The sequence below is a fragment of the Ruegeria sp. AL1 genome, from assembly GCF_056540905.1.
Window position 1 is genome coordinate 451,980 of record NZ_JBQFXP010000001.1, and the last position, 112,024, is coordinate 564,003.

At 58.6% G+C, this 112,024-nt stretch carries 114 protein-coding genes and 3 tRNA genes (2 of these 117 only partly in view); 47 read left to right on the forward strand and 70 right to left on the reverse strand.

The genetic code is table 11. The features are described from left to right. On the reverse strand, positions 1 to 87 hold the beginning of the coding sequence (locus ACRZ9X_RS02270; RefSeq protein ID WP_480515733.1) for a YceI family protein. Its footprint begins 486 nt before the window's first position; 87 of the gene's 573 nt are visible here — the first part of the coding sequence; it begins with the start codon at positions 85 to 87; the stop codon falls past the left edge of the window. A 127-nt stretch (positions 88 to 214) separates the two neighbouring features. Beyond that, a complete protein-coding gene (locus tag ACRZ9X_RS02275) occupies positions 215 to 733 on the reverse strand; it encodes a hypothetical protein (RefSeq protein ID WP_480515734.1) in 519 nt (172 codons plus the stop codon). Between the two features lie 270 nt (positions 734 to 1,003). Here ACRZ9X_RS02275 and rpsF point away from each other — a divergent pair, with 270 nt between their 5' ends. The 6 genes from rpsF (at position 1,004) to ACRZ9X_RS02305 (ending at position 4,744) form a co-directional block, all read left to right on the forward strand. Then, entirely contained in the window at positions 1,004 to 1,357 is a 354-nt protein-coding gene (gene rpsF / locus ACRZ9X_RS02280) for a 30S ribosomal protein S6 (protein WP_170652383.1), read from the forward strand. Positions 1,358 to 1,384: 27 nt separating this feature from the next. Next, positions 1,385 to 1,612 (forward strand): 30S ribosomal protein S18, encoded by a 228-nt coding sequence (rpsR, locus tag ACRZ9X_RS02285; RefSeq protein WP_005608650.1) that lies wholly within the window; start codon positions 1,385 to 1,387, stop codon positions 1,610 to 1,612. Between the two features lie 12 nt (positions 1,613 to 1,624). Then, positions 1,625 to 2,245 carry a 50S ribosomal protein L9 gene (rplI, locus tag ACRZ9X_RS02290; RefSeq protein ID WP_480515735.1) on the forward strand — a complete coding sequence of 207 codons (621 nt, stop codon included), beginning with the start codon at positions 1,625 to 1,627 and terminating at the stop codon, positions 2,243 to 2,245. Between the two features lie 151 nt (positions 2,246 to 2,396). Beyond that, a complete protein-coding gene (locus ACRZ9X_RS02295) occupies positions 2,397 to 2,873 on the forward strand; it encodes a transglycosylase SLT domain-containing protein (protein WP_480515736.1) in 477 nt (158 codons plus the stop codon). A 205-nt stretch (positions 2,874 to 3,078) separates the two neighbouring features. Next, complete coding sequence (locus ACRZ9X_RS02300) at positions 3,079 to 3,780, forward strand: LuxR family transcriptional regulator (protein ID WP_480515737.1); 702 nt, start codon at positions 3,079 to 3,081, stop codon at positions 3,778 to 3,780. A gap of 103 nt (positions 3,781 to 3,883) precedes the next feature. Continuing rightward, the gene (locus tag ACRZ9X_RS02305) at positions 3,884 to 4,744 is read left to right on the forward strand and encodes an acyl-homoserine-lactone synthase (RefSeq protein WP_480515738.1); all 861 of its coding nucleotides are present in this window, start codon (positions 3,884 to 3,886) and stop codon (positions 4,742 to 4,744) included. A gap of 97 nt (positions 4,745 to 4,841) precedes the next feature. Here ACRZ9X_RS02305 and tig read toward each other — a convergent pair whose 3' ends face one another. The 3 genes from tig to ACRZ9X_RS02320 form a co-directional block, all read right to left on the reverse strand. After that, entirely contained in the window at positions 4,842 to 6,173 is a 1,332-nt protein-coding gene (gene tig, locus ACRZ9X_RS02310) for a trigger factor (protein ID WP_480515739.1), read from the reverse strand. Positions 6,174 to 6,357: 184 nt separating this feature from the next. Further along, on the reverse strand, positions 6,358 to 7,479 hold the full coding sequence (locus ACRZ9X_RS02315; RefSeq protein WP_480515740.1) for a porin: 1,122 nt from the start codon (positions 7,477 to 7,479) through the stop codon (positions 6,358 to 6,360). A 278-nt stretch (positions 7,480 to 7,757) separates the two neighbouring features. Continuing rightward, entirely contained in the window at positions 7,758 to 9,554 is a 1,797-nt protein-coding gene (locus ACRZ9X_RS02320; protein WP_480515741.1) for an NAD(P)H-hydrate dehydratase, read from the reverse strand. Between the two features lie 169 nt (positions 9,555 to 9,723). Here ACRZ9X_RS02320 and ACRZ9X_RS02325 point away from each other — a divergent pair, with 169 nt between their 5' ends. The 5 genes from ACRZ9X_RS02325 to ACRZ9X_RS02345 all read left to right on the forward strand — a co-directional run bounded on the left by ACRZ9X_RS02325 (position 9,724) and on the right by ACRZ9X_RS02345 (position 14,197). Next, complete coding sequence (locus tag ACRZ9X_RS02325; RefSeq protein ID WP_170325301.1) at positions 9,724 to 10,062, forward strand: P-II family nitrogen regulator; 339 nt, start codon at positions 9,724 to 9,726, stop codon at positions 10,060 to 10,062. A 33-nt stretch (positions 10,063 to 10,095) separates the two neighbouring features. Next, complete coding sequence (gene glnA / locus ACRZ9X_RS02330; RefSeq protein ID WP_480515742.1) at positions 10,096 to 11,502, forward strand: type I glutamate--ammonia ligase; 1,407 nt, start codon at positions 10,096 to 10,098, stop codon at positions 11,500 to 11,502. A gap of 104 nt (positions 11,503 to 11,606) precedes the next feature. Then, positions 11,607 to 12,251 (forward strand): MSMEG_1061 family FMN-dependent PPOX-type flavoprotein, encoded by a 645-nt coding sequence (locus tag ACRZ9X_RS02335; protein ID WP_480515743.1) that lies wholly within the window; start codon positions 11,607 to 11,609, stop codon positions 12,249 to 12,251. 52 nt (positions 12,252 to 12,303) lie between these two features. Beyond that, complete coding sequence (locus ACRZ9X_RS02340; protein ID WP_480515744.1) at positions 12,304 to 13,092, forward strand: lytic murein transglycosylase; 789 nt, start codon at positions 12,304 to 12,306, stop codon at positions 13,090 to 13,092. Between the two features lie 196 nt (positions 13,093 to 13,288). Beyond that, entirely contained in the window at positions 13,289 to 14,197 is a 909-nt protein-coding gene (locus ACRZ9X_RS02345) for a hypothetical protein (RefSeq protein WP_480515745.1), read from the forward strand. A gap of 35 nt (positions 14,198 to 14,232) precedes the next feature. Here ACRZ9X_RS02345 and ACRZ9X_RS02350 read toward each other — a convergent pair whose 3' ends face one another. Further along, positions 14,233 to 14,976, reverse strand: coding sequence for a heme-dependent oxidative N-demethylase family protein (locus ACRZ9X_RS02350; protein ID WP_480515746.1), 744 nt, complete (start codon positions 14,974 to 14,976; stop codon positions 14,233 to 14,235). Positions 14,977 to 15,099: 123 nt separating this feature from the next. Between ACRZ9X_RS02350 and dddP the strand changes: the two genes are divergently transcribed. Together dddP and ACRZ9X_RS02360 are read left to right on the forward strand one after the other, a co-directional pair. Next, positions 15,100 to 16,443, forward strand: coding sequence for a dimethylsulfonioproprionate lyase DddP (dddP, locus tag ACRZ9X_RS02355; protein ID WP_480515747.1), 1,344 nt, complete (start codon positions 15,100 to 15,102; stop codon positions 16,441 to 16,443). Positions 16,444 to 16,545: 102 nt separating this feature from the next. After that, complete coding sequence (locus tag ACRZ9X_RS02360; protein ID WP_480515748.1) at positions 16,546 to 17,766, forward strand: bifunctional alpha/beta hydrolase/OsmC family protein; 1,221 nt, start codon at positions 16,546 to 16,548, stop codon at positions 17,764 to 17,766. Between the two features lie 21 nt (positions 17,767 to 17,787). On the opposite strand, the gene ACRZ9X_RS02365 is transcribed toward ACRZ9X_RS02360, so the two are convergent. The 5 genes from ACRZ9X_RS02365 to ACRZ9X_RS02385 all read right to left on the reverse strand — a co-directional run bounded on the left by ACRZ9X_RS02365 (position 17,788) and on the right by ACRZ9X_RS02385 (position 20,282). Next, entirely contained in the window at positions 17,788 to 18,156 is a 369-nt protein-coding gene (locus ACRZ9X_RS02365) for a hypothetical protein (RefSeq protein WP_480515749.1), read from the reverse strand. A gap of 11 nt (positions 18,157 to 18,167) precedes the next feature. Continuing rightward, entirely contained in the window at positions 18,168 to 18,728 is a 561-nt protein-coding gene (locus ACRZ9X_RS02370) for a hypothetical protein (protein WP_480515750.1), read from the reverse strand. A 138-nt stretch (positions 18,729 to 18,866) separates the two neighbouring features. After that, positions 18,867 to 19,454, reverse strand: a complete 588-nt coding sequence (locus ACRZ9X_RS02375) for a biotin transporter BioY (protein ID WP_480515751.1) — start codon at positions 19,452 to 19,454, stop codon at positions 18,867 to 18,869. A gap of 76 nt (positions 19,455 to 19,530) precedes the next feature. Further along, the gene (locus ACRZ9X_RS02380) at positions 19,531 to 19,953 is read right to left on the reverse strand and encodes a DUF6314 family protein (protein WP_480515752.1); all 423 of its coding nucleotides are present in this window, start codon (positions 19,951 to 19,953) and stop codon (positions 19,531 to 19,533) included. Beyond that, complete coding sequence (locus ACRZ9X_RS02385; RefSeq protein ID WP_480515753.1) at positions 19,950 to 20,282, reverse strand: hypothetical protein; 333 nt, start codon at positions 20,280 to 20,282, stop codon at positions 19,950 to 19,952. Before ACRZ9X_RS02385 ends, ACRZ9X_RS02380 begins: the two co-directional genes overlap by 4 nt. 88 nt (positions 20,283 to 20,370) lie before the next feature. Here ACRZ9X_RS02385 and purB point away from each other — a divergent pair, with 88 nt between their 5' ends. The 5 genes from purB to ACRZ9X_RS02410 all read left to right on the forward strand — a co-directional run bounded on the left by purB (position 20,371) and on the right by ACRZ9X_RS02410 (position 24,798). Beyond that, positions 20,371 to 21,675 (forward strand): adenylosuccinate lyase, encoded by a 1,305-nt coding sequence (gene purB, locus ACRZ9X_RS02390; RefSeq protein WP_480515754.1) that lies wholly within the window; start codon positions 20,371 to 20,373, stop codon positions 21,673 to 21,675. A gap of 141 nt (positions 21,676 to 21,816) precedes the next feature. Further along, a complete protein-coding gene (locus ACRZ9X_RS02395) occupies positions 21,817 to 21,969 on the forward strand; it encodes a hypothetical protein (protein ID WP_480515755.1) in 153 nt (50 codons plus the stop codon). Positions 21,970 to 22,072: 103 nt separating this feature from the next. Further along, the gene (locus ACRZ9X_RS02400; RefSeq protein WP_480515756.1) at positions 22,073 to 22,615 is read left to right on the forward strand and encodes a tetratricopeptide repeat protein; all 543 of its coding nucleotides are present in this window, start codon (positions 22,073 to 22,075) and stop codon (positions 22,613 to 22,615) included. A gap of 94 nt (positions 22,616 to 22,709) precedes the next feature. Further along, positions 22,710 to 23,777 carry a flagellar motor switch protein FliG gene (locus ACRZ9X_RS02405; protein ID WP_480515897.1) on the forward strand — a complete coding sequence of 356 codons (1,068 nt, stop codon included), beginning with the start codon at positions 22,710 to 22,712 and terminating at the stop codon, positions 23,775 to 23,777. A gap of 97 nt (positions 23,778 to 23,874) precedes the next feature. Further along, a complete protein-coding gene (locus ACRZ9X_RS02410; protein ID WP_480515757.1) occupies positions 23,875 to 24,798 on the forward strand; it encodes a lysophospholipid acyltransferase family protein in 924 nt (307 codons plus the stop codon). Here the strand turns inward: ACRZ9X_RS02410 and ACRZ9X_RS02415 are convergent, their stop codons facing one another. Next, on the reverse strand, positions 24,799 to 25,497 hold the full coding sequence (locus ACRZ9X_RS02415; RefSeq protein ID WP_480515758.1) for a DUF1223 domain-containing protein: 699 nt from the start codon (positions 25,495 to 25,497) through the stop codon (positions 24,799 to 24,801). A 225-nt stretch (positions 25,498 to 25,722) separates the two neighbouring features. On the opposite strand from ACRZ9X_RS02415, the gene acnA reads away from it, so the two are divergent. Both acnA and ACRZ9X_RS02425 read left to right on the forward strand, forming a co-directional pair. Then, positions 25,723 to 28,413, forward strand: a complete 2,691-nt coding sequence (gene acnA, locus ACRZ9X_RS02420; protein WP_480515759.1) for an aconitate hydratase AcnA — start codon at positions 25,723 to 25,725, stop codon at positions 28,411 to 28,413. A 144-nt stretch (positions 28,414 to 28,557) separates the two neighbouring features. Further along, on the forward strand, positions 28,558 to 29,259 hold the full coding sequence (locus ACRZ9X_RS02425; RefSeq protein ID WP_480515760.1) for an SDR family NAD(P)-dependent oxidoreductase: 702 nt from the start codon (positions 28,558 to 28,560) through the stop codon (positions 29,257 to 29,259). Here the strand turns inward: ACRZ9X_RS02425 and ACRZ9X_RS02430 are convergent. The 10 genes from ACRZ9X_RS02430 to yajC form a co-directional block, all read right to left on the reverse strand. Further along, positions 29,254 to 29,796, reverse strand: a complete 543-nt coding sequence (locus ACRZ9X_RS02430) for a DsbE family thiol:disulfide interchange protein (RefSeq protein WP_480515761.1) — start codon at positions 29,794 to 29,796, stop codon at positions 29,254 to 29,256. The genes ACRZ9X_RS02425 and ACRZ9X_RS02430 overlap by 6 nt on opposite strands. Next, positions 29,789 to 29,947, reverse strand: a complete 159-nt coding sequence (gene ccmD, locus ACRZ9X_RS02435) for a heme exporter protein CcmD (protein ID WP_480515762.1) — start codon at positions 29,945 to 29,947, stop codon at positions 29,789 to 29,791. The genes ACRZ9X_RS02430 and ccmD overlap by 8 nt, the downstream gene beginning before the upstream one ends. After that, positions 29,944 to 30,717 (reverse strand): heme ABC transporter permease, encoded by a 774-nt coding sequence (locus ACRZ9X_RS02440; protein ID WP_480515763.1) that lies wholly within the window; start codon positions 30,715 to 30,717, stop codon positions 29,944 to 29,946. Before ACRZ9X_RS02440 ends, ccmD begins: the two co-directional genes overlap by 4 nt. Before the next feature lie 61 nt (positions 30,718 to 30,778). Beyond that, complete coding sequence (gene ccmB, locus ACRZ9X_RS02445; protein WP_480515764.1) at positions 30,779 to 31,435, reverse strand: heme exporter protein CcmB; 657 nt, start codon at positions 31,433 to 31,435, stop codon at positions 30,779 to 30,781. Further along, positions 31,432 to 32,046, reverse strand: a complete 615-nt coding sequence (ccmA, locus tag ACRZ9X_RS02450; protein WP_480515765.1) for a heme ABC exporter ATP-binding protein CcmA — start codon at positions 32,044 to 32,046, stop codon at positions 31,432 to 31,434. Before ccmA ends, ccmB begins: the two co-directional genes overlap by 4 nt. A gap of 144 nt (positions 32,047 to 32,190) precedes the next feature. Beyond that, positions 32,191 to 32,544, reverse strand: coding sequence for an Mth938-like domain-containing protein (locus tag ACRZ9X_RS02455; RefSeq protein WP_480515766.1), 354 nt, complete (start codon positions 32,542 to 32,544; stop codon positions 32,191 to 32,193). A 9-nt stretch (positions 32,545 to 32,553) separates the two neighbouring features. Beyond that, positions 32,554 to 33,261, reverse strand: coding sequence for a TSUP family transporter (locus ACRZ9X_RS02460; protein WP_480515767.1), 708 nt, complete (start codon positions 33,259 to 33,261; stop codon positions 32,554 to 32,556). Positions 33,262 to 33,292: 31 nt separating this feature from the next. After that, positions 33,293 to 34,261, reverse strand: a complete 969-nt coding sequence (gene secF / locus ACRZ9X_RS02465; protein WP_480515768.1) for a protein translocase subunit SecF — start codon at positions 34,259 to 34,261, stop codon at positions 33,293 to 33,295. Position 34,262: 1 nt separating this feature from the next. Further along, the gene (gene secD, locus ACRZ9X_RS02470) at positions 34,263 to 35,924 is read right to left on the reverse strand and encodes a protein translocase subunit SecD (protein WP_480515769.1); all 1,662 of its coding nucleotides are present in this window, start codon (positions 35,922 to 35,924) and stop codon (positions 34,263 to 34,265) included. Between the two features lie 33 nt (positions 35,925 to 35,957). Next, a complete protein-coding gene (yajC, locus tag ACRZ9X_RS02475; protein WP_480515770.1) occupies positions 35,958 to 36,245 on the reverse strand; it encodes a preprotein translocase subunit YajC in 288 nt (95 codons plus the stop codon). Positions 36,246 to 36,447: 202 nt separating this feature from the next. Here yajC and ACRZ9X_RS02480 point away from each other — a divergent pair, with 202 nt between their 5' ends. Then, a complete protein-coding gene (locus ACRZ9X_RS02480; RefSeq protein ID WP_480515771.1) occupies positions 36,448 to 38,109 on the forward strand; it encodes a mechanosensitive ion channel family protein in 1,662 nt (553 codons plus the stop codon). A gap of 72 nt (positions 38,110 to 38,181) precedes the next feature. After that, positions 38,182 to 39,474, forward strand: a complete 1,293-nt coding sequence (gene serS, locus ACRZ9X_RS02485; protein WP_480515772.1) for a serine--tRNA ligase — start codon at positions 38,182 to 38,184, stop codon at positions 39,472 to 39,474. A gap of 56 nt (positions 39,475 to 39,530) precedes the next feature. Here serS and ACRZ9X_RS02490 read toward each other — a convergent pair whose 3' ends face one another. The 5 genes from ACRZ9X_RS02490 to ACRZ9X_RS02510 form a co-directional block, all read right to left on the reverse strand. Next, positions 39,531 to 40,091 carry a helix-hairpin-helix domain-containing protein gene (locus ACRZ9X_RS02490; RefSeq protein ID WP_480515773.1) on the reverse strand — a complete coding sequence of 187 codons (561 nt, stop codon included), beginning with the start codon at positions 40,089 to 40,091 and terminating at the stop codon, positions 39,531 to 39,533. A gap of 80 nt (positions 40,092 to 40,171) precedes the next feature. Further along, positions 40,172 to 41,158 (reverse strand): fatty acid desaturase, encoded by a 987-nt coding sequence (locus ACRZ9X_RS02495; protein WP_480515898.1) that lies wholly within the window; start codon positions 41,156 to 41,158, stop codon positions 40,172 to 40,174. A 163-nt stretch (positions 41,159 to 41,321) separates the two neighbouring features. Continuing rightward, positions 41,322 to 42,785 carry a ribosome biogenesis GTPase Der gene (der, locus tag ACRZ9X_RS02500; RefSeq protein WP_480515774.1) on the reverse strand — a complete coding sequence of 488 codons (1,464 nt, stop codon included), beginning with the start codon at positions 42,783 to 42,785 and terminating at the stop codon, positions 41,322 to 41,324. A 49-nt stretch (positions 42,786 to 42,834) separates the two neighbouring features. Then, positions 42,835 to 44,157, reverse strand: a complete 1,323-nt coding sequence (locus ACRZ9X_RS02505) for a PQQ-like beta-propeller repeat protein (protein WP_480515775.1) — start codon at positions 44,155 to 44,157, stop codon at positions 42,835 to 42,837. A 43-nt stretch (positions 44,158 to 44,200) separates the two neighbouring features. Further along, a complete protein-coding gene (locus ACRZ9X_RS02510) occupies positions 44,201 to 44,872 on the reverse strand; it encodes a hypothetical protein (RefSeq protein ID WP_480515776.1) in 672 nt (223 codons plus the stop codon). Positions 44,873 to 45,097: 225 nt separating this feature from the next. Between ACRZ9X_RS02510 and ACRZ9X_RS02515 the strand changes: the two genes are divergently transcribed. Both ACRZ9X_RS02515 and ACRZ9X_RS02520 read left to right on the forward strand, forming a co-directional pair. After that, on the forward strand, positions 45,098 to 46,327 hold the full coding sequence (locus tag ACRZ9X_RS02515) for an efflux RND transporter periplasmic adaptor subunit (RefSeq protein ID WP_480515777.1): 1,230 nt from the start codon (positions 45,098 to 45,100) through the stop codon (positions 46,325 to 46,327). After that, positions 46,324 to 50,097, forward strand: a complete 3,774-nt coding sequence (locus ACRZ9X_RS02520; protein WP_480515778.1) for an efflux RND transporter permease subunit — start codon at positions 46,324 to 46,326, stop codon at positions 50,095 to 50,097. The genes ACRZ9X_RS02515 and ACRZ9X_RS02520 overlap by 4 nt, the downstream gene beginning before the upstream one ends. A gap of 31 nt (positions 50,098 to 50,128) precedes the next feature. Here ACRZ9X_RS02520 and ACRZ9X_RS02525 read toward each other — a convergent pair whose 3' ends face one another. The 3 genes from ACRZ9X_RS02525 to ACRZ9X_RS02535 form a co-directional block, all read right to left on the reverse strand. Then, positions 50,129 to 50,527 (reverse strand): DUF2147 domain-containing protein, encoded by a 399-nt coding sequence (locus ACRZ9X_RS02525; RefSeq protein ID WP_480515779.1) that lies wholly within the window; start codon positions 50,525 to 50,527, stop codon positions 50,129 to 50,131. A gap of 61 nt (positions 50,528 to 50,588) precedes the next feature. Further along, positions 50,589 to 52,400, reverse strand: coding sequence for an ABCB family ABC transporter ATP-binding protein/permease (locus ACRZ9X_RS02530; protein ID WP_480515780.1), 1,812 nt, complete (start codon positions 52,398 to 52,400; stop codon positions 50,589 to 50,591). A 60-nt stretch (positions 52,401 to 52,460) separates the two neighbouring features. Next, complete coding sequence (locus ACRZ9X_RS02535) at positions 52,461 to 53,963, reverse strand: LysM peptidoglycan-binding domain-containing protein (protein ID WP_480515781.1); 1,503 nt, start codon at positions 53,961 to 53,963, stop codon at positions 52,461 to 52,463. A 126-nt stretch (positions 53,964 to 54,089) separates the two neighbouring features. Between ACRZ9X_RS02535 and ACRZ9X_RS02540 the strand changes: the two genes are divergently transcribed. Then, a complete protein-coding gene (locus ACRZ9X_RS02540; protein ID WP_480515782.1) occupies positions 54,090 to 54,641 on the forward strand; it encodes an LOG family protein in 552 nt (183 codons plus the stop codon). Positions 54,642 to 54,672: 31 nt separating this feature from the next. Here the strand turns inward: ACRZ9X_RS02540 and ACRZ9X_RS02545 are convergent, their stop codons facing one another. From ACRZ9X_RS02545 to ACRZ9X_RS02570, 6 genes are all read right to left on the reverse strand, one after another. Then, positions 54,673 to 55,122 (reverse strand): baeRF12 domain-containing protein, encoded by a 450-nt coding sequence (locus tag ACRZ9X_RS02545; protein WP_480515783.1) that lies wholly within the window; start codon positions 55,120 to 55,122, stop codon positions 54,673 to 54,675. Between the two features lie 395 nt (positions 55,123 to 55,517). Further along, positions 55,518 to 56,801 carry a TRAP transporter large permease gene (locus ACRZ9X_RS02550; RefSeq protein WP_480515784.1) on the reverse strand — a complete coding sequence of 428 codons (1,284 nt, stop codon included), beginning with the start codon at positions 56,799 to 56,801 and terminating at the stop codon, positions 55,518 to 55,520. A 15-nt stretch (positions 56,802 to 56,816) separates the two neighbouring features. Next, a complete protein-coding gene (locus tag ACRZ9X_RS02555; RefSeq protein WP_480515785.1) occupies positions 56,817 to 57,281 on the reverse strand; it encodes a TRAP transporter small permease in 465 nt (154 codons plus the stop codon). 72 nt (positions 57,282 to 57,353) lie between these two features. Beyond that, positions 57,354 to 58,337, reverse strand: coding sequence for a C4-dicarboxylate TRAP transporter substrate-binding protein (locus ACRZ9X_RS02560; RefSeq protein ID WP_480515786.1), 984 nt, complete (start codon positions 58,335 to 58,337; stop codon positions 57,354 to 57,356). A gap of 683 nt (positions 58,338 to 59,020) precedes the next feature. Beyond that, positions 59,021 to 60,148, reverse strand: coding sequence for an MFS transporter (locus ACRZ9X_RS02565; RefSeq protein WP_480515899.1), 1,128 nt, complete (start codon positions 60,146 to 60,148; stop codon positions 59,021 to 59,023). Between the two features lie 327 nt (positions 60,149 to 60,475). After that, entirely contained in the window at positions 60,476 to 61,075 is a 600-nt protein-coding gene (locus ACRZ9X_RS02570; protein WP_480515787.1) for a superoxide dismutase, read from the reverse strand. 101 nt (positions 61,076 to 61,176) lie between these two features. Between ACRZ9X_RS02570 and ACRZ9X_RS02575 the strand changes: the two genes are divergently transcribed. After that, the gene (locus ACRZ9X_RS02575; RefSeq protein ID WP_480515788.1) at positions 61,177 to 61,944 is read left to right on the forward strand and encodes an FkbM family methyltransferase; all 768 of its coding nucleotides are present in this window, start codon (positions 61,177 to 61,179) and stop codon (positions 61,942 to 61,944) included. A 107-nt stretch (positions 61,945 to 62,051) separates the two neighbouring features. On the opposite strand, the gene ACRZ9X_RS02580 is transcribed toward ACRZ9X_RS02575, so the two are convergent. The 4 genes from ACRZ9X_RS02580 to ACRZ9X_RS02595 form a co-directional block, all read right to left on the reverse strand. Beyond that, the gene (locus ACRZ9X_RS02580) at positions 62,052 to 62,618 is read right to left on the reverse strand and encodes a sarcosine oxidase subunit gamma (protein ID WP_480515789.1); all 567 of its coding nucleotides are present in this window, start codon (positions 62,616 to 62,618) and stop codon (positions 62,052 to 62,054) included. Continuing rightward, complete coding sequence (locus tag ACRZ9X_RS02585) at positions 62,611 to 65,640, reverse strand: sarcosine oxidase subunit alpha family protein (RefSeq protein ID WP_480515790.1); 3,030 nt, start codon at positions 65,638 to 65,640, stop codon at positions 62,611 to 62,613. Before ACRZ9X_RS02585 ends, ACRZ9X_RS02580 begins: the two co-directional genes overlap by 8 nt. 67 nt (positions 65,641 to 65,707) lie before the next feature. Next, positions 65,708 to 66,037: a sarcosine oxidase subunit delta gene (locus ACRZ9X_RS02590; protein WP_480515791.1), complete on the reverse strand. Its 330-nt coding sequence runs from the start codon at positions 66,035 to 66,037 to the stop codon at positions 65,708 to 65,710. Between the two features lie 87 nt (positions 66,038 to 66,124). Then, positions 66,125 to 67,369: a sarcosine oxidase subunit beta family protein gene (locus ACRZ9X_RS02595; protein WP_480515792.1), complete on the reverse strand. Its 1,245-nt coding sequence runs from the start codon at positions 67,367 to 67,369 to the stop codon at positions 66,125 to 66,127. A gap of 178 nt (positions 67,370 to 67,547) precedes the next feature. On the opposite strand from ACRZ9X_RS02595, the gene ccmI reads away from it, so the two are divergent. From ccmI to ACRZ9X_RS02610, 3 genes are read left to right on the forward strand one after another with little or no spacing between them, the layout of a single operon-like run. Next, positions 67,548 to 68,771, forward strand: coding sequence for a c-type cytochrome biogenesis protein CcmI (gene ccmI, locus ACRZ9X_RS02600; RefSeq protein ID WP_480515793.1), 1,224 nt, complete (start codon positions 67,548 to 67,550; stop codon positions 68,769 to 68,771). After that, positions 68,768 to 69,232, forward strand: coding sequence for a Holliday junction resolvase RuvX (gene ruvX / locus ACRZ9X_RS02605; protein ID WP_480515794.1), 465 nt, complete (start codon positions 68,768 to 68,770; stop codon positions 69,230 to 69,232). The genes ccmI and ruvX overlap by 4 nt, the downstream gene beginning before the upstream one ends. A 17-nt stretch (positions 69,233 to 69,249) precedes the next feature. Beyond that, a complete protein-coding gene (locus ACRZ9X_RS02610) occupies positions 69,250 to 69,483 on the forward strand; it encodes a DUF1289 domain-containing protein (protein ID WP_480515795.1) in 234 nt (77 codons plus the stop codon). On the opposite strand, the gene ACRZ9X_RS02615 is transcribed toward ACRZ9X_RS02610, so the two are convergent. The 7 genes from ACRZ9X_RS02615 to ACRZ9X_RS02645 all read right to left on the reverse strand — a co-directional run bounded on the left by ACRZ9X_RS02615 (position 69,484) and on the right by ACRZ9X_RS02645 (position 74,104). Then, entirely contained in the window at positions 69,484 to 69,696 is a 213-nt protein-coding gene (locus ACRZ9X_RS02615; RefSeq protein WP_480515796.1) for a hypothetical protein, read from the reverse strand. Between the two features lie 295 nt (positions 69,697 to 69,991). Beyond that, a complete protein-coding gene (locus ACRZ9X_RS02620) occupies positions 69,992 to 70,720 on the reverse strand; it encodes a SpoIIAA family protein (RefSeq protein ID WP_480515797.1) in 729 nt (242 codons plus the stop codon). Positions 70,721 to 70,756: 36 nt separating this feature from the next. Further along, on the reverse strand, positions 70,757 to 71,542 hold the full coding sequence (locus tag ACRZ9X_RS02625) for a hypothetical protein (RefSeq protein WP_480515798.1): 786 nt from the start codon (positions 71,540 to 71,542) through the stop codon (positions 70,757 to 70,759). Beyond that, on the reverse strand, positions 71,536 to 72,360 hold the full coding sequence (locus tag ACRZ9X_RS02630) for a sulfite exporter TauE/SafE family protein (RefSeq protein WP_480515799.1): 825 nt from the start codon (positions 72,358 to 72,360) through the stop codon (positions 71,536 to 71,538). The genes ACRZ9X_RS02625 and ACRZ9X_RS02630 overlap by 7 nt, the downstream gene beginning before the upstream one ends. A 28-nt stretch (positions 72,361 to 72,388) precedes the next feature. Next, positions 72,389 to 73,408, reverse strand: coding sequence for a tRNA dihydrouridine(20/20a) synthase DusA (dusA, locus tag ACRZ9X_RS02635; RefSeq protein ID WP_480515800.1), 1,020 nt, complete (start codon positions 73,406 to 73,408; stop codon positions 72,389 to 72,391). An 89-nt stretch (positions 73,409 to 73,497) separates the two neighbouring features. After that, a tRNA-His gene (locus ACRZ9X_RS02640) sits at positions 73,498 to 73,574 on the reverse strand. Between the two features lie 47 nt (positions 73,575 to 73,621). Beyond that, positions 73,622 to 74,104, reverse strand: coding sequence for an N-acetyltransferase family protein (locus ACRZ9X_RS02645; RefSeq protein ID WP_480515801.1), 483 nt, complete (start codon positions 74,102 to 74,104; stop codon positions 73,622 to 73,624). 78 nt (positions 74,105 to 74,182) lie between these two features. On the opposite strand from ACRZ9X_RS02645, the gene ACRZ9X_RS02650 reads away from it, so the two are divergent. Beyond that, positions 74,183 to 74,371 carry a DUF6324 family protein gene (locus ACRZ9X_RS02650; protein WP_480515802.1) on the forward strand — a complete coding sequence of 63 codons (189 nt, stop codon included), beginning with the start codon at positions 74,183 to 74,185 and terminating at the stop codon, positions 74,369 to 74,371. On the opposite strand, the gene ACRZ9X_RS02655 is transcribed toward ACRZ9X_RS02650, so the two are convergent. Beyond that, on the reverse strand, positions 74,368 to 74,799 hold the full coding sequence (locus ACRZ9X_RS02655) for an MmcB family DNA repair protein (RefSeq protein ID WP_480515803.1): 432 nt from the start codon (positions 74,797 to 74,799) through the stop codon (positions 74,368 to 74,370). The genes ACRZ9X_RS02650 and ACRZ9X_RS02655 overlap by 4 nt on opposite strands. 112 nt (positions 74,800 to 74,911) lie before the next feature. Here ACRZ9X_RS02655 and ACRZ9X_RS02660 point away from each other — a divergent pair, with 112 nt between their 5' ends. After that, positions 74,912 to 75,232, forward strand: coding sequence for an ArsR/SmtB family transcription factor (locus tag ACRZ9X_RS02660; RefSeq protein WP_480515804.1), 321 nt, complete (start codon positions 74,912 to 74,914; stop codon positions 75,230 to 75,232). Continuing rightward, the gene (locus tag ACRZ9X_RS02665) at positions 75,229 to 75,654 is read left to right on the forward strand and encodes an SRPBCC family protein (RefSeq protein ID WP_480515805.1); all 426 of its coding nucleotides are present in this window, start codon (positions 75,229 to 75,231) and stop codon (positions 75,652 to 75,654) included. The genes ACRZ9X_RS02660 and ACRZ9X_RS02665 overlap by 4 nt, the downstream gene beginning before the upstream one ends. A gap of 226 nt (positions 75,655 to 75,880) precedes the next feature. On the opposite strand, the gene ACRZ9X_RS02670 is transcribed toward ACRZ9X_RS02665, so the two are convergent. Genes ACRZ9X_RS02670 through ribB form a run of 4 tightly spaced genes read right to left on the reverse strand, consistent with a single transcriptional unit; the run spans position 75,881 to position 78,400 of the window. Next, entirely contained in the window at positions 75,881 to 76,186 is a 306-nt protein-coding gene (locus tag ACRZ9X_RS02670; RefSeq protein WP_480515806.1) for a hypothetical protein, read from the reverse strand. A 59-nt stretch (positions 76,187 to 76,245) separates the two neighbouring features. Next, entirely contained in the window at positions 76,246 to 76,728 is a 483-nt protein-coding gene (gene nusB / locus ACRZ9X_RS02675; RefSeq protein ID WP_480515807.1) for a transcription antitermination factor NusB, read from the reverse strand. Beyond that, on the reverse strand, positions 76,725 to 77,276 hold the full coding sequence (locus ACRZ9X_RS02680) for a 6,7-dimethyl-8-ribityllumazine synthase (protein ID WP_480515808.1): 552 nt from the start codon (positions 77,274 to 77,276) through the stop codon (positions 76,725 to 76,727). Before ACRZ9X_RS02680 ends, nusB begins: the two co-directional genes overlap by 4 nt. 2 nt (positions 77,277 to 77,278) lie before the next feature. Beyond that, positions 77,279 to 78,400, reverse strand: a complete 1,122-nt coding sequence (gene ribB, locus ACRZ9X_RS02685) for a 3,4-dihydroxy-2-butanone-4-phosphate synthase (RefSeq protein WP_480515809.1) — start codon at positions 78,398 to 78,400, stop codon at positions 77,279 to 77,281. A gap of 406 nt (positions 78,401 to 78,806) precedes the next feature. Between ribB and ACRZ9X_RS02690 the strand changes: the two genes are divergently transcribed. Then, positions 78,807 to 79,769: a phosphatase PAP2 family protein gene (locus tag ACRZ9X_RS02690; RefSeq protein ID WP_480515810.1), complete on the forward strand. Its 963-nt coding sequence runs from the start codon at positions 78,807 to 78,809 to the stop codon at positions 79,767 to 79,769. Between the two features lie 3 nt (positions 79,770 to 79,772). Here the strand turns inward: ACRZ9X_RS02690 and ACRZ9X_RS02695 are convergent, their stop codons facing one another. Next, positions 79,773 to 80,360, reverse strand: coding sequence for a riboflavin synthase (locus ACRZ9X_RS02695; RefSeq protein WP_480515811.1), 588 nt, complete (start codon positions 80,358 to 80,360; stop codon positions 79,773 to 79,775). 139 nt (positions 80,361 to 80,499) lie between these two features. Between ACRZ9X_RS02695 and ACRZ9X_RS02700 the strand changes: the two genes are divergently transcribed. From ACRZ9X_RS02700 to ACRZ9X_RS02710, 3 genes are all read left to right on the forward strand, one after another. Then, positions 80,500 to 81,798 carry a capsule biosynthesis protein gene (locus ACRZ9X_RS02700; RefSeq protein WP_480515812.1) on the forward strand — a complete coding sequence of 433 codons (1,299 nt, stop codon included), beginning with the start codon at positions 80,500 to 80,502 and terminating at the stop codon, positions 81,796 to 81,798. 80 nt (positions 81,799 to 81,878) lie between these two features. Continuing rightward, positions 81,879 to 83,012, forward strand: a complete 1,134-nt coding sequence (locus tag ACRZ9X_RS02705) for a polysaccharide biosynthesis/export family protein (RefSeq protein WP_480515813.1) — start codon at positions 81,879 to 81,881, stop codon at positions 83,010 to 83,012. Next, complete coding sequence (locus tag ACRZ9X_RS02710) at positions 83,012 to 85,015, forward strand: capsular polysaccharide biosynthesis protein (RefSeq protein WP_480515814.1); 2,004 nt, start codon at positions 83,012 to 83,014, stop codon at positions 85,013 to 85,015. Before ACRZ9X_RS02705 ends, ACRZ9X_RS02710 begins: the two co-directional genes overlap by 1 nt. A 2-nt stretch (positions 85,016 to 85,017) precedes the next feature. Here the strand turns inward: ACRZ9X_RS02710 and ribD are convergent, their stop codons facing one another. From ribD to ACRZ9X_RS02730, 4 genes are all read right to left on the reverse strand, one after another. After that, positions 85,018 to 86,118 (reverse strand): bifunctional diaminohydroxyphosphoribosylaminopyrimidine deaminase/5-amino-6-(5-phosphoribosylamino)uracil reductase RibD, encoded by a 1,101-nt coding sequence (gene ribD / locus ACRZ9X_RS02715; RefSeq protein ID WP_480515815.1) that lies wholly within the window; start codon positions 86,116 to 86,118, stop codon positions 85,018 to 85,020. Continuing rightward, the gene (gene nrdR, locus ACRZ9X_RS02720; RefSeq protein ID WP_170792101.1) at positions 86,115 to 86,585 is read right to left on the reverse strand and encodes a transcriptional regulator NrdR; all 471 of its coding nucleotides are present in this window, start codon (positions 86,583 to 86,585) and stop codon (positions 86,115 to 86,117) included. Before nrdR ends, ribD begins: the two co-directional genes overlap by 4 nt. Before the next feature lie 119 nt (positions 86,586 to 86,704). Then, on the reverse strand, positions 86,705 to 87,118 hold the full coding sequence (locus tag ACRZ9X_RS02725; RefSeq protein WP_480515816.1) for a secondary thiamine-phosphate synthase enzyme YjbQ: 414 nt from the start codon (positions 87,116 to 87,118) through the stop codon (positions 86,705 to 86,707). Positions 87,119 to 87,132: 14 nt separating this feature from the next. After that, complete coding sequence (locus ACRZ9X_RS02730) at positions 87,133 to 87,534, reverse strand: hypothetical protein (protein WP_480515817.1); 402 nt, start codon at positions 87,532 to 87,534, stop codon at positions 87,133 to 87,135. A gap of 482 nt (positions 87,535 to 88,016) precedes the next feature. Here ACRZ9X_RS02730 and ACRZ9X_RS02735 point away from each other — a divergent pair, with 482 nt between their 5' ends. Then, positions 88,017 to 89,039, forward strand: a complete 1,023-nt coding sequence (locus tag ACRZ9X_RS02735; protein WP_480515818.1) for an AraC family transcriptional regulator — start codon at positions 88,017 to 88,019, stop codon at positions 89,037 to 89,039. Between the two features lie 207 nt (positions 89,040 to 89,246). Here the strand turns inward: ACRZ9X_RS02735 and rpoD are convergent, their stop codons facing one another. The 8 genes from rpoD to ACRZ9X_RS02775 all read right to left on the reverse strand — a co-directional run bounded on the left by rpoD (position 89,247) and on the right by ACRZ9X_RS02775 (position 100,316). After that, positions 89,247 to 91,235 carry an RNA polymerase sigma factor RpoD gene (rpoD, locus tag ACRZ9X_RS02740; protein ID WP_480515819.1) on the reverse strand — a complete coding sequence of 663 codons (1,989 nt, stop codon included), beginning with the start codon at positions 91,233 to 91,235 and terminating at the stop codon, positions 89,247 to 89,249. A 114-nt stretch (positions 91,236 to 91,349) separates the two neighbouring features. After that, positions 91,350 to 93,299: a DNA primase gene (gene dnaG / locus ACRZ9X_RS02745; RefSeq protein WP_480515820.1), complete on the reverse strand. Its 1,950-nt coding sequence runs from the start codon at positions 93,297 to 93,299 to the stop codon at positions 91,350 to 91,352. Position 93,300: 1 nt separating this feature from the next. After that, positions 93,301 to 93,636 (reverse strand): hypothetical protein, encoded by a 336-nt coding sequence (locus ACRZ9X_RS02750; protein WP_480515821.1) that lies wholly within the window; start codon positions 93,634 to 93,636, stop codon positions 93,301 to 93,303. 35 nt (positions 93,637 to 93,671) lie between these two features. After that, on the reverse strand, positions 93,672 to 94,217 hold the full coding sequence (locus tag ACRZ9X_RS02755; protein ID WP_480515822.1) for a sarcosine oxidase subunit gamma: 546 nt from the start codon (positions 94,215 to 94,217) through the stop codon (positions 93,672 to 93,674). Then, positions 94,210 to 97,143, reverse strand: a complete 2,934-nt coding sequence (locus tag ACRZ9X_RS02760; protein WP_480515823.1) for a sarcosine oxidase subunit alpha family protein — start codon at positions 97,141 to 97,143, stop codon at positions 94,210 to 94,212. Before ACRZ9X_RS02760 ends, ACRZ9X_RS02755 begins: the two co-directional genes overlap by 8 nt. Next, on the reverse strand, positions 97,140 to 97,403 hold the full coding sequence (locus ACRZ9X_RS02765) for a sarcosine oxidase subunit delta (RefSeq protein WP_480515824.1): 264 nt from the start codon (positions 97,401 to 97,403) through the stop codon (positions 97,140 to 97,142). The genes ACRZ9X_RS02760 and ACRZ9X_RS02765 overlap by 4 nt, the downstream gene beginning before the upstream one ends. Positions 97,404 to 97,458: 55 nt before the next feature. Then, complete coding sequence (locus ACRZ9X_RS02770) at positions 97,459 to 98,712, reverse strand: sarcosine oxidase subunit beta family protein (RefSeq protein ID WP_480515825.1); 1,254 nt, start codon at positions 98,710 to 98,712, stop codon at positions 97,459 to 97,461. 173 nt (positions 98,713 to 98,885) lie between these two features. Next, positions 98,886 to 100,316: a Glu/Leu/Phe/Val family dehydrogenase gene (locus tag ACRZ9X_RS02775; protein WP_480515826.1), complete on the reverse strand. Its 1,431-nt coding sequence runs from the start codon at positions 100,314 to 100,316 to the stop codon at positions 98,886 to 98,888. Positions 100,317 to 100,647: 331 nt separating this feature from the next. On the opposite strand from ACRZ9X_RS02775, the gene ACRZ9X_RS02780 reads away from it, so the two are divergent. Genes ACRZ9X_RS02780 through ACRZ9X_RS02790 form a run of 3 tightly spaced genes read left to right on the forward strand, consistent with a single transcriptional unit; the run spans position 100,648 to position 103,449 of the window. After that, positions 100,648 to 102,357, forward strand: coding sequence for a TadE/TadG family type IV pilus assembly protein (locus ACRZ9X_RS02780; RefSeq protein ID WP_480515827.1), 1,710 nt, complete (start codon positions 100,648 to 100,650; stop codon positions 102,355 to 102,357). Next, positions 102,354 to 102,887, forward strand: a complete 534-nt coding sequence (locus tag ACRZ9X_RS02785; protein WP_480515828.1) for a TadE/TadG family type IV pilus assembly protein — start codon at positions 102,354 to 102,356, stop codon at positions 102,885 to 102,887. Before ACRZ9X_RS02780 ends, ACRZ9X_RS02785 begins: the two co-directional genes overlap by 4 nt. Positions 102,888 to 102,891: 4 nt before the next feature. Continuing rightward, positions 102,892 to 103,449 carry a TadE/TadG family type IV pilus assembly protein gene (locus ACRZ9X_RS02790; RefSeq protein WP_480515829.1) on the forward strand — a complete coding sequence of 186 codons (558 nt, stop codon included), beginning with the start codon at positions 102,892 to 102,894 and terminating at the stop codon, positions 103,447 to 103,449. Positions 103,450 to 103,451: 2 nt separating this feature from the next. Here ACRZ9X_RS02790 and ACRZ9X_RS02795 read toward each other — a convergent pair whose 3' ends face one another. Further along, positions 103,452 to 103,922 (reverse strand): hypothetical protein, encoded by a 471-nt coding sequence (locus ACRZ9X_RS02795; protein ID WP_480515830.1) that lies wholly within the window; start codon positions 103,920 to 103,922, stop codon positions 103,452 to 103,454. A gap of 150 nt (positions 103,923 to 104,072) precedes the next feature. Here ACRZ9X_RS02795 and ACRZ9X_RS02800 point away from each other — a divergent pair, with 150 nt between their 5' ends. Continuing rightward, entirely contained in the window at positions 104,073 to 104,984 is a 912-nt protein-coding gene (locus tag ACRZ9X_RS02800) for a pirin family protein (protein ID WP_480515831.1), read from the forward strand. Between the two features lie 15 nt (positions 104,985 to 104,999). Here ACRZ9X_RS02800 and ACRZ9X_RS02805 read toward each other — a convergent pair whose 3' ends face one another. After that, positions 105,000 to 105,587 carry a TetR/AcrR family transcriptional regulator gene (locus ACRZ9X_RS02805; RefSeq protein ID WP_480515832.1) on the reverse strand — a complete coding sequence of 196 codons (588 nt, stop codon included), beginning with the start codon at positions 105,585 to 105,587 and terminating at the stop codon, positions 105,000 to 105,002. Positions 105,588 to 105,688: 101 nt separating this feature from the next. On the opposite strand from ACRZ9X_RS02805, the gene ACRZ9X_RS02810 reads away from it, so the two are divergent. The 6 genes from ACRZ9X_RS02810 to ACRZ9X_RS02835 all read left to right on the forward strand — a co-directional run bounded on the left by ACRZ9X_RS02810 (position 105,689) and on the right by ACRZ9X_RS02835 (position 110,534). Beyond that, positions 105,689 to 105,937, forward strand: a complete 249-nt coding sequence (locus ACRZ9X_RS02810; protein ID WP_480515833.1) for a hypothetical protein — start codon at positions 105,689 to 105,691, stop codon at positions 105,935 to 105,937. A 140-nt stretch (positions 105,938 to 106,077) separates the two neighbouring features. After that, a complete protein-coding gene (locus tag ACRZ9X_RS02815; RefSeq protein WP_480515834.1) occupies positions 106,078 to 107,364 on the forward strand; it encodes a homoserine dehydrogenase in 1,287 nt (428 codons plus the stop codon). Between the two features lie 71 nt (positions 107,365 to 107,435). Continuing rightward, on the forward strand, positions 107,436 to 108,419 hold the full coding sequence (gene glpX, locus ACRZ9X_RS02820; RefSeq protein WP_480515835.1) for a class II fructose-bisphosphatase: 984 nt from the start codon (positions 107,436 to 107,438) through the stop codon (positions 108,417 to 108,419). 91 nt (positions 108,420 to 108,510) lie between these two features. Then, a complete protein-coding gene (gene recJ, locus ACRZ9X_RS02825; RefSeq protein WP_480515836.1) occupies positions 108,511 to 110,253 on the forward strand; it encodes a single-stranded-DNA-specific exonuclease RecJ in 1,743 nt (580 codons plus the stop codon). 109 nt (positions 110,254 to 110,362) lie between these two features. After that, positions 110,363 to 110,437 (forward strand) — tRNA-Glu (locus ACRZ9X_RS02830). 22 nt (positions 110,438 to 110,459) lie between these two features. After that, positions 110,460 to 110,534 (forward strand) — tRNA-Glu (locus ACRZ9X_RS02835). Positions 110,535 to 110,691: 157 nt separating this feature from the next. On the opposite strand, the gene ACRZ9X_RS02840 is transcribed toward ACRZ9X_RS02835, so the two are convergent. The 3 genes in view from ACRZ9X_RS02840 to ACRZ9X_RS02850 are tightly spaced (each overlapping or abutting the next) and all read right to left on the reverse strand, a layout consistent with a single transcriptional unit that may run on beyond the window. Then, on the reverse strand, positions 110,692 to 111,087 hold the full coding sequence (locus ACRZ9X_RS02840) for a RidA family protein (RefSeq protein ID WP_480515837.1): 396 nt from the start codon (positions 111,085 to 111,087) through the stop codon (positions 110,692 to 110,694). Further along, positions 111,084 to 111,491 carry an acyl-CoA thioesterase gene (locus ACRZ9X_RS02845; protein WP_480515838.1) on the reverse strand — a complete coding sequence of 136 codons (408 nt, stop codon included), beginning with the start codon at positions 111,489 to 111,491 and terminating at the stop codon, positions 111,084 to 111,086. The genes ACRZ9X_RS02840 and ACRZ9X_RS02845 overlap by 4 nt, the downstream gene beginning before the upstream one ends. Next, a protein-coding gene (locus tag ACRZ9X_RS02850; protein WP_480515839.1) for an ABC transporter ATP-binding protein crosses the window boundary here: on the reverse strand, positions 111,491 to 112,024 show its 3' portion. Its footprint extends 153 nt past the window's final position; 534 of the gene's 687 nt are visible here — the last part of the coding sequence; its start codon lies off the right edge, out of view — the gene reads right to left on this strand; the stop codon is at positions 111,491 to 111,493. The genes ACRZ9X_RS02845 and ACRZ9X_RS02850 overlap by 1 nt, the downstream gene beginning before the upstream one ends.

Consider the following 112,024-nt stretch of genomic DNA (forward strand, 5'->3'; position numbering starts at 1 on the left):
GCTGGGGTCCAGAACGTATTTCTCGGCGCTGGCAAATGCCGTGGTCGCCGTCAGCGCCAGTGCAGCAGCTAAAAGAGTGGGTTTCATGTCAATCTCCGCAGTGTTGGGTATGGCAAACCGTACCGGTTGCTCGGAAATAAAAATGTGCTGCCCAAGGGCAGCACACAAGCTTTTTAAGTTCACAAATTCTGTTCTTTTTTGAACAGAATAGAATTCAGCCGAAAATTGTTACGTTTTGGCTGAGTTGACCTTTCAACGCCCGGCCAATTTCCGCCGATTGCAGCGGCAGCTTCATCAGCAGGCTGCCATCGACATCGAACAGCTCGACCTGATCATCGGCAAAGCGCGCGCCGCCCAGTGTGTCGTAGCTACGACGCAGAACCGTTTGCGGACGGCCGTTTTCGTTCTTTTGCAGGATGCGCACCTCGCGGCGAATGGGGTCGAAATAAGCATCCGGGCGGGAATCCGAGAACTGAATGGTCAGAAGACTGACGCCAATCATCAGAAAGGCCAGTGAAGCCACCAGTTTGATCGGCCAGACCTCGGCGCCGACGACACCGCCAGGCATCAACCACATCGAAAAGGCCGAGACGATAAAGAACGCGCCAATGACCCGCAGAAGGACCAGACGTGCCTTCCAGTTCGGCGCAAAAGTAATCAGCACCGGTACGGATTTATCAAATACAGCACGCTGTGCCGGAGTTTCAAAAGTGTTTGTGTTGGTAACCGCCATCTGACTTGTCCTGTCTTTAGTGTTCCAAGCGCCCGGGTGCTCCCGGCTTGGTAAACAACCTCGGGGGGAAAAGAGTCAGGAATTGGGCACCTCAAAGGAAATTGGACGACTTCACAAGGGCATGTGTGGCAGGGCTTGCCCCGCCGCCATAAACGTGTATATGGGGCCATCCTTCGCAAGACACATGAATCGCGCAGCCTCTCGTGGCAGGGTCGCGAAGGAAATATGGCCCCGCCTATGAAATGCGCCTTGATATAAACAGGAGTGCACATGCCACTGTATGAGCATGTAATGATCGCGCGTCAGGATCTGTCCAACGCGCAGGCAGAAAGCCTTGTCGAACATTTCGGCACCGTTCTGGCTGACAACGGCGGCAACGTCGTCGACAGCGAGTACTGGGGCGTCAAGACGATGGCTTACAAGATCAACAAGAACCGCAAAGGCCACTATGCCTTCCTGAAGACCGACTCGCCTGCTGGCGCGGTTCAGGAAATGGAACGCCTGATGCGCCTGCATGAAGACGTCATGCGCGTTCTGACCATCAAGGTCGACGAGCATGCCGAGGGCCCCTCGGTCCAGATGCAGAAGCGCGATGAGCGCGAAGGCCGCCGCGAGCGCCGCTGATCAACGCCTGACGAAAGGACATATACCATGGCCGCAAAACCATTTTTCCGCCGCCGCAAGGTCTGCCCGTTCTCGGGTGAGAACGCGCCGAAGATCGACTACAAAGACACCCGTCTGCTGCAGCGCTATATCTCTGAGCGTGGCAAGATCGTTCCTTCGCGCATCACCGCCGTTTCGGCGAAAAAGCAGCGTGAACTGGCCCGTGCTATCAAGCGCGCCCGCTTCCTCGCCCTGCTGCCCTACGCCGTGAAGTAAGGAGAGACTGACATGCAAGTTATCCTTCTGGAACGCGTTGCGAAACTGGGTCAGATGGGCGACGTCGTTGACGTCAAGCCCGGCTTTGCCCGCAACTTCCTGCTGCCCCAAGGCAAAGCGCTGAGCGCGTCCGAGGCCAACATCGCCTCGTTCGAAGCCCAGAAAGCGCAGCTTGAGGCGCGCAACCTGGAAACCAAGAAAGAAGCTGAAGCCCTGGCTGAAAAGCTGGACGGTCAGCAGTTCATCGTGATTCGTTCGGCATCGGATGCTGGCGCTCTGTACGGCTCAGTCACCCCGCGTGACGCCGCAGACGCCGCGACCGAGGCGGGTTTCACCGTTGACAAGAAACAGATCGTTCTGGTCGCGCCGATCAAGGAACTGGGCCTGCACGCGGTTGCCGTCAAGCTGCACCCCGAGGTCGAAGTTGAGATCAAGATGAACGTTGCCCGTTCGGAAGAAGAAGCCGAACTGCAGGCATCGGGCAAATCGATCCAGGAACTGGCCGCCGAGGAAGAAGCGGCCGCAGAATTCGAGATCGCCGAGCTGTTCGACGACATTGGCTCGGCCGCATCGGATGATGAGGAACTGGTTGCTGAAGAAGCCCCGGCTGACGAAGACGAGGCGAAAGCCTGATCGTCCAAAACCCGATCTGAAAAGGCCGCGTCACTTACGCGGCCTTTTTTTTGTTTTTTGCGCAAACGAGCAAAATTTAGCCGGAATTCACAACTACGGTTGCACGAGAAATCCTGCACCATATCATCACTCACGGAATTCGGAGATTTCAATGCCCCCCATCTCGCGTCGTCATCTGCTGGCCTTATTGCTTGTTGCCCCCCTTGCCGCCTGTGCCACACCCGATACCCCTACCCGCGCTGCGACCGAGCCGCCGCTCTATCCCAATGAAACGCCTGAGCTGCGGGCATCGATCAACAAGTGGGCAGACCACTATGAGATTCCACGTGAACTGGTTCACAAGCTGGCTATTCGCGAAAGCACCCATCGCCCCTGGGCGGTGAATCGCCCTTATTACGGCCTGCTTCAGATCCTGCCCGCCACCGCAAGGTCGATGGGTTACAAAGGTGACCCGCAGGGATTGCTGGATGCCGATACCAATCTGGAATTCGCGGGGAAATACTTGCGCGGGGCATGGCTGTTGTCAGATGGCGATCAACAGCGCGCGATTTTCCTGTACGCCAAAGGCTATTACCCCGAAGCGAAGGCACGGGGAATGCTGGTCGAAACCGGGCTTCGTTCCGAATAAACAGGCGACTCAACCATTAGCTGTAGATGCAGTGGTAATAATATGTGCAAAAGACTAAGCTTCTGTTGCCATAAGCGCGCATTAAGCCTATGCGCTGTTAACAAATTGCTTGCGTAAAGGACCCAGGTTGACGCAACGTATCGCTTAGTGTGGACAGATATGGCATTCTTGTGGGGAGAGAATAGCCACCGTAAAGGTTGGACAGGTGAAACTCATAGACTTGGCCGCAATCGACCATGAGGAGAGGTCGGCCGAAGATATAATAAACTCGGTCTGCGAGGAACTTGGCTTTGACTATGCGTCTTATGCCACCATGAATCCTGTCAAAGGGGACGTTCAGGGGTATGCCAACTACCCGGACGAGTGGAAGATTCACTATGGCCGGCATGGTTTTCACCATTTTGACCCGACCATCTATCAATCTGTGCTCAGCATTGCCCCGGTCGATTGGGGCCGTTTCAATCATGACGAGAAATTCAATGCGGTCTTCAAAGACGCGCATGACTTTGGAATCACACCGCGCGGCCTGACGGTGCCGATCCGTGGCCCCTATGGGGAATGCGGAATTCTTAGCGTCACGCGCGACTGTTCCGACGGAGAGTGGGAAAAGCTCAAAGGCCACGTCATGGGCGACCTGCAACTGGCCGCGGTGCAAGCACACGATACTGTGATGCAATCGGGGTTGCTTGCCAAAGCGCTTTATCTACCTTCCCTGTCGACGCGCGAAAAAGAGATTCTGCAGTGGGTCGCCGAAGGGAAATCCCAACAGGATATCGGTGATATCCTTTCGATCTCGCATCGCACCGTCGAAGTACACATGCGGTCCGGTCGCGAAAAGTTGGGCGCGCTGACCACACCGCAGGCCATCGGCCGCGCCATCGGTTTGGGCTTAATTGCCCCGGGTTAATAAAAAAAATCCAAAAATACGGGAAATCCCCAATAGTCTCGCGTGCAGACTTGGTTAACAGTCAACCTACGGTAACCAGACTGTAGACTGTAGGGGGATGGAAATGATCATCGTAATTGATGGTATCAACCAACATATGTTCACCGATGTACTGGATGAAATGTTCAAACTGCGTGCGCGCGTCTTCGGCGATCGCCTGGGTTGGGACGTAAATATCAAAGATGGGCGCGAGCGTGACCACTTTGATGACTTGTATCCGGCACATGTTGTCAGCATCAACGACTCGGGGGACGTCGTTGGGTGCATGCGACTGTTGCAAACGACCGGACCGCACATGTTGTCCGACGTGTTTCATTCAATCCTGGACGGAGAGCCGCCGATTCGCAGTGCTCAGGTCTGGGAAGCAACCCGCTTTTGCGTCGATACGAAAAAGCTTGGGCGCGGACGCGGCGAGAACTCGGTATCCTACGTCACCAGCGAAGTGATGATCGGATCTTTCGAATACGCCAAGAAAGCCGGTGTGCTGGACTCTATCGCGGTGATCGACCCGGTGATGAACCGTGTTCTGCAACGGTCGGGCAATGCGCCTTATGACTATCTGGGCACGGCAAAACCCATGGGCAAAGTTGTCGCCATGGCCGCGCTGATGGATTGCTCGGAGGAACGGATTTCCGGCATTCGCGACTATGCTGGCATCGAACATGATGTCTTTTTGACAGACGAAGAAGCGCTGGATTTGTTTGCAGGCACCAAGGCCAAAGAACCGCAAACCAACGTGGCAAACTTCGACCACCAGCCGCTCAGCCAGTTGGAAAAGTACTTTGTCGAGCAGATGAGCGCTGCAAAGACACAAGCCGAAGTGAACGACGTTCTGAAACTGATCGAAGCACTCTCGGACCGATTTACGCCAGAGCAGAAGACCGCTCTGCTACGAACCCCCCGTGCTTTTGCTCATGAGGCCTGACCCCCTCACCTCATAGCACAAAGCCACCCACGCGGAGCCGTCTTTTTTCAAGGCGGCTCCGCTCTTTTGTGGACCCCGGAGACGGGGAAGAAAGAGGTTATTCCTCTTCCAACGCCTCAACGGCTTTCTGCAGATCGTCCTTGCTGACTTCTTTGTCGGCGACCTGAGCCAGTTCGAACACGTAATCGACAACCTTGTCTTCAAAGATCGGCGCGCGCAGTTGCTGTTGCATCTGAGCGTTCTGCTGCACAAACTCAAAGAACTGACGTTCCTGACCCGGGTACTGACGCGCCTGGTTCATGATCGCCTGGGTCATCTCGGCATCCGTAACCTCAACCTCGGCTTTCTGCCCCAGTTCAGCCAGCAGCAGGCCCAGACGCACGCGGCGTTCGGCCAGCTTGTTGTGCTCATCGGTAGGCTCGATCGGATCGTGGTCGTGGCCTTCGACGTCCGGGTTTTCCTCGTGCCACAGCTGATGTGCAATTTGCTTGGCTTCGGCTTCAACCAGTGACGGCGGCAGGTCAAATGAAACCTTCTCGTCCAGCACATCCAGCAGGCCACGCTTCATGACAGCGCGCGACGCACCGGCGTACTCGGCTTCCAGACGCTCAGCGATCTGCGTTTTCAGACCGGCCAGATCTTCGGCACCAAACTTCTTGGCCAGCTCGTCGTTAACCTCGGCTGCAACAGGCTCTTTCACCTCTTTGATGGTGCAGGCGAACACAGCGTCTTTCCCAGCCAGATGCTCGGCGCCGTATTCTTCGGGGAACGTAACGTTGACGTCTTTTTCTTCTTCGGCCTTCACGCCAACCAGCTGCTCTTCAAAGCCGGGGATGAAGCTGTTCGAGCCCAGAACCAGCGGATAGTCCTCAGCCGAGCCGCCTTCGAACTCTTCGCCATCGACCTTGCCGACAAAATCGAACACGATCTGGTCGCCATCTTTGGCTTTCGAGCCCTTGCGGCGCGCTTTGAAATCCTGCGCGGTTTCGGCCAGGTTGTTCAGTGCTTCTTCGACAGCCGCGTCATCGGCCTTGACCACCAGCTTTTCCAGCTCGACCGATTTCAGGTCAACTTCGGGAATCTCGGGCAGCGCCTCATAGGACATCGCGACCTCGACATCGTCGCCTTCTTTCCAGTCCTCATTGGTCATCTTGACCTCGGGCTGCAGGGCCGGACGGTCACCACTGTCCTCAAAGTGCTTGTTCATCGCGCCGTCGATGGTTTCCTGCATCGCTTCGCCCAACAGGCGCTGGCCAAACTGCTTTTTCAGCAACGCCATGGGCACCTTGCCTTTGCGGAACCCCTTCATTTCAACTTCGGGCTGTGCCTCGGTCAGTTTTTCGTTGACCTTGTCGTCCAGCTCGGCTGCAGTCACAACGATGTTGTAGCCGCGTTTCAGACCTTCGTTCAGCGTCTCGGTAACCTGCATTATGGTAGTCCCCATAGGATTCGGGGCGCGCAAAACGGGCGCGCCAGGCAAATTTGACGCCTTCTATTTGTCCAGCCGATCACGCGCAAGGGGCAACTGCCGGATCAGCCCTGTTTTGCCGGTCTTTTGAACAAAAAACGCCCTGGTACAGACCAGAGCGTTTCACCGCATTGCGGGTGCGGGCTCAGAACTGCCAGCGTGCGCCCAGAACCCAGGCTTCATTGTCATCAAAGTCTATCCCGTCTTCGAAATCGTGATTGCGATATTTCAAATACACATCCGTGTTGATGCTATCTACGCGCTGCACAACGGCAATGCCCCAGGCACTGGTGTCAGAACCGTCATTCTCAAAGTCCGATCCGTCAAAATAGTCGATGCCGACACCGGTCTGACCCCACGAGACCCAGTCATCCTGATAGGACAGTTTTGCGTACCAGTAGTTCGGGTCCGACACCCCTGCCCGATCATCATCACGGGTGCCAAACGCCGCTGTAAACCCAAACCCGTTTTGCAGCAAAACCGAGGCCGAGCCAATTGTATCCTGCTGATCTCCACCTGCATCGAAATCGCGCACAGCATAGGCCAGCGCCGCAGCAAACTTCACCCCGCCACCAAAGGTGGTTTCATAAAACAGGCCGAGATCATAGTAATCATCATCGTCATCGCTGTTCAGAATGTTCTGGCCATAGGCGATCCCTGCCGAGAACCCATTGAAGTCCGGCGTATCATAGCGGATCCGCCCCCGGCGCGCTCCGTCGAAGTTGCTGCTTGAATCTCCGACGGTGGTCCCGCTCAGAATGCCGTTTGGCGCGCGATAAAAGAAGCCAGCGTTCTCGTCATTGGTGAAGGAATACAGCGCCGTCCCGACATAGGACAAATCAACCTCGGCAGCACCATCGGCAACCATGCTGCCCTGCCCCGCAGAAAACCGGCCATATCCGCCCTTGAGCGAGAAATCGACATGGCGGATGTCCTCGCGGTTCCACCCATCGGCGTTGGTACCGAACTGATCGGCCGAGGCGGACCCCGGCAAACCCAACCCGGTTTCAAAGCGAAACATGAATTCACTGCTGCCATAGGGCTGCATCAGGCGCAGTCCCACACGGCTGTTCGACAGGTCATTGTCCAGAACCCGCGTTTCGGTATCGTCTCCGTCATCCACAGAAATCAGCGCCGGGTGCAACTGCCCATATAGCAGCACATACCCGCCACTTTGGTTTTCATATTTCAACTCAGCCGCAGCCGGGATCGCCGTCGTTGCAACCAGCAACGCAGCAAGGGGTGTAGGGGTCAATTTCACTGTCATATCATTCACCATCAAAGGGTTCAGCTTTGGGGCGCCGCAAAATCCCGTACAGTGCCATGGTTTTGGTTTCGGTTGCTTCCGGCCGTTTGGCTTAAACAATCAGGAACCTGCCAATGCGTCTTCGAACATAAAAATAATTGCTTTCAACGATTTGCAGCCAGCATCAGGAAGAGAGTCGTACGCCCTGCTTTAAATTCTTACATTCTATTATGCGAATAGCAATTTCTCGCAACACACGGGCGCAAATCCACAAAGCAGCAATTCGCCGAAACAGGAGCTTATGGGCTGGTTTTTGCCTGAGCCAACTGCCGGAAAACAGCGGGCAGTTGTTCGGGCAGGTCTTCCGCAATCAGACCCGGGCCAAACGCCCGGGCACATTCCACATGCAACCAGGCCGCAGTTTCAGCTGCGGGCATTGGATCTAGTCCACGCGCCAGCAGGCCGGTGATGAATCCCGCCAGTACATCGCCCGATCCGGCCGTCGCCAGCCATGGTGCTGACCGGTCATAAACAGCCGCATGAACCGCACATGTTCCATCTGGCGCCGCAATCACCGTATCTGGCCCTTTGAACAGCACCACACACCCCGCGCGCTGCGCCGCCTCACGGGCTGCATCCACCTTTGAATACGCTGGGCCGGATTGGACACCATGATGATCGCCCTGAACGCTCTGACCTCTCAACCGATCGGCCAAATCCGGAAATAGTCGCGCAAACTCGCCAAAATGCGGGGTCAGGACACAGCGTTCGTGCACCATCCCGAACAACACGCCCGGATCATTCTGAAAGGCCGACAGCGCATCCGCGTCCAGCACCGTCTCTCTTTGCGCTGACATCGCAACCGGCACCAACTCGCGCGCGCGTGCCATGCCCAAACCAGGCCCCAGGCACAAGGCATTCAACCGCTGGTCCTGCAGAACATCGGTCAGCCCATTTGCATCCTCTACCCGGTCCAGCATCAGCGCCGAAATCTGAGAGGCAACCTCTGACACCGCGGCCGTTGGCACACCGAGCGTCACGAGCCCCGCACCAATCCGCAGCGCCCCACGCGCCGCCAACCGGGCCGCACCGGTTTTTCCCTCTGATCCTGAAAGCACCAGCGCGTGACCAAGCGAAAATTTGTGTGAGCCCAGCCCGGACTTGTCCAAAACCTCAGCGAATCGACCAGACATGACAGGACGCGGATCATCCACCATCGCCTTCTTTCTCACCAACCGCATTCTCGCAGGTCGCAGAACACGCGCCTCGCCATTACCTGCACGGCCGCTCGGCGCATCGAAGACGCGCCATTCTTTCAAGCCGATATCCTTGACCACAAGTTTCCCGCATAATGCAGGCCCCGCACCGATGAAATGACCGATCTTGGGACTGTCAAACGCAACCGTCAGCGCCGCCGACGCGGCCAGCCCGCGGTAATCCCCATCAGAGGGGACACCAACCCCCAAAACGCGACCACTATCCATACACAACCCAGACGGAGAATCGATGGCCACCGTTCGAAATGCCCCTCCCTCGCGCGCACGCGCCGACATCTCACCCAAGACCTTTCGAAGATCGCCCCGCACCGGCCTGGTCAGGCCAGTTCCAAACAGCGCGTCAACGTAAAGATCCACGCAAGAGGCCTCGCCCATCAAATGCTGCCTTCGGAACATATCCGCCGTCAATGGGGACACGTCCCCAATCTCCAACCACATCAGATAGTTGGCGCGCGCATCAACGGGAAGACGCGCGGGGTCCCCATACAAATAAACCTGCACCTCCCATCCGAGCGCATGCAGAAGCCTGGCGACAACAAACCCGTCACCGCCATTGTTACCGGGCCCGCACAGAACCACAGCGCGCAGCCTCACCTCTTCATCTTTTTCTAAATACTCAACAGGCTCATCGCTCCCGACCGCACCAACCGCCGGTGAATCACACACAGCTTGCCGCCGCAAAGCGGGCCATTCCTCAAAAATCGCCTCGACGACCCCTTGCCCCGCCCGTTCCATCAATTCCAGCCCTGTCACCTGACCGGACTCAATCGCCGCCAGCTCAATCGCGCGCATCTGCGCGGCGGTCAGCAACTCTGTCATCTTCCCTCACCCGGCGATTCAATTTTGATTACTTTTTATGCAAAGCGATCAAAATTTCATCCACCGCCTATTTTCTCGGCATCGCAACACAGCCAGTTTCGCATTCGGTTTGCCGACTGATCTTAGACGTGGTCAGTGCCACCGTGACAAGAGATAAAGGGAGCCCGGGATGAAGAAGATCGAAGCGATCATCAAACCGTTCAAACTCGACGAAGTGAAAGAGGCTTTGCAGGACGTCGGTGTCCAGGGGCTCAGCGTGATCGAGGTCAAAGGATTCGGTCGCCAGAAAGGTCATACCGAACTGTATCGCGGCGCAGAATACGTGGTCGACTTTCTGCCCAAGGTGAAGGTCGAGGTCGTGCTGGACGATGATCAGGTCGACGCCGCGATCGAGGCCATCGTTTCAGCGGCGAAAACCGACAAAATCGGCGATGGCAAGATTTTTGTCTCACCCGTTGAACAAGCCATTCGCATCCGCACCGGTGAGACCGGTTCGGAAGCCCTGTAACACAGTAATCTTCAAATCAGAGGAATAGAGAGTATGAGCAAGGACGCAGTTCTTCAGCTGATCCGGGATGAGGATGCCGATTACGTCGATATCCGCTTTACCGACCCGCGCGGCAAGCTTCAGCACGTGACCATCATGTCCGACCAGGTTGACGAGGACTTCCTGGAAGAAGGCTTCATGTTCGACGGCTCGTCCATCGCCGGATGGAAGTCCATCGAAGCATCTGACATGAAACTGATGCCCGACACTGACAGCGCCTATGTCGATCCGTTCTATGCGGAAAAGACCATCTGCCTGCACTGCTCGGTCGTAGAACCCGACACCGGTGAAGCCTATGAGCGCGACCCGCGCGGCACCGCCCAGAAAGCCGAGGCCTACCTGAAAGCATCCGGCATCGGTGACGTTGCCTATATGGGCCCCGAAGCCGAATTCTTCCTGTTCGACGACGTCCGTTTCTCGAACAGCATCAACAAAGTATCCTACGAAGTTGATGCAACCGACGCGTCGTGGAACACCGACACCGAGTACGAGATGGGCAACATGGGCCATCGTCCGGGCGTCAAAGGTGGTTACTTCCCTGTAAACCCTGTTGACGAAGCGCAGGACCTGCGGTCGGAAATGCTGTCGACCATGAAGCGTCTGGGCATGAAAGTGGACAAGCACCACCACGAGGTTGCCTCGTGCCAGCACGAGCTGGGCCTGATCTTCGACAGCCTGACCAAGCAGGCCGACGAGCTGCAGAAATACAAATACGTCATCCACAACGTGGCCCATGCCTACGGCAAATCGGCGACCTTCATGCCAAAGCCCATCGCAGGCGACAACGGCACCGGCATGCACGTCAACATGTCGATCTGGAAAGACGGCAAGCCGCTGTTTGCTGGCGACAAATACGCTGACCTGTCGGATGAGGCGCTGTACTTCATCGGTGGTGTTCTCAAGCACGCCAAGACTCTGAACGCCTTCACCAACCCGTCGACCAACAGCTACAAGCGCCTGATCCCGGGTTTCGAAGCGCCCGTTCTGCGCGCCTACTCGGCCCGTAACCGCTCGGGTTGTGTACGTATTCCGTGGACCGAAAGCCCGAAAGCCAAGCGCGTCGAAGCTCGCTTCCCTGATCCGGCCGCGAACCCCTACCTGGCGTTTGCCGCTCTGCTGATGGCTGGCCTGGACGGCATCAAGAACAAGATCGATCCGGGCGAAGCCATGGACAAGAACCTGTACGATCTGCCTGCCGAAGAACTGGCTGACATCCCGACCGTATGTGGTTCGTTGCGTGAAGCGCTGGAAGCTCTGGCATCCGATCACGACTTCCTGCTGCAGGGCGACGTGTTCACCAAAGACCAGATCGACGGCTACATCGCGCTGAAGATGGAAGAGGTCGAAACCTACGAGCATACTCCGCACCCTGTAGAATACGGCATGTACTACAGCTGCTGATCAAGAATTTTCGACGAAAATTCTCGCGAGGGCGTCCATCCGGGCGCCCTTGTTTCATTTGGCGTGATCTTTCACACTCGGATCATCCGAACAGGAGAAATGCCATGACCTCGGACGCTGTGTTTTCGCGCTATTCAGATTTTATCACCTCGACCGACGCACTGGAGCGCATCACAGGCGCGCCCCTGCCTCAGATCATCGCCAAGGAAATACCCGAACTGGATCAGATGTGCCGTGACTTTATCGCGACCTCGACCTTCTGCCTGATCGCGTCCGCAAATCCGGACGGACATCTGGACATCTCGCCGCGCGGCGACCCGGCCGGATTTGTTCAGGTGGTCTCGGACACGCTGATCGCAATACCAGATCGTCCGGGCAATAAACGTGTCGATACCTTTCACAACGTCCTCAGAGATCCACGCGTCAGCCTGATCTTTTTTGTTCCCGGCAAAATGGAAACTCTGCGCCTTCGCGGAACTGCGCGGATTTGTGCGGATCAAACCCTTCTTGATCAAATGGCCGTAAATGACCATGCGCCAAAGCTCGCGCTTTTGGTCCATGTCGAGACCGTTTTTGCCCACTGCCCGAAATGCGTCATCCGCGCGGGCCTGTGGCAGCCCGACAGGTGGCCCGACTCTTCGGATCTGCCGAATATGAACGCGATGATGGTCAAACATGCCAAAATCAACCAGACACCGGACGAATGGTTCCAAAGCCTCAGGGATTCAGGAGAGCTGAATCTATATTAGCCTCGCTTTTCCGACCGCAAAGCCGCCCTGCTCAAACAGAAGGACATATTGAATGATCAGAATTGCGCTGATTTTTGCTTTTGCAATCTCATCGGCAGCCTCTGCTGCACCTTGTGGAAATGACGGCAGCGGATTTGAAGTGTGGAAACAGGATTTTGCAAAACAAGCCAGGCGGGCTGGCGTTAGAAAAAAGGGCCTGCAGGCCTTGGCCCAATCGCAATATGCCACCCGGACCATTGCCGCCGATCGCAACCAGAAAAGCTTCAGATATTCGCTGGACAAATTCATGCAGGTGCGCGGAGCGAATACAATCATCGCACAAGGACGAAAGCGAAAAGCGGCAAACCCGAAGTTTTATGCCGCCCTCGAACGACAATATGGTGTGCCAGCGGGCGTTCTGATTGCCATTCACGGCATGGAAACGGGCTTTGGTTCCTTCATGGGAGATAGTCAGGTTGTTTCCGCAATCACAACATTGGCATATGATTGCCGCCGATCCGAATTCTTTATTCCTCACGCGATCGGAGCCCTGAAACTGGTCGATAAAGGCAGTATCACGATGGCGACAAAGGGGGCAAAACATGGCGAGCTGGGTCACACGCAATTCCTGCCAGGCAACGCATTGGAATACGGTGTGGACGCAACGGGAGACCGGCAAGTGGATTTTTACAACATGACTGATGCCCTGGCATCCACCGCGAATTTTCTTCGCAAGAAAGGCTGGAAGCCCGGTCGCGGCTATCAAAAAGGCGAGCCGAACTTTGCGGTCATACAGCAGTGGAACGCTGCGTCTGTGTATCAGCAATCCATCGCAATCATGGCCCAACGAATCGACAATTAGGCGACCAAAAAACCCTGCACAGATCAGCCCTTTTTTGCCACATTCTTGCCACAGACATTAAGTCGGACCCTTAGTTTCTTGGTTTCCAAAGCGTAACCAATAATTAGAATTTTTCACTTTTTTGCATTTCTGCCCAATTTTGCCCCATATCCGCCGCTAGTGTGGCACTTGTAAACAGGCGGCAAAGGAACGGGCTGTGACTGCAAAGCGACTGTATCATGGTGGTCTTCAATTCGATGGTCGTGCCAAAGGCGCGCTTGATCGGTTCTGTACTGTTGTGACCGCGACACTGGAAGACTACGGCCACCTTGTCGAGCGCAAGACGCTATTGAGCGAGTTCGAAGCAAGCATTGTAACCAGCCAGTATCTTGTCCGGCTAACACTGGAAGACAACAGCCCGAAACGGACTGAAGATCGCCACGAACAGATGGATCGCGTTGCAGGCCTGAAAACCAAGGCCCGACCCACCGCATCCCGGCCCCGTCACAGGTTGTCCATTTCGATTTGCCCGGTCTCGAGTCTGCTGGATGATACCGAGATTTCCGAGCTCATGCTTGTCGTCATTCTCTATCGGATGGTCGATATCTGTTCGACCCGATGGGTCGAATGGCTGTCCCCGAATACGGTTCTGACGCTGGAACAATTCATGGGTGCGTTCGATTCAATTGCACCGCGCAAGACTCGGGATTTCCGTCAGATTTTCGACACAGTCAGTGGACCATTTGCGGGGCTTGACCTCTCCGAAACGGAGCCGAAACTGCCAGAGGCAGCGGCTCAGGCACCACGCCCGATACAGCTCACGGATGAACAACTGCTCAGCATCGCGTTCAGAACCGAACCTGAAACCCCCTTCATGGCGGCTCCCCCCTCCACGCCTGACGCCGACGAAGACCGCCCCAATGATATCCTGCGGCTGACCAGTTGGGGCATGACGGGGTGTGTGGCCACAGTATCAGCACCCGTCGCCATGTCACTGGCGGCCGTAAACCTCATTCGTGGTGAAGACTTCCGCCTGAACACGCAGGTCCTGGCCTTTTCTGCTGCAATCTTCGGACTGAACAGCAGCCAGGCAATCGCGGACGTTGCCCGGGTCTTTGCCTTGTAACCGATTTCTCTCAGCCCTCCGTGGAGGCCCCGCCATCAGGCGGGGTTTTCCATTTCTGGAATGCGGCTTGCGTCAATCACATAAGTATGAATCGCAAACACGACTGCGCGCGTAACCGGAAGACGTAACAAAGTCTGACGTTCACTGCGCAGAAATCGCGCATGTTCCCGGCTGCGACTCTCGCGGGGTCGGTTTGCACTGCGCGGTTGGTACAATTCGGCGTCATGATACCAAAGCGCGTTGAACCGCCAAAGCGGACGATCGGGTTGGATACCATCAAACAGGCGCTGGACACGGCGGGCCACGTTTTCGTTGTAGGGTGCCACGGGTGTGTGAATGGCCGTCAATGGGCGCATGAATTTCTCGGACAAGCGCCAACTTGCCGGAAAGCACAAAATGGCGCCGGTCAGAATATGTTCTGCCCCGTGTTTTTGGAGAATACAGAAATCTTCTTGAACCAGATGGCAAAGGGTTTGCAAAGGTTGGTCCCTGTTGATGTTCACGGCATCTCCGTCGGGACGCACAACCTGATCTGACGCGCCTGGATATTTCTGCGCCAGCACAAGCTCCAATAATTCCAGCGCCGGGGCGTGGGCAGAAGGGTCCATGGCCAGTACATCCTGCCGATGGTGAAGCAAAACCTCGGCCCGCCGACGCATCTGGCCGGCGAAAGCGTCATCCTGATCCAACCAGTCTTCGGGTTCTGCAGGTCGCACGCCCGGCAAGGGATTGGGGGCAAGCGGGTCATACGGAATGCTGTGCTGAAGAATGAGACTCATACCCTTGCTCTAGCATTCACGAACCGCGGTGTCGGTCGAAAAGCGACCCGGGGCCGGTCGCATTTTTTCCAGACGTAACCCTTCACCGTTTTGTAGGCAGGATTGCAAACAGGGAGGTTAGTCGTGAACTCTCCATACCGAGACACACGAAAAATCGATCCAACCCAGGGGGCCCTGCTGGGGGATGGAACGCCGAACAACAATGACCGGATCGAAATTGGCCCGACACAGCTTGCGTTTCAGGAATGGGCCGAGGCCGGGCTTGCGCTGCCTAACCTGGAACAGATGCGGCGCTATCGATGGAACCGACTGACCCAAGGCATTGTCGCGCGCGACTGGGGTGGCGTTCTTCTGTTCGACCCGCTCAACATCCGGTATGCGACAGACAGCACCAACATGCAGCTGTGGAATACGCATAACCCGTTTCGGGCGGTACTCGTCTGCGCCGACGGTTATATGGTCATCTGGGATTACAAGAACTCGCCTTTCCTGTCCAAATTCAACCCTCTGGTGCGCGAGCAGCGCGCGGGCGCGGATTTGTTTTATTTTGATCGGGGCGACAAGGTGGATGTTGCCGCCGATGTGTTTTCGAACGAGGTTCGGACGCTGATTGCGGAACATGGCGGTGGCAACAGACGGCTGGGCGTCGACAAGATCATGCTGCACGGTCTGCGCGCGCTTGAAGCGCAGGGGTTCAAGGTGATGGAGGGCGAGGAACTTACCGAGAAGACACGCGCCATCAAAGGACCGGATGAAATTCTGGCGATGCGCTGCGCAAGCCACGCCTGCGAAACTTCGGTGGCCGCAATGGAGGAGTTTGCCCGCGCCCATGTCGGCGATGGAAAAACCTCAGAAGACGACATCTGGGCCGTGCTGCATGCCCAGAACATCAAACGCGGGGGCGAATGGATCGAAACCCGTCTTCTGGCCTCGGGACAGCGCACCAATCCGTGGTTTCAGGAATGCGGCCCCCGGATCACGCAGCAGAACGAAATCATCGCCTTCGACACCGACCTGATCGGATGCTACGGCATTTGCGTCGATATCTCGCGTACCTGGTGGATCGGAGATCAAAAGCCGCGCCCCGACATGGTTTACGCGATGCAGCATGCGCATGAGCACATCATGACCAATATGCAAATGCTCAAGCCCGGCGTGATGATCCCGGACCTGACGGCCAACACCCATGTTCTGGACGACAAGTTTCAGGCGCAGAAATATGGCTGCCTCATGCATGGTGTCGGTCTGTGTGACGAATGGCCTCTGGTCGCGTATCCTGACAAGGCCGTCAAAGGTGCGTATGATTATCCGCTAGAGCCCGGCATGGTCCTGTGCGTCGAGGCCGCCGTGGGCGAGGTCGGCGGTGATTTTTCGATCAAGCTCGAGGATCAGGTTTTGATCACGGAAGACGGTTTTGAGAACCTGTCGAAGTACCCGTTTGACCCCGAGTTGATGGGCCTGACGTAACAACTGGGCGCGATTTGTCACCTCCGCGTGAGGTGGGCCAAATGCGGGTTGTAGCGCGCCGCTGTCCCGCCCACTCTGTGGCAACACCGCAGGAGACTTCCCATGCCCACTGAACGCATTCGATTTGCCGGTCACGACGGCAGCCAACTGGCCGCGCGCCTTGATCTTCCGGATGGGCCGGTTCTGTCGACGGCGCTGTTTGCGCATTGTTTTACCTGTTCCAAGGATATCCCTGCGGCACGGCGTGTTTCCGCACGTCTGGCAGCCATGGGCATTGCGGTATTGCGGTTTGATTTCACCGGCCTTGGCCATTCCGAGGGTGAGTTTGCAAACACCACTTTCACATCCAATGTGGATGATCTGATCGCCGCGGCCAAGTATCTGGACGGGCGTGATATGGCCCCGTCTCTTTTGATCGGTCATTCTCTGGGCGGCGCGGCGGTTCTGCGTGCGCGTGCGGGCATCGCTTCGGTCAAGGCGGTGGTGACCCTTGGGGCCCCGGCCGATCCTGGGCATGTCGCGCATCATTTCGAGGACGCGCTGCCGGACATTCAAGAGCATGGTACAGCCGAAGTATCGCTGGGTGGGCGGCCCTTTCGCATAGGCAAGGCCTTTGTGGATGACATATCGGAAACCGCGCTTACCCCGGCGATTGCCAATCTAAAAGCCGCGCTGCTTATCCTGCACGCGCCCCGCGACGAAACCGTCAGCATCGACAACGCCAGCGCAATCTTCCTGGCGGCAAAACACCCCAAAAGCTTTGTGACCCTGGACGATGCTGATCACCTGATCACGCGCGCGTCGGATGCGGATTATGCCGCCGATGTCATCGCAGCCTGGGTCACCCGTTATGTCACATTGTGCCCTCCTGCCCCGCCCCCGGGTACGCCTGAAGGTGTCATTCGGGTGACCGAAGCTGACCCAGGCGGTTTTCTTCAGGACATTCAGTCAGGGCCAAGGCACCATGTGATTGCGGATGAACCTGTCTCTTATGGCGGCACCGACAAGGGCATGTCCCCCTATGGGTTTGTCTCATCGGGTCTGGGGGCCTGCACATCGATGACCATTCGGATGTATGCGCGACGCAAGCGGTGGCCTTTGACCGGCATCGTTGTCGATGTCTGCCACGACAAGGTTCACGCGCAGGACGCGGGCCTGGCCAGCGAAGGCAAGGTCGACCATTTCCGGCGCAAAATCCGGTTGGAGGGCCCTCTGACACCAGAACAGAGAGCCAAGCTGTTGGACATCGCGGACAAGTGCCCGGTGCACCGCACCCTCGAGGGGAAGGCCGAGATCACCACCGAGCTTTTGCCTGTGACCTGACCTCCCGGGGACGCTCCGAGCCTAGCGACGACGCGGTGCCGGTCGATGGATCGGGGGCCGAGCTGCCGGTGGGCGGGCGACCGGCGGGCGAGGACGAGCGGGCGGTTTTGCCACTGGCGGACGCGGACGCGCCGGCGGCTTTCCGACAGGCGGTTTCGGTCGTTCAGGCGGTTTGCCGTCCGGCGGTCTTGGTCGGTCCGGACGATCCGGCCGGTCGATATCAATATCCACGTCAACGTCGTGATAATAGTCGTTCCACAACAACGAGTCGTAAAACGGGTCATACCCGTAACCGACCCCCACGGTGACGCCATCACATGCTGACAAGGTCAACGAAGCCGCGCCGAGTCCCAGCCACAGGACAGAGCGTTTGATCAGTTTATTGGTCATCGTTGTCCCCCTCAGCGCAAGGACCGGAACGACGCAAACACGGCGTTCAGATCATCGACAAATGCAGGGTTTGCACCGTCGCGCAAGACAGCGACAGCGATGGCTACACGATCCCGAGGCAAGTCGATAACTGTTGCGGTAAAGCTGACCCCGCGCCCTTCGCGGGTGCCTGTCCCACGCACGATATGGGCGGGCAAGCCGCCGATTTGCGTGTCGCTCCGGCTTGAGACAACCGGATCGTTGACCAGAAACTTGTCGATATCTTCCAGATACCGCAGCCCGTCCTGAATAGTCGCAACCGAAAGAGGCGAAACAAACCCCATCCAGACGTTATCGTCAGTTACGGGCCGAAGCCCCATCACACGCGATACGGCACGGCTGTCGCCCAGTTGCGTATCCTCAAGCTCTCGCGGGCCGCCGGTACGCAATGCCCAGAAATCGGGCACGGAAAATCCGAAAATTGCGCTCCCGTCTTCGGTATACATGACCGGAGTGTCAGCATCGGCGGGTGACCCTAGCCCAGCCCAAGCCACAGCGCATGCGGCCATCAAGGGTCGGATTGAAATTGACATATCCAAATTACCTGATTGCTTCGATCCTTGAAGCTTGGCCTCTGTATGTGGGTTTTGTCCAGCATGACTTTGAGCTGAAACGAAAAAGCCCGCACCGATCTGCAGCGGCGCGGGCTTTCAATCTCGTAGATCCGAAGATCAGGTGCGGGCGTCACCCACCAGTTTCCACAGGCCCGGGATCAACAGCGCAGCCAGTGCCAGCTTGATCGCATCACCCAGAAGGAAAGGCGTCAGACCCCATTCCAGGATCGGCTTGTCCCAGCCGTAAAGCTGACCCAGCCACAGCAGACCGGGGACGTAAATCAGGACATTGGCCAGTACCAGCGCCAGCGCCATCTTGCCAATCGAGCGATCCCAGCCGCGTGCGGCCAGCATACCCAGCGCCAGCGTCGCCAGAACATAACCGACCAGATAACCGCCAGTGCCGCCCATCATGTAGGTCAGGCCAAACTTCTCGGCCGACGAGCTTGCAAAGACGTCAAAGCCCAGCGCTCCGACCAGCATGTAGCCCAGAATGGTCACCAGACCCAGACGCGCGCCATATGCGGTGCCGATGGTCAGCACGGCGAAGGTGCCCATGGTGATCGGAACAGGCCACATCGGCACTTTGATTTTTGCGGCAACGGCCAGTGCAACGATGCCCAGCGCAACCAGAACAACCTGCTTGACGCGCAGCGCGGTGCCCTCACGCGGGCCTATGGCGTTGGCCAGAACGTTTGCATTCATCTTTACTTCTCCTAATTCGGCCCAAGATTCTGCGACAGCAATGCCTTGTCAGAACGGTTGCTGCAAGATGATTACGCTATCGCCGCAGATATTCAGTGTCCATTTCATAAGATTTTCTGGGCCCCGACACAATCCACCTGACCGTCCAGCGCGGCCAACCCGAGAAATCATAGACCGCATCATAACTGTCCGGCGGGCAATCATGGTGATCCGAAGCCCCGGCCAGACCCAGCTTAAGCGCGTGAAAATAACGCTCGTCTTCAAAATGAATGGCGATCCGGTCTTGAGCATCGCGCCAAAAATACCGGCGCGTGCCTTTCATCTCGGCCTGCCCCGGAATACGAAGAGTTACCTCTTCATCATAGATCAAACCATACCCTGCCCGGCTGAGCCGCGCCAGGCCTGTCGCCTCGACCACCTGCCCGGCTCGTGCGTCGCGAATGACACGCGTCAGGTGCCAGTCTCCTTCAAAATCGATCAGGCGGGTTGGCAGGTTCATTCCGCGTAGGTTCCATTGGTTGCGCCACCATTTCGGTCGACAAACCGCACGACGGACCCGTGTTGTTGTACGTCATAACAGGCCCATAGGTTGGATGGCGGCCAAAGCGAACAAAACTGGTCCTCTCGAACCGCCCAGCGACCGGCACTTGATCGACCCGAAAAGTAGTGCGTGACACCCGAGGCGTCGAAGGTTTGCCAGACGCCTTCACCATAACCCAATTTCTGACCTGACAAGGCCGACAGAATCTCGTCCCCCGACAATGGGAGAAACACCTCGGCCTCCAAAACACCGGGCCAGAGGACCAAAATCAGGGCAAACCGTCTCATACCCGAACTCGCGCCTTGTTCCTTTGGTCATGCGCGGCTAAACCCCGCGCCAACGCCTCATCCCAACCATAAAAAGGTGCTGCCGCCAATGATTCCCCGCTATTCCCGCCCCGATATGGTCGCCATCTGGTCGCCCCAGACCAAATTCCGCATCTGGTATGAGATCGAGGCGCATGCCTGCGACGCTATGGCCGATCTGGGCGTGATCCCGCGTGAAAACGCGCAGGCGGTGTGGAAAGCCAAGGACGTGGAATTCGACGTGGCCCGCATTGACGAGATCGAAGCCGTCACCAAGCACGACGTCATCGCCTTCCTGACCCATCTGGCCGAACATGTCGGCAGCGAAGAAGCGCGTTTTGTGCATCAGGGTATGACCTCGTCGGACGTGCTGGACACTTGCTTCAACGTCCAGCTGACTCGCGCTGCGGATATCCTGATCGAGGACCTCGAAGGTCTGCTGGCCGCCCTTAAACGCCGCGCGATTGAACATAAGGATACTGTCCGCATCGGCCGCAGCCACGGCATCCATGCCGAGCCGACAACGATGGGCCTGACCTTTGCACGCTTCTATGCCGAGATGGACCGCAACCTGTCCCGCATGCGGGATGCGCGGGCTGAGATTGCCACCGGAGCGATCAGCGGCGCGGTTGGTACATTCGCCAATATCGACCCGGCCGTCGAGGAACATGTCTGCGATCAACTGGGCCTTGTGCCCGAGCCGATCAGCACGCAGGTCATCCCCCGCGACCGCCACGCGGCCTTCTTTGCGACGCTCGGCGTCATCGCCAGCAGCATCGAAAACATCGCCATCGAAATCCGCCACATGCAGCGGACCGAGGTGCTGGAGGGGGCCGAGTTCTTCTCGATGGGCCAGAAAGGCTCATCTGCCATGCCGCACAAGAAAAACCCGGTCCTGACCGAGAACCTGACAGGTCTGGCCCGCATGGTCCGCGCAGCCGTGATCCCCGCGATGGAGAACGTGGCGCTTTGGCATGAACGCGATATCTCGCATTCCTCGGTCGAACGCATGATCGGACCGGATGCCACGATCACGTTGGACTTTGCGCTGGCCCGCCTGACCGGCGTGATCGACAAGATGCTGATCTTCCCCGAGAACATGATGGAGAACATGAACAAGTTCCCCGGTCTGGTCATGAGCCAGCGTGTCCTGCTGGCCCTGACCCAGGCTGGTGTAAGCCGGGAAGACGCCTATGCCATGGTTCAGCGCAATGCGTTGAAAGTTTGGGAGCATCGCACCGATTTCAAAGAAGAACTGCTGGCAGACCCTGACGTCACAGCAGCACTTAGCCCGGAAGAGATCGAAGAGAAATTCGACCTCGGCTATCACACCAAGCATGTCGATACGATTTTCGAACGCGTGTTCGGAGCGTAACTCTACTGATTGAGCTACCGCACCCAGCCGGGTCCGCCCGAGATTTTTCGACGAAAAATCTAAGCTCCGGACCCGGCGGGTTTTGCGTCACCGGTCATATTCGGATATGATTTAAACATCCATCCGAACAGGAGACCCATGATGATCCGCACACTACTTTGCGCATTGGCGCTGACAGGCTCGGCCACGGTCGCGATGGCCTGCGGGAACGACAATAAGCAAACTCAATCCTGTGCTCCGGGCACCTATTGGGACGCTGACAGTCATAGCTGCGCGAAAATCGTAAACAGCTGAATAGTACTTTCCTACTTGTGAATAAAAGCGAGGCTGCGGTTGTTAGCTTTGTATCAGTTCACACTATGCTTGATTCAAGCAGCCCAGTTCACGGAGTAGGAAAATGCGTCTCGTTCTTGTTTCCGCAATTGCCATTCAGGCATTTGCCTTCGTCCCTGCCCTCTATGCGGCGGGTGGTGGAGGGGCCAGCCCGCCTAAGCCCACTAACACGACTAAGAAGTGCCTGTTCGGGCGTGTATTTGATGCTGACAGGGGACGGTGCGTCAAACCGGACAAAACCAATTTCACGCAGGACGAGCTGTATGATGCGGTCCGCGAATTGGCCTATGACGGCCAGTTCGAAAACGCGCAGGACATCCTCCGGATTATGGACCAAAGCGATGACCGCGTGCTGACCTATTGGGGCTTTACCTACCGCAAAATGGGTGAGCTTGAGTTGGCCAATGTTTTCTATACCAACGCCATCGAAACCAATCCCGACAACATTCTGGCCCGTTCGTATATGGGTCAGGGCTTTGTCACCGAAGGTAAAACCGATCAGGCCATTGAACAATGGCGCGAGATCAAGGCCCGAGGCGGCGAAGGCTCATGGGCCGAAGCCTCCCTGCGCGAGGCTATCCGGACCGGATTGACGTTCAACTATTGAGGTTCAGGGTTTCTTTACCCGACTCTCGCTAATCTGCCTGTGACGCGAAACTTGGCACCACAGGCAGATGCAAAACGCAAACTCACTTGTTCAGATGTCATCCCCGGCACAGGCTTTGAACACTGATCCCCCCGACCCGAACCCACATGTGGTTCCGCGCCTTCTCAACAGCAAAGAAAAGGCCGCTGTGGTCGTACGGCTTCTGTTAAGTGAAGGGGCAGATATCCCGCTGGAAGCACTACCCGACGCACTGCAGGAACAGTTGACCCATCAACTCGGACACATGGGCTTGGTTGACCGGGTCACTCTGGCCGCAGTCGCTCAGGAATTCGCCGACGCGTTGGACAGTGTCGGGCTTGCCTTTCCGCATGGTCTTGCCGGTGCATTGGATGCGGTGGACAGCAAACTTGCCCCGACGACGGCGGCGCGACTTCGCAAACAGGCCGGCGTGCGACAGATCGGCGATCCCTGGCAAAGGTTGCAGGACGTTCCACCCGAAAATCTCGCTGAAATAGCCCTGGCAGAAAGCACCGAAGTTGCGGCGGTGATGCTGTCTAAACTGGATACCGCCAAAGCGGCGCAATTGCTGTCCCATTTGCCCGGCCCCACAGCGCGGCGTATCACTTATGCCATTTCCCAGACTGCAAATGTCACCCCCGAAGCGGTTGAGAGAATTGGCTGGTCTCTGGCCGCGCAACTGGATCAACGCCCGATTCCGGCCTTTCAGGAAGAACCAGGTGCCCGGGTGGGTGCGATCCTCAACCAGTCGACCGCCTCTACCCGTGATGGCCTGCTGACCGCATTGGATGAGGAAGATGCCGAATTTGCCAACTCGGTCCGGCAATCCATTTTCATCTTTTCCCACATCCCCTCACGCATTCAGCCACGCGATGTCCCCGCGATCCTGCGCGGTGTCGAGCAGCCTCAGCTGGTCGCGGCGCTGGCGGGTGCCACCTCTGCCGAAGATGCCGAGGCTGCGGCGTATATCCTTGGCAACATATCTTCGCGAATGGCTGATAATTTGCGTGAAGAAATAGCGGAACGGGGCAAGGTCAAACAATCCGACGCTGAGGCCGCTATGGCACAAATCGTGGCCGCCATTCGAACTCTGATGGATGAGGGCGCCCTGACGCTGATCGAAAAGGAGACGGCCTCGGAATAGTACTGCGATCTTCTGCCATCTTCTTCTCGCCCTTGAGATCGCAATTCGGGAACTGTATGTCTGATCCGGCAAATCACAACGCCAGGTGAGCCCTCCCATGCCCGCAGAAAAGTCGGAGCTGAGCCGATTTGAGCTTGGAAAATACTACGTCGCCAATTTGTTTCTGAAGGGTGTAATCGGTGGCATGCACCTGCTGCCTTACGAGCGCCGCATCGCTGCGATGGGTGCCGTCGTGCGTTGGCTGGCCCCGCTTGTCGGGTTTCGCGAACGGGTACGGCGCAATCTGAAGCTCACCTGCCCTGACCTGCCCGAGGACGAGGTGGACAGGATTTGCAAGGCTGTGCCAGACAACGCCGGCCGCGCGATTATGGAGCACTTCTCGCCCGAAGATTTCACCAAACGGCAAAGCACTGCGAAAGTGTCAGGGCCCGGGGTCGCAGCCTTCGATCAAGCGGTTGCCGAAGGCCGTCCACTTATGATGATCACCGCGCATTTTGGGCATTATCTGGCCGCTCGCATCGCCCTGCAATCCCGCAGCGGCAAACCCATCGGGTGTCTTTACCGCCGGATGGCCAACCCTTACTTCAACGACATGTATGTGGACGCCTTCCATCGCACGGGCAAACCGATGTTCGAACAGGGCCGTCGCGGCATGGTGGAAATGGTGCGCGCACTGAAAAGCGGTGGAATCATCGCCATCGTCTCGGATCTGCACGCCCATGGTGGGGAAGAGCTGACCTTTTTCGGAAAACCAGCTGTGACATCCGTGCTGAACGCTGAATTGGCAATGAAATACAAGGCCGTTCTGATTCCGTGCTACGCTGTGCGACAATCCAACGGGATCGATTTTGAGATCGTGCTACATGATCCCGTGCCCCATACCGACGCCAAAACCATGACCCAGTTTACAAATGACGACCTGGAATCGATGGTACGTCAGAATATGGGTCAATGGTTCTGGATCCACCGCCGGTGGAAAGCTTGGAAAAAACTGGGCGTGCAGCCCGAGGACATGCCCTGATCATTTCACCCGTGTTGCGGCCACGATTGGCCCGTGGCCAACCCGCTGTACCAACACAACAGCAGGCAAATCCGACGGCAGCGATGCGGTGAAGGTCTGAGGGGCAACTCCGTCCCATTGACCCGCGACCTGCCAGTTTTCGACGACATTGGCATAGTCCAGATCATAACCCGCCAGCTCTCCGCGCCGGATCGAGGCGTGGCGCATCGGTGAATACTGAACGACACGCACGTCATACACTGCCCCCTCGGGCAGTTCGACCGGTGACACGTCCACCGTGACCTCATCCCCGGTTAACGAGGCGCTGACTTCGGCTTCGGGCGCGGCGGTCAGATGTGCGTTGATCAGTTGCTCTAGCTCAAGCGCTTTGGCCCCGACAACGTCCTGCTGTCCGTTGATGACCATTTGAGGGGTGTAGATCATCGACCGACCGCCTTCTCGCGCATAGGCGCGCTGACGGTTCGTGTGGGATGGCTTGGCGTATTCGTCCTTCCATCCGATGTAATCCCAATAATCGACATGCAACGCCAGCCCGATCACATCCTCGCGCTGGGCAAGATCATGCATCATACGGTCAGCTGGCGGGCAGGACGAACATCCCTGCGAGGTAAACAGCTCGATCACAACGGGATCGGATTCGGCCTGCGCCGAGGTGGCAAGGAAAAGAGAAAGAACAGCAATTGTGGCAGTTTTAAACATGTACGGACTCGGTGTGATGGGTGATGAAGACAATTTAAACGGTTGGCGCTTCACCCACCAATCAAGGTTTCTTGAGACGCAAATCGCGGATTTTTACAAAAATGTGTGCAATGGTATACAAAAATTGCCGCAGGTAGCCTGTTGGACCTTGAACCGAAGGCCAACGTCATGCAGATACCCCTCAGCGAATCCCATATTCCACGTCATTTGAGAGGGAGGCCACAGATGCCCATCAAAGTCGGACAGGATACCGCCAAGACACGCCGCAGCCTGAGCGTGAATGGCAAGTCCATTTCCTATTACTCGATCCCCGCCGCGCAAGAGGCCGGTCTGGGTGATTTCTCAAACCTGCCCGCCGCGCTGAAAGTGGTGCTGGAGAATATGCTGCGGTTCGAGGATGACGGCTTTTCGGTCTCGGTCGACGACATCAAGGCCTTTGCCGAATGGGGCGCGAATGGCGGTAAGAACCCGCGTGAGATCGCCTACCGCCCTGCCCGCGTGTTGATGCAGGATTTCACCGGCGTTCCGGCGGTTGTTGACCTTGCTGCGATGCGCGACGGGATCAAGGGTCTGGGCGGCGACGCGCAGAAGATCAACCCGCTGAACCCGGTCGATCTGGTCATCGACCATTCGGTCATGATCGACGAGTTTGGCAACCCGCGCGCCTTCCAGATGAACGTGGACCGCGAGTATGAGCGCAACATGGAGCGTTACCAGTTCCTGAAATGGGGCCAGAACGCGTTCAACAACTTCCGCGTTGTGCCCCCCGGCACCGGCATCTGCCATCAGGTGAACCTTGAATATCTGGCCCAGACCGTCTGGACCGACACCGATCAGAGCGGCGAAGAAGTCGCCTATCCCGACACGCTGGTCGGCACCGACAGCCACACCACCATGGTCAACGGCATGGCTGTTCTGGGCTGGGGCGTCGGCGGGATCGAGGCTGAAGCCGCGATGCTGGGTCAGCCGATCTCGATGCTGATCCCCGAGGTTGTGGGCTTTGAACTGACTGGCGATCTGGTCGAAGGCACCACTGGTACTGACCTTGTTCTGAAGGTCGTCGAGATGCTGCGCGAAAAAGGCGTTGTGGGCAAGTTCGTCGAATTCTACGGCGAAGGTCTGGACCGTCTGCCGCTGGCCGACCGTGCCACCATCGCCAACATGGCCCCCGAATACGGCGCGACCTGTGGCTTCTTCCCCATCGACGGCGAGACCCTGCGCTACATGCGCAACACCGGCCGCGACGAGGATCGTATCGCGCTGGTCGAAGCCTATGCCAAAGAGAACGGCTTCTGGCGTGGCGCGGACTATGCGCCGATCTATACCGACACGCTGTCTCTGGATATGGGCACCATCGTTCCCGCGATTTCGGGCCCGAAACGCCCGCAGGACTATGTTGCGCTGACCAACGCCAAGGCCGCGTTCACCAAAGAGATGGAAGAGACCTTCAAGCGTCCCATGGGTAAGGAAGTCGCCGTCAAAGGCGAGGACTATACAATGGAGTCGGGCAAGGTCGTGATCGCCTCGATCACATCCTGCACCAACACGTCGAACCCCTATGTGATGATCGGGGCCGGTCTGGTGGCGCGCAAAGCGGCTGCTTTGGGCCTGAACCGTCAGCCCTGGGTCAAGACCTCTCTGGCACCGGGTTCGCAGGTTGTAAGCGCCTACTTGGAAGCCGCAGGCCTGCAGGAAGATCTGGACAAGGTTGGCTTTAACCTTGTGGGCTACGGCTGCACCACCTGCATCGGTAACTCGGGCCCCATTCAGGCCGAACTGTCCGAAGCGATTGCCGAGGGCGATCTGGTTGCCACGTCGGTGCTGTCGGGTAACCGCAACTTTGAAGGTCGGATTTCGCCGGACGTGCGCGCCAACTATCTGGCCTCACCGCCGCTGGTTGTGGTTTATGCACTAGCCGGTACGATGGATATCGATCTGACCTCGGAACCGATTGGTCAGGACAAGGACGGCAACGATGTCTTCATGAAAGACATCTGGCCCACCGCTCAGGAAGTCGCCGAACTGGTCGAGGCAACCGTGACCCGCGAGGCGTTCCAGTCGAAATATGCCGATGTCTTCAAAGGCGACGAGAAATGGCAGAACGTCGATGTTCCGCAGCAGGAAACCTATGACTGGCCGCCGACCTCGACCTATATCCAGAACCCGCCCTATTTCCAGGGTATGAGCCCCGAGCCGGGCACGATCTCGAATATCGACGGGGCCAAGGTTCTTCTAATACTCGGTGATATGATCACCACAGACCACATCTCACCTGCCGGGTCTTTCGCGACCACCACGCCTGCGGGCAAATATCTGACCGATCGTCAGGTTCAGCCGCGCGAGTTCAACTCATATGGTTCGCGCCGTGGCAATCACGAGATCATGATGCGCGGCACCTTCGCCAATATCCGCGTGAAGAACGAGATGCTGGACGGTGTCGAGGGTGGTTACACCAAGGGCCCCGATGGCACGCAGACCTCGGTCTACGAGGCGTCGATGGCCTATCAGGAACAGGGCATTCCGCTGGTCGTCTTTGGCGGCGAACAGTACGGCGCGGGCTCGTCGCGTGACTGGGCCGCCAAAGGGACCGCTCTGCTGGGCGTCAAGGCGGTGATCGCCGAGAGCTTTGAGCGTATCCACCGCTCGAACCTGGTGGGCATGGGCGTGATCCCGTTCGAGTTCACCGGCGATGACACGCGCAAGTCGCTGGGTCTGACCGGAGACGAGACAGTCTCGATCCACGGGCTCGACACGATCCAGCCGCTGCAGGAAGTGCCCTGCACCATCGTCTATGGTGATGGGACCGAGAAAACCATCACCCTGAAGTGCCGCATCGATACCGCGCCCGAGATCGAATATATCGAAAACGGTGGTGTGCTGCATTACGTGCTGCGTAACCTCGCCAAGGCAGGCTGAGACAGCGCAACATGCGAAGTTTGAGGGGACGCCTTTGGGCGTCCTTTCTTTTTGCGAGGCTCTGCCTCGCGCTCCGAGGTATTTTTGAACAGAAGAAGTTGAAGTTTCGTCGCAATCCGGATTTGCTGCAAGCGGAAGGTGGTCATGGATAAGGTGGCATTGGTAACGGGTGGCGCGCGCGGTATTGGCCGCGCGATCGTTGAAGATTTGCGCCGTGATCATCATGTTGCTTTCTCGTGGCTTTCTACGCGGCCGGACACGAAGATGTTACAGCCTGACGTGCTGGCAATCCGCTCGGACCTGACCGAAGCGGATCAGCCTGCGGCGGTGGTTGAGCAGGTGATGGAGCGGTTCGGGCGGCTGGATGTGATCGTGAACAATGCGGGATTGGTCCAGTCGACCCCGAAAGAGGATTTTCAGGCTGAGGCGCATCGGGCGATTCTGGATCTGAACCTGCTTGCACCAGCGGCCCTTTTAGCGGCAGCATTGCCACATCTGCAACGCGGGGCTGCGATTGTCAGCATTTCCTCGATGAATGCGGTGTTGCCACCTTTGGGAGCGGCCACTTATGGGGCCAGCAAAGCCGCGCTGAACTTATGGACCTGCGCCATGGCCAAAGAGTTGGGGTCCGCCGGAATACGTGTGAACGCGGTCGCGCCGGGTGCGATCAACATTCCCGAAGCACCGCGTTCCGAGGAACTGACTGAGCTTTTCGTCAAGGATACGGCCCTGGGTCGTGCAGGCGAACCCGACGATATTGCGAAGGTGGTCAGGTTTCTGGCATCGGATGCAGCGTCGTTCATCACCGGTGAGGTACTGGCCGTCACCGGTGGCTATCGTTTATGAGCCGCCTGCGGCTTTCTCAAGCGCCGGGCGAATCGTGCTTTCGATGACGCGCTGCGTGATCGGCCCGGCAAAGCGCAAAAGGATCGTACCCTCACCGTCGATCACGTAGGTTTCGGGCACGCCATAAACGCCCCAGTCAAGCCCCATGCGGCCCTGTTCATCCCGTCCGATGCCTTTATAGGGATCGCCGAGCTCGGTCAGGAAGCCTTCGGCATTGTCGAGCTTGTCTTTGTAGTTGATGCCGTAAACAGGGATGCCCTCGTCCGACAATGCCTGCAGGTTGGGGTGCTCGACGCGGCAGGGCGCGCACCAGCTGGCCCAGTAGTTGACCAGCTTGACCTCGCCGTCCCTCAGGGTGGCATCGTCGAAATTCGGTTTGCCCTGAAATTCCGTCAGCATAACCGGCGGCGCGGGCTGACCTTCGCGCGCCGACGGCAGCGCGTTTGGGTCCTCACGGAACATGCCGATCCCGGCCAGGACCGCGAATGCGCCGAAAATCAGCGGTGGAGCAATCATCAGGGGCGAGATTTTAGCCATTGGTCGTCATCCGGCTTTCAATCTGCTCCATCTCGGCCCGCACCTTTCGGCCTTTTGCGACGCTGAACAGAATCAAGGCCAACAGCAACCCGATGGAGACAACATAGGACCAAAGAACTGTGTCTGCGTATTTTCCAAGATCGGGGATCATCCGTTTACCCTTTCACGTGCAAGCAGCGCCTTGATGCGGCGGGCGCGGATCTCCGTCCCGGTGCGATACAGGACCAGCGCGACAAACAGCAAGACGAATCCGATGATGCACAGCAGCAGCGGATAGAAATAGATGTTGCTGACTTTTTCTTCGGTATCCGCTCCGGTGACGGCGGCGGCGCGCATCACGGATGCGCCCTGATGCAGGCCCTGATTCCAGAAGTTGACCGCATAGCGGCTGAGGATGGCAAAGACCGAGCCGACCAGACACAGGACCGAGGTCAGGTCCGCAGCGGTATCTGGGTCTTCGATGGCCTCCCACAGGGCGACATAGCCCAGATAGAACAGAAACAGAATCAGGAAAGACGTCAGGCGCGGGTCCCATTCCCACCAGGTGCCCCACATGGGTTGCCCCCAGATCGCGCCGGTAGCCAGTGCGATCAGCGTCATGACGATGCCGATGGGGGCCGCGGCGCGTGCCGCCAGAGCACTGACATGGTGGCGGCGGACCAGCCAGACCAGAGACGTTGCCAGCATCATCAGCCAGCAATTGATCGCCATCAGCGCGGATGGAACATGCAGATAGATGATCTTGACCGTCGAGCCCTGCTTGTAGTCATCCGGGGTAAAGAAGAAGCCCCAGACCAACCCGACAATGATGCAGGCAAGCGACGTGATCCAGAAGAACGGCATGACCCGTTCACTGGTGGCAAGGAACTTGCGCGGGTTGGCGTATTCCCAGAGGGCGTTGGCTTTGGCTGCGATAGACATGGGCCTTATCTAGTCCGAGTCGGGTGTGTTCTCAATTGACATCGGTCAAAGTTTGGAGACGTCACCGAAGGTTGATGCGCAGAACAGCGGCGCTGGCAAAGGGCAGCAAGGCGATTGTGGCGGCGGTGATCCCGGCCAGCATCAGCAGCGGGGTCTGGGTTTCCATCCCGGTCGCGCCGCGTCGGGCGACCTCGGCCCCGTAGATCAGGGTTGGAACATAGAGTGGCAGCACCAGCAGCGACAGCAGAAGACCTCCGCGCTTCAGCCCCACGGTGAGAGCAGCACCGAACGTGCCAATGACGCTCATGGCTGGAGTGCCAATCAATAGCGACATGACGAGCCACGAGAAGCCGGGCACGGGCAGGTTCAGCAGCACTCCCAGAAAAGGGGCCGCCAGCACCAGTGGCAAGCCCGTGGTGAGCCAGTGGGCCAGCGCCTTGATGGTCACGACCGCCTCAAGCGGCAGGGGCGCGGTGGCCAGAAGATCGAGCGATCCGTCCTCCCAGTCGAGCGCCAACAGACGGTCAAGCGACAACAGGCAGGCCAGCAAAGCGCCCAGCCACAAAACACCCGGCGCGATGGTCGACAGCAGCGAGGATTGCGGGCCGACTGAGAAGGGCACCAGAACGGTGACGATCAGGAAGAAAGCCAACCCCAGACCAAACCCCCCGCCCGCGCGGAAGGCCAGTTTCAGGTCGCGCAGCAGCAGGGCGATCACAGGAAGCCTCCGTCGAAATCTTCGATGGGTTTGGGTTTGGCCTTGTTGGGGCCGACATCCAGAACCTCTCCGTCCAGACCAAGGTCGATATGAGTTGCAATCAGGGCCGCGCCATCTTGCCCCAGATGCGCGCGGACAGCGTCAGCGAACATTTGCACCGCGTTTTTGTCCAGCGAGACTGTGGGCTCGTCAAGCATCCAGATCGGACGACCTGTGACCAGCATCCGCGCCAGACCGAGGCGGCGTTTCTGCCCGGCAGAAAGGTTACCGGCATGGCGATCCGCCAGATCGTTCAGGGCAAAGACATCCAGCGCGGGCTGGATATCGTTGGTACCGAACACCGAGGCCCAGAAGCTGAGATTTTCAACAACGGTCAATGTAGGTTTCAGGCCGTCGGAATGCGAGGCATAGGCAATCTGATCTTCGGCCCCTTCGATGTGCCCCGCCAGTGGCGGTTGCAGACCAGCCAGCGTGCGCAGCAGAGTGGTTTTGCCGATCCCGTTCGGGCCACGCAGTATCAACGCCCGCCCGGCGCTGAGCGAAAAGCTGAGCCCTTCGAGGACGGGGATGCCGCCACGGGCAATGGCCAGGTCGGTAACAGTCAGAGTCATGATGCCCGCTTAGCGGATTGTGGATGCGGGCAAAAGGTCGGAATTGCCGCAGAGCGGTGGTGTGGGGCTGTGTGGCGGCGCGGGAGTGAGGGGCCAGCCCCTCACGCTCCCCGGGATATTTGTGGCCAGATGAAGGGCGGATATTCAGACCGGGATCAGGGCGAGCGCGATGCGGCGGCCTTCGGAGAGCAGCACATTGTAAGTGCGGCATGCGGCGGGGGAATTCATGATCTCGACGCCAATGCCTGCCTGTTCCAGCTTGTTGCGCAGCGTGGGCGGGATGTGGTGGAGTTCCGCACCGGTTCCAATGAGCAGAACGTCTACATGCGCGGCCAATTGCAGCAGCGGTTCGATATCTGTGTATCCGCCCCACGGGGCAGTCCCCGACGGACCGGTTAGAACCTGCCCGTTATACAGTTTGCCGCCGATGCGGAAGAAGCCGGGGCCATAGCCGTCAACCGGGGTTGCGTTGGTGTATGTGATCTCATTCAGCCGCATAGGGCGTTCTTAGCCCCAAAGGGGCAGGCCCGACAAGGCGGCAAGCGCAATCGCCAGATAAGCGGCAGCGCGGTAGAGTTTCTCCTGTTCAGGTCGAAACATCCAGCCGCCAAGCCAGTTCCCAGCCAGATTGGGCACCGCCAGAACCAAACCCAGAAGAACAGCCGGCAATGTTGTGCGGCCCATGCCGCTGAGATAGCCAAGCAGCAGGAAATCGAAGGCGAACAGAAACAGCAGGATTGTCGCACGGATCACCGCCACTGGCAGCGGACGGGACATGTAGAACAGAATCACCGCCGGACCCGGCAGACCTGCCGCACCGCCCAGAAACCCCGCAGCACCTCCGATGCCTGCCACCATCGCCCGGCCGACATGGCCATGATAGCGCAGGCCAAGGATGAGAATGGCCAGCATGACCATCGCAAGCAGGCTGACGGCATATCGAAATACATCCGCATCGACCCGCGTCAGGACCCAGAGACCAACTGGCAGAACCAGCGCGCATCCCGCAAGCAGGCGGAACAGATCACCCCGGTTCACCTCACGCCATGCGCGGCGCAGATTTGGCAAGGGGCCGAAGATGTCCATGATCGTCAAGCCGATCAGGGCGCCGAACGGGCCCAGGAACGGCGTTGCGATGGGCAGAAAGATCAGTGCTGTTCCAAAGCCTGAAAAACCCCGCACAATACCGCCGAGAAAGGCCGCCAATAAGATCATGGCCAGTCCCGTGGGGGACTGGCCAAAAAATTCAGGCGTCGATGTTTGCAAACTGGTTGCCCGCCGTATTCGACGGTTTAGACCAGTCGCGTTTGACCCCCAGCCACAGCAGGATGGTCGAGGCCACAAAGACCGACGAATAGGTGCCCACAATCACCCCCCAGATCATCGCGAACACAAAGCCACGGATGACGTCTCCGCCCAACACATAGAGCGAAATCAGTGCAAGCAGCGTGGTGACCGAGGTCATCACCGTTCGGCTGAGCGTTTCGTTGATCGAGATGTTGAGAACCTCTTTGAGGTCTTTCTTCTTGTACTTCCGCAGGTTCTCGCGCACGCGGTCAAAGACAACCACGGTGTCGTTCAGCGAATAGCCGACAATAGTCAGAAGGGCCGCGATAATGGCCAGGTCGAACCGGATTTGCAGCTCCGAGAAGATGCCAATGGTCAGAATTACGTCATGGACCAGAGCGGCGACTGCGCCAAGCGCGAACTGCCATTCAAACCGTAGCCAGATGTACACCAGGACCGCTCCGATGGCCAACGCCACTGCGATGACGGCGGTCTGGATCAGTTCTCCCGAGACTTTGGGACCGACGGATTCGACGGACACGAACTGGATGTCAGGCACCGCCCCCTGCAGGGCTTGCTCGACCGCAGTGACGGTCGCGGCCGAGACGGCCTCGGCGTCGGCCTGCGCCTGAATGCGGATCATCGCGACGTTTTCGTCTTCGCCGAAGGTCGGGTCAAAGATTTCGGTGATGGTCACATCGCCCAGTTCCAGCGGAGTAATCGCATCGCGATAAGCGCCGATGTCGATTTCCTGCGCGGATTGGGTCCGGATCGTGGTCCCTCCCCGGAAGTCGATGCCGAAGTTCAGCCCCTGCAGCAGGAACGAAGTGAAGGCGATCACCATCATCAGGCCCGAGATGCCCAGCCAGACTTTCCAGCGGCTGAAGAAATCGAACGAGGTGTTTTGCGGTACGAGTTTCAGTCTCATGTCAAACCTCGATCGTTTTCGGACGGCGGCGTTCGAACCAGATCACGATCATCAGACGCGTCACGAAGATCGCGGTGAAGACCGAGGTCAGGATGCCCAGGCCCAGAGTGATGGCAAAGCCCCGCACCGGGCCACTGCCCATGGCAAACAGGATCGTCGCGGTGATGAAAGTGGTGACGTTGGCGTCCAGAATGGCCGACAACGCCTTTTCATAGCCCAGTTCAATCGCACGGGCTGGCCCTCTGGCAGATTTCAGCTCCTCGCGGATACGCTCGAAGATCAGCACATTTGCGTCCACCGCCATGCCGACCGTCAGAACGATCCCGGCGATGCCCGGCAGGGTCAGCGTGGCCCCGATCAGTGACAGCAGGCCGAACAGCAGACCGACGTTCAGGATCAGAGCAATATTGGCAAACAAACCAAACAGGCCATAGCTGAGTGCCATGAAGACCAGCACCGCGGCAAAGGCCACTAGGGTTGCAACCTTACCCGCATCAATGCTGTCCTGCCCAAGTTCCGGGCCGATGGTGCGTTCTTCGAGGAATTCCAGACCCGCCGGCAGCGCGCCCGCGCGCAGCAGGACGGCCAGATTGGTGCTTTCCTCGACGGTGAAATTACCGGTGATGATTCCCGACCCGCCGGGAATATGGCTTTGGATCACGGGGGCCGAGATCACTTCGTCATCCAGAACGATGGCAAAAGGCGCGCCGATATTTTCCAGCGTGTAATCGCCAAATTTACGTGCGCCGGACGTGTTGAATCGGAAGCTGACGGCCGGGCGACCGTTCTGATCGAAAGAGGGCTGCGCGTCGACCAGTTCTTCGCCGGTGACGACGGGGGCAGACTCGATGATGTAATACACGCCGTTTTCGTCAATCGAAGGGACGACCTCTTGCCCGATGCCGGGTACCGCGTCGGGGTCGGTTCCGCGCGAGACGACCGGGTTGAAGGTCAGCTGCGCCGTGGTTCCAATGATCTCTTTCAACTCACCCGCGCTGCCAATGCCGGGCACCTGAATCAGGATACGATCCGTTCCCTGCCGCTGAATGGTCGGTTCACGCGTGCCGACCTCGTCGATACGGCGGCGAATGATTTCCAGTGACTGGCGCACAGTACGATCATCCGAGGCCAGTTTCTCGGCTTCGGAGAGTTGCACGACAATTGTATCGCCGTCGGCGCGGGCTTCGATGTCGGTTGCACCGACGCCGGTCAGCGTCTGTACCTGCCGAGCCAGTCCGCGCACCACTTCCAGCGCGCGTGACATGCCCTCGGGCTGGCTGATGCGGACGCGAATCTCATCCGGGGCCGAGTCCTGACGGCGGATAGTGCCCACAGTCGCCCGTTCATCACGCAACGCGTCACGGATTTCCGGCCACATCGCATCCATGCGGGATTCGTATACATCGGCGACCCGAACCTCGGCCAGCAGATGCGCACCACCACGCAAATCGAGGCCCAGATTAACAAGCGAAGATGGCAGCCAGTTCGGCCATTGCGCAGCCTCGGCCTGCATCTCGGGGGTGTCAATGCCAAGCTCGATCGCCGCTTTGGCATCGTTCGATTGCTCGACTCGCGTATAAAACGCATTCGGCAGGGCCAAGAGCAGGCCGATCACACAGACCGACCAGATCAGAACCCGCTTCCAGGTGTCAATTTGCAGCATTACCCTGCCTTTTCAAGGAATTGTGGCGCGAAGTTACTTCGCGGGTTCAGTTTTGTTCAGAACCTGCGCAATGGTGGCTTTGACCACACGAACCTTGACGCCGTCGGCGATTTCCACCTCGACCTCGGTTTCGCCTTCCTTGACCTTCGAGACTTTGCCGATCAGCCCGCCCTGCGTGACGATCTGATCGCCGCGGCGCACGGCCTCGACCATGGCCTGATGTTCCTTCATCTTTTTCTGCTGCGGACGGATCAGCAGAAAATACATGATCGCGAAAATCAGGATCAGCGGGAGAAACTGGGCGATAGCGCCACCTTCCATGGGATATTCCTTTTGGTTTGCTGTTGCGGAAGGGCTCCGCCAATTTTGCGAGAACCTATTCTTTGAACTGCCTGTTTGCAAGGAATGGCAGGGCAGGTTTTTTCGCCGAATGCCATATAATGATCAAAGAATTGGCCAGGCGTTGCAGTTAAGTCCTATGAACACGTGTTTGCGTCGATATAGTTGGGCGGCAGGAGATCCAATGACGCACATTCGCCAGTATCCCGGTCTGACAATACGCCTGTTGGCCATCGCTTTGTGGCTTGGGATGTTCGCTTTCTCCGCCTTCGCTCAGGACGCAACCAATCCTGCGGCAGAGCTGGAAGAGGAATCGGACAGTTTCAAGGCTCCGGTCATCGTCGATGGCGAAACTCTTTTCTTTTTGCGTGGCTCCAGCGCCCTGCCCGCACCAGAGCGCGCCGAAAACGTTCAGAACAACATCATTGCCGCGGCCGAAGCATCCGATGCGCCGGGCGTGACCATCACCTATCAAGAGACCGAACTGGGAACGATGATCCTGGTCAATGGCACGCAGGTTTCGCTGGTCACCGACGCCGATGCGGAACTGGACCAGATGCAACTGGATGTCCTCAGCGTTCTGCACGGAACCGCCATTGAAGAAGCCATTGTGGCCTATCGCGCCAACCGAACAGAGGAGGCTCTGGTTTCAGGGACCATTGAGGCGATCGCCTGGACGGTCGGGTTTGCTCTGTTTGTTGTTGTCATCTTTTGGCTGCACCGTCGTATTCGGCGACGCACGCTGCGATTTGTGAGCCGCCACCTGAAAGATGTCGAAACAGCCACAGCCAAAAGCGTTCAGGCCGAGGCGATTGCCGCCCTGGTCCGTTATGGCCTCAACTTTATTCTTTTGGTGATCTTCTTTCTGGGCTTTTACTACTACCTGTCCTTCGTTCTTCTGTCCTTTGCCGAAACCCGGTATTTCGCGCAATTGCTGCTGACCTACCTGACCGAACCGGTACTGGTGATTTTCAAGGGCGTCATAAGCTATATCCCCAACCTGATCATGTTGGCCCTCATCACATGGGTGACCCTGTATGTCATCAAAGGGATGCGCGTGTTCTTTGATGCGGTCGAGGCCGGCACTTTCGAGATGCGAGATTTTGAAAGCCATTGGGTGAACCCGACATTCAATATCGCGCGCGTCGTTGTCATTCTAATTGCGTTGGTGTTTGCGGTCCCATACATCCCAGGCTCGGATTCGGCGGCGTTTCAGGGGCTGACCATTCTGGTAGGCGCGATGCTGTCGCTGGGCGCGAACTCGGTCGTGTCGAACATGCTGGCAGGGCTTTTTGTGATCTACCGCCGCTCGACCTCGATCGGGGATCGCATCCAGATCGGCGACCATATCGGCGATGTGGTGCAGATCAAGCTGATGGAGACGCATCTGAAATCGATCAAGAATGAGCTGATCTCGATCCCCAACGCACAGTTGATGAATTCGGATGTGGTGAACTTCTCGAAGAAAACCGATGGCAGCGGGCTGTTGCTGCATACGACGGTCGGGATTGGCTATGAAGAACCCCCCGAGAAGGTCGAGGCCATGCTGATCGAAGCCGCACGCCGCACCAAAGGGATCAAAGCCAAGCCCGAACCCTTTGTTCTGTGGACTGCCTTGGCCGATTACGCGATCAACTATCAGATCAACGGTTACACCACGCGTGGCAGCATCATTCCGAAAATCCGATCAGATCTGCATCGCAATATCGTGGCCGTGTTCAATGAGAACAATGTGCAGATCATGACGCCATCCTACATGGCTGACCCGCCCGAGCCGAAGATCCCGGCTGAAGACTGGGATGGACATCTGGCGCATGAATCTCACGAGGATGCCGATAAGTCGTAACCGGCGCTACACCCTGCCTGTCAGATGGTGCATAAGCGGTTTCAGTGATTCACGCATTCAAGGATCTGAGACATGCACGACATCCGCGCCATTCGCGAAAACCCTGCCGCCTTCGACGCCGCTCTTGCGCGCCGTGGGGACGCGCCGGTGTCGTCAGACCTGCTGAGGCTGGACGAAAGCCGCAGGGCCAAGATTCTGGCCGCCGAAACCGCGCAGGCCGAACAGAACAAGGCCAGCAAAGAGGTCGGTGCCGCCAAGGGCCGCGGTGATGAGGCCGAGTTCGAACGCCTACGCGCCTTGGTCGCCGAGAAAAAGGCCGAGATCGCGCGGATGCAGAACGAGGCCAAGGATCTGGATGCGCTGCTGACAGATCAACTGGCGCGCATTGCCAACCTGCCCGCCGATGATGTGCCTGAAGGCGCCGACGAGGATGACAATGTCGAAGTCAACCGCTGGGGCACGCCACGCGCCTTCGATTTTGCTCCGAAGGAACACTACGAAATCCCCGCTGTTGCCGCCGCGATGGATTTCGAAACGGCCGCCAAATCCAGCGGCAGCCGGTTCGTGAACCTATCCAAGGGCGTTGCCCGCATTCACCGGGCGCTGGCGCAGTTCATGCTGGACACGCATATCGACAAGAACGGCCTGACCGAAACGCAGACCCCTGTTCTGGTGCGCGATGAGGCCATGTACGGCACAGACAAACTGCCCAAATTCGGTGATGACAGCTATCAGACGACCAATGGATGGTGGCTGATCCCCACCTCCGAGGTCACGCTGACCTATTCGGTCGCAGGCGACATTCTGGAGGAGGCCGCGCTGCCCATCCGCATGACCGCCCACACGGTCTGTTTCCGGTCCGAGGCGGGCAGCGCCGGCAAGGACACCGCCGGAATGTTGCGCCAGCACCAGTTCGAAAAGGTCGAGATGGTCTCGGTCACGCATCCGGACAAGTCGGACGATGAACAAAAGCGCATGCTGCGCTGTGCCGAAGACCTGCTGGAGCAATTGGGTATTCCCTACCGCACAGTGATCTTGTGCACCGGCGATATGGGTTTTGGCGCGCGCCGCACCTTTGACATCGAGGCGTGGTTGCCCGGTCAGGACGCCTATCGCGAGATCAGTTCGGTCTCGACCACCGGTGCGTTTCAGGCTCGCCGCATGAACGCGCGGTTCCGTCCAGAAGCGGGCGGCAAGCCCGAATACGTGCATACGCTGAACGGTTCGGGCCTGGCGGTGGGCCGCTGTCTGATCGCCGTTCTGGAAAACGGCCAGAATGCTGATGGCACCGTGACCCTGCCGGACGTTCTGGGCCCTTATCTGGGCGGCAAGCAGACCCTGCAATTGGATGGCACGCTGGCATAAGAAATCCGGCGCGGGCTGGACCGCGCCGGACCCGAATGACCAAGGGCGAGGAAGGGTTACTTCTTCGCCTTTTTCTTGTCTTTCTTCTTATCCTTGGACTTGTCTTTCTTTTTGTCGTCCTTTTTCTTTTCGGCTTTCTTCTTGTTGTCTTTCTTGGGCTTTTTACCCTTCTTGGCCTTGGCTTTTACCTTTTCCTTAGCACTTGAGAACACGGCCTCCATCTCAGCACGTTTCTTGGCGGCTTTTTCCGCTTTTGCTTTGGCCTTGGCCTTTTTCTTGGCTTTTGCCGCGGCTGCTTCGGCGGCCGCCTTTTCTTCAGCCGCTTTGCGCGCCGCTTCTTCTGCGCGTTTCTCGGCCGCTGCGGCCGCTATGGTCTTGCGCGCCGGCTTGCGGGGCGCTGGCTTGCGGGCTGTTCGCGCGGGTGTCGCAGGTTTCGCCGCGCAGGTTTCTTTCGCCGCCGCGATCAGTACAGCCGCACGCGCCATTCCAATTCGGGGCACCTTGACCAGATCGTTCGGACTTGCTTTGGCGATGGATTCTGCCGTTTTGAAGCCATTGGCACTCAGCGCTTTTCCAAGCGCCTCTCCTACGCCTTTTACGTCGGTCACAGCGGTCATTTTCTGTCCTTTCCTTGTCCCAATGGCAACCTGTCTGCGCACGGCATATACAGTGCTGCAAATCTTATCGATCAGGTCGCTTAATTGCTATGAGCCAGATCAACGGAATGATTCTTTTTCGGGAAAGGAACCAACCGCTTGGCGTCCTCGTCCCAAAGTTTCAGGCTCAGCGCCGTCACCGCCTCGGGAAACTTGATCCGGCGCGGTGTGTATTCGGGTGGCAAATTATAGTGGCATGCGCGCAAACGATATGACGGAATGCGGGCGTTAAAGTGATGGATGTCATGCAAGGTGATGCAGGCCACCGCATTGTCGAACCACCATCCAAAATCCAGCGCTGAGGAACCCTGCAAAGCTGCCAGTTGTGGATCGAGGTCCGGTCGCCGGTCCCAATACGTGTCCTCGAAATTGTGCTGCAGATAGACAAGGAATACCCCAAGCATGCCGCCCAGAAAGGAAAACGCCAGCCACACCAGGACGCCAGTGGTACCCGCAATCAGGTAGAGCAGACCAAGGAATACGATGATCGAAAGGTTATGCAGGATCACGCCGGTTGCGCCAAACCGTACCGTATTTTTAGGCCAGCGATAGCGGATGAAATACGTAAACAGCGCCCCCACGGGCACCAGAATGAACGGGTTCCTGTAAAGCCTGTAAAAAAAACGGGTTTTCCAGTCGGCCTCATCCCATTCGCGCAGCGTCATCGTATGGATTTCGCCGGTTTCGCGGTGCTCGAGATTACCGATTCCGGAATGATGCAGGTTGTGGTTCTGCTTCATCACCTCAAACGGCGCAAAGGTGAACGGCGACAGGCCGTGGCCCGCCCATTCATTCTGCGCGCGCGTCTCGAACAGAGAGTGGTGCCCGCAATCGTGCTGCAGCACGTAGAGACGCACGGCAGAGAAGGCAAAAACGACCCCAGCCGGGATCATGACATACCAGCGATCCACATAGACGATCGCCAGAGTCAGCGATGCGAAATACACCGCAAAAGTTGCGAAATAGCTGAGCGCGGCCAGCCGGTTGTCCTGTACCGCGTATTGTCGTGTATATTCCCTCAGATCCATCACGCCCGCTCCCCAGGGTGGTCAGGTTATGTCGTATCTCAGAATGATATGCGGACAAGCCGCAAACAAGGTATGTGCGAAAACAAATGCACACGGCTGAATGCTAGCGCGGGGAACGGGGGCTGTCACGCCCCCTGTCTGAAAATGCTGAAAATTAGCGCAGTTACGCGCGTCCTTTGAGATGTTTAGCCAGGGCGCCCGCGTTTTTCTTGCGCCGTCCTTTGTAGGGGTTCTTGTCCCCCTGCCCGCGCAGCGTCAGCCGGATCGGGGTGCCCGGCATGTCAAAATCCTCGCGCAGGCCGTTGACCAGATAGCGGTTATAGCTTTCAGGCATCTTGTCGGGATGCGAGCACATCACCACGAACCCCGGCGGGCGGGTCTTGGCTTGGGTCATGTAACGCAGCTTGATCCGGCGGCCCTGCGGCGCGGGCGGCGGGTGCTGTTCCAGCATCGCCGTCAGCCAACGGTTCAACGCCGCCGTCGGCACACGGCGGTTCCAGACGTCATGGGCGCGCAGGATCGCGGCGCGCAGACGTTCCAGCCCCCGGCCCGTCTTGGCCGAAACGGTGATCAGCGGAGCGCCGCGCAATTGCGGCAGCAGCCGTTCAAAGGACTCTTTCAGATCGCGCAGCTTTTCCTGCTTGTTGTCCTCGACGTCCCATTTGTTGACGGCAACGACCACGGCGCGGCCCTCACGCTCGGCCAGATCGGCGATGCGCAGGTCCTGTTGTTCAAACGGAATCGCGGCATCCAGAAGGACCACCACAACCTCGGCAAATTTCACCGCGCGCAGACCATCCGAGACCGAGAGCTTTTCCAGCTTCTCCTGCACCTTGGCCTTTTTGCGCATCCCGGCGGTATCAAAGATCCGCATCGGGGTGCTGTCGCCCTCAGGGCTGGCCCAGTCGATGCGCAGGCTGATCGCGTCGCGGGTGATTCCGGCCTCAGGCCCGGTCAGCAGGCGGTCTTCGCCGATGATCTTGTTGATCAGCGTGGATTTACCCGCGTTCGGACGCCCCACCACAGCCACTTGCAGAGGTTTGTCCGCGGTGATCAGAGGCGCTTCGCCCTCGCCATCCTCATCCAGTTCAATATCGGTTTTCGGGGTGTCATCGACAGCCTGCTCCTCCGCCGCGTCCGCCAATGGCATCAGCTGCGCATAGAGGTCCGTCATCCCCTCCCCATGCTCGCCCGACAGGCGCACGGGTTCGCCGAGACCCAGATTATAGGCTTCAAGCACACCCGCATCCGCCGCGTTTCCCTCGGCCTTGTTGGCGGCCAAGATCACATGCTTCGAACGTTTGCGCAGGATCTCGGCGAACATCTCATCGGTCGGCGTCAGGCCAACGCGCGCGTCGATCATGAACAGGCAGACATCGGCCATATCCACCGCACGCTCGGTCAGGCGGCGCATCCGGCCTTGCAGGCTGTCATCAGTCGCGTCCTCAAGGCCCGCCGTGTCGATCACGGTAAAGCGCAGATCGCCCAACCGCCCTTCGCCCTCGCGCAGGTCACGCGTCACGCCGGGCTGGTCGTCGACCAAGGCCAGACGTTTGCCCACAAGGCGGTTGAACAGGGTGGATTTGCCCACATTCGGGCGCCCCACAATGGCGAGGGTCAGCGACATGATACCAATCTTTCAAGACTCAAGATGCGCCCTTTAGCGCATCTTGTCGTCAACGGAAAGCGTGCAGTTCGCCTTTGGTCGATACGACATACAGCGTCTGTCCCGCCACAACCGGTGCCGTTGTGGCACCGCCGGGCACGTCAGCGCGCCCCACCAGCGTCCCATCCACCGGGTTGAAAAACCGCACGAAACCGTCGTTTGAGGCGATAACGATCTGACCTCCGGCCAAAATCGGCCCGTAATGGGCAAAGATTGGGCCACGTCGATTTGGCTTGTCCTTGACGAAGCCGGGCAAATCCACCGCCCAGACAATCGATCCATCCGCCGCATCCAGGCGTACCAGTTGGCTGCGGTCGCTGATCAGGAAAATGCTGTTTCCCGCAGGCCAGACCGTATCTACCGCGCCTTCCAGAGCGGTCCAGTTCCGATCCCCCGACCCGGCGTCAAAGGCTACGGTGCGTCCGGAATGGTTGCCAATGTAGATCGTGTTGCCCACCACCATCGGCCCGGCGGTGACATCCACAATCTGCGCGGCTGCACGCCCTCGTCGTCCGCCCGCAACCGAAGCGTTCCAGCGTCGAATGCCGCCTCGGCGGAATGTGGCGGCGATGTCCCCGGACCCGAAGGCAAAAACCGCAAGGTCTGACGCCAGAACCGGAGCGGGCGCCCCCAGAACGTTACCAACACTGGGCGTGCCGCTGATCTGCCACGCTATGCGCCCATCATCTGTGTTTACGGCCCATCCGGTCTGATCCCCGGCCACCAGATACAACAAACCGTCGCTGACCATAGGCGCACCACTGCCAGTGGCGTTCAGGCGCTTTTGCCATTTCAACGCCCCACTTTTGGCATCCAGCGCAGACAGGCGGCCAAACCCGGACGAGACATAGAGAACGCCCCCCGAATAGGCCAAACCGCCGCCAGTGGCATCGCCTTCTTTCTCATTCTGAGGGATCAGATTCGTGGTCCAGGCGACTTGTCCCTGCGGCGTGACGGCCGTGACATTTGCCCCTGAATCCAACGTGTAGATCAATCCGCCCGCCACGACCGGGTCAGCGGTAATCCGCTGCTTGCGGCTATCGCCTGCTCCGATAGATCTGGACCAAATACGCTGCGGTGCCTTGCTGAGCGCTGCGTTGGTTGTACGGAACGCGGGCGTCCCGGCGCTTTGCGCCCACTCGGCATTTCGGGTCGGGGCCGGAAGGCTGATGGGTTTCGCCCCACGCGTTTCGACAGCCTCATTGTCGATAACCGGGCGCACATCCTCGCGCACGCCGGGCAGAATTTCCTCGGGTTCTTCACATCCGCTGAGGACGACAAGCGCGGTCACCGCAAGCGGCACTCCAAAGCGTGAGAAATAACGTGTTACCATAATCTTCAGAACTCGCCTGTATGTGCCGTCATACGATTGGATGTCAGCCTTGTTGCGCCACGACCGGTTCGGGCTCGCCCCCCAGCGCCACGATCAGCTGCGCCGCACGCTGTTGCAGATCAATCCCGGCCTCAGCATCCTGTCGCAAGGCCTGCAGACGATCCAGCGCCGCCTGCGTTTCCCCTTCGGCTACATCTATCAGGGCCAGTTGCTCTTCGGCCAGCAGGCGCAACGGTGCGCCCGGACTTGCCAGCGCCTCAAACTGTTGACGACGATCAGCGGCCGACAGGCTGTCGGTCTGAAGCAAAAGCGCCTTGAAGCTTGCGATGGCCCGATAGATTTCGGGCAGTTCGCCTTGCGTGGCGATGGAATTCAGGCTGTTCACTGCATCTTCGGTCGAACCGGCCTCGAACTGCGACGCCGACAGCAGCATGTTCACCACCGCATCGCCGCCGGCTGCCTCATGCTGGATCGACTGCAGGCCTTCAGCCCTTTCGGTTGACCCGTTTTCGGCCAACGCGGCCAGAATCGCATCCCCCAACGCCTCGGCCTGGCTTGCATCGCGGGCCTTACGGTATTCGTTGAATGCGGCGCCGCCAACAATGGCAATTACAGCAACAACACCGACCCAGCCCCAACGGCGCATCAACAGGTACATACGGTCCCGGCGCACCTCTTCGGTGACCTCATCAATGAAACTGTCGGTGTCGCTCATCCCTGCCCCCAGGCTGTCTGTCCTGCTTTCTAGCGCCATGTCATACCCCGCCGCCACGGCCAAGCCAAGTGCCGGAATCTACACATTTGCCGGGTTACAGGCGGGTCTTGCGAAAAAAAGTGAACCGAACTATTCAGTTTAGTGTGGAAATACCGGCGAAAGACCCCCATTTCTAAGCGAACATGCCGGTTAAAGTTTGGCAAAAAACGCAAAAAGAGGCACTGCATGCGCTTGATTTCATTCGTTAATGCCGCGTTGGTGATCGTCGCGCTGTATTATTTGGTGTTCGAACGCGACTCTTTGTTTGCCTTCGCCGGGCGCGGCGCTGCGCAGGCCGAGACTTCGGAAGACGCCACAGAAGCTGCTGCGGTCGAGCCCTCCGATGCAATTGGCGTGGTTGTAATGCGCTCGAAAGCTCAGGAAATCGGAAGCGCTGTGTTGCTGCGCGGCCAGACCAAGGCGAACCGTCAGGTCGAAGTTCTGTCCGAGACCACGTCGACCGTTGTGTCCGAACCCAAGCGCAAGGGAACCTTTGTCGAGGCAGGCGATCTGCTGTGCGAACTGGATGCCGGAACCCGCCCCGCAAGCCTGGCAGAAGCGGTCGCGGCCCAGCACGAAGCCCAAAGCCGTGTGCCCGAGGCCGAAGCCCGCCTGCAGGAAGCCCATGCCCGCGTCGCAGAAGCCGAGATCAACCTGAAGGCGGCGCGCAAGCTGTCCGAAACCGGGTTTGGCTCGGAAACCCGGCGCATTTCCAGCGAAGCCCAGATGAGCACCGCCGAAGCAGGGATAAAATCGGCCGAGGCCGGACTGGAGGCAACCCGCGCAGGGATCGAAGCGGCGCAGGCCGAAGTTGATGCTGCGCATCGCGAAATGGATCGCCTGACCATCGAAGCCCCGTTCAAAGGTCTTCTGGAAAGCGACACAGCCGAGTTAGGCAGCCTGATGCAGCCCGGCTCTTTGTGCGCTACGGTCATTCAGCTTGATCCGATCAAACTGGTGGGTTTTGTGCCCGAAACCGAAGTGAACCGCATTCTCGTGGGATCGACGGCAACGGCCCAATTGGTTACCGGGTTGCACGTCGAAGGGCGCGTGACATTCCTCAGCCGTTCGGCGGACGAAGAGACCCGGACCTTCGAGGTCGAAATCACCGTGCCAAACCCCGAGTTGCTGATCCGCGATGGACAAACCGCGAATATCCAGATCGCGTCCGAGGGGGTCAAAGCGCATATGCTGCCGCAATCCGCACTGACGCTGAACAACGAAGGTCAGGTCGGCGTCCGCACCGTTGGCAGTGGGAACATCGTTGATTTCATACCAATCTCATTGCTGCGTGACACCGCCGAAGGCGTTTTGGTCGGCGGTTTGCCGGAGACGACGGATGTGATCATCGTTGGTCAGGAATACGTCACGCGAGGCGTGACCGTTGCGCCGACATATAGGGAAGCGGCACAATGACGGGAATCGTCGACTGGGCCGCAAACCGGGCCCGCATGGTTCTCGCTTTCATCGCCATCTCGCTTGTGATCGGCGGGTTTGCCTATGTCGGCCTGCCCAAAGAAGGCGAGCCGGATATCGAAATTCCGGCCCTTTTTGTTTCGGTTCAGTTTCCCGGCATTTCCGCCGAGGATTCCGAGAGCCTTCTGATCAAGCCGATGGAAACCGAACTGGCGGATCTGGACGGCCTGAAAGAGATGACGGCCACGGCCGCCGAGGGCTATGCCGGCATCGCGCTGGAGTTTGATTTCGGCTGGGACAAGACGGCCATTACCGCCGATGTGCGCGACGCGATGAACAGCGCGCAGGCGGATTTCCCCGAAGGCGCCGAACAATACACGCTGACCGAGATCAATTTCTCGGAGTTTCCCATCGTTATCGTCAACCTGACCGGCGCGGTACCCGAACGGACAATGGCGCGCATTGCCAAGGACTTGCAGGACGAGCTTGAGGCGATGGATTCCGTGCTTGAAGCCGGGATCGCCGGCAATCGGGATGAGTTGCTGGAGGTCGTCATCGACCCTCTGCGCCTTGAGGCCTACAACATCACCGCTGCCGAACTGATCAATGTCGTTCAGAACAACAATCAACTGATTGCCGCAGGTGAGGTGGAAACTCAGCAAGGCACGTTTTCGGTCAAAATCCCCTCGTCTTTCAAAACCGCTCAGGATGTCTATGGCCTGCCGGTCAAGGTCAACGGTGATCGGGTTGTCACGTTGGGAGAACTGGCCGAGATCAACTACACGTTCGAAGATCGCGAAGGCACGGCGCGTTTTAACGGGGAGCCTACCGTCGCGCTGCAGGTGGTCAAGCGCAAGGGTTTCAATCTGATCGACACGGTTGCGCAAGTCAAAGCAACCATTGCCGAGTCCCGCACCAACTGGCCGCCCGAGATGCAGGCCGCCGTCGATCTGGGCACCTCGAACGATCAAAGCCGTATCGTGGGGTCCATGGTCAGCCAGCTTGAGGGCTCGGTTCTGACCGCCATCGCGCTGGTGATGATCGTCGTTCTGGCCTCGCTGGGCACACGGGCGGCCCTGTTGGTGGGCTTTGCGATCCCCACTTCGTTCCTGCTGTGTTTCGCCTTTCTGGCGGTGATGGGGGTCAGCATCTCGAACATCGTGATGTTCGGTCTGATTCTTGCGGTTGGGATGCTGGTCGATGGGGCCATCGTTGTCGTCGAATACGCCGATAAACGCATCAAGGAAGGCGTTGGCCCGATGCACGCCTATGTCGAGGCGGCGCAACGGATGTTCTGGCCCATCGTGTCCTCAACCGCCACGACCTTGTGTGCCTTCCTGCCCATGCTGTTCTGGCCCGGCATTCCGGGTGAGTTCATGGGTATGCTGCCCGTCACCCTGATCTTTGTTCTTTCGGCGTCATTGATTGTCGCGCTGATCTATCTGCCGGTCGTCGGGGGCGTGTCAGGCCGCATGAGCCGTACGTTTGATCACACATCGACCTGGCTGCGCGCGCGCACGCCCTGGGTGGTTCGGGCGCTATTGGTACCGCCCTCGCTATACATGATCTTCCTTGGCGCGATGCAGATGCTGAACCCCGCCTATCTGCTGCCCGCCGGGGCGTCGGGGGGCACGATCCTCGGGGCGCTGATGTTCCTGATCGGCGCATTTGCTGGCTCGGTCACGCTCAGCGCGGCGCGAATTGAGCGTAAGCCTGACGAACATGTGCATACGGTCAAGGAACACACCGCCTTCGGATATGTCGTGAAGTTCCTTGTCGGTAATCCGATCATGCCGGTCGTGTCGATTCTTCTGGTGGGCTTTGCCGTCTACAGCGTCATGACCGCTTATGGCGCAAACAACCGCGGCGTCGAGTTCTTTGTCGAAAGTGAGCCTGAACAGGCCACGGCCTACGTCCGCGCGCGGGGCAATCTGTCCCTGGCGGAAAAGGACGCCATGGTTCTGGAGGCCGAACGGGTGATCAGCGCACATCCCGCAGTCATCAACGTCTTTGCCTTTGCGGGCGAAGGCGGGCTGAACCAAAACAACGGCGGCGCCTCTGCCCCGGCAGATACGGTTGGCCGTGTTCAGTTTGAAATCATCCCGTGGGAAGATCGCCCGAACATCACAGAACCCATTGCGGGCGGATTGTTCGACCGTCATGTGGTTGCGCCGGAATATGACGGCGACTTCGTGCTGGATCAGCTCAACACCGAACTGGCCAAGATCCCCGGTTTCGTAGTCGAAATCCTGCCGCTGGAACAAGGCCCGGCCTCTGCCAAACCTGTTCACCTGCGCATCAAGGGCGACGCCTGGGGTGATTTGACATCGGCGACACAAACCGCGCGTGAGGTGTTCGAACAGACGCCGGGGCTGATCAAGATCGAAGACACCCTGCCCTTGCCCGGAATCGACTGGCAGATCGACGTCGATGTCGCGAAAGCCGGACGTTTCGGCGCCGATGTGGCCACGGTGGGTGCCATGGTGCAGCTTGTCACCCGTGGCATCCTGCTGGGCGAGATGCGCCCCGATTCAACCGATGAAGAGATCGAGATCCGCGTCCGCCTGCCCGATGAGGACAGGGTTCTGTCCACGCTGGATACGCTCAAGGTCCGTACACCGGACGGGCTGGTGCCCTTGTCGAACTTTGTCACCCGTCAGCCGGTGGCAAAACTGGCCGAGATCAACCGTGTCGATCAACAACGTTACTATGACGTCAAGGCCGATGTCGAAGCGGGGCTGAGCAAGATCGTGTCCGTCGATGCCGATGGGGCAGAACAGCGGCTGGCCGTCGTGCGCCCGGTGGAAGACGGGCAGCAGGCAAATGGCGCAACCATCACCAACGCGGATGGGGCCGGCTTTGAACTGCTTCAGCTGACGGGTGCCGCATCCGTTGATGAGCTTCGAACCCTGATCGACGAGGGCGAGGCCCGGTTTGCGCTCATCAACCCCAACGAGCGGATTGCGGTGCTGACCGAATGGCTGAACACCGGCCCGTTTGGAAATACAATCAGCTGGGAATGGACCGGGGATCAGGAAGATCAGGCCGAAAGCCAGGCGTTCCTGTCCAGCGCATTTCTGGCCGCTCTGGGTCTGATGTTTGTGATCCTGCTGGCGCAGTTCAATTCGTTCTATAACTCTGTACTGGTGCTGCTGGCCGTGGTTCTTTCCACTACGGGCGTGCTGATCGGGATGATGGTGATGCAGCAGCCCTTCTCGATCATCATGACCGGGACGGGCATCGTGGCGCTGGCGGGGATCGTGGTGAACAACAATATCGTTCTGATCGACACCTATCAGGAATACAGCCGCTATATGCCCCGGATCGACGCCATTGTGCGCACGGCCGAGGCGCGTATCCGTCCGGTTCTGCTGACCACTCTGACCACGATGGCGGGTCTGACGCCGATGATGTTCGGCCTGTCGCTGGACTTTATCAACGGCGGTTATTCCATCGACAGCCCCACGGCATTGTGGTGGAAGCAACTGGCGACCGCCGTGGTCTTCGGTCTGGGTATCGCAACCGTGCTGACGCTGATTGTGACGCCCTCGTTCCTGGCCTTACGTGTCTGGGTAACCACCTATGCCGTCTGGCTGGGTCGGGCATTGGCCCGGCTGACGGCCGGACGGTCCAGCCAGATCGCGCAGGACATGGCAGTGGGCAAAACCGCAAGGTCCATGCAATCGACCGAGATCGTGTGGGAGGATGACGCCGGTGCGCCCGAGACCGAAGGACATCCGCCCGGCGCACCACTCCGCGCCGCAGAATAACGCAAAGGGCCGGAGGGCTTTCCGGCCCTTTCTATTTCAGGCGTGTCCAGGTCTGGTGGGCGCATACCACGTGTTCACAGCCTTTGACCGCCAGCGTATCGCCGCTCAACGACATTTGCGGCACGGCCTCTACGTTGATCAGAGGCACCCAGAACTCTCCGCCGCCATACTTGCCGCCCCCTTCGCTGGCGACATCCCAGAACAGTTTTTTCCCGATATTGGGTGTCTGCACCTCTTTCCCGCTGCTGTCATAGGCCGACAGAATTTGACCGCAGAATGAAGTGCCGCACGCTGAGATTTTGATATGCGAAGTCAGGTCTTTCCGGTCCGGCTCGGTTTTCCAAACCCCTTCGATGGGATCAGCCGCCAGAACCGGACTGGCCAAAGCAATGGCCAGAACCGCAAATCCTGTTTTTAAAAAATACCGCATTCAAAATCCTCCGCCTGCCAGTCGGCAGAGAATAGCACGGTCCGCAGACGATTCCGACCGCTCAGGCCGCCTGCGCATCTGATTGCTGGCGGTTCCAAAGCTGGGCATATCGCCCCTCGCGCGCAATCAGCTCGTCATGGGTGCCCTGCTCGATGATCTCACCGCGCTCCAGCACGACGATCCGATCTGCCTCGGCAATCGTGCTGAGACGATGGGCGATGGTAATCACCGTCCGCCCCTCGCCCGCGCGGGCCAGCGCATCCTTGATGTCCTGCTCGGTATCCGTGTCGAGCGCCGAGGTCGCCTCGTCCAACAGCAGGATCGGCGGGTTCTTGAGCAACGTGCGCGCAATGCCGACGCGCTGTTTCTCGCCCCCCGACAGCTTGAGGCCGCGTTCGCCCACCTTGGTTTCATACCCTTCCGGCAGGCTGTTGATGAAGTCATGAATCTGCGCAGCCTTTGCGGCGGCTTCCACGTCATCCTGCGTGGCCTCTTCCCGACCATAGGCGATGTTGTACCGGATCGTATCGTTGAACAACACGGTATCCTGCGGCACCACCCCGATCGAGGCATGCAGGCTGGTCTGGCTGACGTCGCGCACATCCTGCCCGTCAATCTTCAACGTGCCACCAGTGACATCGTAGAACCGGAACAGCAACCGTCCAATGGTGGATTTCCCCGATCCGGTGGCCCCGACGATGGCCACTGTCCGACCCGCCGGGACGGTCAGAGACACACCCTTGAGAATCTCGCGATCCGCTTCGTATCCGAACCGCACATTGTCCAGCGTCACTTCCCCGCCCGAGACTTTCAGGTTTGGCGCGCAGGGTTTGTCGGTGACCTCGGCAGGTTGTTCCAGCAGATCGAACATCTGCCCCATATCCACCAGAGACTGGCGGATCTCGCGATAAACCGTGCCCAAAAAGTTAAGCGGAACGGTGATCTGAATCATGTAGGCGTTGACCATGACGAAATCGCCCACCGTCAGCGCGCCATTCTGCACGCCAACAGCGGCAAGAACCATCACCCCAATCAGGCCACAGGTGATTAGAAAGGACTGTCCGAAATTCAGAAATGCCAGCGAATAGGCTGTTTTCAGCGCTGCCCCGGCATAGGCTTTCATCGACACATCATACCGGTCAGCTTCGCGGGCTTCGGCGTTGAAATACTTGACGGTTTCAAAATTCAGCAGGCTGTCTATCGCGCGCTGGTTGGCTTCAGTATCCTGATCATTCATCTCGCGCCGCAGTTTCACGCGCCATTCGGTCACCGCGAACGTAAACCAGATATAAAGCGCGATAGTGGCCACCACGACGACCAGATACCACACGTCAAACAGCACCATCAGGATGATGGCCACCAGCAGCAGCTCAAGGATCAGCGGCCCGATCGAGAACAGCAGAAACCGCAAAAGAAACTCAACACCCTTTACGCCGCGCTCGATGATGCGGCTCAGACCGCCCGTGCGTCGGGTCACGTGATAGCGCATCGAAAGCTGGTGAATATGTTGAAATGTCTCCAGCGCCAGCGCCCGCAAGGCGCGCTGACCGACGGGCGCAAACAAGGCATCGCGCAATTGCTGGAAACCTACGGTCATCATACGCGCGACGCCGTAGGCCACAGTCAACCCGACGGCCCCCAACGCCAGCGGCGGTACGCCTTCACCGGCCAACCCATCCACCGCACCTTTATACAGGATCGGGGTATAGACCGCGATCAGCTTGGCCAAAACCAGCATGACCAGAGCCAACACGACCCGCCGCTTGACCCACGGTTCATCGTCCGGCCACAGATAGGGCGTGACTTTGCGAATGGTGCGCCAGCCCGAGCGATGCTCGTCCGCGTCAACCTGAATCGGGTTTGGTCGTCTCATCACGTACCTTAACTGCGGTCAGAGATAGCCCCGGGCCCGGCTGGGTCCAGAGAATGCGCGTTATTCAGGGATGGTAAAGATTTGCCCCGGATAGATCAGATCGGGATCACGGATCGAGTCCCGGTTGGCCTCGAACAGTTTGACATACAGCACGCCGTCGCCAAACCGGTCACGAGAAATGGCCCACAGCGTATCGCCGCGTTGTACGGTGACCGAGCGGATCGGAGGGGCCAGGGCCTCGGGGTCGGTGATGTCCGCGGCCCGTAAGGCTTCGATCGGTTCACGTTTGAACGGCGTTTCCAGCCTACTGACTACCCGACCATTCGGGTCAACCTCGTCCACACGCAGCGTGTAGACACCCGGGTCCACGCCCTCAATCTCGCCGCGCCAGGTACCGTCAACCGCCGGAGGTGCATCGGCGACCAATTGATTGTCCAGATACAACCGCACGCCGGACCCGTCCGGGACGCGGCCGGTCAACTCGACCTCGCCAGTGTCAGAATACCCGATGGTATCCAGCGCCACCTGATCCGGCGCTTGCTGTTGCGAGGATGGCGGCTGCACCAGTTCCACGCCTTCTTCCCCGGATCGCAGAATTGCAACTTGCTGACTGGTCTGTTCCTCGGACTCTGCCTGGGGCTCGGGCGTCGGGTCGGCTTCGGCAGTTTGGGGATCGGATGCTTCGTCTTGCGCTGCTGCGCCGGGCTGGGCCTCTGCAATCTGGTCCGACTCAGCATCAGTTGGCTGGGCATCTGCACCCGGCTCCGCCTCGGCGGTTGCAAGGTCGGCGGACGCGACCTGTTCGGTTTCAGCATCCGAGGGCGCGACCTCAGGCTCCGAAGTTTCAGCGACTTGTGGATCATCTGCCGGGTCGTCCACAGGCACATCCGCGCCGGTTTCACCCTCGGCCTGAGGCAGCGGCGTCGTGTCTTCTTCCGCAGCCTCGGCCACGTCAACCGTGGTGCCCTGCTGTTCAGGCGCCGGCAAAGCTGCAATCAGGTAATCATCCGAGCGCACCGCCTGTTCGCCATCGCGTGACTCCAAAACCAGACCGCGCGCGTCATCGGCAAATGGGATCGACAGGAACTCGGCAAACTGACCGCTGTTATCCACGAAAAAGCGATGCACTTGCTGACCGTTCAACAAAACCAGAATTTCCGCTCCGGGATCAGCTGTTCCCGACAATAGCGCGTTGCCGTCGGGTTCCACAAATATCTGATCCAGAACCGGCGCCAAGGCCACCGGGGTCTCGGCGACATCCTCGGCAGGAGGTTCGGGGTCCGGCGTAGCCTCGGCTGTATCCGCCTCAGCGGTCTGCGCCTCAGCCGCCGGGTCTTCACCGGCAGACGGCGCCGGTGGCTCGGCCACCTCGGGTGCCTCTTCTGACGGTGTAACCGCGGCTTCCTCGACCGTAGGTTCGGCATCTTGACCGGCCACGTCATCTTCGACGCCACCGAAAATCCCCGACATATACAGCCCCCCGGCCGCAATCAGTGCCAGCAGCCCGGCGATCAGACCCCAGACAAACGTGCCCGAGCTTCCGCTTCCCGATGTCGCGTTCATTCTTTTCCTTTCACTCCGCCCCGTAAATGCTTTGACCCTTTGACATTCCTGCGGACGGTTGAGCCAACCTATCAATCCCGCTATCAGGGGTCAAAACCTCAGATACAAGCCCGGAGAGACACTGTTATGCCCCAGAAATCCGTCTGTGTGTATTGCGGGTCACGCAATGGTGTAAATAGTGCCTATTCCGACGCCGCCCGGCAGTTCGGCACTATGCTGGCAAATGAAGGCTGGCGATTGGTCTACGGAGCCGGCGACGTGGGCCTGATGGGCGAAGTCGCGCGCGCGGCGCAAACCGCAGGCGGTGATACGTTTGGGGTAATACCCGTGCACCTGCTGCAGCGCGAGGTGGGCAAAACAGACCTGACCCGCTTTGTAGTCACCGAAACGATGCACGAGCGCAAAAAGGTCATGATCATGAATGCCGACGCCGTGATGGTGCTGCCCGGCGGCCCCGGCTCGTTGGACGAACTGTTCGAGGCGCTGACATGGCGGCAGTTGGGCCTGCATGACAAACCTATTCTGGTGATGAACGTCGATGGGTATTGGAACGCCCTGCACGACTTGCTGGATCAGGTCATCAGTCAGGGCTTTGCTGATGTTTCGCTGGCCAGGTTCATCACATGGGTCCAGACCCCTGATGAGGCAATGGCCAAACTGCGCCAGCTTTTGTCGTGAAGTTGCGGGCGACAAACGCGCCCGCTTGGTGTCAAGCTGTTGTCAGGCGAGACTTCAACACTTTCTCGACCTTATGCAGCGGATGGTTTGTCAGCGTCTTGTCGACCTCGGCCACAACTTTGGCCAATACCTCGCTGTGCAAACGCCTGCGCAACAGGCCCAGCACAGGTGGGCTTGCAACCAGAACAAGCCGGTTAAACGTGCCTTTGAGGCCCTTTTTGTTCAGCAGATTGGCCACATCCTGGACAAACAGAGATTTCGCATGGGATTTCCAACTGTTTTCTTCAACGGCCGATTTCTGGTTTGGTCCCCCATCAAATCTGCGCCCTGCCCGATCTGTGGGCCCAGACTGAGGGGCATCGTTTTCTTCAACCGAAACAACAACGAGATTGGGATCCTGCGCGTCGGTGACATTCTCCATCACCAGCGCTTTTTCCCCATCCGCGATGATAACCCATGTTCCCTGTTCAAGTACGGCCATAGTGATCTCCTGCAATGATTGACGTGGTTTTCCCCGTCCCTCGGGCACAGCTTCTTTGTCGCGCGGCGGCAGTATTTCGACGCGCTGAATGGTCTGTTTTCAATCGGTTGGCGGTTCTCTCCCTCCGCATACTATAGCTAGGGGTTGAGGGGGCCGGTACAATACTCAATCAGATTAATTCGGGTTTATCGGCGGAAACTCACCTGCGATCAATCGCGCAATGACAGGGTCAAGCAGTTCGAAAAGCCTATGCGCGAGCCGACCAGCTAATCGTTCCAGTTCTACGCGTCGCTGTCCCTATGTCCTCAAGCCCGGCCACAATGTTCCGTGCAGTGTCATCCCCGGCGCTGAGGCCAATTGAAGACGCACAATGGGATCACGGAAGGCGGCAATCCCTACAACAGGTTCGGCAAGAACAAGACGAGCCCTTCCGAGTAGGTCAGCAGAAGCAGGACCGCCAAAAGCGCAAGCAAAAGCGGGATGACTTCCCGGACGAAATCCAGAATTTTCACTTTCAATATCGAGCACACCGTAAACATCATCGATCCAAAGGGCGGCGTGACGCCTCCAATCATGATGTTTACAATCACGATCACTCCGAAATGGATCGGGTTGACGCCAAGATTGAGAACTGCCGGGAGCAAGAGCGGCGTCAGAATGATCATCGCCGCGCCGCCCTCGATGAACATGCCCACAGCCAACAGCAGCCCATTGATCAAGAGTAAAAGCACGAGCTTGCTATCCGTCAGATCAATAAGGGCGGACGCAATGCTTTGTGGGATACGCTCCAACGTCATGTAATAACCGAACAAGAGCGCGCCAATGATGATGAACATCACGGTGCTTGTGCCTTGGACGGTCTCGCGCAGGATTGGGCCGAAGTCCTTTATTTTCAGCTCCTTGTAGATGAAGAAGCCGATCAAAGTGCATAGAAGCACGGCGACAGCACCCGCTTCGGTCGGCGTGAAAAGACCGAACCGCATCCCAAGGATAACCCCGAACGGAATAAGGAGCGCCGGGATGGCCTTGGCAAAATAGTGAAAGCGTTCACTTGCAGGCGCTGGTTCTGCCCGCGACGGTTTGTAGTCCCGGCGCTTGGCGATCACGGCGATCGTCCCCATCATCGCCAGCGCCATCAAGAGCGCGGGAACATAGCCGGCAATGAACATGCTGTGGACGGATACGTTTGCCAGCAATGCGAAGATAATCAGGTTGATGCCAGGGGGGATCACAGGGCTGATGCACGACGAAGCTGCGGTTACGGCTGCGGTGAACGGCAGGTCATAGCCTCGTTTCGTCATCTCGGGCGCAAGGATTTTCGACTGCATAGCCGCGTCTGCGTTGGCAGAGCCGGAAATGCCCCCCATCATCGTACTCAGAATGACGTTGACCTGTGCAAGACCGCCCGTCTTGTGACCAATAAGCGAATCCGCGAACCCCAGAAGACTGCGGCTTATTCCCGAGAAATTCATCACCGAACCGACCATGATGAAGAAGGGAATGGCCAGCAAAGGGAAAGATTCAGCAGATGTTATGAAACGCTGCATGACCAGCGCGATCGGCAAAGACGTATTGATGAAAAGAAAATAAACCATCGCAGAGGCAATCAGCGAAAAAGCGATTGGAATGTTCAAAAGGAAAAAGACGAACAGCAAGATCATCGGAATGTAGTCTTCCATACCCCGTGCTCCTCTTTAGGCTTCTGTTCTGAGTTTTTTCAGGTCGGTGACGATAAATCGGACCGTGTGAATGGCCATCAAACCGAAACACAGAACCAGAACGATGTTCACGGCGAAATACGACATCCCCATCACGGGCGTCGTCTTGTTCGAAAGCATGGTGTATTGATAGCTCAGGTAAGCCAGAATGATATTCAGGCCCAAAAGAAAAAAAGAAATCAATAAGTTGAATGGGGTGTGCGCGCTTTTGGGTAGGACCGACAAGATCGCATCGACGCCCATATGCAAGTTGTTCTTATAACACGAACTGATGCCCAAATAGACCGCCCAGATGAAGCAGATAACCGAGAGTTCCTGCCCCCATGGCATTGTGAATCCCGCCCCATATCGCAGGATGACGTTGATGATCACCAAGATCACGGTGATGCTGATTGCAATCGATGCGAGGATCTCTTCCAGATTCTTAAAGACGTTGATCAAGTCTCTTCCACCTGCCTTTTGGGTCACGCAGCCCGGCGTGAATGATCGTCCGGGCTGCGCTATTTCGGGGCTTTAGTTGCCGCGGATTTTGTCGAGTTCTGCGCCGATCACAGCGCGGATATCGTCATCCCATGCCGGGAACTCGGTATAAACACTTGCCGTCAACTCGCTGAAGGCTGCCGTGTCTGCTTCTACGAAGGTCACTCCTTCTGCCTCGAGCAGGCCGCGGTACTCTTCATCAAGCTTGATCAGGTTTGCAGTGTTGGATTCGGCGCCAGCTGCGAACTCTTCATCAACGATGGCTTGCTGCTCGGGGGTCAGCTTGTCCCACACGCTGGGAGAGATGTAGATCCCTACCGTACCAAGGAAGTGCTTGGTCATCGACATGACGTTCGCCACTTCGTAGATCTTGGTCGAGTACATCGTCAGGATCGAGCCCTCGAGTCCTTCCACAACGCCTTGCTGCACGCCCGAGTACGTTTCAGTGAACGGAATGGCCTGCGGCGAGGCGCCCATCGAGGCCAGCGTGCTGATAAATATCTGGCTGCCGGGCACACGGATCTTCAAACCATCAAGATCTGCCGGGGTCTCGATGGGCTTGTTTGTGATCATGTGACGGAAACCGAACATGTAGTCGGCGTTGATGATCTTGATGCCCGCTTCTTCGGCCTGTGCTGTCAGATCAGCGACGAGGTCGGTATCCATCATCGCCAGATATTCGTCATAGCTGTCGTAGAGCATCGGGCCAGCAAGCGCGCCAAAGTTCGGGACGTAGTCGCCCACATAAGTCAGGTCTTCTACGGCGATCCAGTCGGCGCCGTTTACGACCTGCTCGAGGTTATCCTTGTAGGTTGGCAACTGACCGCCGGGAAACACCTGGATGTCCACATCGCCGTCTGTCCGTTCCCGGATTTTGTCGGTGACCTTGATAAGTTCCTGGGTCAGCAGCTCAGAGTCCTGGAAGATCAGGCTCATGTTGATCTGGATTTCGTCGGCAGCAGCGACTTGTGCGCTCAGTAGAGCTCCAAATGCGACTGCAGTGAGTTTCTTGAACATCTCAGTTTCCTCTCCGTTTCTCGGCTTGCCTTCGAGCCAGCCCTTCTTTGATTCTAACGAGTTGCGATAGCTACGTGACTAGCGTCAGGTGCTCGTGTTTTTTTGGTCGAGGATACTTGCCAAGGCTGATCCGTGCTTGTCGCAATAACCCATTCGAGCAGTCACACAGCCTAAGACGCGCGCACAACATTTTTGCGTCGTCCTCCTCCCGATGCAATCTTCAACCATTATTGTGTCAAAGTGCAAGCTGGTATTGACGTAGCGGAAGTGTGGCAGGCACTCGCCTTTCATCAGCACGCCAGCAACCGAGGAACAGACCGGGCGAATGCACAACGCCACCGGCATTTTCAAGCGATATCAAACTGTTCGGAAACGGCTGCTAATGGCGCAGTTTTACAGCGGACCGTTGCATGTGACTCTCTACCGAAGAGAGCAGGCGAAATCGACCCGTTCGTCTTCGATACGCCGGGTGTTTGGATTGATGGCCAAGCCCCAATACCCAGGCCCTGCAAGACGGTTTAACGAGATGCGCGTTCCGCAGGTGGTCAAATGTCTTCTCTGCGGGACAAAGTGAGCTTTCGCGGCGTCTATACCAACGACCGGTTTAGACGGTTTCGCACAAGTTGAGTGGCCATGAACAACAAAACCCGACAGTGAATCATATTCAGGCCATGGAGCGAAATTCAATCTACCGACATCGCTGTCTTTCGAAAGGCCAGCAAAGCCAATATGCAAATACTCATCATCCCCATAGCCAATAGAAAAGTGACGTTCACATTCTGCATTTGATCCGCCAGTGCGCCTGCCGTTGGCGGCGAAACCATCATGACGATATAATACATCGAATAGTAGACGCCTGTGCCAAAGGCTCGCGCATGGGCCGGGAGTATCTGCGAGGTCATACTTACAATCGCTCCGGGCGAGAGTCCGATTAGGAACCCGGCCAATGCAAACACGATCCATGCAGTCGATGCAGTAAGATAGAGCATCAGCGGAAGCAAAAAGACTGCTGCAACCAAAGTAAAAAGGACTAGAGCATCTCGACGGCCTGACCTGTCAGCAACCCATCCCCCCAAAGGTGCGGCTATGACAATGGCGAACATGAAGAGGCTCGTTGCGGTGCTTGCTCCGGCAACCGAAAGACCGTTATCGACCAATATTATCGGGCCAAAGCCAAAGACCATAGCGAGTGCCGCGTTGTAGAAGCCCCATATCAGTGCTGCGAAGGTCAGTGGCACCCACGGCAGGTCAACTAAAACAATGCGTCCATGTGCAACGGCCGCTTCTGGCGTCTCGTAGGTCACCCAGAACGAGGCCAACGCCACCGCAATCACCAACGCGACACATGCCCAAGCCCAACCCAAGCCACCTTGACCAGCGAGCCATGGCAGGATGACCAGTGCCAAGCCAATCCCCATCGGCCACGAGCTAATAAATATTGCCATAGCGGCCGCCAGGTTACGCCCGGCAAACCAATCAACCACCATCTTCGTCATCAGGACATTGACGACCACGCCTCCGATACCCGCCATGACGCGCCCGGCGACCAATCCGCTAAATGTCGAGGCCTGCAATACGAGAATGCTGCCCACAAGCATCAAAATGAGGCTCACTACAACGACACGCTTGTCACCTAAAACAGATGCAACTGATCCCCCAAGGATCGCCACTATGATACCCGGGCCAAGGTAAAGTCCGATCAACAGTCCAATCTCAGTGATCGACAGCAGTAAGCTGTCGATCATAAGCGGAGACAACGCCGCTACCGATTGGAACTGAAAAGCCATAGTCGTTCGCGCAAAGAACAACACAAACAGTATGACCCAGCGATTTCGCAAAAAACATGCTCCGAAGCAGGAATTTCAGACCCGCAAAATGCATCGCCGGTCACCAATGGTAGTCATACCGATTGTTATTCGGCAAGGATAGTTCGTAGCGCAACGTGCTCGGTTCGCTTGCCGCTTCAAACCGGCCCTTCGACGAACGACGACAAGTCAGCACACAGGGCTCCAATCAGCCATTAGAAGGAAAAAGTAAATTTGAAGCCTGGTTCGCCTTGAGCGAAGTACCGGTCAATCAAGAAAAGGCCCACGCGCGTAAGCGAGCAGGCCTTGAAAACTCAGTAACCGGCAAACCGATCACATCCGCGACGCGACGTTCTCCCAGTTCACCAGATTGTCCAGGAAGTTCGACAGATAGGCCGGACGCTTGTTGCGGAAGTCGATGTAGTAAGAGTGCTCCCACACGTCACATCCCAGCAGAGCAGTCTGACCGAAGCACAGCGGGTTCACGCCGTTCTCGGTCTTTGTCACGGCCAGCGACCCGTCCGCGTTCTTGACCAGCCAGGCCCAACCCGAGCCGAACTGCCCTGCACCCGCCGCACTGAACTGCGACTTGAATTCGTCAACCGAGCCGAAGCTATCGGTCAGAGCCTTCTCCAACTCACCGGGCATGGCGTTGTCCCCGGGGCCCATCATCTCCCAAAACTGGTTGTGGTTCCACAGCTGGCTGATGTTGTTGAAAATACCGTTCTGCGCCACGGCACCCGCGTCATAGGTGCCGGTGATGATCTCTTCCAGCGACTTGCCGTCCCATTCGGTGCCGGCGATCAGCTTGTTGCCGTTATCGACATAGGCCTTGTGGTGCAGGTCGTGGTGATATTCCAGCGTTTCCGCGGACATACCCTTGGCTGCCAGCGCGTCATGTGCATAAGGAAGATCAGGAAGTTCAAAAGCCATGTCGGCCCCCTGTTGAAAATGATTGTTGCGGTTCCAAAGGTTAAATGCTTTGGCAACGGCCATAGGTCAAGGGCAGAGACAAGAAAACCCGGAGGTCCGCGATGCTGACACAGGCGCGCAAGATGTTCTACCGCGCCCGCGGATATTATGCTGGAAAGCTGAACGGCGAACCTTTCCGGCTGGACCCGTATCACTCCAAATTCTGGCGTAAGGCCTCAGAGGGTGCGTGGGAACCTGAGACCTTCGCCGTATTGGACAAATACCTGTCGCCCGACCGCGATTATCTGGACATCGGCGCATGGATTGGCCCAACCGTCCTCTATGCCGCCCGCCGCGCCCGCCACGTCTGGTGCTTTGAGCCTGATCCGGTGGCCTATCGCCATCTGGTGTGGAACCTCGAACTCAACAACATCCGTAACGTATCCGCATTCAGCATCGCCTTGTCAGACGGTTTTGGCGTGACCCGAATGGCCTCGGCTCACGGCGAGGCAGGCGATTCCACCTCGTCGCTTCTTAACGACGGCAGACATGGCACCGACGCCCTGACCATTGGCTGGGATCAATTCGCAGCTTCGGTTGATCTATCCGATGTGTCTCTGGTGAAGATGGACATCGAAGGTGCCGAATACGCGGTTCTGCCTTCACTGGTGCCCTGGCTGCAAAAGGCGCGTCCTGCCTTCTTTCTCTCGACGCACGCGCCATATCTCGCGGCGGAAAACCGCGAAACCGCGATGGCGAAACTCGCAAACGAACTCGCCTTCTACCCCCGATGCCGGGACCCGCTCACAGGTGAAACCGGAACAGCGGCGCTGATCAGCCAGCGCGGCCTGACCCAATTCCCCACCTACCTGTTCAGCGCGGACGGCTAACGCCCGCCGCACCCCATCCAAACTTCATCTGGCCAAAAATATCCTGGGGGTGAGGCCGCAGGCCGAGGGGGCAAAGCCCCCTTTCCCAGTTTGCCTCTAGCACGCGCCTAGTAGTAGCCGACTTCGCTACCCGGCTGTGCTGCAACCTTCAAAAGCTTGAAGACATAGTCGGCGGCCGAGCGGAAGCAGACCACACGAAAGGTATCGCCATCATCCATCCAGAACGCGCCCGCCACCTGCGCCAGACGCGAGCGGCGGATTTGGCCCGGCTGGAAGGCCTCCGCCGACAACTCGACCGGGGCAACCTTGCCCAGCATCTCCCGGGCGCTACCACCCGAGACGCGAAACACCGCGCGGGCGTCCGAGACATTCACCACCAAAGCGTGGATGCCGCTGAGCGCGCCTGCCAGATCGGCCAGCTTGGCCTCGACCTCGGCATAAGGCACCAGCACCAGCAACTCATCCGAGGACATCCAGCAGACACCGGTGTCGCCCTTGACCAAAGCCTCGCGCTGGCCGGGCACTTTTTGTCCGGTCGCGTCCTTGACCGCCTTGGCCAGCACCTTGTCCGACAGATCGCCGCGCAGGGTGATCATGCCCTGCAGGCCGCATTCCTCGACCTTGGCGATGCCCTCATAGCTCGCGTGGTTCAGTGCGCTGATGGGTTCAGACATTCTGCTTCTCCCCGTCCTTGTCGTAAAAGATCGGGTCTACGATCTTGGCTTTGTAGATTTTATCATCGGTCCCCGGGAATTCGACGATCTCACCCATGCGATCCGGGCCGTGCTTGATCAGACCCATGGCGATGCCTTTACCCAGATTGGCCGAGTAATAGGTCGAGGTCACGCGCCCGATCATATTGCGCTGACCGTTGGCATTGACGCCCTCGCCGACCGCATAGGCACCGTCCGGCAGAACCGAACCATCCACAGTCTCAAGCCCGACCAGTTTCCAACGCTCAGGATCGGCCATGTGTGTCCGTGAATGGGCGCGTTTGCCGAGGTAGTCCTCTTTCTTTTTCGACAGCGCCCAGTGCAGCCCCAGATCCTGCGGGATCACGGTGCCATCGGTCTCGTCGCCGATCATGATAAAGCCCTTCTCGGCCCGCAGGATATGCAGACATTCAGTGCCATAGGGCATCACGCCGAACTCCTGACCTGCATCCATCAAAGCGTCCCAGAACGCCTGACCCTGCGACGCAGGCACGGCGATCTCGTAGGACAGCTCACCCGAGAACGAGATGCGATAGGCCCGTGCGTCAAACTCACCGATCTTGCCGTCACGCCATTCCATGAAGGGCAGCGCCTCTTTCGACAGGTCCATGCCGCCGCCCGCTTGCGCGTTCAGTTTGTCCAGCACCTTACGGGCGTTGGGGCCGACCACAGCGACCTGAGCATATTGCTCGGTCACATTGGCGACGTAGACTTTCCAGTCCCACCATTCGGTCTGCAGCCATTCTTCCATGTGGCCATGGATACGTTCGGCTCCGCCGGTGGTGGTGTGGCACAGCCATGTGTCCTCGTCGATACGAGCGACAACGCCGTCGTCGATCAGGAAGCCATTTTCTGAACACATCAGGCCATAGCGGCATTTGCCGACCTTCAGCGTGGACATCATGTTGGTGTACAGCATGTCCAGGAACTTGCCCGCATCCGGGCCCTTGACGATCAGCTTACCCAGTGTCGAGGCATCCAGCAGGCCGAGGTTCTCGCGGGTGTTCTTCACCTCGCGATTAACCGCGTCATGGACGGATTCACCGGGACGAACATAGGCATAGGTCCGGCGCCAGTGGCCGACCGGCTCCCAATCGGCGCCGTTCTTGTCGTGCCAGTCATGCATCGGTGTTTGACGGATCGGCTGGAACACCTCACCGCGCGCCTCGCCGCCAATCGACGCCATCGAGATAGGCGTATAGGGCGGACGGAATGTCGTGGTACCGACCTTCGGAATCTCCGAGTCCAGCGCATCAGCGAGGATTGCCAGACCATTGATATTGCTCAGCTTACCCTGATCAGTCGCCATCCCCAGCGTGGTGTAGCGCTTGGTATGCTCGACGCTTTCATAGCCTTCGCGCGCCGCCAGTTGAACGTCCGAGACCTTGACGTCGTTCTGGAAGTCCAGCCACGACTTCATGCGCAGTTGAATGTCCGCATTCGCAGGCATCAGCCAGACGGCGGCCATCGGCGCTTCGTCGGTGTTCTCACCTGCCGGAGCCTTGGTGGCCTTCGACTTATAGCCCGCAGCCTTGGCCGCTGCCTGGCCTGTCGCGTGCGCATCGGCCAGCACCGCGCCCAGTGACAGAGGTCCGTTCGCGCTGCCAGCAGCCAGAACAAAGCCCTCGCCATCCGCACCCAGCGGAGGACGCGACGGGTCGGGACGGAAATGGGCGTTCGCCTCATCCCAGATCAACTTGCCGCCGCAATGCGACCACATGTGCACGACCGGAGACCAGCCGCCCGACATGGCGACCGCATCGCATTCGACCTCTTCCCGCGCGCCGCCGATGCCGTCCTGATTGCACAGCTCGACCTTTTTGACGCGCTTGCCGCCTTTGACTTTGGCAATCGCCTTGCCGGGATCGACACGGATGCCCAGTTGCCGCGCTTCCTCGGCCAGCGGTCCAGCAGCGTCGCGCGCATCCACCACACGCAAAACATCCACACCGACCTGTTTCATTGCAATCGCGGTGCGGTACGCGTCGTCGTTGTTGGTTGCGACGATAACCCGATCACCCGGAGTGACGCCCCAATTCACGACATAGTCACGCATGGCCGCAGCCAGCATCACGCCCGGTACATCGTTACCCGCAAAAGACAGTGGGCGTTCAATTGCACCCGTTGCGGTAACAATCTGTTTGGCCCGGATTCGCCACAGGCGATGACGGGGACCCTGAAGGCCGGGCTGATGATCGGTGATACGCTCGTATCCCAGTACGTAGCCATGGTCATAGACCCCCGCACCCATGCAGCGATTGCGCATGATCACGTTGTCCATTGTTTCCAGTTCGGAAACCAATTGTTCCACGAACTTATCCACAGGCTCGCCGTCAACAGTGCCGCCATCAATCGGCGCGCGACCGCCCCAATGCGCGGTTTGCTCGATCAGCAGAACCTTGGCACCCGATTGCGCGGCCGCTTTGGCAGCTTGCAAACCGGCGACGCCGCCGCCGATGATCAGAACATCGGTGAAGGCGTAGAAATGTTCATAAGTGTCCGCATCGCGACTGTCCTTATCCGGCGCTTTGCCCAGACCGGCGGACTGTCGGATGAAGGGTTCATACACATGTTTCCAGAACGGTTTCGGATGGATGAACATCTTGTAGTAGAAACCAGCGGGCAGGAACCGCGACAGATGAGTGTTTATCGCGCCCACGTCAAACTCCAGGTTCGGCCAGTGGTTCTGCGATACAGACGTCAGACCATTGAACAGCTCTGTCGTCGTCGCGCGCTGGTTCGGCTCGAACCGGTTGCCCTCGCCCAGACCGACCAGAGCGTTCGGCTCTTCCGCGCCGCTGGCGACAACGCCGCGCGGACGGTGGTATTTGAACGACCGACCCATCATCATCTGATCGTTAGCCAGCAGAGCCGAGGCCAACGTATCGCCCTCAAACCCCTGCATCGACGTGCCGTTGAAGGTGAAGGTGATTTTTTTTGACCGATCGATCAGACGGCCTTGTTTTGCGAGACGGGTGCTCATGGTGCGGACCTTTCGCATGTGGAGGCGTCGGAGCCTCCGGCGGGAGTATTTTTGAAAAGATGAAGCATCAGGAGAACTCTCTCCATGCCCATCCCGGGCGCTTGGCGGTGATAGCGTCCTTGATCTCTTGCGGTGGTTCGGTGGTCTGGGCGGAATAAGTGCCAAAGACCTCAAGCGTTTGCGTGCAGCGCGCGGCGTGGAACCACTTGCCGCAGCCATTGGCGTGACGCCAGCGTTCGAAATGAACGCCTTTGGGGTTTTCGCGCATGAACAGATAGTCGTGGAACTCATCATCCGATGAGCCTGGGCCGAAACGCTTCAGATGCGCCTCGCCGCCAGCGGCCAGTTCGGTTTCTTCGGCATCAACGCCGCAACAGGGGCAATGCAGGATCAGCATATGGTCATCCTTTCTGCAGCAGGCGTGCCGAGGCGGCCTGCGAGATCTTTGTGACGGGGCGCGAGATTTTTCGACGAAAAATCTTCATCAGTGCGCCACCCCGGCGGCGACGCTTTCGTCGATGAAGCGACCCTCTTTGAAACGGTCCATCGAGAAGGCCTCGGTCAGCGGCGAATGGCCCGTGGCCATCAGCTGCGCCATGCCCCAGCCAGACCCCGGAATGGCCTTGAAGCCACCGGTGCCCCAGCCGCCATTGATAAAGCAGCCCTGCAGCGGGGTTTTCGACAGAATCGGAGACCGGTCGCCGGTCATATCCACGATCCCGCCCCACTGGCGCAGCATCTTCAGGCGCGAGATCATCGGGAAGGTCTCGACCAGCGCGCGCACGGTTTCCTCGATATGATGGAACGATCCGCGCTGGGTGAAGTTATTGAACCCGTCCGTGCCGCCGCCGATGACCATCTCGCCTTTGTCAGACTGAGACATATAGCCGTGTACGGTGTTGGCCATCACAACCACGTCCATACATGGCTTGATCGGCTCGGACACGAGCGCCTGCAGCGCAACAGCCTCAAGCGGCAGACGGAAGCCCGCCATCTCGGCCAGTTGGCCGGAATGTCCGGCTACCACAATACCCAGCTTGTCACAGTCGATGGCACCCTTGGTGGTGTCGACGCCAACAACGCGGCCGTTTTCCTGACGCACGCCGGTGACTTCGCATTGCTGGATGATGTCCATGCCCATCGACGAACAGGCGCGCGCATAGCCCCAAGCAACCGCATCGTGACGCGCAGTGCCGCCGCGTTCCTGCCAGAGGCCGCCCAGAACCGGATATCGCGGACCGTCGAGATTGATAATTGGAACCAGCTCTTTGACGCGCTCGGGGCCGATCCATTCGGTCTTCACGCCCTGCAGCGCGTTGGCGTGTGCGGTACGCTGATAACCGCGAATCTCGTGCTGGGTCTGCGCCAGCATGATCACACCGCGCGGGCTGAACATGACGTTGTAGTTCAGGTCCTGGCTGAGGTTTTCATACAGGCTGCGCGCCTTTTCGTACATCGCCGCCGAAGGGTCCTGCAGATAGTTCGACCGAATGATGGTCGTGTTCCGACCGGTGTTCCCACCACCCAGCCAGCCTTTTTCAATCACCGCGACATTCTGGATGCCGTAGTTCTTGCCAAGATAGTAGGCTGTCGCCAGACCGTGGCCGCCCGCACCGACGATGATGACATCGTACCGCTTCTTGGGTTCGGGCGAACGCCAGGCGCGTTCCCACCCGGTGTGATAACGCAGCGCCTCACGCGCCACAGCAAAGGCTGAATAGTGTTTCATGTGCGAATCCGTCCGGTCTTCGATGATTGGGCGCAGATATGCCGTGTCGTGGCATTCTAACCCTGCCATGCAACGCCGCAATATCGCACTATTGCGACATGACGCCCATTCGCGGCCATTTGTCCCTTTTTTCCGTGCTCTGACAGGTCTAAGTCAGGGCAACACATTCGGAGGGACCATGACGTTCTGGGTTCTCATCATCCTCATCGCGCTGCTGATCGCGGTTTTTCTTGGTTTTTCCATGTTGCGCCGGCGTCAGGGCCACACGCCGGCGGCGGCATATGACCTGCATGTCTATCGCGAACAACTGGCCGGCGTCGATAAGGACCTGGCGCGCGGCGTGATTGCCGAAGCCGATGCCGAGCGTATTCGCACCGAGATTTCGCGCAGGATCCTGGCGGCAGATGCCCAGATGCGGGGCGAAGGCGAGAAACAGGGACCTTCACGGACGGTTTCAGCCATCGCTTTACTGTTAATTGCCATTTTTCTGGTGGGCGGTGGTTTCCTGATGTATCGGCAAATGGGTGCGGCTGGCTTTCCGGATATGCCTCTGACAGCCCGGATAGAAATGGCGGAAGACGTCCGTCAGAACCGTCCGACACAGGAACAGGCAGAGGCGCAACAGGCCCCGACACCGACCCCGCAGTTGGAAAGCAACTACGCCACTTTGCTGACGCAGCTGCGCGACACGGTGGCCCAGCGGCCCGATGACCTGCAAGGCCACATTCTGCTTGCCCAGCACGAGACCAATGCGGGAAACTTCAAAGCCGGGTACGCGGCCCAGAAACGCGTCATTGACCTGATGGGGAATCAAGTCCCTGCCGACGCCTATTCGGATCTGGCCGAGATGATGATCCTTGCAGCTGGTGGCTATGTCTCGCCCGAGGCGGAAGAAGCATTGCGGCAAGCGCTGGAGCGTGATCCGGGGTTTGGGCCTGCACGTTATTACTGGGGTCAGATGCTGGCGCAAATCGGCCGCCCCGATCAAGCCTATCGCGTCTGGGTCGAAGTGCTGCGCGACTCGCCGGCTGACGCGCCATGGGTTCCTGCCATTCGTGCCCAGTTGGACGAACTGGCCTTTCGCGCCGGTGTCTTCAACGCGCCCGATATCGCGTCCGCACCTTCCGGACCAAGTCAGGACGATGTGAACGCCGCAGCCGAACTGTCGCCTGAAGAACGGCAGGAAATGATCCGCGGAATGGTCGACCGCCTCTCAGAACGACTGGCGACTGAAGGTGGCGCACCCGAGGAATGGGCACGCCTCATCGCGGCATTGGGCGTGTTGGGAGAGGGGCAGCGCGCCATCGCCATTCGCGATGAGGCGATGACGGTATTTGCAGGCAATGCTGCGGCGCTTGAGATGATTGATGCGGCGGCCCTGCAAGCCGGGATCGCACAATGATCCATGACGCCTTTGAAGATTTCGCGGCAGCCTTGTCACCGATGTCTGCCCTGATGGGGCTGGATCTGGGTGAAAAAACTATCGGTGTGGCCGTTTCGGACCGGATGCGTGGCGTCGCTACCCCGCTTGAAACGGTACGGCGCAAGAAATTCACACTGGATTCCGCCCGGTTGATCGAAATCGTGACCGAACGCGAGATTGGCGGCATCGTCCTCGGCCTGCCCCGGAACATGGATGGCAGCGAAGGACCCCGATGCCAGTCCACCCGTGCGTTTGCGCGCAACATGACGCGCCTGACCGATCTGCCAATCGGTTTCTGGGACGAACGGCTAAGCACGGTTGCGGCAGAAAAAGCACTGCTTGAGGCGGATACGACACGAAAACGTCGTGGACAGGTTATTGATCACGTGGCAGCCGGTTATATCTTGCAGGGAGCGCTGGACAGGTTGCGCTTTCTGTGACGGAGCGGGCAAAGCCTATGACAAACATGGTTTGGAAACGGAACGAGGTTGAAAGCCCTTGCATCCAGATTTGCGTCGTCCACCCCACCGAACGCATCTGCACAGGCTGTTATCGCACCATTGATGAGATTTCGCGCTGGTCCAAAATGGACAGTTCCGAACGCGCTGAAATCATGCAGGACCTGCCCGACCGCAAGCCCCGGCTGACCAAGCGACGCGGCGGGCGCAGCGCGCGGCTGGATCGGGGCTAATCAACGGCGCACCTGATCCGGGGTCTTCGACCGCTTTTGGTGCAATCTTGGGGCGCGCGACAGGTCCTGATGAAACAGCGCCATGAATTCAGCCTTTTTGACCCGGCTGGAATGCGCCGCATCATCGTCTGTAGCCTCTGGCAGTTTTCCCGGGCCGGGGATGCGCCAGGTCGTGCCTTCAAGAACACTGGAAAGAAATCGTCTTAGAACCATCTTCTCCTCCAATCCGCATTTTTAAAACACGTCCATGCGCCATCCCCGAACCAAAGGGAAAGCGATGCAAAAGACCTGCCATCTTAGGTTGTGTGCAGCAATGCGGTGCATGTATAGAAGGTTGTAAAAAGAAAAAGGGGGGAAAAACTGCGCCGATTTTGCAGAAATCCACCCCTGACAGATTTTCTTCCGAGTCTCCGGCACCTTGCCGGATACGCGGGCCCGGGATGGACCGTTTTTGTAACGCGACGTCACGAACACCGTGCCCTTTTGCAAGGCTCGTCCGTGCCCTGCCTCAACCGGCGGCAAGCCAGGACTTGGCGTTCTCGTATTCCTCAGCCGGGAAGTAATGCGTGCGTGTGCCCAGCACGTGGCTGGCCATCCGTTGCGCCATCTTCTGCCAGGTTTTGTCTCCGACAATCGCCGCGCGGTCGAGCAATCCGATATGGCCTGCCGCCAGCCGGAAATGCGCGCCCATGGCCGTCAGCCCCTGCCATCCGTCGAATTCGCGCAGATCAATCAACAGCCGGAATCCTTCGCGATTGTGCAACATAGCATCCAGATCGAGCTGTGCCTGTTTGTATTCTTCGGAATCAAGCTTTCCCATCAGGCTGATCTGAACGCAGGGTCCACCCAGATCGGTCACATGGATCGCGCCCAGCGACTCACGCATCCAGCGGCGCGCGGATTCAAGCTCTTCCATGTGGAAGACATTCACAGGACAGGGCAGGATCGGCGCAGCCAGCCGAACGCTGGTCTGGACCCAGCCCTGATCGGCCACCACTCCGATCCGATCAAAGCCGCGCCAGTGGCTGAGTCCCAGCTTGGTATCCGACCATGCCGCCCCCAGATCATATCCCTTAAACTCGCCGTCAACGATGGCCAGCAGGCGAACTGTGTCATGATCTTCCAGCGCGGCTTCAATTGCAGGCACCAAAGTGGTGGCATAGTCGGCGCTCGTGACCTGACCGGATAATTCCACCTCGATCAGAGTGCCGTCAGAATTTGTGTGAACCGTAATCATTGAACCAAACCTCCGAAGCCAAATAATGGCAAGAGGTTATGGAGTTTTAAGCCATTGCGCTACTCCGCCCGGCAAGTCGGGGCGGAAATACGCGATCATCCGTCCATCCGGCCCGGCCTGCGCACCATCGGCCCAAGGGGCAACACCATGCAGGCAGTGGCGGTGCAACAGATACGACTCGCCGGGGCGGGCAGGCAGCTCGATGCGCGGGCAGGTCTCGAACACCTCACGCCGGGCGGACTGATAGATATCGGTGACATCGACACTGGGCATGTCTTGCGGCGGTACGTCCTGAAAAGCCTTGCGGAATGCGTCGCCCAAAATCCTGTGACTGCCATCCCAGACCACCATCGGCGCGGCATTCGCGCTGGCTTGGGTCAGCGGGATGCCCAGAATCCAGGCGTGGGGCTCATCCACCCGGCGCCGCCGGTCCGGCCCCATTGGCTTCAACCCATCCACATGCGCCGCGTCCCGATTGGAGCGATACCGGGCGGCCGCTTCGTTCTCGCCACGTCGGGGCCTTGGATATCCGGGATAAACCACCGAGACCTGCCCCCTGTGCAAATCAATCGGACCGAACAGAGCATGGGCAAGCGCGATCGCCGCCCCGCTCAGCGCGGGTGAACCGGCTACCCTGCCCTGCGCGTCATTGTCCAGCGCATCAACTCCGATAAACCACGTGCCACCGCAATCGTGCCATTGCGCGTGCGCAGGATCGTCGATCGACGCCCGCGCCGCAGGCAGAGCATGCGCCACCCAATCCGCCACAGCCGGATCATGGGGAAACTTCACCCAACCGCGCGCGTGATACGAACTTACCATCCCAAGGCCTTTCTCAGCATGTTCAGCGCGACCAGTATCAGAAAAACTGCAAAGACCCGTTTCAACGGTTTCGGGTCCATCGCATGAGCCAGCTTAACACCCCACGGGGCAGTAATCATGGTCATCGCCACGACAATGGCAAAGGCCACCAGATTGACCGCACCGATTGTCAGTGGCGGGCGATGCTCGGGCATGATGTCCAGAAACAAAAAGCCCAATACAGAAGGCACCGCAATAATCACGCCAAACCCTGCGGCCGTGGCAACCGCGCGGTGAATGGGGGTATTGTAAAGGCTCATAAGCGGCACACCGAAGCTGCCGCCACCGATCCCCATCAGGACCGACAAGAACCCAACCGAGGGCGACAGGGCCGCGCGGCGCAAGCCCTTCGGCATCGCGTCTCCCAAGCGCCAATGCGATTTGCCAAGACCAAGATAAATCCCGATCACCATGCCCAGCACTCCGAACAAAGCCTGCAGAAACTCGGTTCTGAGCGCCGACGCCACCAGAACGCCGACCACCGCGCCCGCAGCGATCCCCGGCCCCCAACTGCGCAGGATGTCCCAGTCCACTGCACCTTTCTTGTTATGGCTCAGCACAGACCGGATCGATGTGACAATGATTGTCGCCAACGAGGTGGCTAGGCACAGCTGCATCAACTGAGGCCCACCATAACCAAGCGTCTGGAAAGCATAGAAAAATGCAGGCACCAGAACGATGCCACCGCCCACCCCCAACAATCCGGCCAGAACCCCGGCAAACGCGCCGATCACAAGCAAAAGGCCCAGCATCTGGGCCAGCAACATTGTCTCGGGCATCATCCCCCCATACCGGCCCGGGGCCGAGTCAAACCGCCTGCTCTACCTGCGACAAGGCCCGGACAGAGTCCAGCGCCTGCAAGATCACCTCGGGGCCTGCGTGGTCGCGCACGGCACCTTCGGACAGTATCCTGCGCCAACCGCGCGCGCCCGGACGCCCGGCAAACAGGCCCAGCATATGCCGGGTGATCTGGTGCAACCGCCCGCCTTCGGCAAGGTGTGCCTCGACATAGGGAAGCATTTTTTCGACCACATCAAATGGATCGGCGACCTGCCCGGTTTCGAAGATTTGCGGATCAGCGGCGGCTAGGATTTCCGCTGGCTGATGATAAGCTGCGCGCCCGATCATCACACCGTCCAATCCGGCCTTCAGGTGTTCTTGCGCCTGTGCGAGTGAAGTGATGCCGCCGTTGATCGAGATATGCATATCCGGGAAATCCGCCTTCATACGATGCACCAGATCGTAGTCGAGCGGTGGAATATCCCTGTTCTCTTTCGGACTTAACCCTTGCAACCACGCCTTGCGCGCATGGATTGTGACACGCGCGCACCCTGCCGCGCGGATCTGGTCGAGGAACGCGGGCAGAACCTCGGCAGGCTCCTGCTCGTCCACCCCGATGCGGCATTTCACGGTGACCTCGACACCCACCGCCTCACGCATCGCCGCAACACAATCAGCGACGGTCTCAGGAGACCGCATGAGCACCGCGCCAAAAGTACCGGACTGCACCCGGTCCGAGGGGCAGCCGCAATTCAGGTTGATCTCATCATATCCCGCATCCGCCCCCATGGCTGCAGCCTGTGCCAGCTCCTGCGGATCCGAGCCCCCAAGTTGCAACGCAACGGGATGTTCGTGGGGATTGTAGTCCAGCAGATGAAGCGCGCCACCCCGCACCAGGGCGGGCGCAGTCACCATCTCGGTGTAAAGCAAGGTCTGCGCGCTCAGCAACCGATGCAGATAGCGGCAGTTTTTGTCAGTCCAATCCATCATCGGGGCGACAGATAGGCGCGCGCTTTTGCGAATGTCCAAGGTGTTCTGGTCCGACATTTCCTAATACACCTTCAAGATGCGGTTCGTGATACACGCAAGATCAGCTTAAAGCCCTGTAGTCCGTCAACCGTCCAAATTCGGGAAGATGGTACCGCCTCCCTGGCTTGAACAGGGGACCTCTGGATCCACAATCCAGCGCTCTAACCAACTGAGCTAAGGCGGCACTCGTGAGGGGCGATGTAGCGAACACGTGCAGGGATTGCAAGAGGATTAAAGCCGAATTCGCCAGCTTTGTTCCACCAGATCGACGCCAAAAGAATGCACCGGTTTGCTGCCTGTCAACTGCCACCCGAAGGCGCGGTAAAGTGCGCAGGCCGCGGTATGGCTTTCATGGGTCCACAGCACCATGTCCTGATAGCCCGCATCGCGTGCAAAGCCCATGCAGGTGCTCAGAAGGCGCTTGCCGACCCCTTGCCCGCGCGCCTCGGGACACAGGTAGAACAGGCGCAACTTGGCGGTTTGCCGATCCTGGGAGACGCAAAAGATACTGCCCAGAGGGCGCCCGCTTCGTTCAGCGATCCAGCCGCGCTCTTTCACGGGGTCGTTTTCCGCAATAAACGCGGCAAGGATGTCCGCGACCAGCACACCAAAGCTGTCATCGAAGCCTTCCACGTTGGAATAGTGATCCGCGTGCTGTTCCACCAGCCAGGGCGCATCATCGGCGCGGAAGGGTCTGAGTGTGATCGCGTCCATGCCGTATTGAAGCGTATTGCTCGCTTGATTCTCAACCCTTTGCACGGTAGCACCAAGGCGCATTTCCCGGAGGCGTACATGGGCATCAACACCGAACGCGATATCGAAGCGAACCTGCAAATCGGTCCGACCGATCAGGGCATGGTGCGCCTGTTCATCGAAGGCGCCGGGATCGAGATTCCGATGGATTTCGACCCGGAAGAAGCCGAAGAAATCGCCGAGGAGATCCGCGCCGCCGCCGAAGCCGCGCGCGCCGTCAAAGGCTAAAGTCGGGGATCGCGCAAGGCCTGCAATCTGCGGGCGGCATCCACGGCAAACTTCTGGATCATCTTTTTGCGTCGCGCCGGGGCCAGCTTGCTTTCCGGGCTCATACGAATGATTTCGGCATCATAGGCATCTGCGATGATCAAACCGGTTTCCGGTGGCAGCAACTCGGTCGGAAAGTCGGTATCGACTGCCCAGAAGAATCGATCGCACCACTCCAGATAGCCCTGCCACTTGGCATCCGACTGATAATCAGCGCGGCTGGACTTGCATTCGACCACCCATAGCTCGCCCCTTGGGCCTAATCCCATAACGTCGACCCGCAGCCCTCGGGCGGGCACGAATTCCTCAATTGAAACATAGCCATGGGTCACGAGATGCCTTGATACGCCTCGGGCCAGTTTTTGTCCGGGTTGCAGTTCCAGTGTCATTTCCGAAATGTGAACAATTCGTGAACAAAAATCAAGCTTCTGCTTTTTATTGACATGATACCATTTGGTATTGCAATAATATGAAACCAAATGGTATTGAATGGAGTTTATCATGAACTCGCAAACTCAAAATGCGTTCCGGGCGCTTGCCGATCCGACCCGGCGGGACATTGTTCAGATGCTCGCCGCGCAAGACATGACGATTGCGCAACTGACCGATCTTTTCGACATGACCCGGGCAGCGGTCAAAAAGCACCTGACCGTCCTGTCAGACGGTGGCTTGATCACTGTCGAGGCCCGGGGACGCGAACGCATCAACCGGCTTGAACCTCAGGGGATGGCCCCGGTTCTGGACTGGCTCAGCTACTTCGACCGGTTCTGGGATGATCGTCTTGCCAATCTGAAAGAAGCTATTGAAGGGAATAAGAAATGACTGACGCAGTTTTGCAGAAAACCATCTTTCTTCGTGCGACGGCGGATGTCGTTTGGGACTATCTGACCGAGCCAGACAGGCTGGCCGAGTGGTTCCACAAGCCCGAACGGCCCCTGGCTGCGGGCCAAAAGCTTGAGATGTTCGGGACTACCAGCGGTGATCTTCTGATCTGGGGCGAAGTACGTGAGGCGCGACGTCCGGAGTATCTTGAGTACACCTTTACCGTGAAACCGATGGGGGACGCTGTAAGCGTCGTCAAATGGACACTGGAACCCGTCGCCGGGGGCACTCGCCTCAGCTTGGTGCATGAAGGTCTGCCACAGGGTGCGGACGCCTTCGGCCTGATCCTTGCGTTGGACAATGGCTGGGACGAGCATTTCGGCAAGATGCGCAAAGCGCTGCACGAAACTGTTGACGCCTGACACCCAATGAACCCCTTGTGCGAACCCGCTTTAGGTCCTACTTAGGCCCGTGGCGGGTTCTGCCCTTCTTGTGATTGGTAGCATTCTGGTGGCCTTAAGCAATTCCGAGGGGGCTGGCTCTGTTCAGGTCCTGGCCTGATTACCTGGCGCCCACCTGTACATACAGGTCCTCGGGAATCACACCGCACGGTTGACTGGTGGTCCCGCCACACATTTCCCTGAAATATCAGCGCCCTGCGCGAGCTTCCTGCTTGATCACCGCGGGCTTAAGCCCATGCGCAACCGGCGTTCCACCGCGCGGTTTGTTTGGCTTTTCGGCCATGCTCATGATCGCGTAGGCAAACTGCACACCCGCAAAGACAATGCCGTTCATGAACCAGATCATGAACAGTGCGATCAGGCCGATTTCAGAGCTTGAAATCAAGTGACGCAGATTGGCCACGTTAGAGGCCAGAAGCACCCCGACAAAGACCGCAGAGATGACAAACCCCCAGGCGACCTGAGTGATGTAAAGGCGGATCAGTTTGGGCATGGCGGACCTCGTTGCGCTGATACAAGAAGTCTAGCGCAGGTCCGGGCGGCGTAAAGGCGTCAGAACGCCTCGGGCTGGGCCTCGCGCGCCATGTGGTCGAGAACGGCGTTGACGAATTTGGGCTCTTTGCCTTCGGGGAAGAAGGCGCGGGCGACATCGACGAATTCGGTGATGACGACCTTGGGCGGCGTGTCGCTTTGGGTCAGTTCGGCCCCGGCGGCGCGGAACACAGCGCGCAGAGTTGGATCGATCCTGGCGATGGGCCACTTCGCCACCAGCGCGCGATCGGTCATCTGGTCGATGGGGGCCTGATAATTCACCGCATCATCCACCAGCTTGCGAAACACGCTGATATCGCCATCAAGCATCTCCGCGCCCTCATAGACCGCGCCAAACCGGTGATCCAGAAACTCATGCACAACCGCTTCGGTCGTCTGGCCTGATTGCTCCATCTGAAACAGCGCCTGCACGGCATAGAGGCGCGCGGCAGATTTCATCAGGCGTTTCTGGTTGGCCGGTTTCGGCGCGTCGGTCTTTGTCATGCTGTCGAGGGTCCGTTGCTGTCGCCCGCCACAAGGATGGACTCGGACGGCGGCTTGAAACCGACGCCCTTTTGGGAAGAGCCCCACTTACGGCTGAGCGCGATCAGATGCAAGGCCGCAGCGGCCGCTCCGCCCCCTTTATTCATCTTTTCGGGATTTGCGCGGACCTCGGCCTGTTCGTCATTTTCGACGGTCAGGATGCCGTTGCCGATCAGCAGGCCCTGCAGGCCCATCAGTTGGATCGCGCGACTGGAATCGTTACACACCGTTTCATAATGCGTGGTCTCGCCACGAATAACGCAGCCCAGCGCCACATAGCCGTCATAGTTGCACTGCCGGTCAGCCATAGCGATGGCGGTCGGAATTTCCAGCGCGCCGGGCACTTCGACCACGTCGCAAGTGCCACCTGCGGCCTCGATCTCGGCCTTGGCTCCGGCGACCATGTTGTCAGCAATGGCGCGATAGAACGGGGCCACCACCAGCAGCAGTTTCACCGGCTTGTCGAAGGTTGGGGTCGGCAGGACGCCATGTTTGTCTTGTTCAGCCACGATCAGTCATCCTTGAGAATGGAGCGGGTGCCGACGATGGACAGGCCAAACGCGTCGAGACCCAGATATACGGTTTCGGGCGAGTCGGTCAGCAGCACAAGCTCCTGAATGCCCATCTTGGACAGAATCTGCGCGCCCAGACCGGTTTGCTTGATGGTGCGCGGTCCCTCTTCATCGGCCGCATACAATGAATTTCGCGGTTGGCGGAACAGGCAGACAACGCCACGGCCCTCTGCGGCAATCTTTTCCATTGCACGGGGCAACTCGCGCGAGGATTTCGGGCCAAGACCCAAAATATCGGGCGCTTCATGCAAGGCATGGGTCCGGGTCAGTACCGGCTCGGGCGTGGTGATATCACCTTTGATCATGACCACATGCTCGATGCCATGGGTCTGGTCGGTGAAAATCCGCATCTCCCACTCACCGCCATATTCCGAAGTCACCGACTCGCGCGAGGTTTCGACCACCAGGTTGTCGTTGCGCGAACGATACGCAATCAGGTCACTGATGGTGCCGATTTTCAGATTGTGCGTTTTGGCGAATTCCACCAGATCCGGCAGCCGTGCCATGGTGCCGTCGGGGTTCATGATCTCGCAGATCACCCCGGCGGGCTTCAGGCCGGCCAGGCGCGAGATATCCACCGCCGCTTCAGTATGCCCGGCCCGCACCAGCACCCCGCCCCGTTTTGCCCGCAGAGGAAAGACATGCCCCGGCGTGGCGATATGAGCCATGGTGTTCTGTTCGTTGATCGCGGTCGCCACCGTCAGCGCCCGGTCCGCAGCCGAGATACCGGTTGAGACACCTTCCCGGGCTTCGATGGACACGGTGAACGCGGTCTCATGCCGGGACGAGTTGTTCACGGCCATCATCGGCAGACCCAGAGCCTCAATCCGCTCGGCCGTCATCGGCAAGCAAATCAACCCGCGCCCATGCGTGGCCATGAAATTGATCGCTTCGGCGTCGGCATATTCGGCGGCGATCACCAGATCCCCTTCGTTCTCGCGATCCTCATGGTCAACCAGAATATACATCTGACCGTGACGCGCCGCTTCGATGATCTCTTCGATCGGGCTGATCGCGTCGCGCAGCTTCGCCTCGACGGGTCCGGGGGTTTCAAAGCTCATGGGGCAGCCTTTCACAGAGCGTTATTGTAAGGCGGGATAGACCAGCGCGGTCGCGATTACCAGAGTGCAACCACAAGGTTTCAACCGTATTCGGGGCTTTCACTGCCGCGCAAGGCGCCCCGAGGCGATGGGTCGGTCGGCTTCCTTTGTCAGGTCGGTTTTGCCATAACGACTCAATTGTTCACTCAAAAGGAAATTTCACGTCAAACCGGCGGGCATTGTCCGCAAATTGCCCAATTCTGGCCTTTGGGTGGCCTCAGACTGAATCCAGCCAGAATATGCTGCGCACCATTTAACGAGAGATTTACCAACAGTGACGTATTCTTCCGAATTACAGGTCAGCAATTTCAAGCTATCCGGAACAATCAGACGAAACAGATTGTTGTTTTCAGTAATGGGCTTACACGTGATCGGAGGCATCGCGGTCAGCCTTTATCTTGGTCAATCGTTTTGGACGTCAACGGCGCCAAAAGTCTTCAATTCCTTCCGTGTTCTCACCCTGTTCATGATCGCCAATTTCTTTCTTTGGCGGTTCGCTGTGGCGGTTTTCAAGGTTCGGCCACAAAAGCCGATCCAATGGATGATCAATGATGCCCGTTCCATCCTGTCGCATCGCGACAGAAACCTGGATTTCGCAGCCGGGTACCTGAGCATAGCCGTGCTGATATGCACATTTTCATACATAAAGGACGTCATCCCGGAAGTTAATTTTTACTCGTGGGATCCGTTCTTCGCCCAGTTAGACCGCAGCCTGCACGGCGGATACGACGTTTGGCAGATTTTGCATCCCGTACTGGGCTCGCCGTACATCACAACCCTGATAAACATGGCATACCATGGCTGGTTCATCCTGATCTACATGGCCGTTTGTCTGGCTTGCATTGACCGGAGAGACCCTAACCGCAGCATGGTTTTTCTTGTGGCTTTTGCGATGTGCTGGTCAGTTGGCGGGAACCTTCTGGCAATCATTTTCTCATCCGTCGGACCAGTCTACTATCAGGCCTTCGGGTTCGGAGACCTCTATGTCCAACAATTGGAGTTGTTGGAACAGTCTCATGCAATCAGCCCGGTCTGGGCCCTGGAGTGGCATCAAAAACTACTGGACGGTCACTTTAACGATGGGCCGATCAAAGGGATTTCGGCAATGCCGAGTATGCATGTCGCAACCAGCGTTGTGCTTGCCCTGTATGGGTTTACATATTCACGCTGGCTGGGCTGGGCGCTGACCGCTTTTGCAGTTGTCATTGTGTTGGGATCGGTACATCTGGCATGGCATTATGCCGTCGACGGCTACGCCGCAACCGCGCTTGCTGTCCTTCTCTGGTGGCTGGCCAAAATGCTGACCGCGCGTTTCGGGCCAACGACCTGAGCGTCAGGACATTTCCGCCAGACGCGCCACGTATCGCGCAAGGGTGTCAATCTCAAGGTTGATGCGATCACCGACGGCGACATCACCCCAGGTCGTGACCTCTTTGGTGTGCGGGATGAAGTTGATGCCGAAATCGCACCCATCCACATCATTCACGGTCAACGAAGTGCCATTCAGCGCAACCGAGCCTTTGGGGGCAATGAACCGCGCCAGATCACGAGGCGCACGCAAGGTCACGCGTGTGCTGTCGCCCTCGTCCTGCACTGCGATGACCTCTGCCACCCCGTCCACATGACCCGATACAATATGTCCGCCCAGTTCGTCGCCCACCTTCAGCGCGCGTTCAAGGTTAAGGCGTTTGCCAATGCGCCATGTGTCGAGATTGGTTTTCGACACCGTTTCAGCACTGATTTGCACGTCATACCAATCGTGCCCCAATGCGATCACGGTCAGGCACACGCCGTCGCTGGCGATCGAGGCCCCGATATCAATGCCGCTGGTGTCATAGCTTGTCTTGATCCGCGCCCTCAGGTCGCCCTGTTGGTCAAGCTCGGTTACTGCGCCGATATCCGTGACGATCCCTGTAAACATCTGATTAACCCTCTGCGCTTATCTTCGTAAGCCGAGGTAAAGGTCCGTGCCTCAGGCGACAAGCCCTGGCTTGCCCGGAATGCACCAAAAGGGCATATTTTTGAAACGAAACGCAGCGACAAGAAAACGAGCAGCCAGAATGGCAATACCCTCAACACAGCCCGTCCCTCGGGCGTTTCTGTTTCTTCAGGGACCACACGGGCCGTTCTTTCATCGGCTTGGCCGAATGTTGCGTTTTGCGGGCTGCAAGGTCTGGCGCGTCGGCTTCAATGCCGGGGACCAAGCCTTTTGGCGGGACCGCGGCAGCTACATTCCCTATCTGGGCAGGCCTGACGCCTGGCCGGACACGTTTAGTGGGTTACTCGACACGCACCAGATCACGGACATCGTTTTGTATGGCGACACGCGCCCGGTCCATGCACAGGCAATCAGAATTGCGCGGGCGCGTGGTATCACCGTGCATGTTTTTGAGGAAGGATATCTGCGCCCCTGGTGGGTGACGTATGAGAGAAATGGCTCAAACGGCAATTCGAGACTGATGGACCTGGATGTGTCCCAGATGCGGGCCGCGCTGGAACAGTCGGAAACCCCGTCGGCACCGCCCCCGTCCCATTGGGGGGATATGCGCCAGCATATCTTCTATGGCGCGGCATACCATTGGTTCGTTCTGTTTCTGAACCGGCGATACCGTAATTTCCGCACTCACCGCGAGCTGTCAGTCGGCCGGGAGTTCCAGCTATACTTCAAACGCTTATGCTTGATGCCGCTACACAGAATTCAGCGGGGCGTGGCCACTGCTCGGGTCCGGCGTGGCGGATTCCCGTACCATTTGGCGCTGCTGCAACTGGGGCATGACAGTTCGGTTCAGGCGCATTCCGACTATAGCTGCATGGGGGATTTCGTCGATGAGGTCGTGAAAGGGTTTGCCCGGGGTGCCCCCGCGCATCATCATCTGGTGATCAAGGAACATCCTCTGGAAAACCATCGCGAGGCATTGGGCCAAAGGGTTCGCAAGGCTGCGCGACAGCTGGGCATCGCGGACCGGGTTCACTATGTCCCGGGCGGCAAACTGGCGAAATTGCTGGATGATGCAAGTTCAGCCGTGACGATCAACTCCACGGCGGGGCAACAGGTGCTGTGGCGGGGTATCCCGTTGCGGGCATTGGGGCGGTCGGTCTTCGGCAAGCCCGAATTTGTGTCCCGGCAACCAATCGATGCGTTCTTTGCTCAACCAATAGCGCCAGACAAATCCGCGTACCGCACCTATCGTCAGTTTCTGCTGGAAACGAGCCAGGTGCCCGGTGGTTATTATTCGTGGCGCGGACGGCGCCAGTTGCTGCGGCGGGCCGTCGATATGATGCTGCAGGAACAGGACCCCTACCAAACCGTCCTGACGGGGACAGAGGCTCCAGCGCCACAGTTACGGGTGGTCCGATGAGCGTGCCCCACCTGTCGCTGGAAGTTATCCGGTGATCGGGCTAACATGCGAAAAACAAAGACGACTGAGGTAAATCGGCAGTGCAGTGTTTTCCAACCCGATGGATCCGGGGGGTTACCCTTGTTGCGTCCCTGTGCGTACTGGCAGCCTGCCAGCTTCCGAAATCCGGTCCGAACAAGAACCAGATCCTTTCCGGGTCGGTAGAAAACGGTGGAAACGCTTTTGTGGTCGAAGTGGATGACCGCGTGACCCGCGCGACGTCCTCGGTCCCGCAATTTGGATTCTCGCAGACATTCCTAGGCGCACAGAGCGTGGCCTCTGACACCGTCCGCCCCGGTGATGTGCTGGGTCTGACTGTCTGGGAAAACGTGGAAGACGGGCTTTTGACGACGGCAACAGGTGGCGCGACCAATCTGGACGAAGTGCAGGTAGACAGCGAAGGGTATATCTTTGTCCCTTACGCGGGTCGCTTGCGGGCGGCGGGGAATACACCCGAACAGCTCCGGGCATTGATCTCAGCCAAGCTGGAAGAACAGACGCCCGATCCGCAAGTGCAGGTAACGCGTGTGGCGGGCGATGGCTCGTCGGTCTCACTGACCGGTACAATCGGCGCGCCGGGCATTTACCCGATCGAGCGTCCGACCAGTACATTGTCGACCATGCTGGCCAAGGCAGGCGGGGTTTCGGTTTCGTCGGATATCGCCATGGTCACCGTTATCCGCGGCAGCAATCGCGGAACCGTCTGGTACGAAGATCTGTTCCGCAAGCCCGAGACTGATATCGCTCTGCGCGGCGGGGATCGCATTCTGGTCGAGGAAGACAGCCGATCCTACGTCGCACTTGGGGCGACCGGCGGGCAATCCCGCGTGGCGTTTGACAGTCAGGACCTCTCGGCGCTTGAGGCTTTGGCGCAGGTCGGCGGGCTGTTATCCCTGTCATCGGATCCGACCGGGATATTCATCCTGCGTCGCGAACGGCAGGACATCGCCCGCACGATCATGGGACGGCCCGACCTGCAAGGTGACCAGCGCATGATCTACCTTCTGAACCTGACGGCCCCCAACGGCCTGTTTGTAGCGCGCGATTTTGTCATCCGCGATGATGACACGATCTACGTCACAGAAGCGCCTTATGCTCAGTGGAGCAAATCGATTTCATTGATCGCAGGCGGCCTGACCCCGTTTGCCAATGTGGCCACGTTGACGGGCAATTGATGCAGCACGCTGAAACGGAACAATTGGCCGGGGGTGCGCGCTCCCGGCTTTTTGTTTACAACGGCGGGTTTCTGACAAACCGCAGGCTGCGCCGCATTCTGTCGCTGAAGGGCTACGACATTCGCCTCGGCATGCCAAAAGCCGGTGACATGATCGGAGTATGGGGCAACAGCCCGACCGCGCATCGTGGCTTGCGCATGGCCGCAAAACACGACCTGCCCGTATTGCGGGTCGAGGATGCGTTTCTCAGGTCACTTTACCCCGGTCGACAGGGCGAAGCGCCCCTGGGTCTGGTGCTCGATCGCACCGGGCTGCATTTCGATCCCTCCTCCTCATCCGATCTGGAACATCTGCTTGGCACGCACCCGTTGGATGACACCGCGCTTTTGAACCGTGCGCGCGGCGGCATCGCCCGGCTACGCGACCTGCATCTAAGCAAATACGCCGCTGTCGATACTGATCTGGCCGCTCCTGATCCCGGCTATGTTCTGGTGATCGATCAAACACAGGGCGACGCAGCGGTCGCGGCCAGCGATGGTGATCTGGCAAGGTTCCGAGAGATGCTGGTGATCGCGCAAGAGGAAAACCCAGGCGCGCGGATCATCATCAAGGCGCATCCCGAGACGGTCGCCGGGCATCGGCGCGGGCACTACTCGGAACAGGACGAAACCGACCGCATCACCATCCTGCGCGATCCGATCAGCCCGTGGGTTTTGCTGGATGGCGCGATCGCGGTGTATACCCTGTCATCCCAGCTTGGATTCGAGGCCATTCTGGCCGGGCACAAACCCCGTGTTTTTGGTCAGCCCTTTTATTCCGGGTGGGGCTTGACGCAGGATGATGTCCCTTTGACCCGGCGGCAGAGAAACCTGACCCGCGCGCAGTTGTTTGCCGCCGCGATGATCCTTTATCCGACGTGGTATGATCCCTATCACGACCAGCTTTGCGAATTCGAAAGCGTTTTGAACACGCTTGAGGCGCAAACCCGCGCGTGGCGGCAAGATCGGCTGGGCTGGACGGCTTCGGGTATGCGGGTGTGGAAACGACGGCATCTGCAGAAGATGTTCGGGCGCTATGGCAAGATGACGTTTACGGAAAACCCTCAGCCAAACCGTCCGACGCCCCATATGGTCTGGGCCAGTCGCGCAGGTGCGGCGCCGGATGTCATTCGGGTTGAGGACGGCTTTGTAAGGTCGCGGGGTTTGGGCGCAAATCTCGTGCCGCCGCTGTCGCTGGTGACTGATGATCTGGGTATATATTATGACCCGACCAAACCCAGCCGGCTGGAGGAATGGATCGCAACCCGCGAGACCCTGCGCCCGGATCAGGAGTTGCGCGCGGACCAGTTGAGACAGCGGCTCATCAGTAATGGCATCAGTAAATACAACGCAGGCGGCGATGCCCCCGACCTGCCCAAAGGCTATCGCATTCTTGTGCCGGGACAGGTCGAGGACGATGCCTCGATCCGGTTGGGCACCAGCACGGTGCGCACCAATCTCGACCTGTTGAAAACCGCCCGTGAAACCAACCCACACGCCATTCTGATCTACAAACCGCACCCGGATGTCGAGGCGGGTCTGCGCGAAGGACACGTGGAGGCGGACGGGCTGGCGGACGTCATCGCCTCGGCCACAGACCCTGCCCGGATTTTGGCGCAGGTCGACGAAGTGTGGACCATGACCTCGCTTCTGGGCTTCGAGGCCTTGCTTCGGGGTATTCCGGTGACAACGCTGGGTGCTCCGTTTTACGCTGGTTGGGGTCTGACGCGGGATCTGGGAGCTGTTCCCGCGCGGCGCGGGGCGCATCCGTCGCTGTCGGGCCTGGTTCACGCCACCTTGATCGACTACCCGCGCTATTACGACCCCGTCACGCAATTGCCCTGCCCGGTCGAGGTCGTCATTGACCGGCTGGCCACGGGAGATGTGCCGCCATCAGGGCGACTTAACCGGGTTCTGTCAAAGGTGCAGGGCGCGCTGGCCTCGCATGCCGGTATCTGGCGCTGAGGTTATCTGGTCGAACGCCGCCACCTGTGCAGAACATCCTTACCGACGACCTGCGTTTCAATCAGATCGAACCGTGGCGCGTCGGTCAGGGTTTCCAGTCCAAGGGCCCCAATCGCCGACAGGCCTTCAGCCCCGATGGTCAGACCTGCGGTGAAGCCCACAAGCTCGTCAACCAGATCATCCGCCAACAAGGATGCCGCCAGAGCCGAACCGCCCTCGCAAAACACGCGGGTCAGGCCCGCATGCCCCAATTGCTGAAGCAAATCTGCCGCGTCAATCTGATGATCGCGCAATGCACATGGGATCAACCGTGCGCCCAAGCCCTGCCAGGTTCGGGCACGCTCGGCATCCGGGTGCGGGCCATGGCACAACCAGACGGGAACGTCAGATGCGGTCCGCGCCAATTGCCCCAACAGCGGAATGTCCAGATGACGGGACACCACGACACGCACCGGTTGCCGGTCGATGCCAAGATCGCGCACAGTAAGTGATGGATCATCTGCCCGTGCCGTTCCGGCCCCTACAACAACCGCATCATGTCGGGCCCGCATGGCATGAACGGCACGCCGCGCCTGAGGCCCCGTGATCCACTGGCTATGCCCGGTTTCCGTTGCAATCCGGCCATCAAAGCTGCTGGCCAGTTTCAAGGTCACAAAGGGGCGTCCCTGCTCGATTTTCAGGAAGAAACCGGCATGATCGCGTGCGGCTTGATCCGTCAAAACTCCTGTCGAGACCTCGACCCCCGCCATGCGCAACATCTGAAAGCCCTGCCCTGCCACACGTGGATCACTGTCTTCCATCGGTGACACCACACGGGTGATCCCAGCGTCAATCAAAGCCTGCGCGCAGGGCGGCGTTCTGCCATGATGTGCACAAGGCTCCAACGACACATAGGCGGTTGCTCCCTGTGCGGCCTCACCAGCCTGCGCGAGCGCCTCGGTTTCCGCGTGCGGGCGACCACCCGGCTGGGTCCACCCACGACCGACAATGCGACCGCCGCGCACCACGACACACCCGACAGACGGGTTGGGCCAGCTTTGCCCCTGTCCACGCCGCCCCAAAGACAGGGCCAGCGCCATATATCGCTTATCTGTTTCGCTCACTCATCCGTCGAGGGCTGCGGCGGGCGCAACTCGTGGACAAACTCCTCGAAATCATCGGCCGCCTGGAAATTCTTGTAGACACTTGCAAAGCGAACATATGCAACCGTGTCAATCCGGGCCAGCGCCTCCATGACGATTTCGCCGATTTTGTTGGACGGGATATCCGTCTCACCCATGCTTTCCAGACGCCGCACAATGCCCGAGATCATCTGGTCGATCCGATCCGGTTCGATGGGCCGTTTCTGCATCGAGATGCGGATCGAGCGTTCCAGCTTGTCGCGGTCAAAATCTTCGCGTTTGCCATTGGTCTTGATCACCACCAGATCGCGCAGTTGCACCCGTTCATAGGTGGTAAACCGGCCGCCACACGCGGGGCAGAACCTACGCCTACGGATTGCCACGTGATCCTCCGCCGGGCGTGAATCCTTGACCTGAGTGTCGATATTTCCGCAAAACGGGCAGCGCATCCGCCGTCTCCTCGTCCCTAGCTCACCTCTTTTTGTAAGCGCTGTGGCCTACTTATCCACAACTATAGGGCAGCCGCTAGGGTTTGGGTAGTCGGAATTTCCCACCGCAAAATAAAGGGTCAGCCAAAATGCGCTGCAATCTTGCGGATATGCGGGGCAGTGCGGTGTTCGAAAAGGTAAATGCCCTGCCATGTGCCCAAAGCCATCTGGCCGCCAGATACCGGGATCGATAAGGATACCGGCATCATGGCGGCCTTGATATGTGCAGGCATGTCATCGGGGCCTTCATAGGTGTGGCGCAGATACGCCATGGCCGGGTGGGTCGAGGGGGGCACCAACCGATCAAAGAAAGCCCGCAAGTCTGTCTGCACTTCGGGGTCCGCGTTTTCCTGTATCAAAAGCGAACAAGATGTATGGCGGACAAAAAGGGTCAGCAGACCGTTGCCATCGACCGGCGCAAGCAAACGCCAAACGTCCGAAGTGAACTCATAAAGTCCGGGCCCATTTGTCGAAACAGAAAGTTCAGTCTGCAATGCGTGTATCGCCTTTAGTCACTCAAGATAAGCCGGCGGTCGCAAAAGCTTGTGGCTTTTTGGACCGTCATGCTTTGCCCCGGTTTAAAGCCGATCTCAACAAAACTGGTGGATTGCGGCACGTCTTTCGGAGGCACGATTGAGAATTCGACCGAAGTTCGCCGACCAGTCGCCTTGCTGGGCCCGTATCCGCGTACCACATAGATGCGTTGTTTCCAGCCCGCACCCAATGCTCGACGCGCGTAGTCCGCTGCCGCGCACCAATACCCGTCCACATCGCGTCGCGAACGCGGAATAACCTCGAACTCGGTCGCCGTCAGGCCAACTTTCTGAAAGCCAAATCCAAAAGTGTTGGCGGCGGCGGGAGTGCTCAGCGCCAATGCGGCGATTAACGCTCCGAAAATCTTTTGTTTCATCGTTAACATCATCCTGTATTACCTGATCTGAAGATAGGACTTCTCACCGTAGGAAACACCAATACTCACGCTCAATTCAGGTTGGTCATGTCAAGACGTGAGCGGGCGTCAGATATCAGGAAAACCTCGTGAACACCCGCCCTTGACGTAGTTTGCACGGCTTTCCAGCCGATTTCAAACCACATATTGCGAGCCGGGAAGAGTAAACTGGACACCGTCAGAGATTGCGTGTCGGGGAACCTTTCGGCGCGGCTTGGTGGACCGTCCCGCTCCGGCTCTGACCGCATCCCCATCCGGCATTGACCCGACACCTGCTGTAACATAGCCAAGCGTCCGGTCAGGGTATTGTGCGTTTCAGCCAGTTTTTTGCGAACTTCAGACAAATGTCCCGCAACTGTTTTGCGCAGCAGGCGGTTCGTCGTATAAAGTGGCATGTAATCAAAGAGATTTTGGACTGATCAGATCGCCAGGTGGCCTAACAAATGGACGTCGATATTTCACGAGTGCAAGTTTTGGCCAAGGCGTTGGAGCAGCAAACAGGTGATCCCCCGGCCGTGGATCGCGCGCTGGACAGCGCCGGGCTGTCCCGCTCTGACCTGACACCTCCGACGACCCATTGCAGCATTCATAACGAAGCGCAGTTTGTGCGCTATGCCTGCGACATTGTCGGGGACGTAACGTTTGGCGCTCGGGCAGGGCTTGAATTCACATATTCGTCCAGCGTGACGGCCTATATCAGTAAATACTCGCGCGACCTGAAACAGGTCCTGGAAAACACAGCCCGCTTTCACGGCATCATTGATCCAGCGCTTGCCTTCAGCCTGAACATCTCGGGAAACGCGGCGACGCTTGAGGGGCGTTGGAAAGATCCCGGCTTTTCACGCTATCATCGCCGGACCGAGTTCCTTCTGTTCGCAGGCGTCGCCCGGATGCGCGCGCTCACGCAGGTCAACTTGCATCCGATCGAAGTACGATTCCAGCACGAGGTCGGGCAACATGCCATAAAATATGAAAAGATCGGCGGGTTTCCGGTAACCTTCGGTGCGGAGTGCCCCGAGATCATTCTGTCTCTGCCCTCTCTCGACTTGGCCGTGCCCACCTTTGATCCAAGTCTGCGGGCCCATCTTCTGGAATATGGCGAACGGTTGCTGGCTGATCGCAGTTCACCAAAGCTAAGGACATGCGGTAAGGTCGAGGGCCTGATCACGCGATCCCTGCCCGGTGGCATCATTCAGGCCGAAGAAGTAGCTGCAGAACTGGGGCTGAGCCCACGCACCCTGGCACGTCGTCTGGCTGATGAAGGCACCAGCTATCGCGCCATCGTGGATGACCTGCGCTGCGATCTGGCGCAGACGTTCATCAAGAACGGCATGAACCTGTCCGAGATTTCCTACGCTCTGGGCTATGCCGATCAGGCTGCGTTTTCGACCGCTTTCAAGCGTTGGACCGGACAGGCCCCCAGCAATTTCCGCAAACGCGTGGATCACCCGCTGTCTTCAGAGTGATGGTGGCCGGGGGTCATCAGTAATTCACCTCGCCCCGGCCTGTCCCGTGAGTGGACATCTTGCATATAGAAGGCCCCACTCTTTGCACCTTGTGACTTCTCGCCAATTTGATCCGAGGTTCCGCCAACGTGAACATGCGTGTTGGTTTGTCTACACCATAGAAAAAGGCGCCCCGACCAGAGGCGCCTTTTTCAACATGTACCGAGCCTACTGATCCAGGAAGGATCGCAGTTTTCGCGACCGGCTGGGATGTTTCAGCTTGCGCAGCGCTTTCGCCTCGATCTGACGGATACGTTCGCGGGTCACGCTGAACTGCTGGCCGACCTCTTCCAGCGTATGGTCGGTGTTCATGCCGATACCAAAACGCATCCGCAGAACCCGCTCCTCACGCGGCGTAAGCGAGGCCAGAACGCGGGTCGTCGTTTCCTTGAGGTTCTCCTGAATGGCGCTGTCCAGCGGCAGCACAGCATTCTTGTCCTCGATAAAATCACCCAGTTGGCTGTCTTCCTCATCGCCAATCGGCGTCTCAAGGCTGATCGGCTCTTTGGCGATTTTCATCACCTTGCGCACCTTCTCAAGCGGCATCTGCAGCTTTTCAGCCAGTTCCTCCGGCGTCGGCTCGCGTCCGATTTCGTGCAGCATCTGGCGACCGGTCCGCACCAGCTTGTTGATCGTTTCGATCATATGAACCGGAATACGGATGGTGCGCGCCTGATCCGCGATAGACCGCGTGATCGCCTGACGGATCCACCATGTCGCATAGGTCGAGAACTTATAGCCACGGCGGTATTCGAACTTGTCCACCGCCTTCATCAGGCCGATGTTACCTTCCTGAATAAGATCAAGGAATTGCAGGCCGCGGTTCGTGTATTTTTTGGCGATTGAGATCACAAGACGCAGGTTGGCTTCGACCATTTCCTTCTTGGCCTGCCGGGCCTCTTTCTCGCCCTTCTGAACCTGCTGCACGATGCGGCGGAATTCAGGAATATCCAGACCCACATATTGCCCGACCTGAGCCATATCGTTGCGCAGTTCCTCAACCTTGTCGGTTGAGCGTTCGATGAACATCTGCCAGCCCCGGCCCGGCTTTTCCGCCATCTCGGACAGCCAGTTCGGGTCCAGTTCGCGGCCACGGTATGCGTCGATAAACTCGCGACGGTTGATACGGGCCTGGTCGGCCAGTTTCACCATCGCACTGTCCAGCGACATGACGCGGCGGTTGATGCCATAGAGCTGGTCAATCAGAGCTTCGATCCGGTTGTTGTGCAGGTGAAGCCCGTTCACCAGTTCCACAATCTCGGCGCGCAGTTTCTGATAGGTCTCTTCGTCTTTTTCGCTGAACGTGCCGTCTTCGTTCAGGGTGGCCGAAATCCGGCTGTCCTGCATTTCCGACAGCATTGCAAAATCGGTCGAGATTCGTTCCAGCGTTGTCAGTACCTGATCTTTCAGGGCAGCTTCCATCGCGGCCAGCGACATATTGGCCTGATCGTCTTCGTCATCGTCGTCGTCGTTGGCAATCGGATTGCCGTCGGCGTCCAGTTCCGGGCCAGTGTCTTTTTCCGGCTTCGCCGCCTGAACGGCCGAGGTGTCAACGACCGGCTCCTGCACGTCGCCATCTTCGTCCATCTGGTTGCCAAAGGTGGTTTCCAAATCGATGACATCGCGCAGCAGAATGTCTTCGGACAGCAATTCGTCGTGCCAGATGGTGATCGCCTGGAAGGTCAGAGGGCTTTCGCAGAGGCCCGCGATCATCGTGTTGCGACCCGCTTCGATCCGCTTGGCGATGGCAATCTCGCCCTCGCGGCTCAGCAGTTCGACCGATCCCATCTCGCGCAGATACATGCGCACGGGATCGTCGGTGCGATCCAGCTTTTCGGTCTGCCCGCTCGACAGCGCAACCTCGCGGTTGGTGTCAGTGGTGACCAGTTCGGTCGAGCCTTTGTTCTCTTCTTCTTCGGCTTCTTCATCTTCGATGATGTTGATGCCCATCTCGGACAGCATCGACATCACGTCCTCGATCTGTTCCGAGCTGACTTGATCAGGCGGCAGCACCTGATTGAGCTGGTCGTATGTGATGTAGCCTTTCTCGCGAGCCTCGGCGATCATCTTCTTGACCTGGGCCTGGCTCATGTCCAGTGAGATTTCCTGTTCCTGCTCGTCGGATTTGCGGTCTTCGTTCGTATCCTTGGCGGCCATTCAATGCTCCTGCAGGGATGGGTGATTCGTTAGAGCCGAATCATTAGCGCGTAGAAGTGATTCGGCCACCCGTTTACCTGTTTTTCTTCTCCAGTGCCTTACGAAAACACCAGTTTACCGGCGTTTCCGCTCGAAATTAATACCAGACATGATGGCCTCAAACGCGTCTTTCTCGTCGCGGTTGATTCGCGCACCATTGTCGGCGATGTCGAAAACGGCCCTGTCCTCATTCTGGCTTCGGCTTGTACGGTTGCGCTCTTCGGCGGCTTGTGCCAGCCGATATGTCAGCGCCTCATCGGCCAGATCAGACAACTCCTCCGCCGCTTCGGCAATCTCAGCATCCAACCCCCGGAGCGCTTTGATCTTTGCGAGTTCCTCGGCCAGCGTCATCTCGGCCTTTTCAACGTCGCCCGGTTTATACACACAGGGGATCACTGCCACATGGCGAAGGGCCAGCAGGTTTTCAAGGGGTTCAGGCCCCAAAGTTTGCATGATGTGGTCTTGCAGGTTTTCGGGATCGTCAATCGCGTGCCGCAGGATCGCGCCGCGCAGCGCCGCGTGGTCGGGATCGTGGCACTCCATTTCTTCCAATTGGGTTTCGAATTGCACCACAACCTGCGGATTTAGAATGGCAATTGCCAAAATGGCCGCTTCGCGCAGTTGGATATCCGCGTTCTCGGCCGAGGCCAGAAACGACGCCCGCGCGCCCGGTGTCGCAGGCTGCGCCTGCGGTTGCCACTTGCCACGCGGCTGCCATTGGCGATTTGACGATTGTCGCTGCGGGCGAAACAATTGCCAGCGCAAGTCCTTAATTTCCTGCCCGTAATGGGACCGGATTGAGGGATCGCGGATCAGCTTGATCTTCTCACGCAGCGACTTGTCCAAAGCCGCCTTGCGCTCGGGGCTGTCAAAGACCTTGCCGTCGGTCTCACGCTGCCACAGCAGCTTGACCATCGGTATCGCGCCTTCCAGCACCGCTTGTACCGCCCCCGGCCCATCGGCGCGCAGCAGATCGTCCGGGTCCTTACCTTCGGGCATCAGGGCAAAGCGTAGGGACTTGCCTGCCTCTAGCAGCGGCAGGGCCAGATCGACCGCCCGCATCGCCGCGCGTAGCCCTGCGGTGTCACCGTCCAGCGCAATGATCGGCTCATCGGAAATCCGCCAGAGCAGTTGCAACTGATGCTCGGTAATCGCGGTTCCCAACGGAGCGACCGACGCGCCGAACCCGGCTTCGGCCAGTGCGATCACGTCCATATACCCTTCGGCCACGATCAGCGGCTGTCCTTTGCCCGCCGCCTGCCGCGCAGGGCCGTGATTGTAGAGGCTGCGGCCTTTGTCGAATAACTCGGTTTCGGGTGAGTTCAGGTATTTGGCGTTGTCATTGGGGTCCATCGCCCGACCGCCAAACGCGATGCACCGCCCGCGCGGGTCGCGGATTGGGTACATGATCCGGTTGCGGAACGTGTCATAGGGTTTCTTGCCCTTGTTCGATGGCTTGGCCAGCCCCGCGCCTAGGATCAGGTCCTCGGCAACATTCTTGCCAGTCAGATGATCCCACAACGCCTGCCAGCCATCCGGGGCAAACCCGATCTCCCACCGATCCAAAGCCTGCACATCCAAGCCCCGACGCGTCAGGTAATCGCGCGCCGCAGCCCCTGCCCCGGTCTTCAATTGCAGACGGAAGAACTGTACCGCCTGTTCCATCACCTCGGCCAGTTGCGCACGGCGGTCTTGTTTTTCCTGCGCCTTGGGGTCGCGCGCGGGCATCGGCATCCCGGCCTCGCGCGCCAGAATCTCAACCGCTTCGATGAACGAGACATTCTCGGTCTCTTTCACAAAACTGATCGCGTCGCCTTTGGCATGGCAGCCGAAACAGTAGTAAAATCCCTTTTGGTCATCGACATGGAACGACGCCGTCTTTTCGTGGTGAAACGGGCACGGTGCCCACATATCGCCCTTGCCCTGATTGGATTTGCGCTGGTCCCACATGACCTTGCGCCCGACAACCTGAGACAGGCTGAGGCGCGTGCGCAGTTCATCCAGAAATCCGGGGGGCAGCGACATATCAGTTGTTGAGGTTGTTTTTCAGGGCCTGAATCTGATCCCAGTTATCGACGCACTGCTGATACAGCACGCCGCCAAAATCCGTCTTGCGCAGGTCCCGCCGTTTTTGCTCATAAACCCACGACGTCAATTGCGGGATCGCCGCACTGTAATTGGACGGCCATGCGGGATTGCCAGAGGCGATTGTCGCCGCAACATCCGCCTCTTTGACCCGATCCAGTCGCGCCTTCTGAATCGCACGAACGACGTCAGCCTGATAGCTGCAGCTTTCCTCTTTGGTTTCCTGCGCAAAGGCGGGTGTCGACAGAAGGATCAAGGCAAGCAATGGGCGAAACATGGCGCGGCTCCGGAATCAGTTGAGTTCCGTTGATCCTACCCGCGCGACGCAACACCTTCCATCGCCCTTTTCAGATCATGCACCAATGTTTCAGCCATCGACCGGAACACCATGATCTGAAATACACCTTCTCCGACACGTGTGACCGAGACGGCCATGTGGAACAGCAAAGTCCTCGCCGTGTGGCCACGTTTGAATTGCGCGGGCCGCATATCAAGAGGGACAAGCCGCGCCAGAACGTCCTCGGCCCCGGCCCCCTGCAGCCGTACGATGGTCCACGCGTCGGACTGATCCACAATCGCCGCATGGTCTCGCAGCGCCGCATCCGGTTCCGGCCCCATCAGCAGCGCCTGCGCATAACCGAACCAGACCGCCCGCGCGCCCGCCTTACCTGTTGCCCTGTTGGCCGCCGGATAGGTGATCCCATGCGCGACCTTCATTGCATCGGACACCGCCTTTTGCTTGCCTTTGAAAGGCGAGATCGAATGGATCGCGCCCACGTCTTCTTCGCTGAGCGCCACCGAACCGACTGTCAGCGGCAGCAATCCGTTGCAGGGGGTTATCGCAATCAGCTTATCCACGCACACGCCCTCCTTCGGGGTCAAAAAAGGCCGGATTCACCACTTCGCACAGGGTCGTCACGCCGCGCAGGTGATCGACCATCTTCACGATTTCCCCGTACCTGTCCGGCCCGTCCGCAAGGAAACCCAGCCCCAGCATCGACTGCAACGTCGGCGAATAGCAGACCGAGGTCAGATAGCCCTGATCATTGGTGCGCACCGGCTCGGCTTCCTCGTCATATAGATGCGCACCGGCCAGTAACTCCTTGCTTTCCCCGATGGGTTTCAGCCCGACCAAGCGTTCGCGCCCGTCCTCTTCCAGCCCGGGACGTTCAGACATGGTCTTGCCGATACAGTCTTTCTTCTGCGACACCATCCGCCCCATGCCGATATCATACGCGGTTGTCCGACCATGGATTTCGGAATGCGTGATAAAGCCCTTCTCGATGCGCAGAACGTTCAGTGCCTCCATCCCGTAAAGACCTCCGCCCAGCGCCTCGGCCCGTTCGGTCAGAATATCGAACAGGCTCGCGCCATAGCGCGCGGGCACGGCGATCTCATAGGCATGCTCGCCCGAAAATGAAATCCTGAACAAACGCCCCGGAACGCCCAGCACCGAGACCGGCCCACAGGCCATGAACGGCCAGTTGTCATCATCCAGCGGGGTATCCAACAAGCCGTTCAACACCTCGCGCGATTTCGGCCCGGCCACAGCGAATTGCGCCCATTGCTCGGTCACCGAGGTGAACGAGACATCCAGATCGGGGCGCAGGCCCTGATGCACAAACTCCAGATGTTTCATCACCTCGCCCGCCGCAGCGGTGGTCGTGGTCATCAGGTAATGCGTCTCGCCCAGCCGCGCGGTGGTGCCATCATCCATGACGAACCCATCCTCGCGCAGCATCAGGCCATAACGCGCGCGGCCAACCTTGAGGGTCGAGAACATGTTCGTATAGACGAAATCCAGAAACGCTCCCGCATCCGGCCCCTGAATGTCGATCTTGCCAAGCGTCGATACATCGCAGACCCCAACGGCCTGACGCACCATATTGACCTCACGGTCACAGGATTGCCGCCAGTTGGTTTCCCCGTCCCGCGGGAAGTAACTGGGCCGGTACCACAAACCCGCCTCAATCAACGGAGCCTTCCGCGCAATGGTCGCCTTATGCGATGTGGTAAAGCGCTGAGGTTTGAACCCCTTTCCTTCCGCACCGGCACCCAGCGCCGCAATGGCAATCGGGGAATATGGTGGGCGGAACGTGGTGGTCCCGGTCTCGGGTATCCCCCGCCCGGTGGCATCGGCCAAAATGGCCAGCGCCGCCACGTTCGAGTTCTTGCCCTGATCGGTCGCCATGCCTTGCGTCGTGTAACGCTTCATATGCTCGACGGACCTGAAGTTCTCGGTCGCGGCCTGCTTGACATCTTTCACCGTCACATCGTTCTGGAAATCCAGCCAAGCGCGCCCCTTGCCGGGAACGGCCCAAAGCTGAGTAATCTCATAAGGCGTATCCTCGGCCTGCGGCAGAACGGTCTTAGGCGCTTTCAAACCCAGATCAGCCAGTACGCCTTCAGCCGCCTCAACCCCTTCGCGCAAGCAAGACGCGGTCGAGAACGTGCCGTTGCAGGCCCCTGCCGTCACCATACCCGGAACAGCGCCGGGTGTGGGCACAAAGCCTTCGATCTCACGCTTCCAAGTCGGGCGGCCATTCATGTGACAGGTCAGGTGGACCGAGGGATTCCACCCGCCGGTCATCGCCAGACAATCCGATTGAATACGTTCTTCGCCGCTTGGACGCCGCACCGTGATCGATTCCAGCCCCTTGCGACCGGAACTGCCACAGACCTGAGCACCGCGCAGCACTTCGTACTCATCAGACAAAGGCGCATCATGGCGGCTGTCGATCACTGCGGCGACATGCACACCGGCGTCCAGCAAATCCCGCGCGGTTCGGTGGATGTCATTGGTGTTGCCAAAGATGGTCACGTTCTGCCCCGGGCTGACGCCCCAGCGGTTCAGATAGGCCCGCACGGCCCCGGCCGTCATGATCCCCGGACGGTCATTGTCGCGGAAGGCGACCGGGCGCTCCAACGCCCCTGCGGCCAGAACAGATCGCTTCGCCACGATCCGCCAATACGTTTCCAGCGGCGCCCCATTCGGGCGGCGATCCGAATGATGCAGCACCCGCTCCAGCGCCGCATAGGTGCCCTGATCATAGACACCCGCGACCGTGGTGCGGGCCATCAAGCGCACATTGTCCATGCTGCTGAGTTCGGCCAGAACCTCATCCGCCCAGGCAGGACCCGGCTTGCCATCAACCTCATAGGTCTCGGCCAACAACCGCCCGCCCATCCGCGCGTTTTCATCCGCCAGAATAACATCCGCCCCGGCGCGCGCGGCGGTCAATGCAGCCATCAACCCCGCAGGCCCGGCACCAATGACCAACAGATCACAGAAGGCATAGGCGCTTTCGTACTTGTCAGCATTATCCTCCCCGGACAGCGCCCCCAGCCCGGCGGCGCGGCGGATCACAGGTTCATAAAGCTTTTCCCAAAAGCTTTTGGGCCACATGAAGGTCTTATAATAAAACCCCGCGCCCAGAAACGGCGCGGCCAGATCATTGACCGCCATCACATCAAACCCAAGACTGGGCCAGCGGTTCTGGCTGCGCGCCTCAAGCCCAGGGTAAATCTCCTGCATGGTGGCACGCACATTGGGCTCTTGCGCCGCCCCGTGGCCGACCGTCACCAATGCGTTGGGTTCCTCACTGCCCGCCGTCAGCACCCCGCGCGGGCGGTGATATTTGAACGACCGCCCGAAAAGCCGAACGCCATTGGCCAACAGAGCCGAGGCCACTGTGTCGCCCTGAAACCCTTCATAACCGACGTCATCAAACACAAACGGCACCGTTTGCGTCCGATCAACCAGCCCCTTGCCCGCGACCCTCATGCCTGCACCTCAGACGCCAGTTGCGAGCCCAACATCTCATGCGTAACCGTATCGCGCGTCACGACGATCCAAGCGCCGCAGCCACCTTCGTGATACCAAAGCTCCCGCGTCGCGCCCGCCGGATTGTCTCGCAGATAGACAAAATCGTCCCAAGCCTCAGCCCCGGCATCCGGGGCGGGACGGTCCAGATCGACGGCCGCACCACGACAATAAAACTCGCGCCGGTCGCGTTCACCACAATAAGGACAGGTAATCCTCATACCCGCATCCCCTGCTTCATCTTTTCAAAAATACTCAAATCCAACATCGCCACCCTCAATGCAGATTGTGTTGAGAGCCCTTGCCCTCTTCATCAATAATCCCGCGCCCGGTGCGGAAGCGATCCAGACGGAACCCGGTCGCGTTCTCATAGTACCGATCCGTCGCGATCAGATGCGCAAACACGTTGCCCGAACCCGGTACCGCCTTGAACCCACCATAGTTCCAGCCGCAATTCAGATAGAGCCCGTCGATATCCGTGCGATCAATGATCGGAGAGCCATCCGGCGACATATCCATGATCCCGCCCCAGGATCGCAGCACCCGCGCCTTGCCGATCATTGGCATAAGGGCGACCCCGGCCTCCATCACGCTTTCCACCGTGGGCAGGTTTCCCCGCGCCGCGTAAGAGGCGTAGAAATCCAGATCGCCGCCAAACACCAACCCGCCCTTATCCGACTGGCTGATATAGAAATGCCCCATGCCAAAGGTCACCACATGGTCGATGCAGGGCTTCAACCCTTCGGTCACAAAGGCCTGCAACACATGACTTTCAATCGGCAGCCGCATCCCGGCCATCGCCGCCACCTGCCCGGATCGGCCTGCGGCAACCATGGCCACTTTCTTCGCCCGGATCGGCCCGCGTGATGTCTGCACACCCCGCACTGAACCGTTTTCGATATCGATCCCGGTGACTTCGCAGTTCTGGATCAGATCCACGCCGCGCTGATCCGCTCCACGCGCATAACCCCATGCCACCGCATCATGCCGCGCCGTGCCACCACGCGGATGGTACAACCCGCCATATAGCGGAAACCGCAGATCGTCGTAATTCAGATAAGGCAACATCTCTCGCAACTGATCCCGGCTCAACAGGATCGCGTCATCGCCCTGGCTGATCATCATATTGCCCCGCCGCGCGGCTGCATCGCGTTGCCCGTCCGAGTGGAACAGGTTGATGATCCCGCGCTGCGAGTGCATCACGTTGTAATTCAGGTCCTCCTCAAGACCCTCCCACAGTTTCAGCGAATGCGAATAGAACTCGGAATTGCCCTGCAGGAAATAATTGGCCCGCACAATCGTCGTGTTGCGCCCAACATTGCCTCCGCCAATATAGCCTTTCTCCAACACCGCAACATTGGTCAGGCCATGTTCCTTGGCCAGATAATACGCCGTGCTCAACCCATGACCGCCGCCGCCGATGATGACGATGTCATACTCGGGTTTCGGCGCAGGATCGCGCCAATGAGGGGTCCATCCCTTGTTGCCGGTCAGTCCTTCTCTGAGAACCCGAAACCCGGAAAACCGCATTCGCCCCTCCTTGCGCTGCGCTGGAACCTGCTCCAGTCAGATCAGAGGTACCCGGACGCAGGCCCGATGCCGCCTCTGATTTCGACAAGAACTTGCCACACAGCGACACATAAAGAAGGCGTGACGACATCGCCACGCCTTCCATTGCTTCTCCTGCCATTCTGGCGCGGCGTTTACAGCCCCTTGGCGCGATAGCTTTTTGAGACGCGATCAATCGCCACGATATAGGCCGCGGTGCGCAGATCATCCACATCCGCACGGTCATGCCAGACCTCGCTCATCGACTGATAGGCGATCCGCATCGTGTCATCGAGACCCGAACGCACCAGCTCAAGCTCATCCGCACCCTTGAGATACTTGGCCTTGAAGTCCGGTGACATTGACCAGGCATCGCCCAGGTAGCGATCCAGACGCTCCAGTTCGCTGACGATCAACTCATGGCGCGCCTCTTCCTGACGGCGCTGCATCCGGCCAAAGCGGATATGGCTGAGGTTCTTGACCCATTCGAAGTAAGACACCGTCACACCGCCCGCGTTAGCGTACATATCCGGGATGATCACGGTGCCCTTCTTGCGCAGGATCTCATCCGCACCTGCCGTCACCGGACCGTTCGCAGCCTCGATGATCAGCGGGGCCTTGATCCGTTCCGCGTTCGACAGATTGATCACACCTTCCAGGGCCGCCGGGATCAGAATATCGCATTCTTCTTCCAGAACTGCAGCACCTTCCGCCGTATGCGTTGCATCCGGGTAGTCCTTGACGCCCCCATGCTTGACGATCCACTGGCGCACAGCCTCAACATCGATGCCGTCAGGGTTGTACAGCGCCCCGTCCCATTCGATGACCCCCACAACGCGCGCGCCGTCTTCCTCGCTCAGGAACTTGGCGGCGTGGTACCCCACATTCCCCAGCCCCTGCACGATGACCCGCTTTCCGTCCAGAGAACCGGACATCCCGGCCTTCTTGACGTCCTCTGGATGGCGGAAAAACTCGCGCAGTGCATATTGCACGCCGCGCCCTGTCGCCTCGACCCGGCCCGAGATGCCACCCGCATTCAGCGGCTTGCCCGTCACACAGGCGCGCGCGTTGATATCCCGGGTGTTCATCCGCGCGTACTGGTCGGCCATCCAGGCCATCTCACGCTCTCCCGTCCCCATATCCGGGGCGGGCACGTTCTGAGACGGGTTGATCAGGTCGCGCTTGGCCAGTTCATAGGCGAACCGGCGGGTGATCTGTTCCATCTCATGTTCTTCGTATTGGCGGGGATCAATGCACAGCCCCCCTTTCGAGCCGCCAAAAGGTGCCTCGACCAGCGCACATTTATAGGTCATCAGCGCCGCCAGCGCCTCGACCTCGTCCTGGTTCACTGCCAGCGCATAGCGGATTCCGCCTTTCACCGGCTCCATGTGTTCTGAATGGACGGAACGGTATCCGGTGAACGTTTGGATCTTTCCGCGCAACCGAACACCAAAGCGCACGGTATAAGTGGCATTACAAACCCGGATCTTTTCCTCCAGACCGGGCGGCAAATCCATCAGGGACGCCGCCCTGTTGAACATCAGATCAACACTTTCGCGAAAGCTGGGTTCTTTAATGCCGGTCATACAATCCTCCGTGCCACTTAATGACGAACTCCATGGCGTTTTGTCGCACCACTGAACGCGGGCTGCAATCACCAACTGCACTTTTTTTCATCATTTTATGAACGGCGGATGTAGGGGGCCGAGCTGAGTCGTCCTCATTGGTCGAATTCGCGACTATTGTTCCCAATGCGACAACAGATCACCTGCAGACGTCCGAATTATAGCGCAGATTCACCTAAACCGGCCAAAACCAAGCCAATTTCGCCCAATTCCCGCCACGTTTAAAAATTAACCTTATTATGTAGTTTTTTCCATGGCGGCTTTACTCGGCCTGCTCAGCGGAGTCTTCGAAATGAAAACACACGTGCATAATAAAGGCGGCTGCTCGCCTACATACAAGTCTATTAGTCTACGGCGATTTGCTGAAAAAGAAGATGGGACTTTCACGATCTTTGTTCTGATCGGGTTTCTTGCAATGCTTGCTGTCACAGGCATTGGCGTTGACCTGATGAAGTTCGAACGTGATCGTGCAACCCTTCAGTCCACTCTTGACCGGGCGGTTTTGGCCGCCGCGGACCTGGACCAGACGGAATCGCCTAAAACAGTTGTTGAGTCTTACCTGGACAAGGCTGGGCTTCTTGAAAAGCTCAAGGATGTGAAGGTCGAAGACAGCTTTGGGTCAAGAAAGGTTCTGGCAACGGCTGAATCTGTTATCCCGACCAACTTCATGAGCTACTATGGCATCCTCGATATGACGGCCACGGCGACCAGCGCCGCCGAAGAATCGATCGGTGCTGTTGAAATCTCGCTGGTTCTGGACATTTCCGGTTCGATGAGATGGGCATCGGCGGATCGCACAAAATCCAAGATCGAAGTTCTGAAGAAATCGGCATCCGACTTTGTCAGACTCATGCTGGACAAAGAAGGTGAGTCGCAGATTTCGATCTCGGTCATCCCTTACGCAACGCAAGTCAATGCCGGTGAAACCCTGTTGAACAAGTTCAATGATGTCACCAGCGAGCATAACTACTCGCATTGCGTGAACTTCATCCCGGAACAATACAGCGATTCGGATCTGGAGCGTAATGACCGGTTGGAGCGCACCGCGCATTTCGACCCCTTTACCTATTCCGAGGGTACAATCGATACTCCGGTATGCCCGGTTCGCCCCGGAAGTGCGATTACGCCTTTGACCGACAACATGGACAAGCTGTTGGCGGAAATCGGAAAAATGACTCCGAAGGGCAATACTTCTATCGACGTTGGGATGAAATGGGGTGTCGCCCTGCTGGACCCCAGCATGCGCGGGATTGTCAAAGACCTTTCGGCGGAAGAAGACCTGCCCTACTCGCCTAAGAAGATCGTTCCAGCGAAGTTTGCTAACCGTCCGTCCGATTACGGCGGGGACGTTCTGAAAATCGCAATCGTGATGACCGACGGCCAGAATACGGATCAGTTCATGCTGAACCCGTCACTGCGGGAAGGGTATTCCGACGTCTGGTACAATGCGGACTCGGGCGCCAACCGGTATTGGTACGACTACTATACCGGGCGGTATCACATTGTTTCTGGCGACTATTCTGTGTTCCACTCGGAAGGCAACCCGCACAAGTTCATCTGGCCGCAACAAGGCCGGGGCGTGAACCAGGTGTGGAATGACCATCCCTATGGCAGCCCCAATCCGGAAACCGCCTCGAACCAAGAGCCCGGGACTGCAATTCGACTGACATATCCCGAGCTTCTGAACCGTGCGTCACTCGAATGGATTGCCGAGTATAACTACCATTGGCAACCCAGCGCGCAGGCGGAATGGACCGACAAGGCCTATGCGAAGGTTGAAACGGCTGCCAAGAACCAGCACACCAAGCATGTCTGTGATGCCGCAAAAGATCAGGGCATCATCGTGTACGGTATCGCATTCGAGGCACCCAGAGCCGGCTATCGAACCATCAAAGACTGTGCGAGCTCTGCCAGCCACGTATATGACGTGAATGGCCTGGACCTTGAAGACGCCTTTGCATCGATCGCTTCGTCAATCCGCAAACTGAGGCTGACACAATGATACTCAAAGCCCTGTCAAAACTACGGCGCTTCAGAAAATCGGAAAAAGGAAGCGTAACGGTCGAGTTCTGTCTCCTTTTCCCGGGCTTTATGTTCCTAGTGCTTGGCGGGATTGAGCTGTCATTGGTGACGATGCAACAAGCCATGTTGGAGCGCGCGGTCGATCTGACCGTGCGCGACATCCGCCTGGGAACAGGTACCAACCCGCAGCATGACGACTTGAAAGACGCCATCTGCCTGCGGGCAAACTTCATCAAGGAATGCAATGATAACCTGCGTCTTGAGATGATCCGTCAGGATGCATTTACCGGTATTGTGCTAAGCACGACTCCGGATTGCACGGACAAGTCGGAAGAGGTGAAACCGGTTCTCAACTTCACCAACGGTCAGGAAAACGAACTGATGATCCTGCGAGCCTGCGCCCGTATCGATCCTGTCTTCCCAACCTCGACAATCGGTCAGGCCCTTGTCGATGACACCGGGCAATACGCTCTGACGGCGACCACCGCATTTGTTCAGGAGCCTATCTAAGATCATGAAACTGAATGCAAACCCGTTCAAACGCCTGAGAGCGTTTAAAGAGGACGAAAGTGGCGTCCTGACTGTCGAAGCCATTCTGATCCTGCCCATGCTGCTTTGGACCATGATGGCAACCTTTACCTTTTTCGAAGGGTTCCGTCAGAGCTCCTCGAACCTCAAGGCGGCCTATACGGTCAGCGATCTGGTCTCGCGAGAAACGCAAACAATTACCGATACCTATGTCGATTCCCTGCAATTGCTGATGCAAACCATGGTAAATAATGGCACACCGATCAGCCTGCGGCTGACATTGATCGCCTTTGACGCCCAAGACGACCGCCACTACGTACGTTGGTCCACTGCGCGCGGCTTCGCGAACGAGTGGGATAATGGCAATATCGATCAGTTGCGATCCAAACTGCCGCCTATGCCCAATCAGGACACGTTGATTATCGTCGAGACATCGAACCGATATGATCCGATTTTTGCGGCGGGCATTCCCTACTCAGTCACTTTTGAGAACTTTGTTTTCACGCGTCCTCGCTTCACAAACGAGATCGACGGAGCCGTCTGAGCCTAGCTTCGTTCGCTCAGCATCGCTGTCAGCACCTCTGACATGAACTTGGTTTCGGCGGCCGCTGTCATGCCGCCGATCCCGATGCGATGTCCGAACCTCCACCACAGGCCCGGAGCCCAAAACCGCGCATAGGGTCCTTTCGTGCGGACCAGGAAACCATTGGATGGTTTGAAGGCGAACACGCCGCGGTCCACCGACTCGATATCTTCCACCGAACAAATGACCTGACCCGAACGCGTGCGCAACTCGGATTGGGTCAGTTCGATTACATCTTCGGTCGCGGTCCACATGCGGTGCGACAACCAGAGGGCCCCTGCCCCGACGATCAGCAGGAAAATCTGCCATTCCGGCTCAGGCGGGGACGCCAGCGCGACGTAAACCACCAATGCGCCAACGCAAATCAGCATGCCAACTCCAAGCCAGCGCCGTGGGGTCGAGGCGCTTACCGTGGCCAGAACGTCTTGTTGCATGTCTTCCTCCTGCCTGTGCGCCCTGTCTATCCGCAACATCGGGCAAGGAACAAGCACCTCTGAGCACCGATGCACAGACCCGGTGTTTCTGCGCAAATTGAACCCATGGGGACGCAGGCTAAGTTCCAGTCAACAAATCAGGAGGCTCCCATGTCCCTCAGACCCACATTGGAAACGCGCAAGGCCGTGCCCACGATGGAAGGTGCCGGAGTAAAACTGCACCGGGCCTTCGGGTTTCAGGACCCGTCCGAGTTGGATCCGTTCCTGCTGTTTGACGATTTTCGAAATGAACGGCCAGAAGATTATCAGGCGGGGTTTCCCTGGCATCCGCATCGCGGCATCGAGACCATCACCTATGTGCTGTCCGGCACCGTGGATCACAGCGACTCGCTGGGCAATCACGGGACTTTGGGTGCCGGAGACGTGCAGTGGATGACCGCCGGGTCTGGTATCCTGCATCAGGAAATGCCCAAAGGTGCGGCGACCGGCCAGATGCATGGCTTTCAGCTGTGGGGGAATTTGCCCTCTGCCCACAAGATGACCGCGCCGCGCTATCAGGATGTTCAAAGCACGGAAATCCCCGAGATCACGGATGATGACGGCACAATCGTTCGGGTCATTGTGGGTGAGTTCTGGGGCAAGACAGGGCCTGTTGATGGAATTGCCGCTGATCCACAGTATCTCGACATCCATATCCCGGCCGGCGTCAGAAAAACCTTTCGCATCGACACGTACCGCCGCGCGTTTGCTTATGTTTTCGAAGGTCAGGCGGCCTTTGCGGATGCGTCGCAACCCACAGGGGTCCTGTTGGAAAAAGAGGTGGCGGGGCAAGAGGTGAACATCCGCGACATGTCCGGCGACAGAACCCTCGTCCGGTTCGGCACGGGCGACGAGATCACGGTTCAGGCAGGCCCCGAAGGCGTCCGGTTCCTGCTTATATCAGGCGCACCGATCAATGAGCCTGTGGCATGGCATGGCCCGATCGTCATGAACACGCAGGCCGAGCTGCAGCAAGCATTCAAAGAACTTCGCAACGGAACATTCATTCGGCCCGCCCACTGACCTGATCGGCGAGGCTCAGCCCGAAACGGCCTTGCGCACCATGTCCCAATAGACCTGCTCGACCTCGTCCAGCGACAGCCGTCCGCCCGCACGGTACCACGTCATCACGCCGTTCAGCATCGCAATGACCGCCAGCGTGGTGATCTTGGTGTCGGAAACCGAGAACTCTCCGCGTGCCTGTCCGGTTTGCAGGATCGCCTCCAGCGCGTTTTCATAGCGGCGGCGCAAGGCCTCGATATCCGCGAAATTCTCGGGCGTCAGGTTGCGCAGTTCCATATAGGCGATGAAAACCTCATCCGGGCGCTGCAGGTGAAAGCGGATGTGAAAGCTGACGAACTGGCGGAGCGCGGCCTCGGGGTGGTCGGGCGTGTCCAGCGCGTCATAGGCTGTCATAAGGTCCTGCATATGTTCGCGCATCAGGTGATACAGCAGGCTTTGCTTGTCCGGCGTGTAGTTGTAAAGCGCCCCGGCCTGCACGCCCACGTCCTTGGCAATCTGACGCATCGACACCGCAGCGTACCCATGCCGCGCAAACAGGCTAAGCGCCGCTTTGCGGATACGGGGGCCGGTGATATCAGAATGGGAACCTTGAGTGCGCGCCATGGCGTCACGATATATGAACAATCGTTCATATAGAAGCCCCGCTTGATCCGGGCCAGCAAAAGGTGCATCACAGTCACCATAGCGCAACCGAAAGATGCCCGATGAAACCGTTGCCTTTGATCGTTCTGATGATTGCCTGCGCCGGCTGCGCCGACATCCCCGAGCTTGAGGGGCGCGAGGCGGCATCGCTGCGCAAAGCCCCTTACCCGCGTCTGATCCCGCTGGATGAAACGCTTGGCGCGCCCGTTGATCCCATCAATGAGGCTGCGGAAGTCGAGGAAGAGCTGACGGCACGCGCCGAGGCCCTGACAAAACGGGCCGAAGCATTGCAGAACGCACAAACCAACTAGGGTTTCGCCACTAATCTCTGCCGTTCATGTGATCAGCGGCGCGACTCGGATTGCGCCCCTGCGCCGAACCCGCTAAGGCAGCCGACAAAGGACATGGTGGTGCTGCGTGCAGCACATTCGAGCGGAAAGGACCCCACGGGATGACACAGGCGCTGCGGCTTGGAATTGCAGGTTTGGGCACCGTTGGCGTGGGTGTCGTCAAGATCGTCCGCCGTCACGCAGACTTGCTGCAGGCTCGTACCGGTCGCCCTATCGAAATCACCGCTGTTTCTGCACGGGACGCAAGCAAGGATCGGGGTGTTTCGCTGACCGATTACGCCTGGGAAACCGATCCGGTTGCCCTGGCCAGTCGCGATGACATCGATGTTTTTGTCGAACTTATGGGCGGCGAAAACGGCCCGGCCAGGGCCTCGGTCGAGGCGGCGTTGGCCAGTGGCAAGGATGTTGTCACCGCCAATAAGGCGCTGCTGGCCATTCACGGTCAGGAACTGGCCGAAAAAGCCGAAGCTTCCGATCGCGTGATCCGGTTCGAGGCCGCTGTGGCCGGGGGCATCCCGGTCATCAAATCCCTGACCGAAGGGCTGGCAGGCAATGAAATCACGCGCGTCATGGGCGTCATGAACGGCACCTGCAACTACATTCTGACACGGATGCAGTCGCAGGAACTTGGATATAACGCCCTGTTCGAGGAATGTGCGCTGTTGGGCTATCTTGAGGCTGACCCGAACCTCGATGTCGGCGGTATCGATGCAGCGCACAAGCTGGCGCTGTTGTCTTCCATCGCGTTTGGCACCAAACCCAATTTCGACGGGATCGAGATCGAAGGTATTCAGCAGATCAGCCTGGATGATATCCATCAGGCTGCCGACATGGGCTATCGCATCAAACTGCTGGGCGTGGCACAGCGCACGGCTCGTGGCCTTGAGCAACGGATGCAGCCTTGCCTGGTGCCCAGTGACTCGCCGCTGGGTCAACTGGAAGGCGGCACCAACATGGTTGTGCTGGATGGCGATGCGGTCGAACAGATCGTGCTGCGCGGGCCCGGTGCGGGCGAAGGACCAACAGCCAGCGCCGTGATGGGCGATGTCTGCGATCTGGCGCGTGGGCTGCAAATCCCGACATTTGGGCGCCCTGCGGCATCGCTGGAAGAGGCGAAGCCTGCCGTCACCGGCCTGCCCGCGCCCTATTATCTGCGTCTTGGTCTGCTGGACAAACCCGGAGCGTTGGCCAAGGTGGCCGCGATTTTGGGAGATTCTGGCGTATCGATCGACCGGATGCGTCAATACGGCCATTCCGAGAGCACCGCCCCTGTGCTGATCGTGACCCACAAAACCACCCGCACAACACTGGACCATGCGCTTGAGGGCTTGCGCGCCACGGATGTGGTGGCCGGAGCGCCCGTCGCGCTTCGCATCGAGCAGGTTTGACCCCTTGCGGGCAGCGCGCCGCGCAGGCTATGCCGGATAAAACGCCAGAACTGACCAAAGGATTACGGGACATGAACGCCGCCAAGACCGATTTTAACGACCGCCTGCTGTCTTTGGGCCTGGCCCGGGTGGCTGAACAGGCTGCATTGGCCTCGGCCTCGCTTGTGGGGCGCGGAGACGAGAAAGCCGCCGATCAGGCCGCAGTCAACGCGATGCGCGAACAACTGAACCTGCTGGATATCGCAGGCGTGGTCGTCATCGGGGAAGGTGAGCGCGACGAAGCCCCGATGTTGTTCATCGGCGAAGAGGTCGGCACCGGTGAAGGCCCCGGCGTGGATATCGCGTTGGACCCGCTGGAAGGCACCACGCTGACCGCCAAGGATATGCCCAACGCGCTGACCGTGATCGCCATGGGCCCGCGCGGATCCATGCTGCATGCGCCGGACGTATATATGGACAAGCTGGCCGTTGGGCCGGGATACCCCGACAACGTCGTCAATCTGGACATGACCCCGCGCGAACGCGTCGAGGCGCTGGCCAAGGCCAAAGGCTGCGAACCTGCTGATATCACCGTCTGCATTCTGGAACGTCCGCGCCACGAGGCGATGATCGCCGAGGTGCGCGAGACCGGTGCCTCGATCCGTCTGATCACCGATGGCGACGTGGCCGGTGTCATGCACTGTGCCGAAAGCGAAGTGACCGGCATCGATATGTATATGGGTCAGGGTGGCGCGCCTGAGGGCGTGCTGGCGGCTGCGGCTCTGAAATGCATGGGTGGCCAGATCTTTGGCCGGCTGTTGTTCCGCAATGATGACGAGCGCGGCCGCGCCACCAAGGCAGGCATCACCGATCTGGACCGCGTTTACGCGCGCGACGAGATGGTGACCGCCGATGTGATCTTTGCCGCCACTGGCGTGACCGGAGGCTCGCTGCTGCCGCGCATCAAGCGGGAACCGGGCTGGGTCGAGACGACGACGTTGTTGATGCGGTCCAAGACAGGCTCGGTCCGGCGCATGTCCTACCGCACGCCGATGTGGTCGCATACCGACGCATAGCGGCTTGCGCCGCTGCCTTCGGCGAGAGTATTTGTAAAAAGATGAAGAGGCCGGGTCCGGATGGGTCCGGCCTTGATGCATGAGGTGAGATGTGGCGTTTCTGGGTATTGAGCAATCGTTGAGCGGGCGGCGCTGGGTTGGACCGGGGGTCGAGGTCGAGCGGGCAACGGAGATGATGGCGCAGCAGACCGATTTACCCCGTGCGGTCTGTCAGGTTCTTGCGCGGCGCGGTGTCCCGGCGATGGAGGCCGCGGGGTTTCTGGAGCCCAAGCTGAAAGAACTGCTGCCTGACCCGCGCGCATTGCGGGATATGGAAGTTGCTGCGGCCCGGTTTCTGGAAGCTGTGCGCAAACGGCAGAAAATCGCGGTGTTTGCGGATTATGACGTGGATGGCGGATCTTCGGCGGCGCTGTTGTTGGTGTGGCTGCGCCAGATGGGATCGCCCGCAACGCTCTACGTGCCCGATCGGATAGATGAGGGCTATGGGCCCAATGTGCCCGCCATGCAGGAACTGGCGGAAAGCCATGATCTGATCATCTGCGTGGATTGCGGAACGCTGAGTCACAAACCCATTGCTGCGGCCAAGGGTTCGGATGTGATCGTGCTGGATCACCATCTGGGCGGGGAAACCCTGCCGGATTGCGTGGCCGTGGTGAACCCGAACCGGCAGGATGAAAGCGGCGATCTGGGCTATCTCTGTGCCGCTGCGGTGGTGTTTCTGATGCTGGTCGAGGCCGGGCGGCAGCTACGCGAGGCCGGGGCCAAGGGGCCGGACCTGATCCCTCTGCTGGATCTGGTGGCTTTGGCCACGGTTGCGGATGTGGCCCCATTGATCGAGGCCAATCGCGCGCTTGTCCGGCAGGGTCTGAAGGTGATGGCGCAGAGACAACGACCCGGTCTTGTCGCGCTGTCAGATGTGGCCCGCATGGATACGGCACCGAACAGTTATCATCTGGGGTTTTTACTGGGTCCACGTGTCAATGCAGGAGGGCGGATTGGTCAGGCCGATCTGGGCGCGCGACTGTTGAGCACGGGATCGGTCAGCGAGGCTGAAGCACTTTCTGAGCGGTTGGACGCGTTGAACACGGAACGGCGCGAGATCGAGAATGCCGTGCGCGCCGCAGCCATGGCGCAGGCAGAAGAACGGGGGCTCGATGCGCCTTTGGTCTGGGCAGCCGACGAGGGCTGGCATCCCGGTGTCGTCGGGATCGTTGCGTCGCGCCTCAAGGAAGCGGCGAACCGGCCCGCCATTGTGATCGGGTTTGATGGTCACGAGGGCAAGGGGTCTGGCCGGTCGGTGTCGGGTGTTGATCTTGGCGCGTCGATCCAGCGCCTGGCCTCAGAGGGTCTGTTGGTCAAGGGCGGCGGGCATAAGATGGCGGCGGGCCTGACTGTTATGCGCGATCAACTGGAACCTGCGATGGCGCGCCTGTCCGAGCTTTTGGCCAAGCAGGGCGCAGGACAGGTTGGCCCGGCTGACCTGAAGCTGGACGGCGCATTGATGCCCACTGCGACGTCGGTAGACCTGATCGAGCAGATAGAACAGGCCGGACCTTTTGGGGCCGGTGCGCCCGCGCCACGTTATGCCCTTCCCGATCTTCAGGTTCGCTTTGCCAAACGGGTGGGCGAAACACATCTGAAACTGTCCTTGTCTGACGGCATATCCGGCGGATTGGATGCGATCGCCTTTGGCGCTTTCGAGGGACCTCTGGGCGAGCGGCTATCCAATCATGGTGGTGCGCGCTTTCATTTTGCCGGACGGCTTGAGTTGAATTCCTGGGGTGGGCGTCAGAGCGTTCAACTGCGTCTGGAAGACGCTGCCGAGGCGAATTGACCCGGTTTTCCAACGGGCCGGAAGGGTTTCAAAAAAGTTGCCCTGCGTTACGTTTTTCGGCTTGCGGGGGGGGAAGGTAGGCCGTAAAAGGCCCTCCACAAGCCAGCGTGGCCCGTTCGTCTATCGGTTAGGACGCCAGGTTTTCAACCTGGAAAGAGGGGTTCGATTCCCCTACGGGCTACCATTTACGCTTGCAAGGTCCAGATGGCCCGTTCGTCTATCGGTTAGGACGCCAGGTTTTCAACCTGGAAAGAGGGGTTCGATTCCCCTACGGGCTACCATTTTTCTCGAAAAACCTCGCAATCCACGGCGCAGTTGTCACCGCTCGTACAGCTTGTGCGACAGCAGTGCGCGATCCGTAAGGCAGAGGATTGCACGGGCCGCTACCGCGGCATGGCGCGTTCGGGAAATGCGACGGCGGTTTCGGGTGTTCGGCAATCAGCTCAGATGCGCAGTTGCCTCGATTTCGACCAGCGCTTCATCTTCGACCAGTCCGGCCACAATGATCATAGACATGGCCGGAAAGTGCCTGCCGAACACCTCGCGATATGCGGCGCCGACCTCGGCCTGCCGGGCCAGATACTCGCTTTTGTCGGTTACAAACCATGTCAGGCGGGTCACATCGCTGACCTGCCCGCCCGCCTCTTCTACAATCGCCGCGATGTTGCGCAGAGCCTGTTTCATCTGGCTGATGAAGCCGCCTTCGACAAATTTCTTGTTGGCATCCCAACCGATTTGACCGCCGATATGCAACGTGCCGTCTTTGGTCAGCATCCCGTTAGCGTATCCTTTGGCGGGCAACCAGCCGGTCGGGTGGATAGTGCGATGGCTCATGTCTGAGGGTCCTTGAATACAGTGAGGTTTTCGCGAAGCGCGTCCGGCCATGGGGTTGGGCGGCCTTGTCCGTTGACGTAGACAAGCGTGGCCGTTGTGGTGAACCGAAGCGTCTTCTGGCAATGGGCCGTCATGACATACGCGGCCGAGCTGCGGCCGACTTTTTTTATCACGAGGGCAAACGACAGATCATCCCCATGTCGGCTGGGCGCTGAAAACTGGGTTTCGATCTGGGCCGTCGGGATCGCAGCAGTTTTGTGCAATTCCTCAAGTGGCGTTTTCAGGGCCTGATCAAAGAATGCCTCGACACAATCGTTCATCATTTCGAAATATCGGGGGTAGAACACGATCCCTGCAGCGTCGCAGTGTCTGAACAGCACTTTCTGATGAAACTCGAACGCCATCAGACCCCCACATATCTTTCTGAAATGTCCCGGGTCAGGTCGGTCATGGCACCAGACCAGACGGTCTTGCCCCGTTCCAGGATCACAGCCTTGTCCGAGACTGCCGCCAGTTCTTTCAGCGACTTGTCGATCAGCAGGATCGAAACTTTGGTATCCTGTTTCAACCGGCGCAGCGCCGCCCAGATTTCCTGCCGGATGATCGGGGCCAGACCTTCGGTAGCTTCGTCCAGGATCAACAGGCGCGGATTGGTCATCAAGGCACGCCCGATGGCCAGCATTTGCTGCTCACCACCAGACAGAGACACCGCACGCTGGTCCTGCCTTTCAAACAATCGGGGAAACAGATCAGATACGGTTTTCAGGGTCCATGGCCCCGTACGCGCTGCGGCGACCAGATTCTCGCGCACCGTCAGGTCGGCAAAGCATCGCCGCCCCTCCGGCACCAGCCCGACGCCTCTCCGGGCCACTTTGTGGCTGGGCAGCGCCTGTAGGTTCTGGCCGTCCAGCGTCAGAGTCCCCTCGGACCGGATCAT

Bases quoted from the DNA above. Each gene is read 5' to 3' on its own strand.
- ACRZ9X_RS02800 (WP_480515831.1), top strand. From the start codon at position 104,073: ATGTCCCTCAGACCCACATTGGAAACGCGCAAGGCCGTGCCCACGATG.
- ACRZ9X_RS02460 (WP_480515767.1), bottom strand. From the start codon at position 33,261: ATGATCTTATTGGCGGCCTTTCTCGGCGGTATTGTGCGGGGTTTTTCA.
- ACRZ9X_RS02805 (WP_480515832.1), bottom strand. From the start codon at position 105,587: ATGGCGCGCACTCAAGGTTCCCATTCTGATATCACCGGCCCCCGTATC.
- rpsF (WP_170652383.1), top strand. From the start codon at position 1,004: ATGCCACTGTATGAGCATGTAATGATCGCGCGTCAGGATCTGTCCAAC.
- ACRZ9X_RS02515 (WP_480515777.1), top strand. From the start codon at position 45,098: ATGCGCTTGATTTCATTCGTTAATGCCGCGTTGGTGATCGTCGCGCTG.
- ACRZ9X_RS02750 (WP_480515821.1), bottom strand. From the start codon at position 93,636: ATGTTTCGCCCATTGCTTGCCTTGATCCTTCTGTCGACACCCGCCTTT.
- ACRZ9X_RS02380 (WP_480515752.1), bottom strand. From the start codon at position 19,953: ATGAACCTGCCAACCCGCCTGATCGATTTTGAAGGAGACTGGCACCTG.
- ACRZ9X_RS02455 (WP_480515766.1), bottom strand. From the start codon at position 32,544: ATGCGGCTGAATGAGATCACATACACCAACGCAACCCCGGTTGACGGC.
- rpsR (WP_005608650.1), top strand. From the start codon at position 1,385: ATGGCCGCAAAACCATTTTTCCGCCGCCGCAAGGTCTGCCCGTTCTCG.
- ACRZ9X_RS02775 (WP_480515826.1), bottom strand. From the start codon at position 100,316: ATGACCGGCATTAAAGAACCCAGCTTTCGCGAAAGTGTTGATCTGATG.
- ACRZ9X_RS02580 (WP_480515789.1), bottom strand. From the start codon at position 62,618: ATGTCTGAACCCATCAGCGCACTGAACCACGCGAGCTATGAGGGCATC.
- ccmA (WP_480515765.1), bottom strand. From the start codon at position 32,046: ATGACTCTGACTGTTACCGACCTGGCCATTGCCCGTGGCGGCATCCCC.
- ACRZ9X_RS02360 (WP_480515748.1), top strand. From the start codon at position 16,546: ATGCCCACTGAACGCATTCGATTTGCCGGTCACGACGGCAGCCAACTG.
- ACRZ9X_RS02560 (WP_480515786.1), bottom strand. From the start codon at position 58,337: ATGTTCAAGAAACTCACTGCAGTCGCATTTGGAGCTCTACTGAGCGCA.
- ACRZ9X_RS02770 (WP_480515825.1), bottom strand. From the start codon at position 98,712: ATGCGGTTTTCCGGGTTTCGGGTTCTCAGAGAAGGACTGACCGGCAAC.
- ACRZ9X_RS02440 (WP_480515763.1), bottom strand. From the start codon at position 30,717: ATGTCTATCGCAGCCAAAGCCAACGCCCTCTGGGAATACGCCAACCCG.
- ACRZ9X_RS02350 (WP_480515746.1), bottom strand. From the start codon at position 14,976: ATGAGTCTCATTCTTCAGCACAGCATTCCGTATGACCCGCTTGCCCCC.
- ACRZ9X_RS02645 (WP_480515801.1), bottom strand. From the start codon at position 74,104: ATGGACGCGATCACACTCAGACCCTTCCGCGCCGATGATGCGCCCTGG.
- ACRZ9X_RS02660 (WP_480515804.1), top strand. From the start codon at position 74,912: ATGAACTCGCAAACTCAAAATGCGTTCCGGGCGCTTGCCGATCCGACC.
- ACRZ9X_RS02695 (WP_480515811.1), bottom strand. From the start codon at position 80,360: ATGTTTACAGGGATCGTCACGGATATCGGCGCAGTAACCGAGCTTGAC.
- ACRZ9X_RS02510 (WP_480515776.1), bottom strand. From the start codon at position 44,872: ATGAGCGACACCGACAGTTTCATTGATGAGGTCACCGAAGAGGTGCGC.
- ACRZ9X_RS02400 (WP_480515756.1), top strand. From the start codon at position 22,073: ATGCGTCTCGTTCTTGTTTCCGCAATTGCCATTCAGGCATTTGCCTTC.
- ACRZ9X_RS02540 (WP_480515782.1), top strand. From the start codon at position 54,090: ATGCCCCAGAAATCCGTCTGTGTGTATTGCGGGTCACGCAATGGTGTA.
- dusA (WP_480515800.1), bottom strand. From the start codon at position 73,408: ATGTCGGACCAGAACACCTTGGACATTCGCAAAAGCGCGCGCCTATCT.
- ACRZ9X_RS02570 (WP_480515787.1), bottom strand. From the start codon at position 61,075: ATGGCTTTTGAACTTCCTGATCTTCCTTATGCACATGACGCGCTGGCA.
- glpX (WP_480515835.1), top strand. From the start codon at position 107,436: ATGAACGCCGCCAAGACCGATTTTAACGACCGCCTGCTGTCTTTGGGC.
- ACRZ9X_RS02575 (WP_480515788.1), top strand. From the start codon at position 61,177: ATGCTGACACAGGCGCGCAAGATGTTCTACCGCGCCCGCGGATATTAT.
- ACRZ9X_RS02480 (WP_480515771.1), top strand. From the start codon at position 36,448: ATGACGCACATTCGCCAGTATCCCGGTCTGACAATACGCCTGTTGGCC.
- ACRZ9X_RS02655 (WP_480515803.1), bottom strand. From the start codon at position 74,799: ATGACACTGGAACTGCAACCCGGACAAAAACTGGCCCGAGGCGTATCA.
- ACRZ9X_RS02315 (WP_480515740.1), bottom strand. From the start codon at position 7,479: ATGACAGTGAAATTGACCCCTACACCCCTTGCTGCGTTGCTGGTTGCA.
- ACRZ9X_RS02550 (WP_480515784.1), bottom strand. From the start codon at position 56,801: ATGGAAGACTACATTCCGATGATCTTGCTGTTCGTCTTTTTCCTTTTG.
- ACRZ9X_RS02625 (WP_480515798.1), bottom strand. From the start codon at position 71,542: ATGGTAAGTTCGTATCACGCGCGCGGTTGGGTGAAGTTTCCCCATGAT.
- ACRZ9X_RS02340 (WP_480515744.1), top strand. From the start codon at position 12,304: ATGATCAGAATTGCGCTGATTTTTGCTTTTGCAATCTCATCGGCAGCC.
- ACRZ9X_RS02845 (WP_480515838.1), bottom strand. From the start codon at position 111,491: ATGGCGTTCGAGTTTCATCAGAAAGTGCTGTTCAGACACTGCGACGCT.
- der (WP_480515774.1), bottom strand. From the start codon at position 42,785: ATGTCGCTGACCCTCGCCATTGTGGGGCGCCCGAATGTGGGCAAATCC.
- ACRZ9X_RS02670 (WP_480515806.1), bottom strand. From the start codon at position 76,186: ATGCCCAAACTGATCCGCCTTTACATCACTCAGGTCGCCTGGGGGTTT.
- rpoD (WP_480515819.1), bottom strand. From the start codon at position 91,235: ATGGCCGCCAAGGATACGAACGAAGACCGCAAATCCGACGAGCAGGAA.
- ccmI (WP_480515793.1), top strand. From the start codon at position 67,548: ATGACGTTCTGGGTTCTCATCATCCTCATCGCGCTGCTGATCGCGGTT.
- purB (WP_480515754.1), top strand. From the start codon at position 20,371: ATGATTCCCCGCTATTCCCGCCCCGATATGGTCGCCATCTGGTCGCCC.
- ACRZ9X_RS02325 (WP_170325301.1), top strand. From the start codon at position 9,724: ATGAAGAAGATCGAAGCGATCATCAAACCGTTCAAACTCGACGAAGTG.
- ACRZ9X_RS02525 (WP_480515779.1), bottom strand. From the start codon at position 50,527: ATGCGGTATTTTTTAAAAACAGGATTTGCGGTTCTGGCCATTGCTTTG.
- ACRZ9X_RS02385 (WP_480515753.1), bottom strand. From the start codon at position 20,282: ATGAGACGGTTTGCCCTGATTTTGGTCCTCTGGCCCGGTGTTTTGGAG.
- dnaG (WP_480515820.1), bottom strand. From the start codon at position 93,299: ATGTCGCTGCCCCCCGGATTTCTGGATGAACTGCGCACGCGCCTCAGC.
- nusB (WP_480515807.1), bottom strand. From the start codon at position 76,728: ATGACAAAGACCGACGCGCCGAAACCGGCCAACCAGAAACGCCTGATG.
- ACRZ9X_RS02415 (WP_480515758.1), bottom strand. From the start codon at position 25,497: ATGTTTAAAACTGCCACAATTGCTGTTCTTTCTCTTTTCCTTGCCACC.
- ACRZ9X_RS02840 (WP_480515837.1), bottom strand. From the start codon at position 111,087: ATGAGCCATCGCACTATCCACCCGACCGGCTGGTTGCCCGCCAAAGGA.
- ACRZ9X_RS02790 (WP_480515829.1), top strand. From the start codon at position 102,892: ATGAAACTGAATGCAAACCCGTTCAAACGCCTGAGAGCGTTTAAAGAG.
- nrdR (WP_170792101.1), bottom strand. From the start codon at position 86,585: ATGCGCTGCCCGTTTTGCGGAAATATCGACACTCAGGTCAAGGATTCA.
- ccmD (WP_480515762.1), bottom strand. From the start codon at position 29,947: ATGATCCCCGATCTTGGAAAATACGCAGACACAGTTCTTTGGTCCTAT.
- ACRZ9X_RS02535 (WP_480515781.1), bottom strand. From the start codon at position 53,963: ATGAACGCGACATCGGGAAGCGGAAGCTCGGGCACGTTTGTCTGGGGT.
- ACRZ9X_RS02585 (WP_480515790.1), bottom strand. From the start codon at position 65,640: ATGAGCACCCGTCTCGCAAAACAAGGCCGTCTGATCGATCGGTCAAAA.
- ACRZ9X_RS02490 (WP_480515773.1), bottom strand. From the start codon at position 40,091: ATGACCGCTGTGACCGACGTAAAAGGCGTAGGAGAGGCGCTTGGAAAA.
- ACRZ9X_RS02530 (WP_480515780.1), bottom strand. From the start codon at position 52,400: ATGAGACGACCAAACCCGATTCAGGTTGACGCGGACGAGCATCGCTCG.
- acnA (WP_480515759.1), top strand. From the start codon at position 25,723: ATGCCCATCAAAGTCGGACAGGATACCGCCAAGACACGCCGCAGCCTG.
- ACRZ9X_RS02810 (WP_480515833.1), top strand. From the start codon at position 105,689: ATGAAACCGTTGCCTTTGATCGTTCTGATGATTGCCTGCGCCGGCTGC.
- ACRZ9X_RS02760 (WP_480515823.1), bottom strand. From the start codon at position 97,143: ATGAGGGTCGCGGGCAAGGGGCTGGTTGATCGGACGCAAACGGTGCCG.
- glnA (WP_480515742.1), top strand. From the start codon at position 10,096: ATGAGCAAGGACGCAGTTCTTCAGCTGATCCGGGATGAGGATGCCGAT.
- ACRZ9X_RS02520 (WP_480515778.1), top strand. From the start codon at position 46,324: ATGACGGGAATCGTCGACTGGGCCGCAAACCGGGCCCGCATGGTTCTC.
- ACRZ9X_RS02295 (WP_480515736.1), top strand. From the start codon at position 2,397: ATGCCCCCCATCTCGCGTCGTCATCTGCTGGCCTTATTGCTTGTTGCC.
- ACRZ9X_RS02545 (WP_480515783.1), bottom strand. From the start codon at position 55,122: ATGGCCGTACTTGAACAGGGAACATGGGTTATCATCGCGGATGGGGAA.
- ACRZ9X_RS02395 (WP_480515755.1), top strand. From the start codon at position 21,817: ATGATCCGCACACTACTTTGCGCATTGGCGCTGACAGGCTCGGCCACG.
- ACRZ9X_RS02615 (WP_480515796.1), bottom strand. From the start codon at position 69,696: ATGGTTCTAAGACGATTTCTTTCCAGTGTTCTTGAAGGCACGACCTGG.
- ACRZ9X_RS02370 (WP_480515750.1), bottom strand. From the start codon at position 18,728: ATGTCAATTTCAATCCGACCCTTGATGGCCGCATGCGCTGTGGCTTGG.
- serS (WP_480515772.1), top strand. From the start codon at position 38,182: ATGCACGACATCCGCGCCATTCGCGAAAACCCTGCCGCCTTCGACGCC.
- ACRZ9X_RS02405 (WP_480515897.1), top strand. From the start codon at position 22,710: ATGTCATCCCCGGCACAGGCTTTGAACACTGATCCCCCCGACCCGAAC.
- ACRZ9X_RS02780 (WP_480515827.1), top strand. From the start codon at position 100,648: ATGAAAACACACGTGCATAATAAAGGCGGCTGCTCGCCTACATACAAG.
- secD (WP_480515769.1), bottom strand. From the start codon at position 35,924: ATGCTGCAAATTGACACCTGGAAGCGGGTTCTGATCTGGTCGGTCTGT.
- yajC (WP_480515770.1), bottom strand. From the start codon at position 36,245: ATGGAAGGTGGCGCTATCGCCCAGTTTCTCCCGCTGATCCTGATTTTC.
- ACRZ9X_RS02710 (WP_480515814.1), top strand. From the start codon at position 83,012: ATGCAGCACGCTGAAACGGAACAATTGGCCGGGGGTGCGCGCTCCCGG.
- ACRZ9X_RS02320 (WP_480515741.1), bottom strand. From the start codon at position 9,554: ATGACAGAGTTGCTGACCGCCGCGCAGATGCGCGCGATTGAGCTGGCG.
- secF (WP_480515768.1), bottom strand. From the start codon at position 34,261: ATGAGACTGAAACTCGTACCGCAAAACACCTCGTTCGATTTCTTCAGC.
- ACRZ9X_RS02365 (WP_480515749.1), bottom strand. From the start codon at position 18,156: ATGACCAATAAACTGATCAAACGCTCTGTCCTGTGGCTGGGACTCGGC.
- ribB (WP_480515809.1), bottom strand. From the start codon at position 78,400: ATGAGCTTTGAAACCCCCGGACCCGTCGAGGCGAAGCTGCGCGACGCG.
- ACRZ9X_RS02735 (WP_480515818.1), top strand. From the start codon at position 88,017: ATGGACGTCGATATTTCACGAGTGCAAGTTTTGGCCAAGGCGTTGGAG.
- ACRZ9X_RS02505 (WP_480515775.1), bottom strand. From the start codon at position 44,157: ATGGTAACACGTTATTTCTCACGCTTTGGAGTGCCGCTTGCGGTGACC.
- ACRZ9X_RS02765 (WP_480515824.1), bottom strand. From the start codon at position 97,403: ATGAGGATTACCTGTCCTTATTGTGGTGAACGCGACCGGCGCGAGTTT.
- ACRZ9X_RS02375 (WP_480515751.1), bottom strand. From the start codon at position 19,454: ATGAATGCAAACGTTCTGGCCAACGCCATAGGCCCGCGTGAGGGCACC.
- ruvX (WP_480515794.1), top strand. From the start codon at position 68,768: ATGATCCATGACGCCTTTGAAGATTTCGCGGCAGCCTTGTCACCGATG.
- ACRZ9X_RS02590 (WP_480515791.1), bottom strand. From the start codon at position 66,037: ATGCTGATCCTGCATTGCCCCTGTTGCGGCGTTGATGCCGAAGAAACC.
- ACRZ9X_RS02335 (WP_480515743.1), top strand. From the start codon at position 11,607: ATGACCTCGGACGCTGTGTTTTCGCGCTATTCAGATTTTATCACCTCG.
- ACRZ9X_RS02730 (WP_480515817.1), bottom strand. From the start codon at position 87,534: ATGAAACAAAAGATTTTCGGAGCGTTAATCGCCGCATTGGCGCTGAGC.
- ACRZ9X_RS02785 (WP_480515828.1), top strand. From the start codon at position 102,354: ATGATACTCAAAGCCCTGTCAAAACTACGGCGCTTCAGAAAATCGGAA.
- ACRZ9X_RS02595 (WP_480515792.1), bottom strand. From the start codon at position 67,369: ATGAAACACTATTCAGCCTTTGCTGTGGCGCGTGAGGCGCTGCGTTAT.
- ACRZ9X_RS02410 (WP_480515757.1), top strand. From the start codon at position 23,875: ATGCCCGCAGAAAAGTCGGAGCTGAGCCGATTTGAGCTTGGAAAATAC.
- ACRZ9X_RS02795 (WP_480515830.1), bottom strand. From the start codon at position 103,922: ATGCAACAAGACGTTCTGGCCACGGTAAGCGCCTCGACCCCACGGCGC.
- tig (WP_480515739.1), bottom strand. From the start codon at position 6,173: ATGCAGGTTACCGAGACGCTGAACGAAGGTCTGAAACGCGGCTACAAC.
- ACRZ9X_RS02815 (WP_480515834.1), top strand. From the start codon at position 106,078: ATGACACAGGCGCTGCGGCTTGGAATTGCAGGTTTGGGCACCGTTGGC.
- ACRZ9X_RS02495 (WP_480515898.1), bottom strand. From the start codon at position 41,158: ATGGATCTGAGGGAATATACACGACAATACGCGGTACAGGACAACCGG.
- ACRZ9X_RS02425 (WP_480515760.1), top strand. From the start codon at position 28,558: ATGGATAAGGTGGCATTGGTAACGGGTGGCGCGCGCGGTATTGGCCGC.
- ACRZ9X_RS02665 (WP_480515805.1), top strand. From the start codon at position 75,229: ATGACTGACGCAGTTTTGCAGAAAACCATCTTTCTTCGTGCGACGGCG.
- ACRZ9X_RS02275 (WP_480515734.1), bottom strand. From the start codon at position 733: ATGGCGGTTACCAACACAAACACTTTTGAAACTCCGGCACAGCGTGCT.
- ACRZ9X_RS02620 (WP_480515797.1), bottom strand. From the start codon at position 70,720: ATGATTACGGTTCACACAAATTCTGACGGCACTCTGATCGAGGTGGAA.
- rplI (WP_480515735.1), top strand. From the start codon at position 1,625: ATGCAAGTTATCCTTCTGGAACGCGTTGCGAAACTGGGTCAGATGGGC.
- ACRZ9X_RS02305 (WP_480515738.1), top strand. From the start codon at position 3,884: ATGATCATCGTAATTGATGGTATCAACCAACATATGTTCACCGATGTA.
- ACRZ9X_RS02610 (WP_480515795.1), top strand. From the start codon at position 69,250: ATGACAAACATGGTTTGGAAACGGAACGAGGTTGAAAGCCCTTGCATC.
- ACRZ9X_RS02700 (WP_480515812.1), top strand. From the start codon at position 80,500: ATGGCAATACCCTCAACACAGCCCGTCCCTCGGGCGTTTCTGTTTCTT.
- ACRZ9X_RS02630 (WP_480515799.1), bottom strand. From the start codon at position 72,360: ATGCCCGAGACAATGTTGCTGGCCCAGATGCTGGGCCTTTTGCTTGTG.
- ACRZ9X_RS02650 (WP_480515802.1), top strand. From the start codon at position 74,183: ATGGGCATCAACACCGAACGCGATATCGAAGCGAACCTGCAAATCGGT.
- ACRZ9X_RS02430 (WP_480515761.1), bottom strand. From the start codon at position 29,796: ATGGCTAAAATCTCGCCCCTGATGATTGCTCCACCGCTGATTTTCGGC.